Genomic DNA, 115343 nt, shown 5'->3' on the forward strand with positions numbered 1-115343 from the left:
CACAGGCTGGTGGGGGAACGCAGGCGCACCTCGCGGGCGGTGGCTGCGGCGAATTCCCCATGCTCCCCACCGGCCACCGCAGCGTCATCGAGGGCGGCGAGGATGGCCGGCACATCGGGGCGGCCGAACGTGTCGGCGATGAAATCGGCGCGGCTGGCGAATGTCCCCGGCCCCGGATCGATACGATGGTCGGCGAGAATCCGCTCCACGTCTGCGCCAGCCACGAGAGCCTCCTCCAGTGCGGGGAAGGCGGCAGAGGGAACCACGTCGGTGGCGAGCCCGCAGGCATGAGCCTCGGCGGCGCGGATTCGCGTCCCGGTCAGGGCCAGGAACACGCCGAAGGCGCCGGGCAGGCGCGGCAGCACATGGGTGCCGCCCACATCCGGGAACAGGCCGATATTCACCTCCGGCATGGCGAACAGATAGCGGTCGCCCGCCACCCGGTGCGCACCATGGGCCGAGAGGCCGAAGCCGCCGCCCATGCAGATGCCGTCGATCAGCGCCACATAGGGCTTGGGGAAGCTGCCGATATAATCGTTGAGGACATATTCCTCGCGGAAGAAGCCGAGCGCTTCCTCGGCGCGGCCGGAGAGGCCCAGGTCGTAGATGGAGCGTACGTCGCCGCCGGCGCAGAAGGCCTTTTCGCCGGCACCCTTGATGATGACGCGGGTGATGGTGGGATCCTTCGCCCAGGCCCGAAGGCGTGGCAGGATCTCGCGCACCATGGCAAGGTTCAAGGCGTTGAGCGCCTTGGGCCGGTTGAGCGTGATGATGCCGGCTGCGCCCTTCTCTTCCAGCAGAACCTCAGGTTCCGTTGTCACTGCGCCTCTCCCCTTCGCCGCCGATTGCCGCTGAGCGGTTCCCCGGGCAGGGTTAGACGTGGCCCTGCGCACCGTCAACGCGACTGCGCGCACCTCCACCGTGCGCGGCTTCACATCCCTGCCCGGCATTCCCGCCCCTCGCCGGTCAGTGCCCGGGGGGGTATAAGGATCCCCGCGCGCCCGCAGACGGGCGCCCTTGAACAACGAGCGCATCATGGCCTTCACCACGCCCCGCATCCGTCCCGTTTCCGAAGCCGAGCTGGCCCGGACCCAGGGTCTCGACCTCCAAGGCCTCGACCTGGTCCATCGCCCCCGGCGCAACCGCAAGACCGACTGGGCGCGGCGGCTGGTGCGTGAGAACACCCTCACCGTGGACGACCTGATCTGGCCGATCTTCGTGATGAACGGCACCGCCACCCGCGCCCCCATCCCCTCCATGCCGGGGGTGGAGCGCCTGACCGTGGACGAGGCGGTCCGCGCGGCCGAGATGGCCGCCAAGCTGAAGATCCCCGCGATCGCCATTTTCCCCTATGTGGACCCGAGCCTGCGCGATCCCCTGGGCAGCGAGGCACTAAACAGCAACAACCTGGTTTGCCAGACCCTGCGCGCCATCAAGGCGGAGATCCCCGAGATCGGGTTGATCACCGACGTGGCGCTGGACCCCTTCACCAGCCACGGCCATGACGGCCTGCTGGAGGACGGGCGCATCCTCAATGACGAGACCGTGGAAATCCTGGTGCGGCAGTCGGTGGTGCAGGCGCAGGCGGGGGCGGACGTGATCGCACCCTCCGACATGATGGACGGCCGCATCGGCGCCATCCGCGCCGGGCTGGACGCGGCGGGCTTCACCGACGTGCAGATCATGTCCTACGCTGCCAAGTATGCGTCGGCGTTCTACGGCCCGTTCCGCGACGCCATCGGCACCGCCAAGACCCTGTCCGGCGACAAGCGCACCTACCAGATGGACCCCGGCAACGGCCTGGAAGCCATCCGCGAGGCCGCCCTCGACGTGGAGGAAGGCGCCGACATGCTCATGGTGAAGCCGGGCCTGCCCTATCTCGACATCGTCTACCGCCTCAAGGAGACCTTCGGCCTGCCCACCTTCGCCTATCAGGTGTCCGGCGAGTACGCGATGATCGAGGGCGCCATCCGCAACGGCTGGGTGGACGGCGACCGCATCGTCACCGAGAGCCTGCTCGCCTTCAAGCGCGCCGGCGCCGACGGCATCCTGACCTATTTCGCGCCGCGCGTTGCCGAGCGGCTGGCCGTGCAGGGCTAGAGCGCTTCACGCTCCAGCTTTTCGAGCTTGCGCATTTTCGTCACGCGGACCGGAGTCCCCCTCGCTTGAAAATGCTCAAAGCGCCCGCGCCGGGAGAGACAAGATGACAGCCCCCGCCGTCGCCTCCAGCGACCACCCCCTCGACCTCAACGTCGACCTGCCCGTCACCCTCGCGGACGTGGAGGCGGCGCGGGCGCTGGTGAGCGGCGCGGTATTGCACACGCCCACCCTGCACGCCCCGCGCCTGTCTGCCCTCACCGGTGCGGATGTGTATGTGAAGTATGAGAATCTCCAGGTCACCGCCTCGTTCAAGGAGCGCGGCGCGCTGGTGAAGCTGGCGCGCCTCACCCCCGAGGAGGCGCGGCGGGGCGTGGTGGCCATGTCGGCGGGCAACCATGCCCAGGCGGTGGCCTATCATGGCACGCGGCTGAAGATTTCCACCCTCATCGTCATGCCGGAGACCACCCCCCAGGTGAAGGTGGCCGCCACGGAAGCCTTCGGCGCCGAGGTGGTGCTGTTCGGCGATACGGTGGCCGACGCCTTCGAGGAGGCAACGCGCATCTCCAAGGCGCAGGGCCGCATTTTCGTCCACCCCTATGACGACGTGGACGTAATCGCCGGCCAGGGCTCGCTGGCGCTGGAGATGATGGAGGACGGGCCGGCCTTCGACGCCGTGGTGGTGCCCATCGGCGGCGGCGGGCTCATCTCCGGCATGGCGCTGGCCTTCGCCGGGCGCTCGCCGGCGACGCAGGTGGTGGGGGTCGAGACCCAGCTCTATCCCGCCATGTGGTCCGCCATGACCGGAGAGGCGCGCCCCTGCGGCGGGCCGACGCTGGCGGAGGGCATCGCGGTGCGCGACGTGGGTGTCATCACCTCGCAGATCGTGCGGCGCCTGGTACCCCACGTGGTGCTGGTGGACGAGACCGCGCTGGAGCGGGCGGTGAACGCCTTCCTCATGCACCAGAAGACCTTGGCCGAAGGCGCCGGCGCCGCCGGCCTTGCCGCGCTCCTCGCCGAACCCGAGCGCTTCCGCGGCAAGACGGTGGGGCTGGTGGTCTCCGGCGGCAACATCGATCCGCGCATGATCGCCGGCATCCTGCTGCGCGAGCTGGAGCGGGAGGAGCGCATCGTCTCCTTCCGCCTCACCATCCTCGACCGGCCGGGCATGCTGGGGCGCATCGCCACGTTGCTCGGCAAGCTCGGCGCCAACATCCTGGAGGTGCACCACCGGCGCACCTTCCTCGACGTGCCGGCCAAGGGCACGCGGCTCGACCTCACCGTGGAGACCCGGGACCAGACCCATGCCGAGCTGATCCAGAAGGCTCTGGAAGGCGAGGGCCTGCCAGTGCAGCGCCTGGGCGCCGGAGGCGCCGATTGGTGAAGTGCGCGGGAGGCGCGGACTGGTGATGCCGTGATCTTGCGCTGCAGGGAGGCCTTCACCACCTGAAGGTGTCGGAAGGAGTCTTCGACCCATGAGCAACACCAGCGACACGTCCCGCCAGCCGCCCCCCTACGGCTATCCGGACGGTGCGCGTCCCCATGCCTTTGATCCGGTGGCGCAGCCGGAGTTCTTCGAGGGCGTGCTCTCCCGCCGGCTCATGGCCTTTATGGTGGATGCCATGATCGTCGTGGGCGCGGTGGTGCTCTTCTATTTGTTCGTCCTGGTGATGGGGCTGGTGACGTTCGGCCTGAGCTGGATCGCCTTCTTCTTCATCTGGCCGACCTTCGTGATCGTGGCGCTGGCCTACAACGCGCTCACCCTCGGCTCGCCGGCCTCGGCGACGCTCGGCATGCGACTCATGGATATCGAGGTGCGCACATGGTACGGCGCGCCCTGCTATAGCGTGCTCGGCGCGGTGCATGCGGTGTGCTTCTGGGTGTCGGTTTCCATCTTCACCCCGTTCGTGCTGCTGGTCGCCCTATTCAACGACCGGCGCCGGCTGCTGCACGATTTCCTTGTGGGCACGGTGGTGGTGAACAACGCCATCCGCGCGGACGCCCTGCGGTACAGGCGTTGATTTTTGGCCGCAGGCGCACCTTCGCCTTTGACCTCGTCCCACACAGCGGCGATGCTGTGTGTTCTTGAGGCAAGGACGTCGTGAGCGAGCATCCGCGCGATACACCGCAATTCTATCTGACGGCCCCTTCCCCATGCCCGTACCTTCCGGGGCGGGAGGAGCGGAAGGTGTTCACGCACCTTGTGGGCGACAAGGCCGCCAGCCTCAACGACGTGCTTACCCAGGGCGGGTTCCGGCGCAGCCAGTCCATTGCCTACCGCCCGGCCTGCGAGGGCTGCAAGGCCTGCGTTTCGGTGCGGATCTGCGTGGACGACTTCACTCCAGGCCGCAGCTTCCGCCGGGTGCAGGCGGACAATTCCGACCTCATCGGCCAGATCAAACCGGCTACCCCCACCTCCGAGCAATACGCCCTGTTCCGCAGCTATGTCACCGGCCGGCACGGCACCGGCGGCATGGCCGACATGAGCGTGCTGGACTACGCCATGATGGTGGAGGACACCCATGTCCACACCCGCCTCGTGGAATACCGCAAGCGCGGGCCGGACAGTCGCATCATCCCCCGCGGCACCGGCGACCTCATGGCGGTGGCGCTGACGGACGTGCTCACGGACGGCCTGTCCATGGTCTATTCCTTCTACAACCCGCAGGTGCACGACCGCTCCCTCGGCACCTTCCTGATCCTCGACCACATCACCCGGGCACGGCAGATGGGGCTGCCCTATGTCTATCTCGGCTATTGGGTTCAGGGCTCGCGCAAGATGGACTATAAGCGCCGCTACCTGCCCCAGGAGCGCCTGACGCCGCACGGCTGGGAGCGGGTGGAGAAATAGCCCCCAACGGGGCGCGGGAGACATGCGCGTGGGCTATTTCAGCAATTCAATCAATATCTTCCTCGCCGTCTTCGCTGCTCTCTTTCCCATCGTGAACCCGCTTGGCGGGGCACCGATCTTCCTCAATTTCGTGCGCGGCTGCTCCGCGTCGACCCGGGAACTGCTGGCCCGCTCCGTCGCCGTCTACGGCTTCCTGATGCTTCTGGGCTCGCTGATCATCGGCGCGCAGGTGCTCCTGTTCTTCGGCATCACCTTGCCGGTGCTGCGGGTGGCCGGCGGCGTGGTGGTGACCTCCGTGGGCTGGAACCTGCTGCACCAGGGCGACGAACCGGCCAAGCGCGCCGACGGCACGCCGCTGGATGATGCCCACGCCAAGGACCAGGCCTTCTATCCCCTGACCCTGCCGCTCACGGTGGGGCCAGGCTCCATCGCCACCACCATCGCGCTGGCCGCCAGCCACAGGTCCACCTTCGACACGGATCTGGCCATGTCCGTGTCGTCCCTCATCGGGGCGGTGGCGGGACTGATCGGTGTGGCGCTCACCGTCTATTTCGCCTTCCGGGAGGCGCCCACCATCGAGCGCGTGCTGGGCAAGAACGGCACCAACGTGCTGGTGCGGCTGTTCGCCTTCATCCTGTTCGCCATCGGCGTGCAGATCATCTGGCTCGGCGCCCGCGACCTGCTGGGCGAGATCCCGGGACGCTGAGGCCGCCGGCCGAACAGGGCAGTCATACCGTCGCAGCTCTGCCGGTAGAGAATTCCTCCTGCTAGAAGACCGGGAATCCCCCCGAGCCTCAGGCAGGAGTTGCCATGTCCCAACCGAACCACCCCATCCGCCGCGTCGCCGTCATCGGAGCCGGGACCATCGGCGCGAGCTGGGCCGCGCTGTTCCTCGCGCGCGGGCTCGACGTGGTGGTGAGCGACCCCGCGCCGGGCGCGGCCGAGGCCACCCAGAGCCTCATCTCGGCCGCCTGGCCGATTCTGATGGAACTGGGCGGCGAAGGCGCGATCGACCCCACCAGCTGGCGCTTCGAGCCGGACCCGGTAAAGGCGGTGGCGGGCGTCGACTTCGTGCAGGAGAACGCGCCCGAGCGCTACGAGCTGAAGCAGAAGCTGTTTCCCGCCATCGACGCGGTGCTGCCGCCGGAGGTGGTGATCGCCTCGTCCTCCTCAGGCCTGCTGGTGAGCCGCATCGCCGAGGGCTGCCGGCATCCCGAGCGCTGCATCATCGGCCACCCCTTCAATCCCCCGCACCTCATTCCGCTGGTGGAGGTGGTGGGCGGCGGGAAGGCAAGCCGCGCCGCCATCGAAACCGCCATGGATTTCTACCGGGCCATGGGCAAGCACCCCATCGAGATCCACAAGGAGGTCGCCGGCCATGTGGCCAACCGCCTGCAGGCGGCGCTGTGGCGCGAGGCCATCCATCTGGTGGAGCAGGGCGTGGTTTCGGTGGCGGACGTGGATGCGGCGGTCTCGGAAGGCCCCGGCCTGCGCTGGGCGCTCATGGGCCAGCACATGACCTTCCACCTCGGCGGCGGCGCGGGCGGCCTCGCCCATTTCATGCACCACCTTTTGCCGGCGGTGGAAACCTGGTGGGACGATCTCGGCACGCCGAAAGTGACCCCGGAGCTTCAGGCGAAGCTGGTGGAAGGGGTGACGGAGGAAGCCGGCGGCCGGTCCATCGCCGAACTGGCGCAGCGGCGCGACACCCTGCTGACACAGATCGTGGCGCTGAAGCGCGCCCATGATGCGGTGGAGGAGAAGCAGGACCTGAGCGAGCGGCTCGACGAGGCGCTGGAGGAGAGCTTCCCGGCCAGCGACCCGGTGGCGGTGCACAAGGCGGACTGAGGGCAACCGCCCTCACCCCAAGCGGGTGAGGGCGGCTGTCGCTTGAGACTCAGGCCAGCGCCTTCAGCGCGGCCTTGCCGGCGTAGCGGGCACTGTCGCCCAGCTCCTGCTCGATGCGCAGCAGCTGGTTGTACTTGGCGGTGCGGTCCGAGCGGGCCAGCGAGCCAGTCTTGATCTGCCCGCAGTTGGTGGCCACCGCCAGGTCGGCGATGGTCGCGTCCTCGGTCTCGCCCGAGCGGTGGGACATGACGGCGCGATAGCCGGCCTTGTGGGCCATTTCCACCGCATCCAGCGTCTCGGTGAGGGAGCCGATCTGGTTCACCTTCACCAGGATGGCGTTGCCCACGCCGTCCTTGATGCCGCGCGACAGGCGCTCCACATTGGTGACGAACAGGTCGTCGCCCACCAGCTGGCACTTGGAGCCGACCGTGTCGGTGAGGAGCTTCCAGCCCACCCAGTCGTCCTCGGCCATGCCGTCCTCGATGGTGACGATGGGATATTTGGCCACCAGCTCGGCGAGGTAGGCCACCTGAGACTCGATGTCCCGGACAGTGCCTTCACCCTCGTAATTGTACACGCCGTTCTTGAAGAACTCGGTGGAGGCGCAGTCGAGGCCGAGATAGACGTCCTCGCCGGGCTTGAAGCCGGCCTTCTCGATGGCCTTGAGCACGAATTCCAGCGCCGCCTCGGCGGAGGCGAGGTTGGGGGCGAAGCCGCCCTCGTCGCCCACATTGGTGTTGTGGCCGGCGTCCTTCAGGCCCTTCTTCAGGGTGTGGAAGATCTCCGCGCCCCAGCGCAGGCCCTCGGCGAAGGAGGGGGCGCCGGCGGGCAGGATCATGAATTCCTGGAAATCGATGGGGTTGTCCGCGTGGGCGCCGCCATTGATGATGTTCATCATGGGCACCGGCAGCACGCGGGCGTTCACGCCGCCCACATAGCGGTAGAGGGGCAGGCCCTTGGATTCGGCCGCGGCCTTGGCCACCGCCAGCGACACGCCGAGGATGGCGTTGGCGCCCAGGCGGCCCTTGTTGGGCGTGCCGTCGAGGGCGAGAAGGGCGGCGTCGATGTGGGCCTGGTCCTCGGCCTCATAACCGCCGATGGCGTCGAAGATCTCGCCGTTGACCGCATCCACCGCCATGCCGACGCCCTTGCCGAGATAGCGGCTGGCATCGCCGTCGCGCAGCTCCACCGCCTCGTGGGCGCCCGTGGATGCGCCCGAGGGCACGGCGGCGCGGCCGAGCGCGCCGTCTTCCAGCACCACGTCCACTTCCACGGTGGGATTGCCGCGGCTGTCCAGAATTTCGCGTCCGATGATGTCCACGATGGCGGTCATGAAGACTCCTTCCCTGCGTCGAATGGTGCGGCGCAACAAACACAGGATCTGTCGCCGTCCCTGCCCTGCCGCACCCCGGATGCCCAAAGCCCCAGCCTTGCGGGCGTGGTGCTTCTAGCGCGATCTATTGCGCCTGCGAAGGGGGCGTGTGGCGTTCCAGGCGGGCTTCGCCGCAAAACGGCCGGACGGCGGTTGAACATTGTGGTCCGCGCGGGTAGAGCACCCGCTCTTCCGCCGCAGGATCAAGAGATATGACCGATCGCCCGCTGCAGCTCGGCGTCAGCGCCGCCCTGCCCGCCTCGCCGGAGGAGGCGGTGCTCGACCGCGTGCCAAACCCGCATCCGGACGTGGATTATGTGGCGCGCTTCACCTGCCCGGAATTCACCTCGCTCTGCCCGGTGACGGGACAGCCTGATTTCGCTCACATCGTGATCGACTATGTGCCGGACCAGTTCCTGGTGGAGTCCAAGTCGCTGAAGCTGTACCTCGGCAGCTTCCGCAATCATGGCGCGTTCCACGAGGATTGCACCGTGGCGGTGGGCAAGCGGCTGGTAGACTTGCTCAAGCCCCGCTTCCTGCGCATCGCCGGATTCTGGTATCCGCGCGGCGGCATCCCCATCGACGTGTTCTGGCAGACCGGAAAGCTGGCCGAGGGCGTGTGGTTGCCGGATACGGGGGTTGCGCCCTACCGCGGTCGCGGGTGAAGCTATCGACTCCGGAGCCGCCGACGCCAGAAAAACCTGAGCGGCCCGGGGGAGGACGGAGGGCACGGGTTATGCCGAAGCTCATTGTCACCAATGGAGAATCCGCTGCCGAGCGGCTGCGCGCGGCGGGCATCAAGGGCCACATCCTGCCGTGGCAGGACATGCTGCACGACGGGCCGGTGCCGCCGGGCACCGACCTCGAGGAGGTGTCGGACGTGCGCGCCGATTTCCTCTCCCAGGCGCTGGGCCTGCCGTTCGACGAGGTGCGGGCCGATTTCGCCCACCGCGACGCGCAGGTGGAAGTGCACATCGCCTATTCGCAAGTGGAACTGTGGTTCGAGCACGACCTGTTCGACCAGCTCCAGTTGATCCAGCTGCTCTCCTATTTCTCCCACGAGCCGGAACGCATGGGTCTGAGCCTGGTTCAGGCCTCGCACTATCTTGGGGTCATGGCACCCGGCGAGATGCGCGCCCTCGAGGCGCATCGCACGCCGGTCACCCACCTGATGATGGAGACAGCGCGGGAGGCGTGGGAGGCCTTCACCGCCCCCACCCCGCGGCCGCTCGCGACTTTCCTTTCCCGATCGCAGGTGTCCCGCGTCTATGAGGTGCTGCCCCACCTTGCTCCGGCGCTCCATCGGCTTATTGCCGAGTTGCCGGCGCCCAGAAGCGGGCTGTCGCTCACGGAAGAGCGCATCCTGCGGCATCTTCAGGATGGGCCAATGAAGGTGGCGCACCTCTATGCCGCCGTGCATTCCATGGACGAAGCCCAGTTCCTCGCCGACCTGCCGTTCTTTCTGCGGCTCGACGGGCTCGCCTTTGCCCACGAGCCGCTGATTTTCGGCCTGCCCTTCCGCTCCAGCGAGGCGGCCGGCATGCGCTTTTCCCCGGGCGACGAGAGCGCAGCCGAGCGTTCCTATCGGGCCTATGCCTCGGCCGAGATCGCGCTCACGCCCACGGGAGCCGCGGCGCTGAAAGGCGGCTTCGACCACGCCTGCCAGAATGCGGTGGACCGCTCCATCGGCGGCACGCACCTGATGCCCGGCGCCATGTGGCGCTTCGACCGGACCACCGGCAGCCTGGTGCTGCCGAACTAGGCCGGCGCATCCTGTTCCGGCTTCGCCTCCGGCTCGCCATGGGCCTTGAAGGCGGCGAAGGCGAGCACGGTAAGGGGGGTGGCGAGCAAAACGCCAAGGGCGCCGAACACATTGCCGAACGCCACCACCGCGAACAGCGTCACCGCCGGCGGCAGAGAGACCATGCGCTGCTGCAGCAGCGGGGTGATCACATTGCTCTCCGACTGCTGCACGATGACGAAGACCAGCAGCGTCCACAGCCCCGAGTCCATCCCCAGGGTAAGCGCGATGAGCACGGCGGGGGCCGCGGCCACCACCGGCCCGATCATGGGGACGAACTCGGCGAGCCCGGCGAACAGGGCCAGCGCCAGGGCGGAAGGCACCCCCACGATGGTGAGGCCGATGAAGGTGAGCACGCCCACCACCACCATGGCGATGAGCTGGGCCTTCAGGAAATGCCGCAGGTCCTCGGAGATGGCGGCAAGCCGCCGCGCCACCGCCGCCCGCTCCGGCTCGGCCCAGAGCGACAGGAACATGCGCCGGTAGAGGTCCGGCGAGGCAGCGAAATAGATGCCGCCCACCACCACCAGGAAGCTGCCGAGCACCACCTGGAACAGGTTGCTGGTAAGCCCCTGCACCGCCGAGATGACCGTCTCGCCGGAGGGCGCTGCCGCCTCGGCCCGGCGCAGCAGGTCATCGCTCATGCCTTCCAGATGGAAGCGCTTCTCGAAGGCGCTCCAGGCGGCGGGCAGCTCGTTGAACAGCTCGGTCACCTGCACCTGGATGGTCGAGCCGAACAGATAGAGGGTGAGCCCGATGCCGCCGAACACCAGCAGCGCCACCGGGAACACGGCATACCGCTCGGGAAAGCGGGTAAGGCGCGCGAACGGCTCCGCCAGCGCGTGCAGCGCCAGAGACACCAGCACAGCCGCGAACACCTGCAGGATGACATCCACCACCCGGAACGCGAAATAAAACGCCACCGCCACGAGGATCGCCATGGCGACGCGGCGCGCCGCCAGCCAGTCCAACGCCATGCCTCACCTCCCCCGCGCCCCCTCGCAGCCGGAAGGGCAGGCCAATATGGGACATTCGGCACGGCTTGGACACCGCCGCGCTGCCGCGCCGGCCTACCGGGATTGGTAGACGAGGCGGATACCGTCGAGGATGCGGAAAGCCCTGGCATCCTTTGGATCGGCCGCCAGGCGCTGCATGGCACCGTAGGCCTGACGGGCAAGGAAGCCGCGCCAGGAGAGTCGGTCGGCGCGGGATCGGCTTTCCCCCTGCCTATGGTGGCGCAGGCCGGGCTTCAGCGCGGCGCTGATCTCGTCGGTCGGCTCGGCGCCGAGCAGCGGCCACGGCTCTGCGAGCTGATGCTCGGCCCGGGACATGGTGCCTTTCAAGTCGGCGAGCAGCCCATCGAAGGTAACCACGGCGCGCGGTCGGCCACGGGTGGCGCGCTCGCTGTCCAGCGTGTACCGCAGCCAGATGCCGAGCCCTCTGGAAAGACCGAACTTGTCTCTTTTGGCGAGCGAGGCCGCCACCTCCAGCGGGTTGCGCACCGCCAGCAGGGGTGAGACCCGGTAGCCCGCCTCGTCGAGCAGCGGGCCGTAGACGCCCATCAGCCGTGAGATGCGCGGACACTTCAGCACGATGTGGGGCGCAGTCCCGAACTCGTCGGAAAGGGCGCGGCGCATCTCATCGTAAAGTCCGGAACGGCGCGCGACCTCAATGGGCTCCGCCTTCAGCCGCCCAGGCGAATGCCAGGAACCGCCACAGGCCTGCAGCAGCCGTTCGTTGAGATCCACGATGACGAGGGATTCCCAGTAGCCGTCCGCATTCCCCTCGTTGGCTGGCATCAAGGTGCGCGGGGCGCGGAACCCCATGAGATTGACGACGCGGGTGAGAGCCGATGTACCGCTGCGGTGCATGCCCAGCACCAGCACGGCGCGTTTGGCGTTTTCCAAAGCCCAGTTACCCTTGGATTTTGTTCAGCCGCCCCGATAACGCCCGCAGATTTACCATCGTCCCTATGCGGATTCAATCGCGACCACCCCCGGAATGGCCTTGATGGCTCCTGCGATCTGCGGCGAGATGGGATATTTGCCGGGCAGGCTCACTTCCACCTCGGCCCGGGCATCCTCCACCATCAGGATCAGGCTGACCTCGCCGGAGCCCGCATCCCCGGTCTTGCCGTCGGCGAGGCGGCGGGCGATGCCCTCGATGGGCTCGGGGGAGCGCAGGAAGATGCGCAGGCCCTTCTGGTGGCGGGCGGTGACGGGGTCCAGCTTCTCGCAGGAATTGATCCGCACGCGCACGTCCTCGCCGTTCAGCTCGGCTGCCACCATCATCAGCAGCGGCGTGCCCGGCTCCAGCAGGTCGCGATAATGCGCGAGGCCTTCGGAGAAAATCACCGCCTCGTAATGGCCCGAGGGGTCGGAGAGGCCGACGATGCCCATACGGGTGCCGGACTTGGTCCGCCGCTCCTGCTTGGAAACCACGGTGGCAGCGAGCCGCCCCGCCGCGGCGCCCGAGCGCACGGCGCGGGAGAAGTCCGAGAAGGACTGCACCCGCATCTTCTTCAGCGCATCGGCATAATCGTCCAGCGGATGGCCGGTGAGGAAGAAGCCGATGGCGTCATATTCCTTCTGCAGCCGCTCCGAGGGCAGCCAGGGCGCCACCTCCGGAATGGGCAGGGAGACCGCCGAGGGGCCGGAGCCGAACATGTCGTTCTGGCCCGACTGGGCGTTCGCCTCCACGCGCTGGGCCTCGGCCACGATGGATTCGATGGCGGCAAACGCCCGGGCGCGGTTCTTCTCCAGCACGTCGAAGCAGCCGGCGGCCATCAGGCTTTCCAGCGTGCGCTTGTTGACCAGCTTCACCGGCAGGCGCGAGGCGAAATCCGCGAAGCTCCGGAACGGCCGGTCCCCGCGCGCCGCCACCAGCGCGTCCACGGCCGCCCCGCCCACGCCCTTGATGGCGCACATGGCGTAGATGATCTTGCTGTCCTTCACCGCGAACTCGCGGGCCGAGAGGTTGATATTGGGCGGCACCACCTCGATGCCGAGGCGCTGGGCCTCCTGCCGGAATTCCGCGAGCTTGTCCGTGTTGCCCATGTCCAGCGTCATGGAGGCAGCAAGGAATTCGGTGGGGTAGTTCGCCTTCAGCCAGGCCGTCTGGTAGGCGACGATGGCGTAGGCGGCGGCGTGGGATTTGTTGAAGCCGTAGTCGGCGAACTTGGCCAGAAGGTCGAAGATAGTGTCGGCCTGCGCCTTCTCGATGCCCCGCCCAGCGGAGCCGGAGACGAAGCGCTCGCGCTGCTTCTCCATCTCGGCGCGGATCTTCTTGCCCATGGCGCGGCGTAGCAAGTCGGCCTCGCCCAGCGAGTAACCCGCCATGGCCTGGGCGATCTGCATCACCTGTTCCTGGTAGATGATGACGCCGAACGTCTCCTTCAGGTACGGCTCCAGCATGGGATGGAGATAGTCCGGCTTGGCGCGGCCGTGCTTGCAGTCGCAATAGACCGGGATGTTGGCCATGGGGCCGGGCCGGTAGAGCGCCACGAGGGCGATCAGGTCCTCGACCCGGTCGGCCTTCATGTCCACCAGCGCCCGGCGCATGCCCGCGCTTTCCACCTGGAACACGCCCACCGTCTCGCCCTTGCCCAGCATGGCGTAGGTCTTGGGGTCGTCCAGCGGGATCTTGGAGATGTCCAGATCGATGCCGCGCTGGTGGATCAGCTTCACCGCCTTGTCGATGGTGGTCAGCGTCTTCAGGCCGAGGAAGTCGAACTTCACCAGGCCCGCCTGCTCCACCCATTTCATATTGTACTGGGTGACCGGCATGTCGGACTTGGGATCGCGATAGAGCGGCACCAGCTCGTGGAGCTTGCGATCGCCGATCACGATGCCCGCCGCATGGGTGGAGGCGTGGCGGTTGAGACCCTCGAGGCGCACCGCGATGTCGAAGGCGCGCTTCACCACCTCTTCCTGGTCGCGGGAGGCCTGGAGGCGCGGCTCGTCCTCGATGGCCTGCTTCAGCGTGACCGGATTGGCCGGGTTCTGCGGCACCAGCTTGCACAGCTTGTCCACCTGCCCATAGGGCATCTCCAGCACGCGGCCCACATCCCGCAGCACGCCGCGCGCCTGCAGCGTACCGAACGTGATGATCTGCGCCACCTGGGCGCGCCCGTAGCGCTCCTGCACGTAGTGGATCACCTCGTCGCGGCGCTCCTGGCAGAAGTCCACGTCGAAATCGGGCATGGACACGCGGTCCGGGTTCAGGAACCGCTCGAACAGCAGGCCGAACCGGATCGGATCGAGGTCGGTGATCTGGAGCGAATAGGCCACCAGCGAGCCAGCGCCCGATCCACGCCCCGGCCCCACCGGGATATCGTGGGCCTTGGCCCACTTGATGAAGTCCGACACGATGAGGAAGTAGCCGGGGAACTTCATCTTGGTGATGACGGAAAGCTCGTAGGCGAGCCGCTCCTCATAGGTGGCGATGTCCAGCCCGGGCGCCGGCCCGTGCTTTTCGAGGCGCTGGGCGAGGCCCTCCTTCGCCTGCCGCTCCAGCTCGGCGGCCTCCTCGGCCAGGGGATCGCCGTCCCCTCCACCCGAGGTGAAGCGCGGCAGGATGGGCTTCACGGTGCGCACCCGGTAGGCGCAGCGCCGGGCGATCTCCACCGTGTTGGCCGTGGCCTCGGGCAGGTCGGCGAACAGGGCGAGCATTTCCGCGCGGGTCTTGAAGCGGTGCTCGGGCGTCAGCCGGCGCCGGTCGCCTTCCGACAAAAGCCGACCCTCGGCGATGCACAGGAGCCCGTCGTGGGCCTCATAATCGGTCTTGCTGGCGAAGAAGGGCTCGTTGGACGCGACCAGCGGAAGGCCCTTGGCATAGGCCAGTTCCAGCAGCCCGGCTTCGGCGAGGCGCTCGGCGTCGGTGTCGTGGCGCTGAACTTCCACATAGAGCCGGTCGCCGAACAGCGAGGCGAGCAGGTCGAGCCGCTCCGCCGCCAGCTCCGGATGGCCGGACACCAGCGCCTTGTCGATGGGGCCGGCCGGCCCGCCGGTGAGGGCGATGAGGCCGTCATGGGCATCGGCCAGCCAGTCGGGCAGGATGCGCGGCTCGTCCTCGCTGGCGGTTTCAAGAAATGAGCGGGAGACCAGTCGCATCAGGTTGCGCCAGCCCGGCTCCGACTGGGCCAGCAGCACGATGCGCGGCCGCTTGGGCCGGATCGCCCCGCGCGGGCCTGCCGGCTCCGGCAGGTCCAGGGCGAGGGACACACCAGCGATGGGCTGGATGCCGGCGCCCGACATCTTCTCGGAGAATTCCAGCGCGCCGAACAGATTGCCCGTATCGGTGAGCGCAATGGCCGGCTGCGCGTCCGCCTTCACGAGGTCGGCCAGCTTGCCAATGGAAAGCGCCCCCTCCAGCAGCGAATAGGAGGAATGGACGTGAAGATGGATGAAGCCGGGATCGGGCATGGTTTACTTCATTACGGCGGAGCTGAGTCGGTCTGGCACCCCATGGTAACCGGGATGCCAGGCACCGGCACCAACCGGCACGGCCGTCCCCGCTGTTCTCTCAAGTGGTGTCATGGTGATCGCCACGCCATAGCCGAGTGACGGCATGTCTCAATCCTGGTCCACCTCCTGGCTGTTGTGGGCGCTCCTGTCCGCGGCCTTCGCGGCGCTCACTGCCATCTTCGCCAAGGTGGGGGTGGCGCACATCCATTCCGACCTCGCCACGTTGCTGCGCACCGTCGTCATCCTCGCATTGGTGGCGGCGATGGTGGGGTTCGGCGGGTCGTGGCAGGCGCCTGGCGAGATCCCGGCGCGGACGTGGATCTTCCTGATCCTGTCGGGCCTCGCCACCGGAGCGTCGTGGCTGTGCTATTTCCGCGCCTTGAAGCTCGGCGATGCGGCTCGGGTGGCGCCGGTGGACAAGCTGAGCGTGGTGCTGGTCGCCATCTTCGGCGTCATTTTCCTGGGCGAGCGCCTGAGCGCGCTGGCGACCCTCGGCGTGGTCCTCATCGCCGCCGGGGCGGCGCTGGTGGCGCTAGGATAGCGCCCCGGACCCGCCGGCTCAGAAGTGGCTGAAGCTGGCGGCGCCGAGGTCGAGGGGATGGCCTCCGGCATCGGTCACATCAAGGCCGGGCTGCTCCCGCGTCTCGCCGATCAGCGTCACCGGTACGCCGACCCGCGCCGCCTCGGCGGTGAAGACGTGGACCAGGGCATGGGGCACGCATGCCACCACCTCGTAATCGTCCCCGCCAGTGATCGCGGTCCTGAACAGGCCGGCGTCCGCGGCAATGGCAGCCGCAGCGGCGGCCGACACCGGCACCCGCCGCGCCTCGATGCGCCCGCCGCAGCCCGAAGCGGCGAGCATCTTCGCCACGTCGCCGGCAAGCCCGTCGGACACATCCATGGCGGACTTGGCGTAGCGGCGCAGCACCGGTGCGATGGCGAGACGGGGCTGGGGGTGCAGATAGCGGTCCAGCAGATGGCCGCGCTGTTCGTCGCTGAGGCCGGCGAAGGCCGCAGCCTTGCCGTCCTGCCGCAGCCGCAGGCCCAGCGCGGCATCACCGATGGTGCCGGTGACGAGGATGGCCTGGCCGGGCCTTGCCCCCGTGCGCGGCACGAAGGCCCCCTTCGGCACCGAGCCCAAAGCGGTGAGCGTGATGGTGACCGGGCCGGGGGTAGAGACTGTGTCGCCGCCGAGAATGGGGCACAGGTAGCGCCCCGCATCCTCGCCCAGCGCGGCGGCAAAGGCTTCCATCCAGGCGTCGGGCGTGCCCTTGGGCAGGGCCAGCGCCAGCAGGGCGCCGAGCGGGTCGGCGCCCTTGGCGGCAAGGTCGGAGAGGTTCACCCGCAGCGCCTTGCGGGCGATGGAGGCGGGCGGATCGTCGGCGAAGAAATGGACCCCCGCCACCACGGCGTCCTTGGTGAGCACCAAGTCGCAGCCCTCGGGCGGCGTCAGCAGCGCGGCATCATCGAACAGGCCCAAGGCGGCGGACGAACCGGCGATGGGACGCAGGAAGCGCGCGATGAAGCGATCCTCGCCCGATCCCCCTGCCCCGTCGCCGCCTTCCGTCATGTCAGCCGCCCTTGAACTCGTCGGGGCGCAGGTCGTGGGCCAGAGCGTCAAGCACGGCATTGACCATGCCGGTCTCGTCGCGATCGAGGAAGGCGCCGGCCACGTTCACATATTCGGTGATGACCACGCGGGCCGGCACGTCGGGCTTGGCCGACAGCTCGAAGGCGCCGGCGCGCAGCACCGCGCGCAGCACGGCTTCCACCCGCTTCAGCGGCCAGCCCTTGGTGAGGGCATTGTCCACCATGGGGTCGATGCGGCGCTGGTCGTTCAGCACCCCTTCCACCACCGTGCGGAACAGGCGCACGTCGGCCTCGGGGAACTCGACGCCTTCCACCTCCTGGCCCAGCCAGTGGCTCTCAAACTCGGCGAGGATGTCGTTCAGCGGGGTCTGGGCGAGGTCCATCTGGTAGAGCGCCTGCACCGCGCCGAGGCGGGCCGCGCTCTTCTTCATGGGCTTGGCGGGGGCGCCCTGGGAAGCGGTCACGTCCTTCATGCTTCCAGCCGCCGCCGCAGGCGCAGCAGGGTGAGCGCTGCTTCCGCCGCCCCGCCGCCCTTGTTGCCCTCGGAGACACGGGCGCGTTCCCAGGCCTGGGCCTCGGTGTCCACGGTGAGGATGCCGTTGCCCACCGGCAGCGCGTGCGCCATGCCCAGATCCATGAGGCCGCGGGCGGATTCCCCCGCCACGATCTCGAAATGATAGGTTTCGCCGCGGATCACCACGCCGAGGCCGACCACCGCGTCCACCGCATTGCCGGTGATCTCGGCGGCCTCCAGGGCGATCTCGGCAGCGATGGGCACCTCGAGGGCGCCGGGCACGGTGATCACCTCCACCTCGACGCCGGCCGCCTCCAGCACCGCGCGGGCGCCGGCGAGGAGCTCGTCGGCGAGGGCCTCGTAATAGCGGCCTTCCACGATGAGCACCCGGGCGCCTTCAAGGCCGGCATTGAGCGAGGCGTCGCCCGCGCTTTCCTTGCGCGTCGTGACCATGGACTGTCTCTCCAGAACCGTTTGGCACCGCGTGCGGTGCCGGAATTGGTCGCGAGGCGTACTAGGCCCGGGGGAACTCCGCAAGCCGGGCGGCATAGCGGGCCATGAGGTCCACCTCGAAATTGACCGTGTCCCCCGCCTTGACGCCGCCCCAGGTGGTGACCGCGAGCGTATGGGGAATGAGCAGGCAGGAGAAGGTGTTGCCCTCCACCGTATTGACTGTGAGGGAGGTGCCATCGAGGCCCACCGACCCCTTCACCGCGACAAAACGGGCAAGCTGTTCCGGCACCTCGAACACGAAGCGCGTGGTGGAGCCGAGGTCCTCCCGGGACACCACCCTGGCGGTGCTGTCCACGTGCCCGGAAACCATATGGCCGCCCAGCTCGTCGCCCAGCTTCAGTGAGCGCTCCAGATTGATGCGCTGGCCCGGCGTCCATCCGCCCACGGTGGTGATCGCCAGCGTCTCCGGTCCGGCATCCACGGTGAAGAGGGTGCCGCGCGGGCCGCCGGCCGTCACCGAGGTGACGGTGAGGCACACCCCCGCATGGGCGATGGAGGCGCCCACGTCGATCCCCGCCGCCTCATAGGCGGTGGCGATGGTGAGGGTCTTGACCTCCCCCTTCGTCTCCACGGCGACGAGGTCGCCCATGTCGGTGACGATGCCGGTGAACATGTCAGCGTCTCCACAAGCGCACGAGGCGGTCGGCGCCAAGCTCGGCGCGCTCCACCTCGGCGAAGCCCACGGGGGCGAAAAGGCGGCCGAGCGGACGGCCGGCCAGCGCATGATAGGCATCCGGCCCCAGCAGCACCGGGCTGTGGAACACCGCCACCTCGTCCACCAGGCCCGCCTCCAGGAAGGCGGCGGCGGTGGCGGGGCCGCCCTCCACCATCAGCCGGGTGATGCCCAAGAGGCCCAAGAGCTTGAGCACCGCCGGCAGGTGCAGCCGCCCCTCGATGCCGCCGCGAGGGGCGCGCAGCACCTCGACACCCCGTTCCATGAGGGCGGCGGCGCGCTCGGCCGGGGCATCCTCCGCAGCGATCACCCAGACCGGGACATCGCTGGCGGTACGCACCAGGGCGCTTTCAAGCGGAATATCCAGCCCGCTGTCGAGCACGAGGCGCACCGGGGAACGGTCCTCATGGCCTTCCAGCCGGCAGGTGAGCATGGGATCGTCGGCCGTCACCGTGCCGAGGCCCACCAGGATGGCGTCCGCATGGGCGCGCATGAGATGGGCCCGCGCCCGCGCCTCGGGTCCGGTGACCACCGCCGGCCGGGGCCCGGCGAGAGCGGCCTTACCGTCGGCGGAGACCGCCATCTTCAAAAGCACATGGGGCCGGCCTTCGGTGACGCGGCGGATATGGCCGGCATGGTCGGCCAGCGCCTGCTCGGCGCCGACCCCGACGGTCACCCAGATGCCAGCGGCGCGCAGGCGGGCGACGCCGCGCCCCTTTACCCGGTGGTCCGGGTCCTCGATGGCGGCCACCACCCGGCGCACTCCGGCGGCGATCACCGCGCCGGCGCAGGGCGGGGTGCGGCCGTGGTGGGAGCAGGGCTCCAGCGTCACATAAAGCGTCGAGCCCCGCGCCGCCTCCCCCGCCTGGGCAAGGGCGATGGGCTCGGCATGGGGGCGGCCGGTGGGCGCGGTTGCGGCGGCGCCGACGATGTGCGGGCGGCCGTCCACATGCTGCACCACCACGGCGCCCACGGAGGGGTTGGGCCAGGTACGCCCGAGCCCGCTCTGGCCCACCTTCAGGGCCTCGGCCATGAACCGCTCGTCGTCCTCCGGCGAGGTGACGGGATGGGCGGACAGGGGGGACACGCTCATTCGGCGCTCCGGGGCGGCTTGCCGGCGGCCTTCGGCTTGTCCCGGCCGCCTTCAGCCCCGCCCTCGGCTTTCACGTCATCGGACTGTGCCAGTTCGGGCTGGGAGAGCTCGGCCAGCGCGTTCTCGAAATCCTTGGCCTCGCGGAAATCGCGATAGACCGAGGCGAAGCGCACATAGGCCACGTCGTCGAGCTGCTTCAGGCCTTCGATCACCATCTCGCCGATGGTCTGCGAGGTGATGTCGCTATCGCCCATGCTTTCAAGCTGCCGGACGATGCCGGACAGCATGCGCTCCACCCGCTCGCCGTCCACCGGACGCTTGCGCAGGGCCACGTCCACCGAACGGGCGAGCTTGTCGCGATCGAACGGCACGCGCCGGCCGGAGCGCTTCAGCACCATCAGCTCGCGCAGTTGCACGCGCTCGAAGGTGGTGAAGCGGCCGCCGCAATCGGGGCAGATGCGGCGGCGGCGGATGGCCGTGTTGTCTTCCGTCGGCCGGGAATCACGCACCTGCGTATCGAGACCGCCGCAATAGGGACAGCGCATGCTTCACCCTCTCCGGCGCTCAGGCATTTTCGCGCGTGAACACCCGCCCCTCAGGGATAGATGGGGAAGCGGGCGAGCAGGCCCGAGACCTTCTCGCGCACCGCGGCTTCCACCAGCGAATCCTCGTCCACGCCCTTCTGGGAGAGCACGTCCAGCACTTCGGCGATGAAGTCGCCCACCTGCTGGAACTCGGCCACCCCGAAGCCGCGCGTGGTGCAGGCCGGCGTGCCGAGGCGGATGCCGGAGGTCACGAACGGCTTCTCGGGATCGAACGGGATGCCGTTCTTGTTGGTGGTGATGTGCGCCCGGCCCAGCGCGCCTTCCGAGGTCTTGCCGGTGAGGCGCTTGGGGCGCAGGTCCACCAGCATCAGGTGGGTGTCGGTGCCACCGGAGACGATGTTGAAGCCGTGGCCCTTCAGGGTCTCGGCCAGCGCCTTGGCATTCTCCACCACGTTCTTCGCATAGAGCTTGAACTCGGGGCGCAGCGCCTCGCCGAAGGCCACCGCCTTGGCAGCGATGACATGCATCAGCGGCCCGCCCTGGATGCCGGGGAAGATGGCCGAATTGATCTTCTTGGCCAGGTCCTCGTCATTGGTGAGGATCATGCCGCCGCGCGGCCCGCGCAGGGTCTTGTGGGTGGTGGTGGTCACCACGTGGGCGTGGGGGAACGGGCTCGGGTGGGCGCCACCGGCCACCAGGCCGGCAAAATGCGCCATGTCCACCATGAGCTTGGCGCCCACGCTGTCGGCGATGGCGCGCATCTTCGGGAAATCGATGACGCGCGGGTAGGCCGAGCCGCCGGCCACGATGAGCTTGGGCTTGTGCTCGTCGGCGAGCCGCGCCACCTCGTCATAGTCGATGCGCTGATCGTCCTCGCGCACCGTGTAGGGCACGGGCTTGAACCACTTGCCGGACATGTTGACCGGAGAGCCGTGGGTCAGGTGGCCGCCGGCGGCAAGGTTGAGGCCCAGAAAGGTATCGCCCGGCTGCAGCAGGGCGAAGAACACGCCCTGGTTGGCCTGGCTGCCGGAATTGGGCTGGACGTTGGCGAAGCCGCAGCCGAACAGCTTCTTGGCGCGCTCGATGGCGAGGTTTTCCGCCACATCCACGAACTGGCAGCCGCCATAGTAGCGCTTGCCCGGATAGCCCTCGGCATACTTGTTGGTGAGCACGGAGCCCTGGGCCTCGAGCACGGCGCGCGAGACGATGTTCTCGGACGCGATCAGCTCGATCTCGTCGCGCTGGCGACCCAGCTCCGCCTTCACCGCGCCGGCGATCTCGGGATCGCTCTCGGCGAGAGGGGCAGTGAAGAAGCGGTTCATTTCCTCCGAAATGGAGGAGCGGTTCGCGTCCTGCGAGGCCATGGCAGGTCTCCGGTAATGTCGGGGCACCCCGGCGGGACGCGTGTTCCAGCGGCCCTCAGGAGCGGACCCTGCGCTTATCACAGGGTCGAGGTGAAGTCCAAAGCCCGGGCATGCGGCGGCAGCGTCGCAGCCCTGCGCCGGCTACGGATGTAGGCCGGCGCAGGGTGCCGGCTCACCGCGAGGTGAAGTTGATCGGTACCGAGAAGGTCAGCGGCTTGCCGTCCGGAGGCGCGGGAAAGGGTGAGGCGCGCTGCGCCATGGCTACCGCCTCCCGGTCCAGCACCTCGTTCCCCGACCTGTTCAACAGCCTCACGCTCGTGACCGAGCCCGACGCACTGAGGGAGATGGAGACGCTCGGCCGGCCCAGAAGGCTACCCTGCGGGCGCTTGTAGCGATTGAGATGGGCCGAGGCCCGCGAGCGCCAGTCCGCCAGCGCCGCCGAACGCACGGCGGCGGCCCCCGGAGAGGGCGCGGCGGTGGCCTGAGCCGCCGGCGCATCCGAGCGTGGCGCGGCGGTGGTGGCCGGGGCCGACGCTCGCCGGGTCGGCTTGGCGTCCTTCTTCGGCTTCTCTACCTTTTCCTTGGGCGGCTGCTTTACCACTTCCTTTTTCGGCTCAGGCTTGGGCAGCACCACCTCAGCCTGTTCCTTGGATGGCTCCACCTCCGGCAGCTTTTCCACCACCTCGTTCACCACCGGCTCCGGCGGCGGCGCGGCCTCGGCCGGGATGTCCGGCGCATTGGGTACGGATTCGGGCGCCTGGACCATCTGCGGTCCGGGGGCGGCATCCTCCACCTGCTGCTGCTCGCTCACCGCCAACGGGGCCAGTTCGATCATGATCGCGGCGGGCGGCGCCGATTCGCCGACCTCCACCTTGCGCCAGAACAGCGCCGCATAGACCGCCACCGCGTGGACCGTGATGATGACCAGCGCGCCGGCGGCGAGCCGCAGCACCGTGTCACGGACGTGGTTGCGGTCGAAATCGTGCCAGTGATGGACCGCGCTCACGGCCGCGCCCCCGGGGCGGTCGCTGGCGCGGGGGCTGTGGCTGGCGCATTGGGTGCCGGGGGCACGGGCGCCGCCTCCCCTTCCAGGCCCACCAGCGCCACCTTGAGGTAGCCGGCCGAGCGCAGCAGGTTCATCACCTCCATCACGTCGCCGAAGGGCACCGCCTTGTCGGCGCGCACGAACACCCGCTGCTGGCGGTCGCCGGAGGTCTTGCCGTCGAGCGCCTGGCCGAGCAAAGGCCGCTCCAGCACATCATCCCCCAGCGCCAGCGACAGGTCCTTCTTCACGGTGAGGAACAGGGGCTTGTCCGGCCGGGGCTGGGGCTGGGCGTTGGAGGCCGGCAGGTCCACCTTCACGTCCACCGTGGCGAGCGGGGCCGCCACCATGAAGATGATGAGCAGCACCAGCATCACGTCGATGAAGGGCGTGACGTTGATTTCGTGATTCTCGGCGAGGTCGTCCCCGCCGCCATGGTCGAGCTTGGCGGCCATGGTGCCTCACTCCGCAGCGGCGTGCAGGCGGCGGGGCTCCATGCCGCTGGCCGCCCGGTCGAGATCGCGGGACAGATGGCGCATGACCTCGGCCGATGTGTCGGCGAGCCGGGCCTTCTGGGCGGCGATGGCGCGGGCGAACAGATTGTAGATCACCACGGCCGGAATGGCCGCGACGAGGCCGAGGGCGGTGGCCAGCAGCGCCTCGGCGATGCCCGGCGCCACCACGGCGAGATTGGTGGTCTGGGCCTTCGAGATGCCGATGAAGGCATTCATGATGCCCCATACGGTGCCGAACAGGCCCACGAACGGGGCTGTGGCGCCGATGGTGGCGAGCACGCCGGTGCCGCCCGACAGGCGACGACCGGCCCGCGCCTCGATCCGGCTGAGGGCGACGGCGACGCGCTCCTTGATGCCCTCCACGGGCAACCCCTCGGAGACTTTCCATTCGGCGAGGGCGGCCTTGACGGTGGCGGGCGCGGCGCCCCGGTCCTTGGGCATGGCCGCCGCAGCATCGAACAGGGTCGGCGCAGCCTGAAGCGCATCCAGCGTGCGCGCCACGGCGCGGCGGGCGAACACCAGTTCCAGCGACTTGGCGAACCACACGGTCCAGGTCACGAGAGAGGCGAAGGCAAGCCCCACCATCACCGCCTTCACCACCAGGTCGGCCGCCATGAACATGCCCCATGGGGACAGATCATGCGGCAGCCGGGCGTCGATGGACGGGCTCTCCGGGGCGGGAGCGTGCTCGGCGGCGTGATCAGGGGCCGCAACCGACGCCGGCGCCTCAGAAGGCGTGGCTGCGGCTGGAGAGGCGGTTGGCGCACTCGGGGCCGGTGCAGCAGCTGCGGGCTGTTCGGCGGGCGCGGTGGGCTGGGCGAGGGATAGGCCCGGCAAAAGCACGAGGGCGAGGAACAACAGAGCAGCGCCAGCAGGCACCTGGAACAGGGCACGCCAAAACGGCATGCGCAACATCAAGCAAACAGGCATCGCGCGTCACCAATCAAATGTGCAAGACTTGCTGGCGATCCCTGGCAACGGGGTTGGCTGGCTGCCTCCTTTATAAGCCCATTCGGCGCGGACGCTAACCCTTAAGAACTTCTCAGGTCTAGCGGCTGCATGCCGCAGGGAGATGTGCACGGCCATGGCAACAACATTGCCGCGTATTCCCTGACGGAACTTGAGGGGCATCGGGTGCGGCCGAAGTCGGCGTCCGCGCTTGCGCGAACGGAACCCGGCGTGATCCGGGTTCCGACGTTGCCACCATGCGGGCGCGGCGCCCGCTCAGGCCGTCTTGTCGAACAGCTGGCGGCCGATGAGCATGCGGCGGATCTCGCTGGTGCCGGCGCCGATCTCGTAGAGCTTGGCGTCGCGCAGCAGGCGGCCCGTGGGATAGTCGTTGATATAGCCGTTGCCGCCCAGGGTCTGGATGGCTTCCAGCGCCATCCAGGTGGCCTTTTCCGCCGCATAGAGGATGGCGCCCGCTGCGTCCTCGCGGGTGGTGGCGCCACGGTCGCAGGCCTTGGCCACGGCATAGACGTAAGCCTTGGTGGCATTCATGGTCACATACATGTCGGCGATCTTGCCCTGCATCAGCTGGAACGTGCCGATCGGCTGGCCGAACTGCTTGCGCTCGTGGACATAGGGCAGGACGATATCCATGCACGCCTGCATGATGCCCGTGGGGCCGCCCGCCAGCACCGCGCGCTCATAATCGAGCCCGCTCATGAGCACGTTGACGCCCCGGCCCACGGCGCCGAGCACATTCTCCTCGGGCACCTCGCAATCCTGAAACACCAGCTCGCCGGTGTCGGAGCCGCGCATACCCAGCTTGTCCAGCTTCTGGGCGGTGGAGAAGCCGGGAAAGTCCCTCTCCACCAGGAAGGCGGTCATGCCCTTGGGGCCGGCGGCCGGATCGGTCTTGGCATAAACCACCAGGGTCTCGGCGATGGGGCCGTTTGTGATCCACATCTTGGAGCCGTTGAGGATGTAGCGGTCGCCCTTCTTGTCGGCGCGGGTGCGCATGGAGACCACGTCCGACCCCGCCCCCGGCTCCGACATGGCGAGCGCACCCACATGCTCGCCGGAAATCAGCTTGGGCAGGTACTTGGCCTTCTGCTCGGCGGTGCCGTTGCGGCTGATCTGGTTGACGCACAAATTGGAGTGCGCGCCATAGGACAGGCCCACCGAGGCCGAGGCGCGGGAAATCTCTTCCATGGCGATGACGTGCTCAAGATAGCCAAGGCCCGATCCGCCATATTCCTCCTCCGCCGTGACGCCGAGCAGGCCCAGCGCGCCGAGCTTGGGCCACAGGTCGCGGGGAAACTGGTTGGTCCTGTCGATCTCGGCGGCGCGCGGGGCGATCTCGGCGTCCGAGAACGAACGCACGGTGTCGCGCAGCATGTCGGCGGTCTCGCCGAGGTCGAAATCGAAGCCGGCTTGGCTGTTCGGCAGCATCTTGTTGTCCCTCCCACGCTCCCCGGATCTTATTGCACCGGGCGCAGGCGCCAGCGGGGAAGCGGCCCTAGAATAAAACGGTTGTCCGTTTATTCAATGGGGTTGGGCGGGAGTCTTTGGTTCCCCGGATCAGCGCTCAGGCTGCGCCGTCGCTTGTCCGGGGCACATCCCTACCCTGCCCACACGGGAATATCTCCCCGCGCCCAGCCGTCCTTCACCCCCGCCACATAATCGGCGTACCGCCCCTCGGCGATGGCGGCGCGGGCGCCGGCCATGAGCTGCTCGTAATAATGGACATTGGCCCAGGTGAGCAGCATGGAGCCCAGCATCTCCTCGCAGCGCACGAGGTGGTGGAGGTAGGCGCGGGAATAGTCTCGCAGGGCCGGGCAGTCGCTTTCCTCGTCCAGCGGACGGGGGTCCTCGGCGTGGCGGGCGTTCTTAAGATTGATGCGGCCGAAGCGGGTGAAGGCAAGCGCATGCCGGCCGGAACGGGTGGGCATCACGCAGTCGAACATGTCGATGCCGCGCGCCACCGATTCCAGCAGGTCGTCCGGCGTGCCCACGCCCATCAGGTAGCGTGGCTTCATCGCCGGCAGATGCGGCTCCACCGTCTCGATCATGGCGAGCATGACCTCCTGCGGCTCGCCCACCGCAAGGCCGCCGATGGAATAGCCGGGGAAGTCCATGTCCGCCAGAGCGCGGGCCGATTCCACCCGCAGCGCAGGCACCGCCCCGCCCTGCACGATGCCGAACAGCGCCCGGCCCTTCGGCTGCGCCTCGAACGCGCGCTTGGAGCGCTCGGCCCAGCGCAGCGACAGGCGCATGGCGCGCGCGGCCTCTTCATCGGTGCAGGGCAGGCGCACGCATTCGTCCAGCTGCATCTGGATATCGGCGCCGAGCAGTCCCTGGATCTCCACCGAGCGCTCGGGGCTCATCTCGAAATAGGCGCCGTCCACATGGGAGCGGAAGGTGACCCCCTGCTCGCTCATCTTGCGCAGGCTCGACAGGCTCATGACCTGGAAGCCGCCGGAATCGGTCAGGATCGGCCCGTCCCACCGCATGAAGCTGTGCAGCCCGCCGAGCTTTGCGATCCGCTCGGCGCCAGGGCGCAGCATGAGGTGGTAGGTGTTGGCGAGGACGATGTCGGCGCCGGTCTCTTTCACCTGGTCGAAATAGAGCCCCTTCACGGTGGCCGCCGTGCCCACCGGCATGAAAGCCGGCGTGCGGATGGCGCCGCGCGGGGTCGAGACGAAGCCGGTGCGGGCGGCGCCGTCGGTGGCGGAGAGGGTGAAGGAGAAGGTGTCGACAGGAGTGTGGGCGGTCATGGCCCGCCTTCTGGCAGAAGCAGGCACGCATCGCCATAGGAATAGAAGCGATAGCCGGCCGCGATGGCGTGCGCATAGGCGCGCTTCTGTTCCTCGTGCCCCACGAAGGCGGCCACCAGCATCACCAGTGTCGAGCGCGGCAGGTGGAAGTTGGTGAGCATGCCGTCCACCGCCCGGAAGCGATAGCCGGGGGTGATGAAGATGTCGGTCTCCCCCACGAAGGGGCGGATGAGGCCGTCTTCCCCCGTCGCGCTCTCGATCAGCCGGGTGGAGGTGGAGCCCACGGTGAAGATGCGCCCGCCCTTGGCCTTCACCGCATTGAGGGCGGCGGCGGTGTCGGCGCTCACCTCGCCCCATTCGGCGTGCATGCGATGGCCGGAGGTGTCCTCCGCCTTCACCGGCAGGAAGGTGCCCGCCCCCACATGCAGCGTCACCGTGTGCATTCCGGCCCCGGTGGCAGCAATGCGGGCCAGAAGCTCGGGGGTGAAATGCAGGCTCGCCGTGGGCGCGGCCACGGAGCCCGAGACGCGGGCGAACAGGGTCTGGTAGTCGGCGCGGTCGCGGTCGTCCTCGGCGCGCCGGGCGGCGATATAGGGCGGGATGGGCATGTGCCCGACCGCCGTCACCGCCTCGTCCAGTGCCGCTCCGGCGAGATCAAAGGCGAGGATGACCGAGCCGTCGTCCTCCTTGGCCGCGATCTGCGCATCGAGGGCACCGAGCAGGCAGGCGCTCCCCTCCCCGCCGAAGCGCACGCGGTCGCCCACGCGCAGGCGCTTGCCCGGCTTGGCGAAGGCCTGCCAGCGCGAGGCATCCAGCCGCTTGATGAGGTTCGCCTCGATGCGCACGGCGGAGCCGCCATCCCGCTCGCGCACGCCTTCAAGGGCGGCGGGGATGACGCGGGTGTCGTTGACCACCAGCGCGTCGTTGGCGGTGATGAAATCCGGCAGGTCGCGGACCTTCAGGTCGGACAGTTCCGGCGCCCCGCCCGGACGTACCACCAGCATCCGCGCCGCGTCGCGCGGCTCGGCCGGGCGCAGGGCGATGTGCTCCTCCGGGAGATCGAAGTCGAAGGCGTCAACGCGCATGGGATCGGGCTGCTGGCTCGTTTGGCGGGAATCGCGGCGGGATCAGAAGATGGCGACCGCGCCCTGGTAGATGGCCCAGCTCATGGCGGCCGTGATCAGCAGCCCCAGCACCGTCGCGCCGAAGCCGGCGAGGATCACGAGGCCGTCCCGCTCCACCAGCCCGAGGCCGAAGATGCACACGGCAAAGCCGGGCGGCAGGTTGCCGAGGAAGGGAATGGGCAGAAGCAGGATGAAGCCCAGCAACACCACCGTCGCCCCCACCACACGGCGGGCGGTGGGGCCGGCAAACTGCTCATAGCGCGGCCGGGAGAGCTTCTCGAAACGCTCGATCCAGGGCCTTGAGCGGGTGACGATGCTCTCCAGCATGGCCCGCGAAAAGGTGCGCCGGGCGATGCGCTCCGGCAGCCACAATTCCTGCCGACCCATGGCCATCTGCAGGCCGATGAGACCGAGGATGGTGCCGCAGATCACCGGAATGCCGGGAGGCATGGGGATGCAGTTGGGAATGCCGAAGATGAGAAAGAGAATGCCGAAGGCGCGATTGCGCAAGGCGTTCACGAGGTCGCCAATGGCCACCTTGTCCTCTTCCTGGGCGGCAAGGACGGCGGCAAGCAGTTCGGACGTTCGGGGCGTGCGGTGATCCAACGGGACCTCGTTTCCATGGGTCACCTTAACTCTTAGCATCGTGAAAACGGCGGTGTCAGGGCGTCGAAGCCGCACGCCCCGCCCGCGTCCACACAACGATGACGCCCCCGCGCGCCCTCAGGCCGCTGGCGAGGGGCGGCGGGCAAGCAGCGGTGTGTCACGCTCGGCATGGAGGATACGGTTGACGTCGAGCGCCGCCAGCGCTCCCGCTTCGGGCACAAGGCCCTGCGCCCGCAGCGCCAGATAGCGCCCGCAGCACACCCGCAGGAAGGATGTGAAATTGTCGATGTCCCGGCCGGCCTCGGCCTTCTCGTCATAGAGCCGCGCCAGCAGCCGGTTCACGGAGAGGCCGTCGCGGGCGGCGATGTCCTCGATCACGTTCCAGAAGAAGGCTTCCAGCCGCACGCTGGTGCTGAAGCCGTTGAGGCGCAGCGCCCGGGTCTCCTGGACCCAAAGGGCGGCATCGGCCTCACTGAACAAACGGCACATGGGATGATCCTCCCGCTCACCTGCACCATGATACTGGAGACTCGTGAGCCGCGAGCTCTGGTCTGCCGGTGTGGCGATTGAGCGTACCCAATCAACATCGGTCAATGACAAAAGGCCGATGGTCTGAGATCGACCGGGCGGCCGGCATACGCGCAACCCCCGCGGTGCGCGTATGCCGTTTCGCCGCCCTGCGCCATCCATAACCCGATGGGCGGCTCAAAGCGAGATGGATGTTCCCAATAGGGTAAGGAACTGCGCAATAAAGGCCGGATGGGCCGGCCATGCGGGCGCACTCACCAGGTTGCCCTCGGTGACGGCCGTATCGACGGGAATGTCGGCATAAGTGCCGCCGCCAAGCTCCACTTCCGGGCGGCAGGCGGGATAGGCCGAGCAGGTGCGGCCCTTGAGGACGCCTGCGGCAGCCAGCATCTGCGCGCCGTGGCAGATGGCGGCCACCGGCTTGCCCGCGTCGAAGAAGTGGCGGACCGCGGCGATCACCTCGGGATAGAGCCGCAGATATTCCGGCGCGCGACCGCCGGGGACCAGCAGGGCGTCGTAGCTGGCAACATCCACCTCGGCGAAGGTGGCGTTGAGGGCAAAGAGGTGGCCCGGCTTCTCCGTGTAGGTTTGATGGCCCTCGAAATCATGAATTGCGGTGGCGATCTTGTCGCCCGCCTTCTTGCCGGGGCAGACGCCATGCACCGTATGCCCCACCGCCAGCAGCGCCTGGTAGGGCACCATGATCTCGTAATCCTCGCCGAAATCGCCGACGATCATCAAAATGCGCTTGCCCGCCATTGCCTTCTCCCCTGCTGCGCCGGCGCGCGAACGCGGCCGGCGTCGAGGGAGCAAGGTTAGGACGCGCATCGTCCGCCGGGTGTTATCCGGTTGCGACAGCCGCCGGCGCCGGGCTGGTCAGTTCAGGAGGAACATCCCGTCCACGGTCCGCAGCTCCGCCGGCTTGATGAGCCCGCTATGGGCCACCCGCACCGAATGAAGCCGGCCCTCGATCTCCCGCTGCCAGAACTCAAGAAACCTGTTGAGTTCCGGAAAACGCGGGCAGAGGTCGTATTCCTGCCAGAGATAGGTCTGAAGAAGCGCGGGATGGTCGGGCATCCGGTACAGGATCTCGGCCGTGGCGAGACCGTAGCCCTCCATCTGCAGGACGAAATCACGCGACACCTTGGACGGATGGGACACCATGGGGCACACCTCCATATCCCTGTCCCGGAACGTCTCGCCGCCAGTGTGGAGGCCGTCGGGACCAGACAACTGCATTGTCGGCTCCAAAGTTTCGGACGGCCAAGGCTAAAGATTGGTTTCTGTCTGCAAAAACAATGTTCTAGCAGCCTCGGGCCAGGACTGCTGACAGCCCCATTGATGAAGGGGTGGGCGCACAGAAATCAGGCGGGGTCCTCCCCCATCCTTGATTTCATTCGGATTTCGGCCCTGCTAGCACTCCGCACCTGCGAGTGCTAAATTTTTTCCGCACCCCCTTGCGGGACGAAAACCGCGGTCTTAGATCGCGGTCGGGCCGGGTGCTCTTAGGCCCGGCGCCTTGAATTGAAGCATCGAACCGGAGGTTTCCCGATGGGTTTCCGTCCTCTGCACGACCGCGTGGTTGTGAAGCGCATCGAAGCCGAGCAGAAGACTGCCGGCGGCATCATCATTCCCGACAGCGCCAAGGAAAAGCCCCAGCAGGGCGAAGTCGTCTCCGTGGGCCCGGGCGCCCGCAACGAGAAGGGCGAGCTCGTCGCCCTCGACGTGAAGGCCGGCGACCTGGTGCTGTTCGGCAAGTGGTCGGGCACCGAGGTGAAGATCGACGGCCAGGATCTCCTGATCATGAAGGAGAGCGACATCCTCGGCGTGCTCGAGACTTCGGCTAACGCCCAGAAGGCCGCCTGAGTCAGCCCGGCTGACCGCGGTTTTCATCCACACCCCCTCTTCCGTCCCAATCTGAAGGAGCAGGCCACATGGCTGCCAAGGACGTAAAATTCTCCGTTGATGCGCGCGACAAGGTTCTGCGCGGCGTCGATATTCTCGCCAATGCCGTGAAGGTCACCCTCGGTCCCAAGGGCCGCAACGTGGTGATCGAGAAGAGCTTCGGCGCCCCGCGCATCACCAAGGACGGTGTGTCGGTGGCCAAGGAAATCGAGCTTGAGGACAAGTTCGAGAACCTCGGCGCCCAGCTGGTGCGCGAAGTCGCCTCCAAGACCAATGATCTGGCCGGCGATGGCACCACCACCGCTACCGTGCTGGCCCAGGCCATCGTCCGCGAGGGCGCCAAGGCGGTTGCCGCCGGCATGAACCCCATGGACCTGAAGCGCGGCATCGACCTCGCCGTGGACGCCATCGTCAAGGACCTGGCCTCCAACTCGCGCAAGGTGACCTCCAACGACGAGATCGCCCAGGTCGGCACCATCTCCGCCAACGGCGACGCCGAGGTCGGTAAGTTTCTCGCCGAGGCCATGAAGAAGGTCGGCAACGAGGGTGTCATCACCGTCGAGGAAGCCAAGACCGCCGAGACCGAGCTCGACGTGGTCGAGGGCATGCAGTTCGACCGCGGCTACCTCTCGCCCTACTTCGTGACCAACGCCGACAAGATGCGCGTTGAGTTCGAGGAGCCCTACATCCTCATCAACGAGAAGAAGCTCTCCGGCCTCCAGGAGCTGCTGCCCGTGCTCGAGGCGGTGGTGCAGTCGGCCCGTCCGCTGCTGATCATCGCCGAGGACGTGGAAGGTGAGGCGCTGGCCACCCTCGTGGTGAACAAGCTGCGCGGCGGCCTGAAGGTCGCGGCCGTGAAGGCGCCCGGCTTCGGCGATCGCCGCAAGGCCATGCTGCAGGACATCGCGATCCTGACCGGCGGCACCGTGATCTCCGACGATCTCGGCATCAAGCTCGACAGCGTGAACCTCTCCATGCTCGGCCGCGCCAAGAAGGTGGTGATCGAGAAGGAGAACACCACCATCGTCGACGGCTCCGGCGAGAAGGCCGAGATCGAGGCCCGCATCGCCCAGATCCGCGCCCAGATCGAGACCACCACCTCCGACTACGACCGTGAGAAGGCGCAGGAGCGTCTCGCCAAGCTCGCCGGCGGCGTCGCCGTGGTGCGCGTGGGTGGCTCCACGGAAGTGGAAGTCAAGGAGAAGAAGGATCGCGTGGACGACGCCCTGCACGCCACCCGCGCCGCGGTGGAAGAAGGCATCGTTCCCGGCGGCGGCGTGGCCCTGCTGCGCTCCATCAAGGCGCTCGAAGGCCTGAAGGTCGACAATGCTGACCAGAAGACCGGCATCGAGATCGTCCGCCGCGCCATCCAGGCTCCGGCTCGCCAGATCGTCCTCAACGCGGGCGACGACGGCTCCGTGGTGGTGGGCAAGATCCTGGAGTCCTCGGACTACAGCTTCGGCTACAACGCCCAGACCGGTGAATATGTGGACATGGTGAAGGCCGGCATCATCGACCCCACCAAGGTCGTCCGTACCGCCCTCCAGGATGCGGCCTCCGTGTCGGGCCTGCTCATCACCACCGAGGCGCTCATCGCCGAGCTGCCGAAGAAGAACGCCCCCGCGGCCCCGGCCATGCCGGGCGGCGGCATGGACTTCTGAGGTAAAAAGAGCCTCTGACGCCGCCCGGCGAGTCCTCGCGTAACGCAAACCGGCAACAGCCGGTTTGCTCGGGCGGCGGCATGGACTTCTGAGGTAAAAAGAGCCTCTGACGCCGCCCGGCGAGTCTTTGCGTAACGCAAACTGGCAACAGCCGGTTTGCTCGGGTGGCGACAGAAGATTGAAATGGAACGGCCGGGCCTTGCGCCCGGCCGTTTCGTTTTGCGCGACCGGCGTCGCCCCGCCGTATGCCGGCGCCATCTTCTCCCTTCAACTCCCGCTGATCCCTCCCCTGACACCATGGCGGGTGTCCCTCGGGCACGCTATGGTCGAGCAGGGAGAGCAGACCAAATGCCCCTCAAGGTCGCGCGCCCGGCCGGGATGGCTTGTCCGTCCGGCCATCGGGAAGTGTTGAGCACGAAAGGATCAGTCATGAAGACGACCATTGTCGCGGCAGCCCTCGTACTGGCGCTGGGCGCAACCGCCGTGTCAGCGCAGGGCGTGGTCAAGGGCGCCGAGCAGGGTGCCAACAAGGGTGCCGAAGTGGGTGACAAGGCGGCCGGCCCAGTCGGCACCGCCGTGGGCGGCACGGTGGGTGGCGTCGGTGGCGCCGTCACGGGCGGCGTGGCCGGCGGCGTCAAGGGCACCGGCGAAGGCGCCAAGGAAGGTGCCCGCGCTGGCGAGAAGGCGGCCGGCCCCGTGGGTGCTGTGGTCGGCGGCACCGTCGGTGCCGTGGGCGGCGCTGTCGGTGGCGTGCTCGGCGTCAAGTAGCCGAACGCCCCGCGACCCATCTGAAACGACAGAACAAAAAGACCCGCCGAGGCGCCGCCCCGGCGGGTCTTTTCATGCCCGGGCTCTCATCGCAGGCGCTCGGTCACCGTCATGGCCGGGTTCGACCCGGCCATCCACGCGGTGCGGCTGGGGATGACTTTCGCACGCTCTCCCAAGCGGTTCGGCGTGGATGTCCGGGACGAGCCCGGGCAGGACGGGTGTGGTCGCGGCCGTACTCTTTTGAAGGTCCAGATTGGTTCTCAGAGCGCCTTCTTGCCGGCGAGCGCGGCGAGCTTCTTCAGCACCACCAGCGTGCCCTTCAGGCGCGCCTCGGCGGTGGGCCAGTCGCGCAGGAACACCACCTTGAAGTCGGGCCGCACCTTGGCCTGGTTGCCCTCCTGCCCGATGAGCTTCACCAGGCCCGAGGGGTCAGCAAACTCATTGTCACGGAAGCCCAGGACCACGCCCTTGGGGCCGGCATCCACCTTCTCCACATTGGCCTTGCGGGCCAGCGCCTTGATCTGGGTGAGCTTCAGGAGCTGGCCCACCTCCTCCGGCGTGGGGCCGAAGCGGTCCACCAGTTCCGCCCCGAAGGCGTCGATCTCGCCGTCGTCCTGGATGTCCGCGAGGCGGCGGTAGAGGGCGAGGCGCACGTGGAGGTCGGCCACATAGTCCTCGGGAATCAGCACCGGCATGCCGATGGTGATGTTGGGCGACCACTTGTCGTCCACATAGTCGGTGATGCCGGCCTTGAGGTGGGCGATCGCCTCCTGCAGCATCTCCTGGTACAGTTCGTAGCCCACTTCCTTGATGTGGCCGGACTGCTCGTCGCCCAGCAGATTGCCGGCGCCGCGGATGTCCAGGTCGTGGCTCGCCAGCTGGAAGCCGGCGCCCAGCGTCTCCAGCGATTGCAGCACTTTCAGCCGCCGCTCCGCCTGCACCGTCATGGGCTTGGTCGCCGGCACGGTGAAGATGGCATAGGCCCGCGCCTTGGCCCGGCCCACGCGGCCGCGCAACTGGTAGAGCTGGGCGAGGCCGAACATGTCGGCCCGGTGCACGATCAGCGTATTGGCATTGGGCACGTCGAGGCCCGATTCCACGATGGTGGTGGAGAGCAGCACGTCGTACTGGCCGTCATAGAAGGCGGTCATGATGTCTTCGAGCGCGCCGGCGGCGAGCTGGCCGTGGGCCACCGCCACCTTCACCTCGGGCACGGACGCGGCCAGGAACTCGCGCACCTCGCCCAGGTCCTCGATGCGCGGCACCACATAGAAGCTCTGGCCGCCGCGATAACGCTCGCGCAGCAGCGCCTCGCGCACCACCAGCGGATCGAACGGCGTGATGAAGGTGCGCACCGCGAGGCGGTCCACCGGAGGCGTGGCGATGATGGAGAGTTCGCGCACACCCGTCATGGCCAGCTGCAGGGTGCGGGGGATGGGGGTAGCGGTGAGGGTCAGCACGTGCACCTCGGCGCGCAGCTGCTTCAGCCGCTCCTTGTGGGAGACACCGAAATGCTGCTCCTCGTCCACGATGACGAGGCCGAGGTCCTTGAAGCTGATGGCCTTGCCGAGCAAGGCGTGGGTGCCCACCACGATGTCCACCGTGCCGTCGGCGATGCCCTTCTTCACGGCGGTGAGGTCCTTGCCCGTCACCATGCGCGAGGCCTGGGCCACGTTCACCGGCAGGCCCTTGAAGCGCTCGGAGAAGGTCTTGAAATGCTGGCGGGCGAGCAGCGTGGTGGGCACCACCACCGCCACCTGCTTGCCGGAGAGCGCCACCGCGAAGGCGGCGCGCAGGGCCACCTCGGTCTTGCCGAAGCCCACGTCGCCGCAGATCAGCCGGTCCATGGGATGGCCGGAGGCGAGGTCGTCCAGCACCGCGTCGATGGCGGCGTCCTGGTCGTCGGTCTCCTCATAGGGGAAGCGGGCGCGGAACTCGTCGTAGAGGCCCATGGCCGGCACCAGCTTGGGCGCCTCGCCAAGCTGGCGCTGGGCGGCGATCTTGATGAGTTCGGACGCCATCTCGCGGATGCGCTTCTTCATCCGCGCCTTGCGTGCCTGCCACGCGCCGCCGCCCAGCTTGTCCAGCTGTGCCTCGGTGTCCTCCGAGCCGTAGCGGCTCAGCAGTTCGAGATTTTCCACCGGCAGGAACAGCTTGTCGCCGCCGGCGTAGTGGATCTCCAGGCAATCGTGGGGGGCGCCCATGGCCTCCACGGTCTTCAGGCCGATGAAGCGGCCGATGCCGTGGTCCACATGCACCACCAGGTCGCCGGCGGTGAGCGCGGTCAGCTCCGTGAGCACGTCCTGCGGGCGGCGGGCCTTGCGCTTGGGGCGCACCAGCCGGTCGCCGAGGATGTCCTGCTCGCCGATGACGGCGAAGTCCGGCGTCTCGAACCCCGCCTCCAGCCCGAACACGGCCAGCGCCGCCTGGGTCTTGGGCAAGGCGGCGAGGCTGTCGAAGCGGGAGATGGCAGCGAGGCCCTTCAGCCCATGGTCGGCCAGCACCGTGCCCAGCCGCTCCCGCGAGCCCTCGGACCAGCCGGCGAGGATCACCTTCCTGGACTTCTGCAGCTCGCGCACATGGGCGATGGCGGCATCGAAGACATTGGCCTCCGGCTCCGCCCGCTCGGCGGCGAAGGAGCGGCCCTGAACGCCGCCAAGATCGATGACGCGGTTATCGCCCCCCTCCGGCGCGGCGAAGGGGCTGAGCCGGGCGAGGCTGTGGCGGGCCAGCCGCTTGTTCCATTCCGGGCCGGAGAGATAGAGCCGGTCCGCCGGCAGGGGATTGTAGATGGTGCCGCCGCCCAGCTCCTGCCCGCCCTTTCGGGCGTCATAATAATCGGCGATCTGGGCGATGCGCTCGCCACCGGCCTCTTCCGCCAGCGGGTCGAGCAGCAGCGTGCCGCCTTCCAGGTAGTCGAACAGCGTGTCCATGCGCTCGTGGAACAGGGGCAGCCAATGTTCCATGCCGGCGTGGCGGCGGCCTTCGCTCACCGCCTCATAGAGGGTGTCGCCCTTCCGGGCGGCGCCGAACTCGGCCACATAGGCCATGCGGAAGCGGCGCATGGTTTCGGTGGTCAGCTGGAACTCGGCCATGGGCACCAGTTCCAGCGAGCGGACCTGACCGGTGGTGCGCTGGGTCTCGGGATCGAAGGCACGGATGGTCTCCAGCGTGTCGCCGAAAAAGTCGAGCCGGATCGGCGCATCAAGGCCCGGCGGGAACAGGTCGATGAGGCCGCCGCGCACCGCATATTCGCCGGTGTCGCGCACGGTGGAGGTGCGCAGGAAGCCGTTCTGCTCGGCCCATTGGGTCACGCCCTCAAGGTCGATGGTATTGCCCGGCGCGGCCACCAGCGACTGCGCCGCCACCAGCCCCTTGGCCGGCACCCGCTGCACCGTGGCGTTCACGGTGGTGAGCAGCACGCTGGCATTGCCGCCCTTGATGCGGGCGAGCTTCGCCAGCGTCGCCATGCGCCTGGCCACGATGGAGGCGTTGGGCGAGGCGCGGTCGTAGGGCAGGCAATCCCACGAGGGGAAGCTCAGCACCTCCAGCTCCGGCGCGAAGAAGGCAAGGCCCCGCTCCACGGCCGCCATGCGCTGGCCGTCCCGGCAAATGACGGTGAGGCTCGGCCATGGTGCGTTCTTGCGCCCGGCCAGGGAGCGGGCGAGGTCCGCCACCACCATGCCCTCCATGCCGTCCGCGACGCGGGAGAGGATGAGCGGCCGGCCTTCGGCCAGCGCATCGGCAAGGAGCTGGGGACGCTTCACGAGGGGAACTCCGGGATCAAAAGCAGGCGGCGGCGCGGTCAGGCCGGCAGGCCGCGTCCGGACAGGTGGAAGTCGCGGATCTTGCGGAACAGCGGGGTGTCGAATTCCGCCGGCGTGGGCTCGCTGGCGCTGATCCAGGAGAAGACCTTCTGGTCATCGGGCTCCAGCAGCGCCTCGAAGGCGTCTAGCTCGGCGTCGGAGAGGGTCTCGATCTCCACATTGGCGAAGCCGCCCAGGATGAGGTCCATCTCGCGCATGCCGCGATGCCAGGCGCGGAACAGGATGCGGCGGCGGCGCTCGTCCAGACCGTCGCTGGACCTCGTTAAGCCGGACATGATCTCGATGCCTCCAAAGCACGGCGTCGGCCGGGCCAGAAGGCCCGTCCGTGCCCGGCATATAGGGGCATGGGGAGCGGTTTGGCCAGTGGGGCGCGCTGGCGCGGGGCCCGCCCCTTGACCCCGGCCGCAAGACAGGGTCCCAAGGGCGGGCGGCGGGTTCGGCCCGGCGCGCCCCGCCACGGCCAGCCGGAACGCCATGCAGCTCGATCGGATCGCACAAGACCTCGTCGCCGCCCTGCGCTTCTATTCGCGGCTGGCCCTCCCCGCCGGACGCGACGACCCCGACGCCTTCGCCGTGCCCAGCCTCGACCGCATCGCCTATGCCATTCCCCTGGCGGGCGCGGTCATCGGGCTCATCGGTGCCGTGGTGCTGGTGGGGGCTCTGATGCTGAAGCTGCCGGCGTTCCTGGCGTCCGTGCTGGCGGTGACCGCACTGGTGCTCACAACCGGCGCATTCCACGAGGATGGGCTGGCCGACACGGCGGATGGCCTCGGCGGCGGGCGCGACAAGGCCCAGCGCCTCGCCATCATGCGCGACAGCCGCATCGGTACCTATGGCGGCTGCGCCCTCATCCTGGCCCTGCTGCTGCGGGTGGCAGCTCTGGAGGCCCTCGTGGCCTCGGCCGGGATGTTCCGCGCCGCGCTGGCGCTGGTGGTGGCGGAGGCGGCCTCGCGGGCGGCTGGGGTGCTGCTGCTCCTCGCCCTGCCCCCGGCCCGTGCCGATGGCGCCGGTGCCTCGTTCGGACGCCCCTCGGAATCTGCGGGACTTGCCTGCGCTCTCGTCGCCGCGCTGCTGGTGGTGGTCATCCTGGTGCCGGGCTTCGGCATAAGCACCGCCTTTGCCGGCCTCATCGCCCCGCTGGTGGCCCTGTTTGCCATGATGCGGCTGTCGGGCCGGCTGATCGGCGGGCAGACCGGGGACGTGGCCGGCGCTACCCAGCAGGTGGCGGTGATTGTCTTCCTCCTCGGCGTGCTTATCTTTCCCGGGAGGTGAGACGGGGCACGAGTCGCCACCGGCTTGCGTTGATCGAACCGAACGAGCGCCGCGCCCTTGACGTCGAGACCAACCGGACAGATGCCCGAAACGGACGCCATCGCGACACCGTGCGTGAAGCTGTGCAGCATCGAACCCCTGAGCGGGCTCTGCCTCGGCTGCGGCCGTTCCATGCGCGAAATCGGCGGCTGGATGTCCTATTCGCCTGACACCCGTGCTGCCATCATGGCGACCCTGCCCCAGCGCCTCGCCCGATTGCGGGCGGAGGCGCGCGATTGTGTTCCGGACTGAAGCCATGCGCAGCGACCGGCTCCTGTGGATCCTGCTGCTCGGCCTGCTCGGCGGGGTGGTGGTGCTTGCAGTCCATCACGAGCAGGGCCAGGTGGCGGGCATCGACCTCAACCAGTTCAGCGCGCTGGTGAGCCAGCTTGCCATCGCCGTCTTCATCGGCGCGGGGCTGTGGTCGGTGGTGCGCGGTCGCATTGGCGAATCCCTCATGGCCGCGGCCTTCTGGCTGGTGCTCGCCGCCCTGCTGGCCCTCGGCTACACCTATCGCGAGCCGTTGAAGCAGGTGGGCCAGCGCGTGCTGGCGGAAGTGGCACCGGGCTATGCGGTGAACGTCGCCCAGTCGGGCAGCAACGCGGTGGAGGTGACACGCGCGAGCGGCGGTGACTTCGGCGTGCGCGCCGCCATCAACGGCACCAGCGTGAACATGCTGGTGGATACCGGCGCCTCCTCCGTAGTGCTGACCCACGAGGCGGCGAAGGCCGCCGGCCTGCCGGTGGATTTCCTGAAATACGACGTGCCGGTGGACACCGCCGGCGGTCGCACCAAGGCGGCCGGCGTGGTGCTCGACAACATCATCATCGGCGGCATCGTGGAGCGCCACGTGCCGGCCCTGGTCTCCCCGCCCGGCATGCTGCGCACCAGCCTGCTCGGCATGAGCTTCCTGTCCCGGCTCCAGGCCTTCGAGTTCCGCGGCGACCGCCTGCTCATGCGCGGCGGCGACCGGTAAGGCGTCCTTCCGTTTTACGTCCGTACCGCCTTGGCTTACCGTCGCGGACAACATCCCCGCGCGAGTCGTTGCCATGCGTATTCCGAGCGTCACGGACCGGCAGAAGGAACATGCCGTCCTGCTGGCGGTCCTGCTCGATCTCGGCCTGTTCCTGCCCTATGCGGTGACGACGGCCTACACCGGCTCCCTCGCCATGCTGGCGGAAATCCTGCGCGGTGGCTTGCTGCTGCTGGTGGAAGGCACCGCCTATATGGCCCTGCGCGCGGTGCATCGCGGCCAGGTGCATTCTTATGATTTCGGCGTCGGCAAGCTGGAGCGGATGTTCTCCATCGTCATCGGCGCGCTGCTGGTGATGGCGGCGGTGTTCGTGGTGGCGAAGGTGCTGCAGTCTACGGAGCCGCAGCCGCTTGAGCCGTTCTGGGCGGCGGCTGCCATAGTGCTGGTGCTGGCCAACCTTGCGGCCAACCTCATTCCGTTGATCCCGCTGTGGCGCGCCACCCGCGCGGGCACCTCCATCATCGTCCTGTCCCAGTTCCGGGCGCGCATGGCCAAGGCGGCGGCCTCCGTCACCGTGGTGACCTGCGTCCTCATTGATGTGCTGATGCCTGATACGAGGCTGGCCGAGATGGCGGATGATTTCGGCGGCCTCGTGGGCGCGGCCTTCATGCTGGTGGTGGGCGGACGGATGATCTCCGAATCCCTGCCCGACCTGCTGGACCGGGCCCTCGCCGAGCCGGTGCAGATGAAGGTGAACAGCGCGCTCGCCGCCTTCTTCGACCAGTATGAGCAGTTGAGCGCCGTACGCACGCGCCAGTCCGGCACGGTGGCCCATGTGGAGATCACCCTGGGCTTCGCGCCGAGCCGGACCATCGCCGACGTGAGCACGGTCACCACCGGCCTGCGCTCCGCCTTGGAAGCGGCCATCCCGGAGGCCGACGTGGTGGTGATCGCCGAGGCCTCATCCCTGCCCCGCCGCGACGACCTCTCACCTGCCTGCTAGAGCGCTTTCTTCAAGCGAACCAGCATCCGCTTCGCGTAAAAACGTCCTATTGGCCCTTGGCCGAGGTCGGTGCCGTACCGGCCTTCATCTTCGCAGCCGCCATGGCCATGGCGGTGTCCGTCTCCTTCATGAACTGCGCCTCGTCCACCAGCATACCGTTCAGCACCGTGCTCCAATGGCGCGTGATGGCGGCCATGGCGACGGCCTCGCGGATTTCCGCCTCGCTCGCCCCGTGAAGGCGGGCCGCTGCAGTGTGGAAATAGACGCAATAGTGACACGGCACCTGCGCCGCGACCGCGAGCCCGATCAGCTCCTTCTCCTTGCCGGACAGCTGGGTCTGCGGGTTGAGCTGCACCGCCTTGAACTCAGCCCAGGCTCCGGCGATGCCCGCATCGGGGAAGGCCTTGAAGAAGCTCGGCACGAGGCCGAGAGTCTGCTCGATGTCGCGATAGGTCTCCTCGGCGCTCACCGAGCGGGTCATGCCCTGCGATGGGGACTGGGCTTGCGCCGGGCCGGGCCAGACGGGCAGGCAGGCGATGGCCACCGCGATGCCGAGGCTCGCGGCGCCGAACGCGTGGCGTTGGGTGGTGTGGGACATGGCGGAAACTCCCCTTTCAGGGATGCGGCCCTCCAGCCGTTCTCCGATCTGGCGTGAACGCCGCAGCCCCGCCCCAGTTCCATCACGGCTCGAAGATCCCCGCGCCGAGAGGGTGTCCCGGGGACTCGGAGTGCTTTGCGCTCGCACCGGCTCACAGAAAGCACTCGAAATTCGATGGACGTATTTTCCTCACGCGAACCGGGATCCACTTCGCCCTAAAGCATCTCCAGCCCCACCTTGCGGCGTGGCGCGGGGAAGGCGCGGTCGATGGCGGCAAGGTCGTCCGCTTCAAGCACGAGGTCGCGGGCCGCTGCGTTCATCTGCACATGGGCAATACGGCTCGCCTTGGGTATGGCGATCACGTCGCCGGCCCGCATCACCCAGGCGAGCGCCACCTGGAACGGATCCACGCCGTGTTTCTTCGCCACCGCGCCCAGCGCCCCGCCGCGCGGCAGGCGAGCCTGCTCGATGGGGCTGTAGGCCATAGCCGGAATGCCGGCTTCGGCGAGGAAGGGCAGCAGGTCGAATTCCGGCCCCCTGCGGCTGGGATTGTAGAGCACCTGGTTGGCGGCGCAGGCCCGCCCGCCCGGGGCCGCCAGCAGTTCCTCCATGTCGTCGGTGTCGAGATTGCTGACGCCCCACAGGCGGATCTTGCCGGCCGCTTGCAGCGCTTCGAATCCAGCGATGGTCTCCTTGAGCGGATGGCTGCCGCGCCAGTGCAGGAGATACAGGTCGATCACATCGGTCTTCAGCCGCTTGAGGCTACGCTCGCAGGCGGCCTGGACCCCGGCCCGGCTGGCATTGTGGGGATAGACCTTGCTGACCAGGAACACCTCATTCCGCCGGCCGGATATAGCCTCGCCCACCACCTCTTCCGCGCCGCCGTCCGCATACATCTCGGCGGTGTCGATGAGGGTGAGGCCGAGGTCCAGCCCCGCGCGAAGGGCGGCCACCTCCCCTGCCCGCGCCGATGCGCTCTCGCCCATGTACCAGGTGCCCTGGCCGAGGGCCGGCACGGTTTCGCCATTGGGGAGCGTGACGATCTTTGGCATACGGTATTCCAGAATTGAAGATCGCGGCGACCATAAGACCTGCGCACGGTCGGTGGAAGAGCATAACCCGTTGTGTCCACTCGGCCGTGGCCTTGATTTTAAGGGTGTTCACCATGGGACACGCCGCCAAAGGCGCCGCCATGGCCCATGCTTGCCTTGCGCTTCTCATCCCTTACAAGGGGTGATGGGCCTTGAAGAATGGCGGGGCTGCATGATCGAGGGTGGTCGCATTGGACGGCACTAAAGGGTCAAGGCGACAGGCATCGGCATGGGCGCGCCTGCTGGCGCCGCTGATGATCCTGGCGCTCGCCGGCTGCGCGCGTCCCGAGGGCCTGCTCGTTCCTGTTGCGATCGACACCCCGCCCGCGGGCAAGGTCGACATGCTGGTGGCCACCACCCGCGCGCCGAGCGATGCGGAGGGCGTGCTCTTCACCGGCGAGCGGGGCGATGGCCTCGCCTTCACCAACATCGTGGTGTCCATCCCGCCCAACCGCGAGGTCGGCTCGATCCAGTGGCCGAGCCGGGTGCCGGCGGACCCGGCGCGGGAATTCGCGGTGACGCGGGTCGATCCCATCCCCAATAACAAGGTTGCGTCCTGGTACAGGCAGCAGCCGCGCGCCAAGCACCGGGTGCTGATCTTCGTCCACGGCTTCAACACCCGCTTTGATGCGTCAGTGTTCCGCTTTGCCCAGTTCATCCACGATACCAGCGCCGATTACATGCCGGTGCTGTTCACCTGGCCGTCCCGCGGCCGCATCACGGATTATCTCTACGACCGGGAAAGCGCCAATTTCTCGCGCTCGGACCTTGCCTATGTGCTCTCGTCCGCGGTCAAGAGCCCGCAGGTGGACGAGGTGGTGGTGCTGGCCCATTCCATGGGTGCCTGGCTCGCCATGGAATCCCTGCGCCAGCTCGCCCTGCGCGAAGGGCGGGTGCCGGCCAAGATCACCAATGTGGTGCTGGCCTCCCCCGACCTCGACATCGACGTGTTCGAGCGGCAGGTGCAGGAGCTGGGGCCGAAGCGGCCGCACCTCACCCTCTTCGTCTCCCGCAACGACCAGGCGCTTGGGGTGTCGCGACTGCTTTCGGGACAGGTGACGCGCGTGGGCGCGGTGGACCTGACCAACCCCGCCTATAGCGCCCGCCTCGAGCAGGCGACGGGCATCGTGGTGCTGGATCTCACCGCCTTGCAGGGGGGCGACGCGCTCAACCACAGCAAGTTCGCCACCCAGCCCGACATGGTGCGCCTGCTCGGCGACCGGCTGATGGCCGGCCAGAGCATCTCCGACGACGTCACGCCTGGTTCAACCGCCGTCCAGGCCGTGGGCGGGGCGGTGGGCACGGTGGTCGCCGCCCCCTTCCAGCTGCCGATCCAGGTGTTCGCGGCCGGGCGCAATTGACGCCCGGCCGGTCACCACCACCCTACGGGATCGGCGCGACCACGTTGTCGTAGAACAGGTTCACGTCGGTATTCTCCTGCTGCGAGGTCATGCGCAGGGGCAGACCCTTGTCGCCGATCCAGACCCGCTGCGGGCCGAGGGGATCTGCGCCCTCCAGCGGCGGCGGCGTATATTGATAGATGGTCGCCGCCTGCCCGCGCACGGTCTCGGTTCCGACCTGGCTGCACGCCTTCAGCGCGGCGGCGCTGGGCATGGTCTGCTTCTGCATGGCGGCGCGCATGCCCGGCTCCACCGGCATCTTCTGCCAGCTCGGGCCGTGCTTCATGTAAATGGCGTCGCCGACGGCGATGAGCTCCATGGGCGGGACGCCGGCGAACGTCATCGTCTGCCGATAGGCCGGGGCCTTGGAGAGGGCCTCATAGGCATTGTAGATGGTCTGGCAGTCGTCCGCCCGGGCGCCCTGGACCTGGGCGAGGATGGCGACCGCGGCAAGAACCGGCGTAAATCGAGCCGGGGCGAAGATCGTGGCGAGCGCGCGCATGGAAGGTTCCGCGTGATGGCATCTTGAGTGTGCCGACGGCTTCCATACCAAGCCACAGCACCCCGCGCGACCACGCCGCGTGATCCATCGGCAGGACCCTTCAGAACGACCCTTGAGAACGACCCTTTTGGCGTGGCCCGCGCCGACGCGCTGGGTTCTCGCCCACCGCCGGAGCGCAACACTGCGGCCGCGCTCCGGTTCGTGTGTGAGCGGCGTGTCAGGCCGCGGCGCTCTGCGCCTTCAGCTCCAGCCGGCGCTGGTGGAGCAGCGGCTCGGTGTAGCCGCTCGGCTGCTCGCGGCCCTTGAAGACGAGGTCGCAGGCGGCCTGGAAGGCGATGGAGGTGAAGTCCGGCGCCATGGGCCGGTAGAGCGGATCGCCGGCATTCTGCCGGTCCACCACCGCCGCCATGCGCTTCAGGGTCTCCAGCACCTGCGCCTCGCTGCACACGCCGTGGCGCAGCCAGTTAGCCATGTGCTGGGCGGAGATGCGCAGGGTGGCGCGATCCTCCATCAGGCCTACGTCGTGGATGTCCGGCACCTTGGAGCAGCCGACGCCCTGGTCGACCCAGCGCACCACATAGCCGAGGATGCCCTGGGCATTGTTGTCCAGTTCGTGCTGGATGTCCTCGGGCGTCCAGTTCGGCCGCACCGCCACCGGGATGGTCAGGAGATCGTCCAGCTTGGCCTTCGGGCGGCTGCGCAGCGCGGCCTGCACCTGATGCACGTCCACCTTGTGATAGTGGGTGGCGTGCAGGGTGGCGGCGGTGGGCGACGGCACCCAGGCGGTGTTGGCGCCAGCCTTGGGATGGGCGATCTTCTGCTCAAGCATGGCGGCCATCAGGTCCGGCATGGCCCACATGCCCTTGCCGATCTGGGCATGGCCGGCAAGGCCGCACTCCAGGCCGATGTCCACGTTGCGGGCCTCGTAGGCGCTGATCCAGGCAGCCTGCTTCATGTCGCCCTTGCGCACCATGGGGCCGGCTTCCATGGAAGTGTGGATCTCGTCGCCGGTGCGGTCGAGGAAGCCGGTGTTGATGAAGGCGACCCGGCTGGATGCGGCGCGGATGCTCTCCTTCAGGTTCACCGTGGTGCGGCGCTCCTCGTCCATGATGCCCATCTTGATGGTGTCGCTGGGCAGGCCCAGCAGATCCTCGACGCGGTCGAAGATCTCCACCGCGAACGCCACCTCTTCCGGCCCGTGCATCTTGGGCTTGACCACATACATGGAGCCGGCGCGACTGTTGGCTCGGCGTCCGTTGGGGCCGATGTCGCGCAGGGCGATGAGCGCGGTGACGGCGGCATCCATGATGCCCTCGGGGATTTCCGAGCCGTCCTTCAGCAGGATGGCCGGATTGGTCATGAGGTGGCCCACGTTGCGCACCAGCATGAGCGAGCGGCCCGGCAGCACCAGGGTGCAGCCGTCCGGCGCGGTATATTCCCGGTCGGGATTCAGGCTGCGGGTGAAGATGCGCCCGCCCTTGGCGATCTCCTCCTTGAGGTCGCCGCTCATCAGGCCGAGCCAGTTGCGGTAGACCGCGACCTTGTCCTCCGCATCCACGGCGGCGACGGAATCCTCGCAGTCCTGGATGGTGGTGAGGGCGGCTTCCAGCACCAGGTCGGAGATGCCGGCGGTATCGTCCTTGCCGATGACGCTGGCGCGGTCCACCACGATCTCCACATGGAGGCCGTTCTTCTTCAGCAGCACGGCGGACGGCGCGGACGCCTCGCCGCGATAGCCGGCGAACTGGGACGGGTCCGCAAGGCCGATGGCGCCGACCACAAGGGCGCCGTCCTTGACCGACAGCGGGCCGGCATCGGCCCAGGAGCCGTCCTTCAGGGGCGCGCTCTCGTCGAGGAAGGCGCGGCCCCAGGCGATGACCTTGGCGCCACGGACGGGATTGTAGCCCTTGCCCTTCTCGGCACCGTCGGTCTCGGGGATGGCGTCGGTGCCGTAGAGCGCGTCATAGAGCGAGCCCCAGCGCGCATTGGCGGCATTCAGCGCGTAGCGGGCGTTCATCACCGGTACCACCAGCTGCGGGCCGGCCACTTCGGCGATCTCAGGGTCCACATTGGCCGTGGTCACGCTGAAGGCGGGGCCTTCGGGCACCAGATAGCCGATCTTTGTCAGGAAGGCCTTGTAGGCCTCCAGATCGAGGGGGGTGCCATTATCGCGATACCACTGGTCGAGGGTCTTCTGCAGCTCCTCGCGCCGCGCCAGGAGTTCGCGGTTGCGCGGTGCCAGGTCGTGGGCGATGGCGGAAAGGCCCTCCCAGAAGACGTCCGCCTCGATGCCGCTGCCGGGCAATGCCTCGGTTTCAATGAAGTCGTGCAGAGTACGCGCGATTTGCAGCCCGGCGCGTTCCACCCGGGCCTCGGTCCCACTTGCCATGGTCACTCCGTGTCGTCCTTTTCCCAGGGCGAGGTACATCCTGAGGAGCGCTGGTCCGTCTGAGACGCCAGCAGCCTCGCCCGCTTGTTCTACGCCGCAAAGGCATTGCCCGGATATCGATCTTGGGCAACACACCTTCGCAGCCCGGTGAAAAGTGCGATGGTCCGCCTATTCGTAAAGGTAGCCCACGGGCTCGCCGGCGACCCGGTCGCTTCGGAGGTCCGCGCGGGTGATGATCTGGCCCGCCAGGGCGTCGATCTCGTCGCGCTGGGTGGGGGTCCACATCTTGAGGTCCTCGATGCCCTTGAGCAGGCCGAGGCGGAGGATCTGGGTGTCCTCGCCCACGTCCGTGAGGCGGATGGCGCCCTTCCCGGCGGTCACCGTGTCGCCGGTGGCGAGCTCCAGCGGCTTGCCGGAGCCGTCCGCGAAGGCGGCGGTGCCGCGGATGATGCGGTAGATGACGACCTCTCCCTTGGCGAGCCCCTCGGCGTCGGCCTTGGCGGAGGCATTTTTCGGAAGCAGCGATGCACCCCGGGGATCGGTGGCGATGATGTGCCCCGTCACGAGGTTACCGCTGGGCGCCTCGATGCCCAGATCGCGCACATGCACCGGCGAGGCCGCCCTGACCGGGCCCTCGGCCGCATCGGCGGGATAGGCGCGGAACAGCGCATCCAGCGCCAGCGGATCCTGGAACCAGAAGCTGGCGCCGGCCGGACGGTTGTGGAGCGGGTGCTTCCAGGCCGTGCGAGGGGTCTCGTCTTCCTTGATGTGGTCCGAGCCCACCACGGTCGGATTGGGGAAGGTGGTCGGATCGGTGATGAAGGCTTCGATGAACTTGCCCGAATAGCCCATGCACAATGGATCAGGCACCACCGATTGCGGCGTCTTCAGGTTCTCTTCCGTCGACAGGCCAGCCCAGGTGTAGAACAGCTGGCGATGCACGATGGCGCTTTGCAGCATCACCGCGCCGGGACCGACATAATGCACCTTGCCGTCATAGTCGAAAGTGAACAGGCCGGAGGTGACGAGGACGAGTTGAAATCCACCCGGTGGGAGATGCAGATGAAAATCCGTCGGCCCGGTATCGTCACGATAGATGGGAAGGTTTGTCGCCACTTCCTGTAGCAGGAAGGCGTCGTTGTTGGCGCGAAGACCCTCCAGGGCGCGATGGTAGAGGGCCTGCGGCCGGTAGATGGGATCGTAGGAAATGTCGCGATAGCGATCGACTGCGACGAAGGCGCCGCTGTTCATGGTGATGCGCTCACCATCCGGGCGCGCAAGGCCCGGCCACTTGAAATCGACCATCGACTGCATGCCCATAGCAATCTCCCCGGCAAGAAGCCGACACGGCTCCAGACGTCAGATGAGACATATTCAAGCCGGCACGAGTGCAGTCAATTCAATATTATATTCGACGTTTGAACCGTGGCCACATCCGGAAATATCGACGCGCTTCTATGAGTAAAAATTGCGCTTATGCTTCTATATCGGCAGCCGGGTGCTGAAATTGAGGGCGCCTGCCGGCGCGAATGCCCGAATTTGAGCATCTGGCAAAACCTGCTGATTGCGCGGAAGCCGATGATTGCAGCGGCGAGGACGCAGGCAGCGAGGAGGATCGGCAGGTTGGCGACTGGATCGATCTTGGGCCTGGGACGTCCTCACCGCCGCGCCAAGGCCTGTGCCCCTCGCGACGGATATGGGCTCTCCAGAAGCCGGATTTTAGGTTAGGAAAAGGTCGAACTGTGCGCACGCCGTATGGCGGAAGCGTCGGAAACCGGAGAATTGGGCGAGCCACGGCGCCGGAGCGAATGCAAATCGCGCGTCGCCGTCCTGACCAGCCGTACAGAAAATGATGCAGTCACAGCCGTTTAGATTTTCAGTCGCCCCCATGATGGATTGGACGGACCGCCATTGCCGGGCGTTCCACCGCACCCTTTCGCGCCGGGCGCGGCTCTATACGGAGATGGTCACGGCGCCGGCCATCCTCCATGGCGATCGCGCGCGCCTGCTCGGGTTCTCGCCGGAGGAGCACCCGGTGGCGGTTCAGCTGGGCGGCAGCGATCCGGCGGAGCTGGCGCAGGCGGCGCGGATCTGCGCCGATTATGGCTATGACGAGATCAACCTCAACGTGGGTTGCCCCTCCGACCGGGTTCAGGGTGGCAATTTTGGCGCCTGCCTCATGCGCGAGCCAGACCTCGTGGCCGATTGCGTCGCCGCCATGAAGGCGGTCGTGGCGATCCCCGTCACCGTCAAGTGCCGCATCGGCGTGGACGACCAGGACCCGGAGGAAGCCCTCGATCGCCTCGCCGACGCCGTGGTGGCAGCCGGTACCGATGCGCTCATCGTCCATGCCCGCAAGGCGTGGCTGAAGGGCCTGTCGCCCCGCGAGAACCGCGATATCCCGCCCCTCGACTATGACCGCGTGCGACGCCTGAAGGCCCGCCTGCCCCACGTGCCCATCGCGGTGAATGGCGGCATCGCCAGCATCGCCCAGGGACTGGAGGAGGCGCGCGGTCTCGACGGCATGATGCTGGGTCGCGCCGCCTATCAGGATCCCGAACTGCTGCTCGGCGTCGATCCGCTACTGTTCGGCACGCCCGCCCCCCATGCAGACGGCTTCGCCGCGGTGGAGGCCTTCGAGCCCTATGTGGCGCACCATCTGGAGGCCGGCGGGCGGCTCTCCGACATCACCCGCCACATGCTGGGCCTGTTCACCGGCCGCAAGGGCGCGCGCATCTTCCGCCGCCATCTCTCCACCGAGGCCATCCGCCCCGGCGCCGGGCTCGACGTGCTGCGCGCGGCCGTGGATGAGGTACGCCGGCGCCAGCCTCTGGCGGCCTGATCGCCCTTTCCTTCCGGTCTGATCTGCACGCCATGCGCGGCTTCCGAACGCGCGCATGCGGGCGCGATGGTGGACAGGGAGGCTGATCCGCGCCACTGCTGCAGGCTCCCCTGTGCCGCTCCCGTTTGCCGGACGCTCCCCCATGCTCTCTTCCATCTCCACCCATGAACTCGTCCTGCTCGCGGGCGCGATGCTGGCGGGCGGAGTGCTTACCGGGCTCATCGCCGGCATGCTGGGCATCGGCGGCGGCGGCGTCATCGTGCCGGTGCTGTATGAGGTGTTCGGCGTGCTGGGGGTCGACGACAGCCTGCGCATGCAGCTGTGCGTGGGCACTTCGCTCGCCATCATCATTCCCACCGCCATCTCGTCCCACAACGCCCACATGAAGAAGGGCGCGGTGCTGCCCGGCGTGGTGCGCAACTGGCGGGTGCCGGCCATCGCCGGCATCGTCACCGGCAGCGCCATCGCGGCGGTGGTGGCGGGCTGGGTGCTGCAGGCGGTGTTCGTTGTGGTCATCTCGCTGCTGGGGCTAAAAAGCCTGCTCGGCCGCAACGACATCCGCATCGCCGAGCACCTGCCCGGGCCCGGTGCCATGCGGGCCTATGGCTTCGTCATCGGCCTCGCCTCGTCACTGGTGGGGATCTCCGGCGGCGGCATCGCCACCAATATTCTGCTGCTCTATGGCGTGCCGATCCATGCGGCGGTGGCGACCTCCGCCGGCATCGGCATCATCATCCCCATTCCCGGCGTCATCGGCTATGCCATCGCCGGCTGGCCGCACCTGTCCCAGCTGCCGCCGCTTTCGCTGGGCTATGTCTCGGTGATCGGGTTCGTCTGCATCGCGCCAGTGGCGGCGCTGGTGGCGCCGTTCGGGGCGCGGCTCGCGCACCGGCTGGGGCGCCGGCAGCTGGAGATCGGCTTCGGCCTGTTCCTGCTGCTGGTCGCCTCGCGCTTCCTCGTCGCCATCATCTGGGGCTGACCGGAGCCGCTCACCAGCGGTGGGTGAAGCCCGCCGTGATGCTCTTGTTGAGCGTGGAGCCGGTATCAGCGACAGCGGTGGTGACGGTGATATCGCCCAGCACCTTCTGCTGCGCGCTGAGGCTCGGCAGCAGGGTGGGCGTTTCCTGCGTGGCCTTGGTGGCGAGGGAGAAGGTGGTGCCGGTCTCCACCAGCTTCAGGCTGAGGGACTTGTCGGTCTCCCACGCTTCCGTCGTGCCCGAGGCCACGCGATAGGTGTCGGCCAGCGTCGCGTCGAGGCCACTTGCCAGCGTGACGGTGCGTGAGAAGGTGGTGGCCACCTTGCCGGTGGCGCCGTTGGGGTCGAGGGAGACGTTCACCGTCCCCTTCTGCCACAGCAGCCAGTCGGGCAGCTGGGAGAGCGTGACCTTGGCATAGGCCGTGCCGCCAAGGTCGCTGGCGCCGGATGTGATTACGGGCGCGGCACTGGTCGCCGACTTGGACAGGTCCATGCCGAACACGGTGCCGATGTCCTCCACCGCGCTCCAATAGGTCATGGAGACACTGCCGTCAGCATTCAGCGTCTTCTTGACCTCGCTGCTGGAATCGGCACGGACGGGCGCAGCGGCGAGCAGCACGACCGGCAGGAAAAGTGCGGCGGTGGTGCGTGGCATCATTGGCGAGGGCCTCCGGGCAGGTTGGATCGCGGCATTGCGCGGCAGCGGCAGGAACCGACTTTCATCATGGGTGCGGAAAAGTTAGGGCGAGATTGTTGCGGCGCGGTATTTTCCGCGCATGCGCGCGCCGCATGGCTTTTGCGCAACACCGGCGCGGCGGCGCCTTGCGGTGGCTGGCCACCCGTCCTAATCCCCCGGCGGGAGGATCAAGATGACACAACAGAGCGACCCCGCGCACGCCGCCGCAACGCTTGAGGTGCTGGCCCGCATCGCCGATGCGCTGGAGCGCCTCGCCCCGCCCGCCGTGCCGACGCCTGATTTCGAGGCCGCCGACGCCTTCGTCTGGCACAACGAGCCGCCGCGCTTCGAGCCGGTGCCGCGTGTGAACCGGGTGGAGATGGACCTGCTGCAGGGCATCGACCGGGTGCGCGATCAACTGGTGGAGAATACGGCACGGTTCGCCCGGGGACTCCCCGCCAACAATGCCCTTCTGTGGGGCGCGCGCGGCATGGGCAAGAGCTCGCTGGTGAAGGCTGCGCATGCGCGCATCAACCGCGACCTCGCCGCTCAGACGCCGTCCCGCCTTAAGCTGGTGGAGATCCACCGCGAGGACATTGAGGCCCTGCCCGCCCTCATGGGCCTGGTGCGGGCTTCCGCGCACCGCTTCATCGTGTTCTGCGACGATCTCTCGTTCGATTCCGACGACACCTCCTACAAGTCCCTCAAGGCGGTGCTGGAGGGCGGCATCGAGGGGCGGCCGGACAATGTGATCTTCTACGCCACCTCCAACCGCCGCCACCTGCTGCCCCGCGACATGATGGAGAACGAGCGGTCCACGGCCATCAATCCCGGTGAGGCGGTGGAGGAGAAGGTTTCCCTCTCCGACCGGTTCGGCCTGTGGCTGGGCTTCCACAAATGCAGCCAGGACGAATACCTCGCCATGGTGGAAGGCTATGTGGCCCATCATGGCCTCGGCGTGCCGGAAGAGCAGTGGCGCCCGCAGGCGCTGGAATGGGCGACCACCCGCGGCGCCCGCTCGGGCCGCACCGCATTCCAGTTCGTGCAGGATCTGGCCGGCCGCCTCGGCCTGCCGCTCAAGGCCGCCTGATCGCCCGCCCTGAAACGCAAAAGGCCGCCCCGAAAGGCGGCCTTTTTCTTTTGGGACTTGCGGCCGAGCCTGCGAACGGCGCCGTCAGTTCTTGTTAACGACGCAGTCGCCGCCCTGGGCGCGCAGGGACTGGCACAGCTCGTTGGCCTGGTCGCGGGTGGCGAAGGGTCCGACCTGGGCGCGGAAATAGGTGCCCTTGTCGGCTAGATCCACCTTCTTCACCGTGGCCCGGTAGTTGCCGAGCAGGTTGGGATACTTGGTCTGCAGGGCGCGCCAGGAGCCCATGGCATCCGCCTCGGAGCGCTGCGACGCAACCTGCACCACATACGCCCCGGCCGCGGACGGCGCGGAGCTGGTGGACGCGGTCTGCGTGGGCGCGACAGCTGGCACGGTGGTGACCGGGTTCGGATCCGGCAGGCCGGCGGGGATGGGGTTCTGCGTCGCCGCATAGGCCGAGACCGAGGTGCCGGGCACGGTCTGCGCCAGGCTACCGTCAGCGCGCACGGCCACGGTGCGGACCCGCTTCGGCTCGGTCAGGTTCTGGGTCGCCTGCATGGGGGCGGGCGCCGGGGTGCTCGTCGTCGCGGGCAGGGCCCGAGCGGCGGAAGTCACATCCACCGGCTGCTCCTCGCGAGACACCATGCGCTCGTTGCCGGCGTTGGCACCCATGCGGTCGTAGATCATCTTCTGCCCGCCGTCGGCGGACTGGGGTGCGGGAGTTGCGGTCTTGGCGGGCGCGGTGTCGGCCTTGATCACCGGGGTGGTGCCGGACGCCGACCCGGAGGACTTGCCCACCGCCATGTTGAAGGCGAACACGCCGGCAGCGCCTGCCACCACCAGACCCAGCACGGAGACGCCGAGAATCAGCGCGAGGCGGCCTTTGCGACGGCGCGGCTCGGCATCGTACATCTCCTCGCCATGGGGCGGCATGTAGCCGTCTTCCCCATATTCGGGATCGTAGGTGTCGTCGTAGTCGTCATAGGCGTCGTCGTCGCGGCGGGCGGCCGAATAGGCATAGCCGGCCTCGTCGTCCTCGGCCTCATAGCCGCGCCCGTGGGCACCGGCACCGCCGCGCTGGTCGGCACGCGGATCTTGCCGCGACGGCGCATACCCGCCCTGCTGGCCATAGGCCGAGGCACCCGCCGGGCGGGCAGGCGGCACATCGTCATAATCGTCGTCGTAATCGTCCTCGTCCCTGCCCTGCCCGGTGGCGGGCGGCGCGACGCGGGACAGCGACCCGTAGCCGGAGCGCACGGCAGCATCGGGAACGCCGCGCGCAGCCGCCGGAGCGGGCGCGAAGGAGGGGGCCGCCTGGGGCTGGGCCGCACGGGCAGCAGGAACTGACGGCTGAGGCGCGGACTGCGGGGCATAAGGCGAAGGGGTGGCCGGTCGCGGCGGGACCGCAGGCGCGGGACGGGACGGCGCGTCGCCATAGCGTGCCGCATCGGAGCGCACCGGAACCTGAGCCGGGCTTTGGGGTGCGGGTCGCGCGGAGGTCGGGCTGGGCGCCGGCGCGCTGCGGGGCGGCGCCTCCCACTCCTCGTCGTCCTCATCGTCGTAATAGGTCGGGGCAGGCTGCGGAGCCGGCCGCACCGGGGCGCGGGCCGCTGCCGCGCGGGGATCGGGATAGGCAGGCGCGACCGGCGCCGCCTGGCGCTGCGCGGTAACACGCGGGTCTGACACGCGGGGATCAACCGCACGCGGATCGGCGCTTTGCGGAGCACGATCCTGCGGCGCACGATCGAGGCCCGAGAAATCGTCGAACGGGTCGTCGTCGCCGATCAGCCTGGCCAGCTCGGCCAGGGGATCGCCCCCTGTCGCGGCGGACGACGGAGCGGGGCGGGGCCGCTGCCCACCCTCCACTGCACCTGCATCGCGCCGGTAGCGGAACCTGCTTTCGTCGACCATATCGCCTCGATGTGTTGTCGCCGCCCGTGAACCTGCGGATTGAAGACCGCGCCGAGAAGTCTAGCCCGGTGGGCCAACCGCTCCGTCCGCAGCCACGGGACAAGCGATCATTTCATCTCGTCTACGGCCGTCACCCCCAGAACCTTGAGACCGGAGGCGAGCACCGTGGCCACGCCATGGACCAAGGCCAAGCGAGCCGAGGTCAACTCTCGATCATTCTCGATAATGAAGCGTAAATGAGGCAAGTCCTTTCCACGGTTCCACTGGCCGTGAAACTCGCTGGCGAGTTCGTGCAGGAAGAACGAGATGCGGTGCGGCTCCCGCGCTCCCGCCGCCTGCTCCACGAGGCGCGGCCAGCTCGCGAGCCGGCGCAGCAGCGTGATTTCCCCCTCGTCGTCGAGTCGGGCCAAGGGCGCGGTCGCGAAAGACGCCGCCTGCTGCGGCAGGTCGGCGAATTCCTCGGCCGCGTTGCGCAGGATCGACTTCGCCCGCGCGTGCGCATATTGCACGTAAAATACCGGGTTTTCACGCGACTGCTCGATCACCTTGGCGAGATCGAAGTCCAGCGGGGCGTCGTTCTTGCGGAACAGCATCATGAAGCGGACCGCGTCGCGCCCCACCTCGTCCACCACCTCGCGCAGGGTGACGAACGAGCCCGAGCGCTTGGACATGCGCACCGGCTCCCCGGCGCGGAACAGGCGCACCAGCTGGATCAGCTCCACGTCCAGCGTCGCCCGGCCGCCGGATACCGCCTTTACCGCCGCCTGCATGCGCTTGACGTAGCCGCCGTGGTCGGCACCCCACACGTCGATCATCTTCAGGAAGCCGCGGTCCACCTTGTCCTTATGATAGGCGATGTCGCCGGCAAAATAGGTGTAGCTGCCATCTGACTTCTTCAGCGGCCGGTCCACGTCGTCGCCGAAATCGGTGGAGCGGAACAGGGTCTGCTCGCGATCCTCCCAATCCTCGATGGGCGCGCCCTTGGGCGGCGGCAGGCGGCCCTCATAGACCTCCCCCGACGCACGCAGCGCCTCGATGGTGGCACCCACGCGATCCACCGCGCCGGTGGAGAGCGAGCGCTCGGAGAAGAACACGTCGAAGGCGATGCCCAGCGCCGCGAGATCCTCGCGGATGGCCACCATCATGGTCGCGATGGCCTCGGCCCGCACCAGCGGCAGCCAGTCCGTCTCGCTCTTCTCCTTGAGCGCCGGGCCGTGCGCGGCGGCCAACTTCTGCCCCACCGGCACCAGATAGTCGCCCGGATAGAGGCCTTCGGGGATCTCGCCGATGGCCTCGCCCAGCGCCTCGCGGTAGCGCAGGAAGGCGGAGCGGGCCAGCACGTCCACCTGGGCGCCGGCGTCGTTGATGTAATATTCCTTGGTCACGGCGAAGCCGGCAAAATCCATGAGGCGCGCCAGCGCATCGCCGAACACCGCGCCCCGGCAATGGCCCACATGCATGGGACCGGTGGGGTTCGCGGAGACATATTCCACGTTCACCTTCTCGCCCGCGCCCAGCGCCGAGCGGCCGAAATCCAGCCCCTGCGTGAGCACGGCGGCGAGCACCACCGGCCAGAACGTGCCGTCCAGCGCGATGTTGATGAAGCCGGGGCCGGCCACATCCACCTTTTTCACGCCGGCCACCGTCCCCAGCTTGCCGGCGATGCGCTCGGCCAGCTCGCGGGGCTTCAGGCCGGCATCCTTGGCCAGCACCATGGCGGCGTTGGTGGCGAGATCGCCGTGGCTCGCGTCGCGCGGCGGTTCGACGACCACGCGGGCAAGATCGAGGTCCTTGGCGATGATGCCCTCGGCGACGAGGGCGGCGACGGCTTCGCGCACGTGATCGGCGAAGATCGCGTAGACGTTCATGGGGCGGGATCCGATCGGGTTGGTTGGCCCGGCGCCTAACGCAAGTCCGGCGTCAAGTCAAAGAAACGGGCGTGCTGGTCGAGGGCGTAGCGGTCGGTCATGCCGGCGATATAGTCGGTCACCCGGCGGGCGAGCCGCTGGTCGTCGAGCTGGTCGAGGTCGTCATGCCAGGAGGGCGGCATGTCCTTGGGGTGGGCGATGAAATGGCCGAACAGGTCGCGCAGCACGCCCTTGGCCTCATCCATCACCCGCTCGACCCGCTCGTGGCGGTACATGCGCGAGAAGAGGAAGGCCTTGAGCGCCTTTTCCTTCTGCCGCATGGCGTCAGAAAAGGCGATGACGGGATGGTCGAGGGCGCGGACATCCGCCGCCGAAGCAACGCCCGCCGCCTCTGCGCGGCGGGTGCCCTCGGCCACCACGTCCTCGATGAGGCGAGTGATGACGCGCCGGAGCACCTCGTTCACCGTCCGCGCGACCCCGAGCCCCGGATAAAGCCCGCGCACCTCGCCCAGCGCCTCGCCCACCAGGGGCAGGCCGGCGAGATCGTCGAGGGTGAACATGTGCGCCCTCAAGCCATCGTCGAGGTCGTGCACGTCATAGGCGATGTCGTCGGAGATGGCGGCCACCTGCGCCTCGGCGGAGGCGTGGCTCCACAACTCCAGGTCCTGCTGGGCCGAATACACCTCGATGGCGTGGGGCAGGCCGCCGAGATAGCGGCCAATGCCGCGCCCACCCCGGTCGGTGAGCGGGCCGTTGTGCTTGGCGATGCCTTCCACCGTCTCCCATGTCAGGTTGAGACCGTCGAACTGGGCATAGCGCCGCTCGATTCGCGTCACCACCCGCAGCGACTGGGCGTTGTGGTCGAACCCGCCCTGCCCCGCCATGCAGGCATCGAGCGCCCGCTCGCCGGCATGGGCGAACGGCGGGTGGCCGAGATCGTGGGCCAGCGCCAGTGCCTCCGCCAGATCCTCGTCGAGCCCCAGGGCGCGGGCAATGGAGCGGGCCACCTGCACCACCTCCAGCGTATGGGTGAGGCGGGTGCGGTAATGGTCGCCCTCGTTGAAGACGAACACCTGCGTCTTGTGTTTCAACCGTCGGAAGGCAGTGGAATGGATGATGCGGTCGCAATCACGCCGGAACGGGCTGCGCGGCGGCATCTCCCGTTCCGGGACCAGCCGGCCGCGCACCTGCTCCGCGTCGCAGGCCCACGAAACGAGGGGCCGCGCGCCGCTCACCGCCATGATTGCCCCCTCGTCTTCCACCCCATGCCGTCGGCGCCGGCCGCCCGATAAGACAGCCTTGCCGACGTTTTTCCACCACCGCCCTTTAACTCGGGGGCCGATGGACTTACCTTATGGGCCATTGCCAGCTTCAATTCGTAAAGTCGATATCATGGAAACATCCCTCGCCCCCACTGCGGCCGCCGACCTCCCGGCTCCCGACGCCGAATTCACCGTGACCGATGCCGCCGCGCGCCGCATCTGCCAGATCCTGTCGCCCGAACCGGCTGGCACCTTCCTGCGCATCAGCGTGGAAGGCGGCGGCTGCTCCGGCTTCTCTTACAAGTATGATGTGACCCGCGAGCAGGGTGAGGACGACCTCGTCATCGAGAAGGAAGGCGCCAAGATCGTCGTCGATCGCATCTCGATCGACTACATCAAGGGCTCCCAGCTCGATTACAAGGCGGACCTGATGGGCTCCGCCTTCAAGATCTCGAACCCCATGGCCACCGCCAAGTGCGGCTGCGGGTCCAGCTTCGGCGTCTGAGCGCCTTTCGTCCCGAGAGACAGCCACCCGGCATGTCCGGGTGGAAGGGCATTTGTGCGCCGTCAGGGCGCCACGTTGTTCGGCACGGCGTGGGACCACGGCCGCGGCAGGCCGGCCGGCCAATTGTCGCCGTAGCACGGGAAGAAGCGTTCGGTCCGGGCCATGATGATGAGGTCCGGGGCGAAGGCCTTCACATCATCGAAGTTGAAGTCGCATGAGCCGGTGACCCGCCGGGATTCGTGAACCCAGGCCACCACGCTCACATTCGCATTCAGGAACAGGCGCGGCCATGCCCCGCCGGTGAAGGAATCCCCGAGGATCAGCACCCGCTGGCCCGTGGGCGCGTAGTCATAGGCTAGCGACTTGAAGGCGATGTGCTCGTTGTGGTGCTTCAGCGCCGGATCGAGGCGCGGCGCAGCAGCGCGGTCCTTGATGGCGAACGGTTCGTCTTCTTCCTTCACCTTCGGCGGCAGGCGGGTGGTGCGCAGCAGGTCGCCACGGGCGGAGGGGGACGTCGGGCCCAGCACGGCGGCCGGGTCCACCTGCCAGTCGGGATGCCCCGCCGCCACCATCACCGCATTGAAGGACAGGACGCTGGAGCGGCTGTTCCAGTGCGTGTCGGTCACCAGATACCGGGGCCGGGGGCCAGCCTTGATTACCGGCCGCAGGTCCACGGCGGTGACGCCCTCCGCCTTCAAGCCGGCAAGGGCGAGGTCGTACTCGGTAACGGGATAGTTCAGCTTGTCATACCAGGTGGGCAGCGCCTCCAGTTCCACCGACTGGGCGTTCGGCGGGATCGCGACCACGATGCGGGTACCCTTCGGCGCCAGCACGCGCTGCATCTCGCCGACCATGGTCACGAAGCGCTCCACGTTGGCAGCACGCACCAGCGCCCCCGCCGATTGGGCCGGCGCCTGCTCGCGGCCCCAGAACAGCTGGCCGTCGCGGCCGGTGTAGAAGGGCCGGCTGTCGGGGGAGCCCAGAGCCTCGCGCAGGTTCTGCCGCAGCACCGGCAAAGTGGCGCGGAAGCCGAAATTGTCCTGGATGTAGATGCCGATGTTGCGGAACTTGTAGTTCAGCTTCTGGTCCCAGGTGAAGCTGTCGGGGATCGCCACCCGCCATTGGCCCGAGGCCACCGGATCGGGGATGAGGTTGGACAGCAACAGGAAGCCGAACAGGCCGGCCACGAGGACGCCGATATAGCGGCGCGGGCGCGAGAGCAGGGTCACGGCGGCGCCTCCTCAGAACCGGTAATAGAGGAAGGGGGTGGCGGTGGTGCCGCCCACCCAGGCCACGCTCGCCAGCATCAGCACGGCGATGAAGGCGTAGTTTACCACGGCGGCGAAGGCCCCCTGCCCGGCCAGCGCCTTCCAGCGCGGCCAGCGGAAGAAGCCGATGAGCCCGCCCACCACGAGCGCCGCGATGGCCAGCGGCGTCAGCCCGAAGCCCAGCGCCAGCGAGGCCCGGCTGAACCCATGGAACCCGGCAAGGCCGGCGAACATATCCATGGCGCCGCCGAAGCTGTCGGCGCGAAACCACACCCAGCCCAGCATCACCGCCACCACCGTATAGAAATGGGCCACCGCCCCCGGCAACCGCTTCAGCCAGCGGCCGAGGAAGGCCCGCTCGATGATGAGCAGCGCGCCGTGATGGGCGCCCCAGATGACGAAGTTCCAGCTGGCGCCATGCCACAGGCCGCACAGCAGGAACACGGCGGAAAGGTTCAGGTAGGTGCGCAATTCCCCGCGCCGGTTACCGCCAAGGGGGATGTAGAGATAGTCGCGCAGGAAGGCGGAGAGGCTCATGTGCCAGCGCCGCCAGAAGTCGGTCATGGAATGGGCGGTGTAGGGCACGCGGAAATTGCGCGGCAGCACGAAGCCCACCATCACGCCGAGGCCCACTGCCATGGTGGAATAGCCGGCGAAGTCGAAATAGATCTGCACCGTATAGGCATAGAGGCCCAGCCAGGCCTCCGCGAAGGTGGGGTGGGTGGTGGTGTCGAATACCCCGTCGGCCAACCGCGCCACCTCGTCGGCGATCAGCACCTTCCAGGCGAGGCCGATGACGAACAGACGCGCTCCGGCCGAGAACCGCCCCATGGTGGTGCGCCGCCGGGACAGCTGCTTCGCCACCGTGGCATAGCGCACGATGGGGCCGGCGACCAGTTGCGGGAACATGCACATGTAGAGCGCGAACTGCGCCGGATCGCGATTGGCGTGCACCTTCCGCTTGTAGATGTCGGCAAGGTACGAGATGGCATGGAAGGAATAGAAGGAGATGCCCAGCGGCAGCGAGATCCGCGGCATGGGCAGCGATGCGCCCAAGGGCTCGATCACCGCGTTCACATTCTCCACCAGGAAGCCGGTGTATTTGAAGATGCCCAGCAGCAGCAGGTTGAAGACCACGCCATAGACCAGCAGGCGCTGGCGCGGCGCTCCGTCGCGATCGTCGATGGCGCGGGCGAGCAGGAAGTTGATCGCCACCGACGCCAGGAGAAGCAGGATGTGGGGCGTGTAGCCTGCAGAATAGAATACGAGTGAGAAGGCCAGAAAGATATAGTTCCGCGTCGTAATGGACTTCGCGGAGAAATAAGACGCAAGGAACAGGGGGAAGAAGTAGAACAGAAACTCGATGGACGCGAACGTCATGCCACTGCGCCGCCACTGAAGGACAAGGGGGCGTTCCTGCCACTCTTTGCCCGCCATCGCAACCCTTGCCCTCGCAACCACTCGCGACCTTGGCCTGATTTGAGCCGCGCCCGCGGCAACGGCCATTGCCTCCCGGCGGCACCGGGGTATCCTCCGCCACCGAAGGAGCCCGCCCCATGCGCATCGCCACCTGGAACGTCAATTCCATCCGCCAGCGGCTGGACCACGCCGTGCGCTGGCTGGGCGAGACGCGGCCGGACATCGTCTGCATCCAGGAAATCAAGTGCCAGACCGAGGCCTTCCCGAAGGAGGCGTTCGAGCAGCTTGGCTATAACGTCACCGTGCACGGGCAGAAGGGCTTCAACGGCGTCGCCCTGCTCTCCCGCCTGCCGCTGGAGGACGTGACCCACGGCCTCGCCGGCGACGATGGCGACGTGCAGGCCCGCTTTATCGAGGCGGTGGTTTCGGTGAAGGGGGGCGTGGTGCGGGTCGCCTGCCTGTACCTGCCCAACGGCAACCCGGTGGACACCGAGAAATACCCCTACAAGCTCGGCTTCATGGAGCGCCTGGAGGCCTTCGCCGCCGACCGGCTGAAGCTGGAGGAACCGCTGATCCTCGCCGGCGACTTCAACGTCATCCCCGAGGCGCGCGACGCGGCGGACCCTTCCGCCTGGGTGAATGACGCCCTGTTCCTGCCGCGCACCCGCTCGGCCTTCCGGTCACTCACCCATCTCGGGCTCACCGACGCCCTGCGCGCCACATCGGACGCTGGGCGGCTCTACACCTTCTGGGACTATCAGGCGGGGGCGTGGCAGCGCGACATGGGCATTCGCATCGACCACCTTTTGCTGTCACCCCAGGCGGCGGACAAGCTCATCGCCACCGGCATCGACAAGCATGTGCGCGCCTGGGAAAAGCCCTCGGACCATGTGCCCATCTGGGCCGATCTCGCCATCGCGGCCTGAGTTGGTCATGTGGGAAGGATCCCTCGCCGGCGGCTGCCTGTGCGGGCGCCTGCGCTACCGGGTGCGCCACATTGAGAGCGCCTATTGGTGCCATTGCACCATATGCCGCCGCGCCTCCGGCTCCGGCGCATTGCCTTGGCTCACCGTAGCGCGAGCAGATTTCGAGATGACGGCCGGCACCCCGGCGCGCTTCTCATCCTCGCCGGGCGTGACGCGCCTGTTCTGCGGCCATTGCGGCAGCCCGATCCTGTTCGACATGGCGAATGAGGCGGCGGTGGACGTGACCGTCGGCACGCTGGACGATCCGGACGCAGTGACGCCGACCCATCACATCTGGACGCAATCGGCACTTGAGATGACGGCCGGGCTAGGTGCCGGCCTGCCCCGCCATGAGGCTGAGCGGGAAAACTAGAAGCGGCGCCTCACCTCTTGGCGGTCTTCAGCCAGTTTTCAAGGTAGAGCAGCGCCTTCTCCCGCTCGTCGGCCGTCGCATCGGCGAAGGCTTCCTCCTGAAGCGTCACCACCCACTTGTCCTCGGGCCGCACCGCGGCATCGCGCGCCAGAGTGAGCCACATGAGGCCGCGCGCCGCCTGACGCGGCACCCCCTCGTCGCCCCGGAACAAGAGCTGGCCCAGCATGGCCTGCGCCTCGAACTGGCCCTTCTGCGAGGCCAGCGTCAGCCAGCGGCCGGCATTGCGCGCATCGCGCGGGCCGCCGACGCCGTCCAGATAGAGCTTGCCCAGATGGTACTGGGCATCCGCATCGCCGAAATAGGAAGCCGCGTAGGAGAACATGTCCCGCGCCCGCGAGGCGTCGCGCTTCACTCCGGCGGACGGAATGCCCACGAGGTAATAAGAGCCCAGTGCCACGAAGGCATTGGCTACGAAACGGGACTGCGCCGTGCCAGGATAATCCTCGGCATGGGTGTTGGCGATCTTGGAGAAATAGTCGAACGCCTTGGCGTCGTCACGTTTCACGCCATCGCCGTCGGCATAGATGCGGCCGAGCTTCCACTGGGCCATGGCGTGGCCCTGGGATGCGGCATAGCCGAGGGCGTCGATGCCCTTGGCGGTCTGGCCGGCGCGCAGGGCCTGCGCCCCGGTGCGGAAGGCCTCGTCCACGGGACGTACGGCCGGCGCCAGCGGCACATTGGCCGGCGGCGTCATCGGCTGGGTCTCATAGGGCTGCAGAATCTGCGCCGTGCCGTCGAAGGCGTGGGCCAGCGGCACCGAAAGACAGGCAGCCATGGCGCTGGCGAACACGACGGCACAGGCGCGCCGCGCGCCCGCCGACCGCCCGAGGCGCCCGGCCACGCGGCCCGAATATCTGATCTTCGTTGTGCCACCCAAAATCATGATGGAGGGAAGGTGCCGGAGCGTGGCGGCAATATCTGGGCCGAGGAAAGGCCGAGCCGCGGCGTTGGAGCGGCAAGGTTTCGAGCGTCCCCTCAGGCGTCGCCTGGAGGCGAGCTCCGCAACGCCCCCCGGCGCCACCCTTTCGAGAATGCAACGTCCGTCCATAAGGACCCACCTCAGGCGCGGCGTTCGGAAACACTTTCCGAGCTACGCTCACGTCGCGCGTTGCTTTCCGTTTCACTGGGGTTTTGTGGCGGCTTCGCGGCGCCTTGGGGCCCCCGCCGGGGCGGCAACTTCAAAGGCACGGGAGTGTGTCTTCGCTGTCACAATATTGAGAGGGAAAACGGCCGGTTTCCTTTACGCGAACACTGTCGCGGGCCGTGCGGACGCGCTGGAGCGTGGCAAAGGCGTCACACTCGCCTTGCCGCGGGCGCTCGCCGCCGGCCGGAGCGACGGGGGCAACGCCCCCGTCCGGCAGCGCTCAGGCCGCCCCGCCCGAAAGCTGGGTTATTGCTGCGCGGACCTTGGCCTTGCGGTTGAGATATTCCTCGCGCTTCTCGCGCTCGGCCTCCACCACCTCTTCCGGCGCGCGGGCGACGAAGCTCTCGTTGCCGAGCTTGGCGTCGATGCGGGCCACCTCCTGGTCGAGCTTGGCCTCTTCCTTCTTCAGGCGTCCGAGCTCGGCGGCAAGGTCCACCACGCCGGAAAGCGGCAGGGCCGCCACCTCGCCGCGCACCACCATCTGCACCGACTCGCCGGGCACGGTGTCGGCCACCGTCACGCCGGAGAGGCGGGCAAGGCGGCGGATGGCGTCGTCCCACGCGGCGGCACGGGCGTTGGTCTCCGCGCCCGGCTCCACCAGCACGAGAGGCACCTGCGCGCCCGCGGGCACGTTCATCTCGGCGCGCACGGAGCGGATCTCGGTGATGAGGTCCACCACCCAGCCCACTTCCGCCTCGGCGTCGGGCGCCTCGAGGCCGGACAGGTCGGGCCAGGGGGCGAGGGCCAGAAGGCTGGTGCGGGCCGGGCCGTCCTTGCCGGTCTCGGCCCACAATTCCTCGGTGAGGAAGGGCATGAAGGGGTGCAGCAGCGCCATGGCCACGTCCAGCACATAGGCGGTGGTGGCCCGCGTCTCGTCCTTGGCCGGGCCGTCGGGGCCGGAGAGCAGGGGCTTCGCCAGCTCCAGGTGCCAGTCGCAGAACACGTTCCAGAGGAAGCGGTAGATCGCGGCCGCCGCCTCGTTGAAGCGGTAGGCCAGGATCGCCTCGGATACCTCGGCCGTGGCGCGGGCGGCCTCGCCGATGATCCAGCGGTTCAGGGTGCCCTCCACCTTGGCCGGATCGAAGCCCTCCACCCGCACGCAGCCATTCATCTGGGCGAAGCGCACCGCGTTCCAGAGCTTGGTGGCGAAGTTCCGGTAGCCCTCCACCCGGGAGGTGGCGAGCTTGATGTCGCGCCCTTGCGCCGCCATGGCGGCCAGGGTGAAGCGCAGGGCGTCGGCGCCGTATTTCTCCACGAGGTCCAGCGGGTCGATGACGTTGCCCTTGGACTTCGACATCTTCGCCCCCTTCTCGTCGCGGACGAGGGCGTGGATGTAGACGTCCTTGAACGGCACTTCGCCATCCATGAAATGCAGGCCCATCATCATCATCCGGGCCACCCAGAAGAAGATGATGTCGAAGCCTGTCACCAGCACGCTAGTGGGGTAGAACTTCTTCAGCTCGGCGGTCTCGTCCGGCCAGCCCATGGTGGAGAAGGGCCACAGGGCCGAGGAGAACCAGGTGTCGAGCACGTCCTCGTCGCGGGTGAGGAAGCCGGCGCGCCTGTCGGCATCGTCGATCAGCGCCTGGGCGTCCTCGGGCGAGAGCGTCTCGTTCCCGACGTTGTGCGCGATCGCCTGCTCGAAGGCCTCGTCCTCGTCCATGGCGACGAAGACATTGCCGAAGGGGTCGTACCAGGCCGGGATCTGGTGGCCCCACCACAGCTGGCGGGAGATGCACCAGGGCTGGATGTTCTCCAGCCACTCGAAATAGGTCTTCTCCCAGTTCTTCGGCACGAAGGCGGTGCGGCCCTCGCGCACGGCGGCCAGCGCCGGCTGGGCCAGGGTCTTGGCGTCCACATACCACTGGTCGGTGAGCCAGGGCTCGATGACCACGTTGGAGCGGTCGCCATGAGGCACCATATGGGTGTGCGGCTCGATCTGCTCCAGCAGTTCGAGGCCGGTCAGCAGGTCCACGATCTGCTTGCGCGCGGCGAAGCGGTCCTGGCCCTTCAGGTGGGAGAGCTGGCCGGCGGCATCGGGCGCATCCACATAGGCCTCGGGGCGCTCGGCATAATCGTCGAGGATGCCCTGCGGGTCGATGCGCGCTTCGGCATCCAGCACGTTGATCATGGGCAGGCCATGGCGCTTGCCCACCTCGAAGTCGTTGAAATCATGCGCCGGGGTGATCTTCACCGCGCCCGAGCCCTTCTCGGGGTCGGAATACTCATCCGCCACGATGGGGATACGCCGGCCCACCAGCGGCAGGATCACAAATTTGCCGATGAGATCGCGATAGCGCTCGTCCTCGGGGTGCACCGCCACCGCCGTGTCGCCCAGCATGGTCTCAGGGCGGGTGGTGGCCACCGTGATGAAGCGGTCCTTCTCGCCCTCGATGGGATAGCGCAGGTGCCAGAGGTTGCCCTTCACCTCCACCGGCAGCACCTCGAGGTCGGAGATGGCGGACTGGAACTTGGGGTCCCAGTTCACGAGGCGCTTGTCCTTGTAGATCAGGCCCTCGCGATAGAGCTGCACGAACACCTTCAGCACAGCGCGACTGAGGCCCTCGTCCATGGTGAAGCGCTCACGCGACCAGTCGCAGGACGCGCCCAGCTTCTTCAGCTGGTTGACGATGGTGCCGCCCGATTCGGCCTTCCACGCCCACACCTTCTCCACGAAGGCGACGCGGCCCATGTCGCGCCGGCCCGGCAGCTTCTGGGCGGCGAGCTGGCGCTCCACCACCATCTGGGTGGCGATGCCCGCATGGTCGGTGCCGGGCTGCCACAGCACGTCCTTGCCACGCATGCGCTCGAAGCGGGCCAGCACGTCCTGCAGCGTGTTGTTGAGCGCATGGCCCATGTGCAGGGAGCCGGTGACGTTCGGCGGCGGGATCACGATGGAGAAGCCTTCGGCGTCCTTGCGCTCGGGACGGCCGCACCGGAACGCGCCGGCCTCTTCCCACTGGGCGGCGATGCGCTCTTCCACGGCGGCGGGATCGAAGACTTTTTCCAGCATGAAACAGGCTCCGCGGATGGTGCCGGGCGCAGTGCAGGGGCGCACGTGGCGGCCGGCCATGCCTCCGCAACGGACGGGACAGGTCTGCGGGCGTTAAAGCCGCTCCGGCAGGCCGGCGTCAACCACGCGGCGCGTGGCGCCTCCGTGCGGTGCCGCGTCCGGACCCGGCGCAACGAAAAAAGCCGCCGATCAGCAGGCGCGATCAGCGGCTTGAGAGCAGAATTGCAAAATCACAGTCAGCGCGGGCGACGCGCCACCCGCTCGATCTCGGCCCTCACCAGACGTTCCACGATGGAGGGCAGATTCTGGTCCAGCCAATCCTTCAGCATCGGCCGCAGGATCTCCTTCACCAGATCTTCGATGGTGCGCTGCTTCTGCGGCAGCAGCAGGTCGCCCAGCGACTGGAAGGCGGCCGCGACCACGTCATCCACGTTGGGGGACAGCAGATCGCGGCGGCGCACCGCGTCCCCGCGGTCGTCGGTTTCAGGCTGGGCATCCACGGCGGCAGGCTCCTCGGCAACGGGTGGGGCGGGACGCCGTGGCATCGGGGGTGCCCGGTCTTCACCGCGCGGGCCGGAACGCAGCTCCGGGGCCGGGCGCTCGGCAAGCCGCGCAGCCCTGGGCGCGGGCGGAGCCTCGAACCGCTCCGGCTCGGACGGGGTGGCCGGCCGCCGCTCGAAATCGCGCACCACGCGCGGTGCGGCCTCGGGCGCGAACGCCCGGCCACGCTCGCGGGCCGACGGCTCCGCGGGCGCGTGGCCGTTCACAGCGTGACCCTGGGCCTGGGCATTAGCCGGATGCGGGGGTTCAAACTGGTCGCTTTCGGGCTGGTCGCCGGACAAGGTCTCGGAGGTCAAATGCTCGCTCAGCTCCTCAAGGTCGATGCGGGCACGGGCGCGCGCCGGCCCCTCTCCCGTCGCGGGGCGCAAGGCGGCTTCGCGGCGCCCTCCATCACGCGCACCCGAACCTTGGGGTTCGGCGCGACGGGTCGGCCGCTCCGCCGCGTCGGGACCGGGTTCGGACTGATCGGGCCGGCGGTGCTCCGCGGGCGCAGGCCGGGCCGCCCGCTCGGGCGCCGGACGCGCAGCGGCGGGCGACGCATCGTCATCCGCCATGATGCGGCGGATGGAGGCAAGGATGTCTTCCATTGACGGCTCTTGCACCTTTGGGATCGCAGCCATGTTCGACCTCGGCCGAAGGCGTCCCGGCGCACCTTTGCGTGCGGCCGCACCGGTGGGCGAGAATCGCCAAACGCGATGTCAAGTATTCACCCTGGAACCGGGCTGCAAAAGAGCCCGGCACACCCCAATTCAGCGTTATTTTGAGGGCTACTTCCCGTCGGGCGTGCGGACGCCGGCCCAGCTGTCGCGCACCTGATTGTAGTGCACCTGGGGATTGTACACGTCCACCTTCAGCCCCAGCGACACCGCATCGAGCCGGCCGATGATGGAGACGAGCGAATAGGCCGCCACCACGCGGTCACGCTGCGCCACCACGAGGGCGGACTGGGAGTTGGTGAGATCGCGCTGGGCGTTCAGCACGTCGGTGGTGGTGCGCTGGCCAACACGCCACTCCTCGCGCACGCCTTCCAGCGCCAGGGTGTTGGCGGCGACCGAGGCCTGCGCGGCCTGGATCTGCACCTTGGCCGCTTCCAGCGCACCCCAGAACTGGACCGCCTGGGCGCGGATGGCGTCGCGGTTCACGTCCACGTCGATCCGCGCCTGCGACAGTAGCTCCTTCGCCTGGCGGATGTTCGCGTACTCCACGCCGCCCTGGTAGATCGGCACCGACAGGTTAAGGGTCGCCGCAGCGGTCCCGACCCGCTCCACGCCGATGCTCGAATCGTAGGACTGCTGAAGCTGGCCTTGCAGGCTCAGGTTCGGCATCAGCGCGCCTTCGGCGACCTTCACCTGGAACACCGCCGCATCCACGGCGAACTCCGAGGCCTTGATGGCGGGATGCTGGCTCAGCCCGCCCGAAATCACGCGATCCACCTTGGGGGGCAGCATGCCCTCGATGGAGCGCGGCGTGAACAGCTTGCCCGGCTCGACGCCGATCACCTGCCGGTACACCGCCCGGGCCGAGGACAGGTTCGCCACCGCCTGGCTCACCTGATACTGCGCGTCGGCGACACGCGCCTCCGCCTGGGCCACGTCGGTGCGGGTCACCTCGCCCACGTTGAAGCGGTCGCGGGTGGCGCGCAGTTCCTGCTCGAACGCGGCGAGGCTCTGCCGCTGGAGGTCGAGGAGCGCGATGGCCTGGATCACGTTCATATAGGCCGTCACGCCGTTCAGCAGCACCGTCTGCTCGGTGTTGCGGAGCGTCTCCCGCTGGCCCCGCACCTGCGATTCGGCGGTACGGGTCTGGTTGCCGGTGATGAAGCCGTTGAACAGGGTGTAGGCCGCCGTCAGGGCGAACTGGCGGGGCCAGGCGTTGCCGCTGGAAGCGGTGGTGCCGGTGGGCTGGTAGCGGTAGGCCTCAGGCCCCGCCGACGCCGAGGCGCCGAGGGTGGGCCGATAGCCGGAGAGGGCCTGCGGCACCTTCTCGTCCACCGCCCGCGTACCGGCACGCGCCGAATTCAGCGTGGGGTTGTTGACGTAAGCCATGGCGAGCGCAGCGTCGAGAGACTGTGCGGACACGCTCCCCATGCCGAGGACGATGATGCTGGCCCCCGCCAAAATTGCATATCCGTTTCGGCGAACGAGTCTCGCAACCGACATCCCAATCTCCCGGTCCGACGCGGCATGCAGACATGCTGCAGCGACTCTGCCGCGCGGTAACTTTCTCGAAAGATATCTGCACCGCTCGCGATCGGGAACCGATCGGTTCGATGTCACGGACGTTTTCGGGTCAGCGCGGCAAACGCGCCACAGGTGCTTCAGAAAACGAAGCGTGGCGCGGCCTTGAAGCCGGGCAGCGCGGGCACGGCGGCGTTGAAGGCCACCCGCTCGCTCATGGCACCGGCCACCTTGGTGAACACGCGGGCCTGTCCGGCGCCCCCATGGCCGACCACGGCGACGACTCGGCCGCCCTCCTTCACCTGGGCGAAGAGGTTGGCCGGCACCTCGTCCACCGCCCCGTTGAGCAGGATGAGGTCGTAGGGCGCCTCGGCGGCCCAGCCGGCGTTCAGCGGCCCCTGCATCACCGCCACGTTGCCGACGCCCAGCTCGGCGAGGGTCGCCGTCGCGGTCGCGGCGAGGCCGGCGTCTTCCTCCACGGCGACCACCTGCTGCGCGAGGCGCGACAGCACCGCGGCCGAATAGCCGGTGCCGGTGCCCACATCGAGCACGTGCTCATGCTCCTGTACGTCGGCGAGCTGGACCAGACGCGCAAGAATCATGGGCTCGATGAGATAGCGCGGGGCATTGCCGGAGGTCAGCGCCAGATCGTCGTCGATATATGCGAGGGACTTCAGCGGCGCCGGCACGAACTTCTCGCGCGGGATCTCCAGCATGGCGGCGACGATGCGCGGATCGGTGACGTTGTTGGTGCGGACCTGCCCGTCCACCATGCCGCGGCGAAGCTCGACGAAATCGATCATATGCGTCTCCGGCCAAACCCGGAGCGGCCCGGCCGAAACATCCCGGGCGGCGGCTCCGTGCCAAAACTCTCGATAAGACGCCCTTCAGCCGACCGGATCGCCAGACGATCCGCCCGGTTCGGGCGCTGGCGCGGCCGGCATGCCGAGGGTTCGGAACGCCTGTGCCGCCCGGCTCAAGAGCCATATTGCCGCCCCTTTTGCAAGGCGCTCCACAGCGCCGGGGCGGTGATCGACCGGCCGATGTGGCCGCAAGTCGCATGGCCCCGCGCCAGCCGCGGGTGGAGGCTTGCCGGCCTGCCCCGGCTTGATCCCCGCATTGGCCGCCCGCGCGCCGGGCGACACACCCCCGGCGCGTTGCCGGTGGCTGCAGCCACGATACGGTAGCCACGAGATGGCAACCAGTTGATGGCGGCGTAGAGGACGCAGGAAGAGACCCGCACGATGAACGCTTCGCTCCCCCCGGCCGCCGCCGGTCCCACCCCATCAACCCTCGACGAGGACGCGGTGCGCCGGCTCGTCCATCTGTTCTATGAGCGGGTGAACAAGGATGCGGTGCTCGGCCCGATTTTCTCCGGCCGCATCAAGGACGATGCCTGGCCAGTCCACCTCGCCAAGATGTGCGATTTCTGGTCCTCCGTGCTGCTGAAGTCCGGACGCTACGAAGGCCGCCCCCTGCCGCCGCACCTGGCGCTGGGATCGGACGCCGGCGATGCGCAGTTCGCCCGCTGGCTCGCCCTGTTCCGCCCCACGGCGCTGGAGGTGCTGCCGCCGGATGCGGCGCAGGCAGCCATCGCCCATGCCGAACGCATGGCCCATTCGTTCCGCCTCGCCATCGGCTTCCACAATGGCGAGGACATCACGCGGATGCCGCTGGTCCGGTAGGATTCGGACCGGATCTCCCTTTGACATAGAGCACCGTCTACCACCCACCCGGACCTTCCCGCCGGTCGGAGCCGCAGACTTTAAAACCGCGACAGAATCCGGAATTTGAGCCCTCTTGCAGGTTCGCTCGGCGTCACGCGCAGCCTTTGGCGCGCCCGCACACCGGGGCAAGACAGGTGAGCCCCTCGACCCGCCGGATGCCGCAGGCCGACAGCAATGATTCGAAACAAAAGGACTTGTAAAATAAAATTCGTCGCGCCCTTTGGCCGCAATCCCCTGATATTACCTAGATACCGCTCATCAGGAAAATGAGTGATGATTTGCAGGGTGTTGTGAGGGGAGCGAATTGCGAAGCGATGCAGTCACCGTTGCGGCGGTCATTCCACTTTTCAACGGCGCATCTTTCATCCGGGAAGCGCTGGACAGCGTCTTGAGCCAGACCGAGCCGGCGGACGAGATCATCGTGGTGGACGATGGCTCCACCGACGATGGTCCGGCCATCGTCGCGGAGATGGCGCTTCATCACCCCATCACCCTGCTGCGCAAGCCCAATGGCGGCCAGTCGTCGGCCCGCAACCTCGCCATCCAGCACACGGCGTGCAGCCACGTGGCCTTCCTCGACCAGGACGATGCCTGGTACGAGGAGCACCTGGAAATACTCAAGCGGCCGTTCATGCAGGGCCACACGCGCCGGCTCGGCCTGGTCTATGGCAATCTCGATCAGATCGACCGCAAGGGACGGCTGATCCAGCAATGCTGCCTGGATGATATCCTGTCGCCCCAGCCCAAGCGGTCGCTCCGCGACTGCCTGCGGCACGACATGTTCATCCTCCCCGGCGCAGCGCTGGTATCGAAGCAGGCCATGATCGACGCCGGCCTGTTCGACGAGCGACTGTCGGGCTACGAGGACGACGACCTGTTCGTGCGCATGTTCGCGCTCGGCTTCTGCATGGTCTATCTCGATGTCGCCGTGACGCGCTGGCGCATCTATGCTGGCTCCACCTCCTACAGTCCGCGCATGACGCGCTCGTGCATGATCTATTTCCACAAGCTGGTGGAGATGTTCCCGGACGAGCCGCGCGTCGGCTTCCTTCACGCCCAAAATGCCATTGGCCCGCGCTTCATGGACGTGCTCACCACCGAGTTCATCGCGGCCTCCAAGACCAGGGACAACGAGCGCCTGCGACAGGCCTGGAGTGATATTCAGGAGGTGATCCCGGTCATGGCGCCCAAGGTCCGCCGTCGAATGCGGCTGGTTCGCCCGATCATCGCAGCGACAGCCTTCGGTCCCGTCCGTTCGCTTGCCAGACGGGCGGTGCGCTACGTGGCACGCGACGTGCTGAAAGACACGCGGGAGCTGCGGAAGATGCGTAAATGGTCCGGGGACAAGCTCAAGGCTCTGCTTGCGCCCGCCGCGGTAACACCTTAAGAACGCGCCTTCGTGAGGCCACGTGGCGGAGTGGTTACGCAGCGGACTGCAAATCCGTGCACCCCGGTTCGATTCCGGGCGTGGCCTCCACTCCCCGCGATAGAGCGCACTACCCACGACAGAGCGCGCCGAGACCCCCATCCTGTGGCATCGCCGCCGGCGCCAGAGCGCGTCTTGCGGGCCACAGACGCCGCCGAAGCAGCGGTTCCGGGCCTTCTCACCCCATCCATGACGCATCGCGATACCACACACCGTTGACTTGCGCAGGCGTCGGCGGTTGATGAACCTTATGCGGCCCACTCCTTTGGCCGCCGGAGACAGGCATGAGTTCAAAAGCCCCCCAGAGCCAGAGCCAGGGCGCCGCAAAGGACGAGACCAGGGCGGTATTGCGCCGCCTGCTCCTTTCGGACGGCCGCACCCACTGGAAGGGCTATGCGCTGGCCTTCGTGTTCATGGGCCTCATGGGCGCCTGCACGGCGCTGCTAGCCTATTTGATGCGGGACGCGGTGAACGCCATCTTCGTCGCCCCCACGCCCCAGGCGGTGTGGGCGGTGTCCGGCGCGGTCATGCTTTTGTCCATCATCAAGGGCGCCTCGGCCTACGGCCAGAGCATCACCATGGCGCGGGTGGGCAACCGCATCGTCGCCGACAACCAGAAGCGCGCGTTCGACCAGATCCTGCTGCAGGACGCGAGCTATTTCGCCAGGCACCACACCGCCGAGATCACCGGCCGCTTCTCGACCGGCGCCAATGGCGCGCGCGGCGCGCTGGACCTCGTTGTCACCAGCATCGGGCGCGACGCCCTGTCCCTGGTCATGCTGGCGACGGTGGCCATCGTGCAGGACCCGTTCCTGGCCGTCATCGCCCTGGTGGTGATGCCCACGGCGGTCATCGGCACCCGCAAGCTGATCAAGAAGACCAAGACCCTGTTCACCTCCGGCTTCCGCTCCGGGGTACAGCTGTCCTCCATCGCCATGGAGGCGATCCAGGGCGTGCGCACGGTGAAGGCCTACACGCTTGAGCCGGTGATGCGCGAGCGCACCCACAAGTTCATCGACGACGTGGAGGCCAACTCCAATCGCCTGGTGCGCACCCAGGCCAAGTCCAGCCCGCTCATGGAGACCCTGGGCGGCCTCGCCATCGGTGGCGTGGTGCTCTACGCCGGTTACAATGTGATCGAGCTGGGCCGCTCCCCCGGCCAGTTCTTCTCGGTGCTCACCGCGCTGCTCCTCGCCTACGAGCCGGCCAAGCGGCTCGCCCGCATGCATGTGGACCTCGCCAGCCACGTCATGGGCGCGCGCATGCTGTTCGAGCTGCTCGACGCCCCCTCCCCTGACCGTGACGCCCCCGGCGTGCCGGCCCTGCCGCGCCCCCGCGGCCGGGTGGAGTTCCGTGAGGTGGTGTTCGGCTATCGCCCCGGCGAGAACGTGCTGCGCGGCCTCGACCTGGTGGCCGAGCCGGGCCAGACCACGGCCCTCGTGGGCCAGTCCGGCGGCGGCAAGAGCACCATCATCAACCTCATCGAGCGCTTCTACGATCCGCAGGGCGGCGCCGTGCTCATCGACGACATCGACGCTCGCGGCGTGACCCGCTCGTCGGTGCGGGCCAACGTCGCCCTGGTGAGCCAGGACGTCTACCTCTTCTCCGGCACGGTGAAGGACAATATCGGCTTCGGCCGCCCCGGCGCCACCGACGAGGAGATCGTCGCGGCTGCGCGCGCGGCCCACGCCCACGACTTCATCATGGGCTTCGAGAACGGCTACGACACGCCGGTCGGCGAGCACGGCGCCCAGCTCTCAGGCGGCCAGCGCCAGCGCATCGCCATCGCCCGCGCCTTCCTGAAGAATGCGCCCATCCTGCTTTTGGACGAGGCCACCGCCGCCCTCGATTCCGAATCGGAGGCGCTGGTGCAGCGGGCGCTGAACGAGCTGCAGCATCAGCGTACCACCATCGTCATCGCCCATCGCCTGCAGACCGTTGTGCGCGCGCACAAGATCTGCGTGGTGGAGCATGGCCGCGTGGTGGAGCACGGCACCCATGACGAGTTGATCGCCCGGCGGGGCCGTTATTACGGCTTCTATTTCGCCCAGTTCTCCCACGAGCAGAAGCAGCAGGAAGGTGCCGAAGGCAGCGCCGGCGCGCCTGTGGACAATCTCGGCGAGGCTACCGGCACACGCCTCCACGCCTGATTTTACAAGGCCTTGCACCCGGTCTGCGGACCGGGTGCGGCAATGCGGGCGCAGAAAATGCGCGTTTCGACTTCACAAGCGGGCAAGCGGTTGCTATATCGCCCGCCTCGGTCGCAAGACCCACGGTCCCTGATAGCTCAGTTGGTAGAGCGTTCGACTGTTAATCGAATGGTCGCAGGTTCGAGTCCTGCTCAGGGAGCCATTTCTACCCCGCACAGCACGCTCACGGTCGCCGGCACGGCATAAGGGCTCATGGGCTCGGCGCTTGCGGAGCTGGACGTGCAGCGGGGTTTGGCGACGCATTCCACCCCCGACATCATCACATGATTGCGGGGCCGCCTTGAGCGCTGCTTCGGGCTCCCGCGCACTGTAGGCGCCAAGGAAGCGGGCCGGCCTTCCGAAACCGCCCGCTTCAACGAATCCATCAAGCTCGCCAGCTTCAGGCCGCACCTGCCACCAGCGCCCGCTCCAGCTTGCCGAGGCCCTCATCGAGGAGCGCGTCGGGGATGGTCAGCGGGTTCAGGAGGCGGATGGTATTGCCGTAGACGCCGCAGGTGATGAGGATGAGCCCGTCGGCCAGAGCCGCCTGGGTCACGCGCCGGGCGGCGTCGGCGTCGGGCTCCACGGTGCCGCGCTTCTTCACCACGTCGAAGGCGACCATGGCGCCCGGCCCCCGGATGGAGCCGATGGCAACGGCGTCGTTGCGCAGGGCCATGCGGGTAAGGGCGTCCTTGATGCGGGCGCCGATGGCGTTGGCGCGGTCCACCAGCTTCTCCTCGGCGATCACGTCCAGCACGGCGAGGGCGGCGGCGCAGGCGATGGGATTGCCGGCATAGGTGCCGCCGAGTCCGCCCGGCTCGGCGGCATCCATGATCGCCTCCCGACCGATCACGCCCGACAGGGGAAAGCCGCCGGCCAGCGACTTGGCCACGGTAACGAGATCCGGCTCGACCCCGGAATGCTCGATGCCGAACATGCGGCCGGTGCGGGCAAAGCCGGTCTGCACCTCGTCGGCGATCAATACGATGCCATGGGCGTCGCAGGTCTGGCGCAAGGCCACCAGCAGCTCGGTGGGCGCCGGCAGGAAGCCGCCCTCGCCCTGCACCGGCTCGATGATGATCGCCGCCACGTCCTGGGGGCCAATGTCGGCGCGGAACAGGTAATCGAGCGCCTTGAGCGTGTCGGCGACGCTCACGCCATGGTCGGCGCAGGGGAACGGGAGATGGAAGATGCCGGGCGGGGAGATGCCGAACTTCTTCTTGTAGGGCAGCACCTTGCCCGTGAGCGCCATGGTCAGCGCCGTACGGCCATGGAAGCCGCCGGAAAAGGAGATGACACCGGTGCGGCCGGTGGCGGCCTTGGCGATCTTCACCGCATTTTCCACCGCCTCGGCACCGGTGGAGAACAGGATGGATTTCGCCGCGCCGGTGAAGGGGGCGATGGCGTTCAGCCGCTCGCACAGGGCCACATAGGGCTCGTAGGGCACGATCTGGAACGCCGTGTGGGTATAGGCGTCGAGCTGGGCGCGCACCGCCGCCAGCACTCTGGGGTGGCGGTGTCCGGTGTTGAGCACGGCGATTCCGCCAGCGAAATCAATGTAGCGCGTGCCGTCGGCGTCCCAGACCTCCGACCCCTCCGCCTTCTGCGCGAAGATCGGATAGGCGGTGGCGATGCCCCGGGGAATGGCCTTGGTTCGGCGGGCTTGCAGCGCGGCATTCTCGGACATGGCGCTCCTCCTTTTTGTTGCCTCAGGATAAGACGCGATCGCGTTCCGCGGGTATGGGATTGATTGGCGCCACCCGCCGGCCTCAACCGGACGAAACCACTCCCGGCTCAGTGCGTCCGGCGCGCTCGGCGTGGATGCGGCCGTCCACCAGCTCGACGATGCGGTCGCAGCGCTCGGCCAGCGCCATATTGTGGGTGACCACGAGAAAGGTCGTGCCCCGCTCGGCATTGATCCGGCGCAGCAGCGCGAACACGCTGTCGGCGGAGGCGGTGTCGAGGTTTCCCGTGGGCTCGTCGGCGAGCACCAAAGCCGGCTCCATGGCCAGCGCCCGGGCGATGGCGACCCGCTGCTGCTGGCCGCCCGACATGTTGGTGGCGCGGTTGTTGCGCCAGCGGCTGAGGCCCACCCAGTCCAGCAGTTCGTCGGCCCGCTGCTCCATCTGCCGGTCGGGGTGGCCGCGGTCCACCAGCATGGGCATCATCACGTTCTCGGCCGCCGTGAAGGCCGAGATCAGGTAGTGATACTGGAACACGAAGCCGATGGCGTGGCCCCGCAGCCGGGTGCGCGCGGCATCGTCGAGCTGCGTGGTGTCGGCCCCGGTGACTTCGAGGCGCCCGGAGGTGGGGCTGTCCAGCAGCCCGATGATGTTGAGCAGCGTGCTCTTGCCCGAGCCGGACGGGCCGATCAGCGCCACGAACTCGCCGGCCCGCAGGGTGAGGTCGATGCCGTGCAGCACCTCGGTCTCCACCGGCGTGCCGATGGCGTAGGATTTGCGGATCGCCTGAAGCGCCAGCACATCAGCCACGGATCGCCTCCACCGGATCGATGCTGGCGGCGCGCACCGCCGGGGCAAGGCCGGCGACCACGCCGGTCAGGGTGGCGAGCAGCGCTGCGGCCACGAACAGGCTCGGCTCCAGGATCAGCGGGAACAGCTCCGAGCCGTCCACCTGCCGCAGCAGGTGGTGCCAGAGGATGAGCGCTCCGGCGCCGGCCGCCGACCCCAGCAGAGAGCCGAAGAGGCCCAGCACTCCACCCTGGATGAGGAATACCCGCAGGATCCGCCCCCGGGACGCGCCCATGGCGCGCAGGATGCCGATGTCCTTGGAGCGCTGGATCACCGACACCACCAGCACGGCGGCGATGCCGAACGCCACCGAGATGCCCACGAACAGTCGGATCAGGGTGTTGGAGGTCTGCTGCGCCCGCACCGCCGTGAAGAACTGGGCGTTGGTGGTGATCCAGCTGTCCGCCTCCACCGGCACCACGGCGGCGATGTCGCGGGCGATGTCCTCGGCGGCGTAGGTGTCGGTCACCGTCATGTCGATGGTGGTGACGCCGCCGATGAGGTTGAGCAGGCTCTGGGCGGTGCGCAGGGCCACATAGGTGTTGCGCCCGTTGGCCGCCTTGTTGCCGAAATCGAAGATGCCGGTGATGGTGAGGATGCGCCCGCTCCCGTTGGCCGTGGTCACGTTGAGCTTGTCGCCCACGCCAGCCCCCAGGTCCTTCGCCAGCTCGGTGCCGACGAGAATGTCATCGGTGCCGAGGCGCGCCTCCCCGGCCACCAGATAGTCGGGCACCCGCACGATGCGGAAATACCGCTCCGGCTCCATGCCGGTGATGGAGATGGAGCGGCTGGCGTCGCCCCGCACGGCCAGGGCGGAGCCTGAGGCCGTGGGTGCCACCACCACCACGTCCGGCCGCGCCCGCATGGCGACAGCGATGGACTGCCACTGGTCGATGGAGAGGATGCGCTGGGACGGCTTCTGCACCAGCGCGCCCTCGATCACGCCCGGATCGAAGCGCAGCGGACGCGCCACCTCTTCCGGCGGCAGCAGCTGGATCTGCGGCTGGGAGGTCAGCACCCGCTTGATGAAATTGGTCTGGAGCCCGGCCAGCATGGCCGACATGAACACGATCACGCCCACGCCGATGGTGATGCCGCCGAGGATGAAAGCGGTCTGCATGCGGCCCTCGCCGAGGAAGCGCAGGGCGGCGATCCATTCGAACGGCAGCCAGCGGTTCATCGCGACACCGGCCGGATGCGCTGGCCGGCGCGCACACCCGAGGCCACCGGCAGCACCGCCTCGCCGGGGGTGAGCCCCTCCAGCACCTGAACCTGGTCGCCGGCCCTCAGGCCGAGGCGGACCTTCTGCTCCCGCGCCCGCCCGTCCCGCGCCACCAGCACGAACGGCGCCGCCGAGGTGGGGCTGTGCACGGTGCGCGCGGGCACCACCACCGCGTCCGGCCGGCGATCCACCGCGATGTCCACGGACACGGTCATGTCCTGCCGCAGGTAGACCGGCGGTTCGGGCACCGTAAGCTTCACCTCCACCGAGGCCCGGGTGATGTCCACGGAGGGGTTGATATAGGTGAGGCTCGCGGGGAACCGCTGGTCCGGATAGGCGTCAGCGGAGGCCAGCGCGCTCTGGCCTAGCTTGAGCAGGCTGAGGTTCTTCTCGTCGATCTGGACTACGAGCTGGGTGTCGCCGGCCGGCGCCAGCACCAGCAGCGTCTTGCCCGCCTGCACCACGGCGCCGCGCTCCACGCTGCGGGTGATGAGCACGCCGTCGCGCGGGGCGGTGATGGTGGCGTAGCCGAGCCGCGCCCGGGCAGTGGCAAGGTTCGCCTTGGCCTGGCTCAGCTGGGTCTCGGCGATGACATAATCGCTGCCGCCGGGACTTGAGGTGTAGACCTGCAGCTCCGCCGTGCGCGCCAGCGTCAGGGCGACATTCAGCGCCCGCGTCGCCTCGTCCAGGGTCGCCTGGGTGCCGGCGCCGGATTTGGCCAGCTTGTCGGCGCGATCGAAGGCGGCGCGGGCATTGTCGAGATTGGCACGGGCCTGCTTCTGCGCCTCGTCGGCGGCGGGCTTGGTGAGTTCGCGCAGCTGCCGCATGCGGGCGTCGGCCTGGGCCACGGCGCCCTCGGCCTGCACCACTGCGGACTCAAGCTCGGTGGCGTCGAGGGAAACCAGCGGCTGGCCCTGCCGCACGCTCTGGCCCTCCTCCACCAGCACCTCCTTGACGGTGCCGGTGATCTGGCTGCCGATGCTCACCCGGTAGGGGGTCTCCACATGGCCGGTGGCGACCACGGTGCGCACCAGCTCGGCCTTCACCACCGGATAGACCACCACCTCCGGCCCCGCGCGCCAGCGCAGCAGCCCCCAGCCCGCCCCGGCCAGCACCAGCATAAGGGCGGCGATCCGCCATTTGCGATGCCACAGGGCGGCGATGAGGCCGCCGTGTCCCGCCGCCTTCGGCAGGTCACGCGACGCGGTGTCGGCAGCGGGGGTGATCTGGTCCACTTTATCCCTGAACGGTTGCGGCTTGGCGCCATGCGCGGGGCTCGCATCAGGGAAGGCCGGGCGCCGGGATTCGATGGTGCGAGCCCCGGCATCATGGTCCGCATTGCGGGCCGGTTAAAGGCGCTGGCTCAACTTGAGCGCAGCAATAAGCCGCGCCCTTCCCTGCCCCGCGCCGCTCAGTAGTCCCACTGGGCGCCGATGCCGACCTCGGCCGAGCCGTCGGCGCCGGTGGCGCCCTGCAGGCGGATGTTCTTGGTGATGTCCATGTCGACCGTGACCTGGCTGGAGCCGGGCGTCGTGCCCTGCCGCACGCCCAGATACATGCGGTCGTTGAGGCGTCGGCCGATGCCCACCTGGCCGCCGGTGCCGGCGGCATTGGTGCCCACGTCCAGACTGTCCACGCCCAGCGAGCGGCGCATCTGGTCGAGGACGCCGGAGCCGCCGGAGAATTGCGCGATGGTCTGGGCGATCTGCAGCGCCTGCGCTCCCGTCAGCGAACCGGCGGAGCGGCCGAACATGAGGCGCGAGAGCACCTCGTCCTGCGGTAGGGTGGGGGTGGAACTGAAGGTCACGTCCGGGCGCGAGGCCGCCCCGGTGACCAGAATCTGCGCGGTGATGTCGTTGGCGGTGGTTTCCGCCACGAAGTCGAGGTCCGGATCCGTGGTGCCGTTGAAGGTGATCTTGCCGCGGGTGAAATTCAGCCGCCGGCCCAGAATGTCGAAGGTGCCGCGCCGCATCTCGAAGCCACCGAGCGTCGCCGGGCTGGCGGTGGTGCCGCCAACCTTGAGGTCGCCGCCGAGTTCGGCCTCCAGACCCATGCCGCGCACGAACACGTTGTTCGGGGCCGAGACCGTGAGGTCCAGCGCCATGCCGGCATTGCTCCGGCGCGGCGCGTTGGCCCCGGCCTTGCCGCCCGGTCGGTTGGTACTCACGTTCCAATTGCGGCCGCCGTTCACGTGCCGCACGTTCAGCGCTGCGCCGCCGCCGGGCAGGCGATCAGGAATGTTCACGTCGAGATGGCGCACCACCAGCCGGCCGGTGACACGCGGATTGTTGGCAAACGCCCCTTCCACCGCGAGCCGCCCCTCGGCCACGAGGCGCATCAGGTCGCTGTTGACGAGGCCGGCATTGGTGAGATCCACGTCGATGCGACCGGGGAAGCCCTGCGCCGGCTCCAGCGCCACCGTGCCGCGCGCCGAGAGGCCGCCGCCGTTGGGCGTGCGCGCGGTGAGGGACGATAGGGTCACCGAGCGATCCGTGCCGGTGATGACGCCCTCGATGTTGGAGAGGTTGACCCCGTTCACCCCATCGTCGAAGCGCGCACCGGAGATGCGCACCGTTCCGCCCGCCCGTGGCGCGGCGGCGGTGCCGCGCACGGTGGCATCGATAGCCGCCCGGCCGCGCACCTGCGCGCCGGAGGTGGCGAGCATGGGATTGGCAACGCCGAGATCCAGCGCGCCCCGGATCGCGAGATCGAGATCGCCCGCGCCCAGGGGCGCCGAGCCGGTGAGGGTCACATCCGACAGGAACCGCCCGGTCACGGTCGTGCGCGTGCTCACGCGCCCATCCGCGAACCGGCCATCGGCGCGGACATCGAGCGGGCCGATGCCGTTGGCGGACAGGTCGCGGGTGCTGACCCGGGCGACGGTCAGCGAATAGGTGCCGGTAGGCGCCGCCGCTGGCCCTTCGAGCCGCGCGCTGCCGGACAGCGTACCGGACAGATTGAGACCCGGGGCGGCGAGGTCCGCCAGCGCCAGCGGCAGGGTGGTGAGGGTCACGTCCAGCGCCAGCGAAGAGCCGGCCCGGCCGGACACGCTGGCGCTGCCGCCGCGCGTGGTCAGCGTCAGCCGGTCGATGGCGAGGGTGTCGCCCGACCAGCGGAAATTGGCCGGTGCGGCAGTGGTGATGCTGGTGCCGCCGCGCGCGAGATTGAGGCGATCGAGGCGGAAGCCGATGGTGCCGTCGCGCGGGGTGAGAAGACCGGTGGTGGTCAGCGTCGCGCCGTTGACCACGGCATCGAGATTGACGCTCGTTCCCCCCGCCGCGCCATTGGCGGTGAGATTGGCCTGCGAAATGTCCATGCCGCCGGCGTTCACGGCGCGCAGCCGCACCGTGCCGTCCAGCGCCGGGGCGCCGGCCGGGTCCACCACGGTGGCATCGATGCGCGCGCTGCCCACGCTCTGCCCGGCGGCTGAGACATTGGCGGCATCCGCCTTCACCGCCACGCGCTGGCGCCCGCCGCTGGCATCAAGCCGCACATCCGCATTGAGCCGGCCGGCCAGCTCGGTGAGGGCGAGGGGAGAAAGATCGTTCAGGTCGCCGGCGGCGATGGTGAGCGTCCCGTCAGCAAGTCCCTTGCCATCGAGCCGCAGGTCGCCCTTGGCCGAGACCGAGCCGATGGCGATAACGAGGTTCTTCAACTGCCGCGCCCCGTCCGCCAGCGTGGTGAAAGCGCCCGAACCTGTGGCGGGCTTGCCGGCCACCCGGCCGTCGAGGGTGAACTCAGCCGCCGGGTTACCGGTGAGGTCGGAGGCCATGACCGCGAGGCTCAGGCCTTCCACCTTCTGCTTCATGGCGGTGCCGGCGGGCATCAGCAGCCGCGCGGTGAGGCCCAGCTTGTCGAGGCTGCCCCGGAACGCTGCTTCCCCCGTCACCGCGCCGGAGACGCGGGGATCGAGCTTTGCCACATCCGCCAGCGCGAGCTTGGCCGCAAGGTCGGCGCGGGCGCGGGAAAGGGTGCCATCGGCCGTCACCGTCAGGCTGTCGGACGCGAGGTTGAAACGGTCGACGCGGATGGCATCCTGCCCGTCGCGCGCCAGCTTGGCGGCAAGGGTCGTGGTGACGCCGAACAGGCCGTCCACCGCCGCGATGCCGGTGGCCACATCCCTGGTGCCGCCGGTGATGGTCGCCTCCACGCGGGAGACATCGCCGCTGGCATCGATGGTGGCGTCCAGCGCCGCGGTACCCGCCAGCCGACGGCCGGCGAGGGGGGAAAAGGCGGCGAGATCCAGCTTCTCCAGCTTGAGCGTGCCGGCGATCTTCTCCGCCGAGGCGGTGCCGTTGAAGCGGCTGGTGAGGGCGGCAAGCTCCACCGTGGCGGCGGTGACGGCGGGGGCCCTCCCCTTCGGCTGAGCGCCGGCCACATGGAAGCTGGCCGTGCGCCCCAGCGCCTGCGCCACCTTGGTGTCGGCGGCGGAAAGCCCGTCCGCCCGGCCGTCGAGGGTGAAGGCGAGGGTCTGGCGGGCATCGGGAAGAGTGGCGGCGGTGATTTCGACGGTCCCGGCGCCATAGCCGGCGCCCTTCAGGTCCTCGGCCGTGGCGCGGGCGGCAAGCACGGGGGCCTCAAACGCACCCTTCAGAGTGCCGTCCACCGCCGCCGCCTTCCAGGTGACGCCCGGCACGAGTCCGGCAAAGCGGGCCGCCTCGCCGGCCTTGAGGCCGAAGGCGAGATCAGCGGTCATGGCGTCCGCATCCACCGTGCCATGCACGCCGGCGCCGAAGCCTGCGGAGCGGGCGGTGGCGCTCTCGATGGCGATGCGCCGCGCCTTGTCGATGGTGGCGGCGCCGGCGAGCTCCACGCCCCCTTCCAGCAGGGGCGCGATCTGGGCCGGAACCAGCCGGGCGATGTCGGCCTCGGCAGTGAAACTTACGCGCCGCGCCGCACCGGTGGCCCGCACCTTTGCCGAACCCTCGATCCTGGCAGCGGTGCCGGCCGCAACGTCGAGACGCCCGTCCCAGGCATCCAGCGGGCCGACGCCCTTGAGGGTCGCCGTGATGGCCGGCAGGTCGGCGATGCCGGCCGCCCGCGCCACGAGGCCCCCGGCCGGTTCTTCGGCGGTGATGTCGAGGTCGAGGTGCTCGGTCTGCGGCACATAGCCGAGCCGGCCGGTGAGGCTGCCCGGCTGGTCCCGCCGCTTGAGATTGAAGGCGCCGGACAGCCCCCTCTCCAGCGAGCGCAGCTCGGCGGTGGCCACCAGCGACAGCACGGCGGCATGCCCGAGCACCGGCTCGTCGATGACGATTTCATCGAGCGACAGACGGCCGATCCGCACCGGTACGGCGAAGCCGCCGCCACCGCTGGTGGTCTGGGGCGAGGCCGGGGCCGGTGGCAGCTCGGGCTTGCGCTGGAGCGCGATGCGGGTGGCGCCGGCGGTGTCGATGTCGAGTGAGCCGAGGAGCAGCGACAGGGGATTCCAGTCGAGGCTCACATTCTCCACCTCGGCGAACGGGCCCTTGGGATCGGACGCGACGATCCGCGCCACCGCCATGTTGGCGGGCACAAAGCCGGTAATGCCGGAGATTTCGACATTCAGCCCATTGGCGGAGGCAAGCGAAGAGCCCACGCGCGCCAGAAGCGCCTTGCCCGGCGGGGTCTGGATGGCGCCGAACGCCAGGGCGAGCAGCAGCGTCAGGCCAGCAAGCGCAAGGCCGGTCCATTTGGCGAGGGTGCGCACTTTTCCCATCAGAAGGCCTGCCCCAGGCTGACATAGACGCCGAAGGACCCGTCATCGGGGCCGGGATTGAGCGGCACGGCGAAATCGACCCGCAGCGGCCCGATGGGCGTGTAATAGCGCAGGCCGATGCCGGCGGAATATTTCAGGCCGCTGAAGTCGGGATATTCCGTGGCGAAGGCCGAGCCCATGTCGAAGAAGGGCACGATGCCGATGGTGTCGGTGATGCGCACGCGCAGTTCCGCCGACGCCTCGAAGAAGGACAGGCCACCCACGATCTGGCCGAAGGCGTTGCGCGGGCTCGCCGACTGGTAATCGTAGCCGCGCACCGAGCCGCCGCCGCCCACATAGAAGCGCCGCTGCGGCGGCACGTCGTAGAGATCGCCGACGCCCACGAGGCTGCCCGCCGCCACCCGGCCGGCGATGATGATGCGCCGGTCGTCGTCGAAAGCGTGATAGGCGGAGAGCGCGGCCTTCAGCATCACCGGGCCGGCGCCGCTGTCGCCGAGATAGGCGAAGGGCTCCACAGTGGCGTTCAGGCGGATGCCGCGGGAGGGATCGAGGGCGTTGTCGGTGGTGTCATAGAAGATGTCCACCGGGATGCCGGTGACCAGCGCATTGTAGATGCCGGTGGTGTCCTCCACCTGTCCGTCCTCGAAGTCGACGCCCACCTGCATGGAGAGCTGGTCGTCGAAGCGGTGGCGCACGGCGAGGAGCGCGACAACACCCTCGCGGACATAGGCGTTGGTCACCTCGCGCAGGATGGCGGCGTTGAGGATCAGGTCGTCCTGAGGGGTCCATATGCCCGGCTTCACGAAGCTGGCGGCGAGCTTGTAGCCGAACGGGTCCGCATTGGGCACCGCCTCCGGCACCCCACCGAACCACGACACCGAGGCGTCGAGCCGCAAGGTCTCGCCGCCGCCGAACAGGTTGCGGTGGCCCCAGAAGCCGTTGATGGACGAGCCATCCGTGCTCGAATACTTGGCCGAGAAACCCACGTAACGCGGATCGCGCGGGCGTACCTCGATATAGATGGGCAGCCGGCCCTGGGCGTCCAGCCGCTCGCCCTCGCGGATGCGCACGCTGGCGATGGCCTGGATGGTCAACAGGCGCTTGCGCAGGCGGGTGAGCCGGTCCGGCGAATAGGGCGTGCCGGGCGGGATCTCCACCCGTTCCTCGATGAAGTTGGGCGGCAGAAAGTCGGCGCCCGAGACGGTGAAGGTCCCGAAGGTGGCTACCGGCCCAGTCTCGACCAGAAGCGTGACGTTGAGCCGGTGGGTGGCGTGGTCGGCCACCACGTCCTTGCCGGTGAGGCGGGCGAAGGGGTGGCCGCGCTCGCGCCAGAAATCCACCACCACCGCCTCGGCACGCACCACGCGATCGGCGCGTGCGGATTCGCCCGGCTCGAGGCCAAGGGCGCGCAGGCTCGGGCCGTCCGCGAGCGGGCGGCGGGTGGCCGCGTCGAGGATGCGGATGTCGCCGAAGACGAAGGGCGGGCCGGGATCGACAACCACCTGCACCGGAACCGGGCCGGCCTTGCGGGCCCGCTCCACCACGTCGAAGATGTTGGGGGCGTTGGGCGCAATGCCGGCAACGGTGATGTGGATGGTGGCTCCATAGCGGCCTTCCCCGTAGAGCGCGGCGGTGATCCGCTCGAAATCGGAGAGCGCGCGGCGCACCAGACCGGCAGCGCCGGAGGGCGGCCGATCCTTCAGGCTTTCGAGGTTGGAGGCCTGGGTGACGGCGTTCTTGAGGCTGCTGTCGCCGCCCTGGACCTCAATGTTCAAAGTATAGGGCGTGGCATCGATGACCGGAGCCTGGCGCGACGCCGGATTCGGGTTGAACAACGCGGCGATGGAGCTGAAGAAATCGTCATCCTGGGCATGCGACGGCACAGCCGAAAGCGTTACAGCCACGGCTGCAAGCAGTAACGGACGCAGCCGGTTCCAGTAATGTCGCCCTGATATCGCCACCAAACCCCGCCCGATGCCTTCCATTTCAGCCAGTGTTACGGCAAAGATGTGATCTTTATGTCACAAATCAGCCTACACGATGGGCTCTCCTAACGCCACCCTGTACCCCATTTAGCCTTAAGCAATTACCACGCAGGACGGCCGGCGGCCACGCGACCGCTTACGCCGCCGTGCGGGCCAACGTCAGCGCTGCTTTGCGCACGATCTGCGTGGCTGTCCGAACCCAATGGGAGCATCGCAGGTTGAACACCGGCTGCCAGCGCCGCGCCGGACCTGCCTTCATCGGGCCCTGAAGGCGGCTCACCATTTATATTGCAGCGCAATATCAATGGTGCCTACTCTGGTGCTTCGCCCGGCGTGCATCGGCGCGATGGGTCCGAAAATCGCAACGGAGGTTGCCAGCGGAGGTCTCACCATGGGTTCTTCCATGAGCTTTTCCGTCACGCTGCTGGATCTGGCCGGCTTCGCCGCGCTGCTCCTGTGGGGCATCCACATGGTGCAGACCGGGGTGATGCGGGCGCTGGGACCGCGGCTGAAGGTGGTGCTGGGCCGCGCCCTGCGCCATCCGCTGCAGGGCTTCGTGGCGGGGGCGGCTGTGACCACGCTGCTCCAAAGCAGCACGGCGACGGCGCTCATGGTGTCCGGCTTCACAGCGGCGGGACTCGTCGCGCTGGTGCCGGCGCTGGCGGTGATGCTCGGGGCCAATATCGGCACCACCCTCATCGTCCAGGTGCTGTCCTTCGATGTCACGGCGGTGGCGCCGGTGGCAATTCTTGCCGGACTCATCATGTTCCGGCGCGGTGCCGGCACCGGCATGCGCGATCTTGGCCGGGTGATGATCGGCCTCGGCCTCGTGGTGCTGGCGCTCTCCCACCTCGTGGACCTGCTGCGGCCGCTGGAGGATGCGCCCTCAATCCGCATGCTGCTCGGCGCCGTCGCCACGGTGCCGCTGCTGGACGTGCTGCTGGCGGCGGTGCTGACCTGGGCGGTGCATTCCTCGGTGGCCGTGGTGCTCATCACCGCCTCGCTGGCGGCGCAGGGCGTGGTGCCGCCCAATGCCGCCATCGCCCTGGTGCTCGGCGCCAATCTCGGCAGCGCCATCGCGCCGGTGGTGGAGGCCATGGGGCGGGACGATGCGGCCGCCCGGCGCCTGCCCATGGGCAATCTCATCAACCGCATCCTCGGAGTGGCCGTGGCGCTGGCGCTCATCGAGCCCATCGGCCGCTGGATGGTGGAATTCCAGCCGGACACGTCCCGCGTGGCGGTGGACTTCCACACCCTGTTCAACCTCGCCACGGCGCTGGTCTTCCTGCCCCTGCTGAAGCCGTTCGCTCGCGCGCTGGAATGGCTCTATCCGGACCGGGAGGATGCCGCCGACCCCACCCGGCCGCGCTATCTCACCGCCGCCGACCGGGACATGCCGGTGCTGGCGCTGGGCGCCGCCGCGCGCGAGGCACTGCGCCTTGCCGACGCGCTTGAGGAGATGCTGGACGAGGCCGCCGGCGCGCTCCTTACCGGCGACCGTCGGCGCATCGCGGAAACGCGCGGGCGCGACGACATTCCCGACCGGCTGAACCGGGAGATCCGCACCTATCTCGCCATGCTCGATCCCGAGGACATGAGCCCCGCCGACCGCCGGCGGGTGGAAGAGATCCTCGCCTTCTCCGCCAACATGGAGCAGGCAGCGGACGTGGTGTGCGGCCGCCTGATGACCGATGCCGGCAAGCGGCTCAAGCGCGGCATCGCCTTCTCATCCGCGCAGCAGGCGGAGCTGGACCAGCTCATGGAGCGGCTGAAGGCCAATATCCGCCTCGCCTCCTCCCTGTTCATGACCGCCGACCCGCGCGCCGCGCGCCTGCTGGCGCTGGAGAAGACCGCCTTCCGCGACAGCGAGACCCTGGCGGCGCGGCGGCATTTCGACCGCCTGCGGCAGGGCCTTGCCACGCTCGCAGACGCCAGCGGCCTGCACATCGACATCGTGCGCGATTTGAAGCTGGTGAATTCCCACGTGGTGGCTGCCGCCGCCTATCCGGTGCTGGCCCGCACCGGCGAACTGCTGGACACGCGCATCGCGGCAGGACCGGAGCCGGCCGATCTGTCGTGACGGCGGCAGAAGCGCCCGCGGCAGGTCCAACACTTTCAGACCGAAGCTATCGCTCCGTCATGGCCGGTTGAAACCCGGCCATGACGGCTGCAGCCTCCTCAATGCCGGCGTGCCAGCAACTCCTGCGGCAGGGTGCGGCACACCTGCGCCACATCGGCCAGAAGCCGGCCCATGGCGGAGGTCTTGCGCCAGAGCATGGCGATCTGCCGGCTGGGCTTGGAATCGCTGAATTCCAGGAGGTGGATGTTCTCGGCCGGCTGGGATGGGTTGCGGGTCGCCAGCATTGGCAGCAGCGTCATGCCCACCCCCGCCGCCACCATCTGGCGCAAGGTCTCCAGGCTGGTGGCGCGGAATTCGGACTTCTCCCGCGCCCCGGCCATCTGGCACACGTCCAGCGCCTGGTCGCGCAGGCAGTGGCCATCCTCCAGCAGCATCAGATTGTAGTGCGACAGCTCGGTGATGGAGAGGTTGTCGCGGCTGGCCAACGCATGGGTGCCCGGCACGGCAAGGAGGAACGGCTCCTCGAACAGAAACTCTGCATGGAAATGGCTGTCGTGCACCGGCAGCGCCAGGAAGGCGGCATCCAGCGTGCCGTAGTTCAGCCGGGAGATGAGGGCAGCGCTCTTCTCCTCGAACAGCAGCAGCTCCAGCTCCGGGAAACGGGCGCGGATGAGGGGCACCACATGGGGCAGAAGGTAAGGCCCCAGCGTCGGGAACACGCCGAGCTTGAGGGCGCCGGCCTCCGCCGCGCAGCTGCGGCGGGCGCCTTCCTTCAGTTGCTCCACCTCGTCGAGGATGCGCCGCGCCCGCTCCACCGCCTCGCGGCCGGCGGGGGTGAGCATGACCCGGCGCGGGGCGCGCTCCACCAGCGGCACGCCCAGTTCCTCCTCCAGCTTGCGCAGCTGGGTGGAGAGGGTGGGCTGGCTGACGAGGCACGCCTCGGCCGCCCGCCGGAAGTTCCGGTGGTCGGCCAGGGCGACGAGATATTGCAGTTCGCGCAGGGTCACCGCGGGCGGCCCCCGTGGGAGGTCGCCCGGAGAAAGAGGAAGTGGCGTGCCCGGCCGGTCACGCGGCCTTCACCGCCTCTTCCTTCGGCGCGCTGGAGCGGATGAGGTGATCGAAGGCGGAGAGCGAGGCCTTGGCGCCTTCGCCCAGCGCGATCACGATCTGCTTGTAGGGCACCGTGGTGCAGTCGCCGGCGGCGAACACGCCGGGCACCGAGGTCTGGCCGTGGGCATCCACCACGATCTCACCGCGGGGAGACAGCTCCACCGTGCCCTTCAGCCACTCGGTGTTGGGCAGAAGGCCGATCTGCACGAAGATGCCTTCCAGCTCCACCTTCACGCTGTCGCCGGTGTTGCGGTTCTCGTAGGTGAGGCCGCTCACCTTCTGGCCGTCGCCCAGCACTTCGCTGGTCTTGGCCGAGGTGAGGATGGTGACGTTGGGCAGGCTCTTCAGCTTGCGCTGGAGCACGTCGTCGGCGCGCAAGGCGCTGTCGAACTCGATCAGCGTCACGTGGGCAACGATGCCGGCCAGATCGATGGCCGCTTCCACGCCGGAATTGCCGCCACCGATCACCGCCACGCGCTTGCCCTTGAACAGCGGGCCGTCGCAATGGGGGCAATAGGCCACGCCCTTGTTGCGATAGGTGTCCTCGCCCGGCACGTTCATCTGCCGCCAGCGGGCGCCGGTGGCGAGAATCACCGTCTTGGAGCGGAGACTAGCGCCGTTGGCGAATTCCACCTCGACGATGTCGGCGCCGGGCACCAGCTTCACCGCCTTCTGGAGGTTGAGGATCTCCACCTCATACTCGCGCACGTGCTGCTCCAGCGCGGCGGCAAGCTTCGGCCCCTCGGTGTAGGGCACGGAGATGAAATTCTCGATGGCCATGGTGTCCAGCACCTGACCGCCGAAACGCTCGGCGGCAACGCCGGTGCGGATGCCCTTGCGCGCCGCATAGATCGCCGCCGTGGCGCCGGCCGGGCCGCCGCCCACCACCAGCACGTCGAAGCGGTTCATCTCGGCCATGCGCTTGGCATCGCGGGCGGCTGCACCCGTGTCGAGCTTGGCGACGATCTCTTCCACGCCCATGCGGCCCTGGCCGAACACTTCGCCGTTCAGGTACACGGTGGGCACCGACATGACCTGCCGGGCGTCCACTTCCTTCTGGAACAGGGCGCCGTCGATGGCCACGTGGCGGATCTTCGGGTTCAGCACGGCCATGAGGTTCAGGGCCTGCACCACATCCGGGCAGTTCTGGCAGGACTGGGAGAAATAGGTCTCGAAGACGAAGTCGCCGTCCAGTGCCTTGATCTGCTCGATGACCTCCGCTTCCAGCTTGGGCGGGTAGCCGCCGGTCTGCAGCAGCGCCAGCACCAGCGAGGTGAATTCATGGCCCATGGGCAGGCCCGCGAAGGTGAGCGCGATGCTCTCGCCGGGGCTGGACAGGGCGAAGGAGGGCACGCGGGCGCCGGCAGCATCCCCGTCGCGGCGCTCGGCGACGGTGACCTTGGGCGAGCAGTCGGTGATGTCGGAGAGCAGCTCCAGCATCTCCTTCGACTTGGCACCGTCGTCCACGAAGGCGGTGATTTCGACGGGTCGGACGAGCCGCTCCAGATACGCCTTGAGCTGAGTCTTCATGGCTGTGTCGAGCATGGCAATTCTCCGACGAATGCTTTGTAAAACGAGAAGGTGCTCCGCATCCGCCGCGCGCAGAACGCGCGGCGGGAGGGATGGGTCCTCCCCAATGGAAGGACCCGGATGGCCTCAGATCTTGCCGACGAGGTCGAGCGAGGGGGCAAGGGTCGCCTCGCCTTCCTGCCACTTGGCCGGGCACACCTCGCCAGGATGGGAGGCGACGTACTGCGCAGCCTTGATCTTCCGCAAAAGCTCGGAAGCGTCGCGGCCGATGCCCTCGGCGGTGACTTCCACGGCCTGGATGATGCCGTTGGGGTCCACGATGAAGGTGCCGCGATCGGCGAGGCCCTGGCCCGCGCGCATCACTTCGAAGTTGTTGGTGATGGCGCCGCTGGCGTCACCGAGCATGGCGTACTGCACCTTGCCGATGGTCTCGGACGAATCGTGCCACGCCTTATGGGTGAAGTGAGTGTCGGTGGAGACGGAATAGATCTCGACGCCGAGCTTCTTGAAGTCTTCGTAGTGATCGGCGAGATCACCGAGCTCGGTGGGGCAAACGAAGGTGAAGTCGGCCGGGTAGAAGAAGAACACCGACCACTTGCCGGCGAGGTCCGCCTCGGACACATCGATGAACTTGCCCTGCTTGAAAGCGGTGGTCTTGAAAGGCTTGACCGGAGTATTGACGAGAGACATGGCAATTCCTTGGATGGCTGTTGCGGTGCGAGAGGCCAGGGCCTTCGCGACGCAACATAAGGCCGGGATAGGGATAAATGAAATAGATAAGATTGTCGATATTGATAGACACTGACTATCACGAAAAGGCCCAAGCGCTTCATTTGGCAGCGAAAGCCCGTGAAACGGGCCGGCGGGAAAAGCGGGGGCGGAGCCGAAGGTGCGGTGCGACATTTGCGCGCGACTATCTACCGCCGCCCCGCCCGGGTGTGTCGCAACCCTGTCAATCCCTTCGACTAGAGTCGGGGTCGAGATGAACCGGTCCAGCTTGGTGCGTGTATGTCCGACCATCCGGTATCCAAATCGGAAGAGCGCACCCTCCTCCGTAAGCTCATCTTCTGGAGCGTCAACGAACTTGCCGATCTCCCCCTACAACGGCGCACGTGGCTGAACCCACCCACCCCCAGTCCTCATTGGACCTACGTGGAGTTCTGCTGTTCATATCCCGACTTCGAACAACTGACTTTCTATCGAGACCACAACATCATCTCGGCTGACGAGTTCGAGGCGCTGACCCCGCTTTACGATGCCATCATCGCACATGCCCCTCCGGGCAGCCGCCTCTATGATCATGTGGCGATCCTCGATGATCCTGCCTGGCATGAGGTCGTCGCCCTTGCGGAGCGGGTCCGGCAACGCATCATTGCGCTCGTCAGTGACCCCGACGAGCGCCAGTGCCTTATGGATCTGGCCTGAACCTCCCGCCCCCTACCGCAGCCGCGCCAGCAGCTTCAGCAGCGTGGCGCGCTCGGCGGGATCAAGCGGCGCCAGCGTCTCCTCGGTGATGGCGAAGGCGTTGGGGGTGGCGCGGGCGATCACCGCGCGTCCCGCCTCGGTGGGCAACACCACGAGGAGCCGTGCATCCTCCGGGTCCGGCCGGGTCTCCACGAAGCCGCGCCGCGCGAGGCGGTCCACCACGCCCTTGATGGTCGCGGCATCCATGGCGGTGTGGCGACCTAGAAGGTTCTGCGAGCAGGGGCCGGTCTCGGCCAGCTTCGCCAGCGCGGCCCATTGGGTCATGGTGAGATCGTCGCCGATGCGCGCCGCGAACAGGGTGGCATGGCGCTGGGCCACCTGCCGCAGCATGAAGCCCACCTGCTCGTCGAGGATATAGGGCGCGGTGGCCTTGGCGCGCCGGGCCGGACGGCGGGCGGGCGCAGCGTCCGCCGGTTCAGCCTTAACCGGCTCGGCCTTAACCGCCGCGGCCTTCGCCTGTGCCGGCTTTACCGGTGCGGTTTTTTTTGGAGCCATGCCTACACCGCCAGATATGCGTCGCGAATCTCGGGGTTCGCCTCAAGGTCCGCCATGGTACCAGAGAACCTTATGCGCCCCTTCTCGATAATATAGGCGCGATCCGAGATCAGCTTCGCGAAGTGCAGATTCTGCTCCGAGATGACGATGGAGAGGCCCTGTTTCTTCATGGTGAGGATGGCGTCGGCCATCTGCTCCACGATCTTGGGCGCAAGGCCCTCGGAGGGCTCGTCCAGAAGCACGAGGGAAGGGTTGCCCATGAGCGTGCGGCCGATGGTGAGCATCTGCTGCTCGCCGCCGCTCATCTGGCCGCCGGGGCGCTTGCGCATCTCGCCGAGGTTGGGGAACAGCACATAAAGCTGCTCCGGGCTCCAGGTGGCGACGCCCGCGCGCGGCGCCTGCCGGCCCACCATGAAATTCTCTTCCACCGTGAGCTGATTGAAGATGCGCCGGTCCTCCGGCACGTAGCCAAGGCCCCGGCGCACGATCTCATAGGTGGGCAGGGCGGAGACATCTTCCCCGTCGAACACCACCGTGCCGGCGCGCTGGGGCACGAGGCCGACGATGGAGCGGAAGGTGGTGCTCTTGCCGGCGCCGTTGCGGCCGAGCAGCGCCACCACCTCGCCGGCGCCCACCTCCAGCCCCACGTCGTAGAGGATGTGGGCGGGGCCGTAATGGCTGTTGAGGTTCGAGACCTGGAGTTTCATGCGGCAGATCCCTCGCGATGCCGGGCGTCATAGAGCAGGCCTTCGCCCAGATAGATGGCGCGGACCTGCGGGTCGCGGCGCACCTCCAGCGGCGTGCCGCGGGCGATGAGCTGGCCGCGGTTCAGCACCATCACCGCGTCGGCATGCTCGAACACCACGTCCATGTCGTGCTCGGTGAAGAGCACGCCGATGCCCTTCTCCCGCGCGATCTCGGCGGTGAGGCGCATCAGCTCCACCCGCTCCTTTGGGGCCATGCCGGCGGTGGGCTCGTCCATCAGCAGCAGGCGCGGCTGGTTGGCGAGCGCGACGGCCAGCTCCAGCCGCTTGAGGTCCCCATAGGCCAGCTCCCCGCACGGCCGCTCGGCCTGGGAGGTGAGGCCCACCAGCTCCAGCAGCCCCTCCGCCTCTGCCCGGCAGGCTGTGCCGGCGAAGCCGAACACGCGGGTAATCAGGCCGTGGAAGGAGAGCAGCGCCACCTGCACGTTTTCCCGCACCGTCATGGAGGCGAAGGTGGCGGTGATCTGGAAGGTGCGCCCCACCCCGAGCCGCCACACCGCGCGCGGCGGCAGGCCCCGGATGTCCTTGCCATCGATGCGGATGGTGCCGGCATCGGGCTTGATCTGGCCGTTCAGCATGTTGAAGCAGGTGCTCTTGCCCGCTCCGTTGGGCCCGATGAGGGCCAAAAGCGTGCCGGCATCCAGGCTGAAGGTGACGCCGCGCACCGCATGGACGCCGCCATAGGATTTTTCGAGGTTCTCGACCTGAAGCAGCAAGCTCATCGCGCGGCCTCCACCTTGGCGAGGGCCGCCGCCTCGGCCGTGGGTTTCTTTGGGGCGAACCAGCGGTGGCGCATGTCCTCGATGAAGCCCACCACCCCCTTCGGGAAGGCCAGCACCACCACCACGATCACCGCCCCCAGCACCAGCTTGGAGAGGTCGGTCTGGCTCATGAGCCAGATGGCCAGCGCCTTGTAGAGCACCGCCCCCACCACCGCGCCGGACACCGTCTCGATGCCGCCGAGCAACACCATCACAAGGCCGTCCACCGAGGTCGGGATGCCCATGAAGTCCGGGAACACCGAGCCCTTCAGGAAGGCAAACAGCGCCCCGGCGATGCCGGCGAAGGTGCCGGCGACCACGAAGGCGGCCCACTGTAGCCGCGCCCGATCCAGCCCGATGGCCTCTGCGCGCAGGGTGCTGTCGCGCACCGCCCGCAGGCCGTAGCCGAAGGGCGAGAACACCAGCATCCGCAACAGGCCGACGCCGATCACCGCCACCGCCAGCGCCAGCCAGAAGAAGCCCTGGGGCTTGGCCGCCCACGCCGAGGGCCAGATGCCCAGCAGGCCGTTATCGCCGCCGGTCACGTCCACCCACTGGAAGGCCACGGACCAGGCGATCTGCGCGAAGGCCAGCGTCAGCATGGCGAAATAGACGCCCGAGAGCCGCACGCAGAACCAGCCGAACAGCACCGCCCCCACCAGCCCCAGGGCCGGGCCGACGAGGAGGGCCGCCTCCATGGGCGCGCCGAGGAACTTCACCATGAAGGCCGCCCCATAGGCGCCGAGGCCGAAATAGGCGGCATGGCCGAAGGAGGCGAGGCCGCCCACGGTCATGATGAAATGCAGGCTGGCGGCGAACAGCACGAAGATGAGGATTTCCGCGCCGACGGTGAGGGCGTAGTTGCCGAGGAAGAAGGGCAGCGTCGCCACGGCCGCCACCGCCACGGCCACCGCCACCCGCTCGGCGGTGGAGAACGGCCGCCACGGCCGGATGGTGAGGCCGGCGGCGGGGCGCGGCGCGCTCTCGGCCTTGCCGAACAGGCCCCAGGGCCGCACCACCAGCACCACCGCCATCACCAGGAACACCATGATGAGCGAGATCTGCGGCAGGATGAGAATGCCGAAAGCGTTCAGCTCCGCCACGATGATGGCGGCGACGAACGCCCCCAGCACCGAGCCGAGCCCGCCGATGACCACCACCACGAACACCTCGACGATCACGGAGAGGTCCATGGTGTGGGTCACCGTGGTGCGCGGGATCTGCAAGGCGCCACCCAGCGCGGCGAGGAAGACGCCGAGGGCGAACACCCCGGTAAACAGCCATTTCTGGTTCACGCCCAGCGCCGCCACCATCTCGCGGTCCTGAGTCGCCGCGCGCACCAGCACGCCCCAGCGGGTCTGATGGAACAACAACCACAGCGCGCCGAGCACCACCGGGCCAAGCACCATCAGGAACAAATCGTAGGTGGGCACCATGCGGCCGAACAGGCTGACGGCGCCGGCAAGGCCGGGGGCGCGCGGGCCGAGCAGGTCCTCGGGACCCCAGATCACCACCACCAGGTCCTGCACCATGAGCGTCACGCCGAAGGTAGCGAGGAGCTGGAACAGTTCGGGGGCGTGGTAGATGCGGCGCAGCAGCACCATTTCCATCAGCGCGCCCAGCGCCGCGACGATGACCGAGGCAGCGAGGATCGCGCCCCAGAAGCCGATGGGGCCGGCAAAGCGCGTGGTGAGCACATAGGCCACGTAGGCGCCCAGCATGTAGAAGGCGCCGTGCGCGAAATTCACAATGCGCGTCACGCCGAAGATGATCGACAGGCCCGACGCCACCAGAAACAGCGACGCGGCGCTGGCGAGCCCGCTCAGGGCCTGGACCAACAGGAATTCCACTTGTCTCGCCTCTCGTTCACCGGCCTGGAAAGGATTTTGGTCTTGGACCCGCCTCCGTCGAGGGAGGAGGGTCTTGCGGCAGGGCGCGGGCGCCCTGGCTTTGGCTTTGCACCGCCCTGCCCCCGGCGTGGGGGGAGGGAAACGCCCGACTTTTTCCACCACGGTCATGCCCGGGCTTGTCCCGGGCATCCACGCCGTGCCGTGGGTGCTCCGTTGGGAGCCTGGTTCCCGGCCCGTCCCCGTGGATGGCCGGGTCAAGCCCGGCCATGACGGCTTGAATGGTCCTGCCCTGCCCCCTCTCCCGCGTGCGGGGGAGGGAGACAACTTCAGTTCGCCGGGCGCAGCTTGGCGGCTTCGGCTTCCGGCGGCAGGTAGTCGGCGCCGGGCTTGAAGGTGAAGTTCACCATCACGCCCTTGCCGTCCTGCTGCGCGGTGGTGCCGATATAGGCGCCCAGCGTCGACTGGTGGTCGGCGGCGCGATAGACGATGTCGCCGAAGGGGGTGGAAACCTTCAGGTTCTTCATGGCCTTGACGATGCCGTCGGTGGTGTGGTCGTCGGTGGCCTTCAGCACCGCCGCGATGGACTTCACCGTCGAGTAGCCGACGATGGAGCCGAGGCGCGGATAGTCCTTGTGGAGCTGCTGGTAGGCGTCGAGGAACGCCTGGTGCTCGGCGGTCTTGATGCCGTACCAGGGATAGCCGGTGACGATCCAGCCTTCCGGCGTCTCGGTCTTCAGCGGGTCGAGATATTCCGGCTCGCCGGTGAGATAGCTCACCACCGCGCGGTCCTTGAAGATGCCGCGGGTATTGCCCTCGCGCACCAGCTTCACCAGGTCGCCGGCGAAGGTGGCGTTGAGGATGGCGTCGGGCTTGGCGGCGTCGATGGCCTGCAGCACCGGGCCGGCGTCGATCTTGTTGAGCGGCGGCCACTGCTCGGCCACGAACTCCACGTCCGGGCGCTTCTTCTTCAGCAGCTCCTTGAACACGGCCACGAACGACTGGCCGAATTCATAATTGGGGGCGATGGTGGCCCACTTCTTGGCGGGAAGCTTGGCCGCCTCTTCCGCCAGCATGGCGGCCTGCATGTAGTTGGAGGTGCGCAGGCGGAAGGTGTAGTCGTTGCCCTTCGACCAGACGATGGCGTCGGTGAGCGGCTCGGCGGCGATGTAGACCACCTGCTTCTGCTTGGCGAAGTCCGCCAGCGCGAGGCCCACGTTGGAAAGGAAGCCGCCGGAGATCATCACCACGCCGTCGCGCGAGACCAGCTCGTTGGCGGCGGTGAGGGCGTCGGCGGGCTTGCCGCCGTCATCCTTGGAGATGATGACCAGCTTCTTGCCCTTGATGCCGCCGGCGTCGTTGATCTCCTTCAGCGCCAGTTCCATGCCCTTGCGATAGGGCTCGGTGAAGGCGGGCAGCGCCGAATAGGAATTGATCTCGCCCACCTTGATCTCGCCTTCGAGCGCCTTCGCGGCACCGGAGGCGAGCAGCAGGGCGGCGAAGGTCGCCCCGAAAGTTGCGCCGATGAGTTTCTTCATGTGCTGTTCCCCTCTTGATCCGAAGTCCTGCACTACAGGCTGCGCCGTCCGGTTCAGCGCAAGCCGTCCTCACCCTTGATCTCGTCCGCCTTCAGCCCGCCGACGCGCGGCAGCGGCCGGCCGGAATCGGTGACCGCCACCGCCACCACGATCTCGTTGGCGCGGGGCGCATCGGCAATGCTCACCTGCATGCCGTCGAAATGGCTGCGCACGAAGGCAGCGTCCTTGTGTCCCAACGGAATGTCCAGCTCCGCGCCAAGACCGCCCCGCCGCTTGGACGAGGGAATGAGCGCCGCGCCCTTGCCGAGCACCGCGCGCACCGGCGCGCCCATCTTGGGATGCAAGAGCGCGGCCGCGTGCTCCAGCTCGCCGTTCTCGCCCACCAGCGCGGCCTTGCCGTAGCTCTGCGCCGCCGGCCCCTCGATGCCGAGCGCGGCCACGGCGCGGGCTGCCAGCAGGCCGCCCAGCTCCTCGCCCATGGCGATGAGGTCGGAGAGGTCGTCCACATAGGTGCCGGCGAACGGGTTCTCGATCACCGCCACCGCCGCCGCCCGGCGGGTGGGCGGGGAGACGGGGCGGCCCATCTCGCTCCGCGTCTCCTCGACGATGGTGACGATCTTGCGGATTTTCGCGCTCATCGCAGGCCGTCCCGCTTGGAGATGTCGGCGGCTGCAAGGCCGCCCACGCGGGCATGGACGCGGGGCCCGCAGGTCATCACCAGCACCAAAGCGATCTCGTCGGCCCGGGGGGCGTCGGAGACGCCGACCTCCATGGCGTCGAAGTGGCTGCGCACATAGGAGGCATCGCTATGGGTCACCGGCACGTCGAGGCGCGTGCCCGGCCCGCCCACCTTCTTGGTGGAGGGCACGATGGCGAGCGCGTCGCCCAGCGCCTCGCGCATGGCGTAGCCGCCGGGCACATGCCACAGGGCGCCGTGCTCGATCTCGCCGGCGGCACCCACGATGGCGCCCTTGCCGTAGCCGTCCACCGCCTTGGGATCGCCACCGAGGGCCACCACCAGTTCCTTCGCCATGGCGACGCCCAGCGGCTTCAGGTCCTCCATGAAGGGCGCGATGTCCTCCACATAGCGACCGGCATAGGGGTTCTCGATGACCGTGACGATGGCGGCCCGGCGGCGCGGCGTGGCGGCGACGGGGCCGCCTTCGTGGAAGATCTCCTCCACGATCCGGACCTGCTTGCGGATCTTGACCTCAGGCATGAGCTGCTTCGCTTTCTTGTTGGCGGGCGAGGGACAAAACGGAGCGGCCGGGGAACTTCCCCTCGGCCGGATCGGTGGAAACGCTCACGCCCTGCAGATGCAGCGCGGCGGAGGAGATGAGGCCCCGCCCCACGAGGGCGGAGGCGCAGGCGAGGCCCTCGGCCAGCGCCTCGTGGATCTCGGCGGGGGAAAGCTGTGGCACGGCGCGCGTCACCTTCAGCGGGCCGAGGTCGCTGTCGCTCTGCACGTCGCGGGCGGCCATACGGACAATGGCGGGATGGCCGGGCAGGTTCACCCCATTGGCGATGACGGTTGCCGCCGCATCCGCCGCCGCGGCGGTGGGGGCTAGCACGGTGACGGCATCGGCGATGCCGAGGGAAAAGCTGCGCCCGCGCCAGCCCGAGGTGGCGATGCCGCGCACCGGACCCTCCGCGCTCACCCGCGCCGTGCCGATGAGGCGGGGCTGGTCCGGGCGATCCACGAGGCCCGCCACATAGTCGGCCCCCGGCGCCAGATGAAGGGCGATGTCGCCGCCATTGTTCACATAGGCGCGGGTGATGCCGGGCAAAGCCAGCGCTTCCAGCACCTCCTCGGCAACCGCGCCGGCAACCGCCGCCATGGGGGTGATGAAGCCGGCCCGCGCGTGGGGCTCGACCGCAGCCCACATGCGCCGGGCCACTTTCCCGTCCAGCGGGCAGGCCCCCGCATAGGCGGGACGGCGCAGCAAGGGCAGTTCCGCGCAGAGCGCGTCCAGCAGGCCGGTGAAGCGCGCCACCGCCGCGCGGTAGGCCGCCGCCACCTGCCGGGCATCGCCGCTCGCCTCCACGACGAGGTCGATGGGACCATCGTTCAGGTGCAGCCGGCGCCCGTCCGCAAGCAGCGCCACCTGCGGCGCGCGAGGCAGCACGGGCGGGGCGGCGAGGGGGCTGGCGAGGGCAGCGTTCAGCATGACCGTCAGCTCTTCGAGCGGGCCGAAAGCGGCCAGGGATTGTCGCCGATGGGCGCCACTTCCCGCACACTGTCGCGATCGAGGATGGACCGCACCGGCTGCACATGGTCCATGTGCCCGCCGAGCGCCGCATAGGCCTCCAGCGTCAGCGTGAACTCGATGGGCGCCACGAGGGCCGGCGTGGGCACATAGCCAAAGGCGTTCTCCGGCACCCGCATCACATCAACCATGAAGGTGATGCCGCCGCCGGGCCAAACATAGACCGGCGCGCCGCCGCAGGTGACGCGGGTGATGGCCTCTTTCACCGAGCGGGTGAGCCGCACCGGATTTTCCGTCACCCCCGCGCGCAGGGAGCCGCCGGCCCCCGCCATGAACAGCACGGAGGACAGCGCCGGCTCGCAATTCTCGCGGATGCGCTCCACGGAGGGAGCGAGATCCGCCGGTATGTCGGCCTCGCGCGGCACCAGGTTTTCATCGAGCACATAATAGCCGAAATGCTCGCCGGTGGTGGATACCAGCAGCAGCCGCAGGCCGGGCCATGCCGCCTTGGCATCGAACGCGCCGAGGATGGAGAGCGGATCGGAAATATTGGTGCCGCCCCAGCCCAGGCCCGGCTCGGCCACCTGGAAATAGCGGCCGGGTGTGGAGCGGCGGCCCTTCATGCGGATGCCGGTATCGCGCACGCCGAGAAGCTTGCCGGCCTGATGCTCGGAGAGGACGCCGGTGATGTGGTCGTCCACCACCACCACCTCGTCCACCTTGCCGAACCATTGGCGCGCGAACATGCCGATGGTGGCGGAGCCGCAGCCAACCCGCATGCGCTCTTCCTGCCCGCCATTGACGATGGGCGCGTGGCCCGCCTGCACGATGAGGGTGGCGCCGTCATCCACGGTGAGTTCCACCGGCTTGGCATTGCACAGGTCGAGCAGCGCCTCGCAGGTGACGCGACCTTCCTTCTTGGCCCCGCCGGTGAGGTGGTGGACCCCGCCCAGCGACAGCATCTGCGAGCCGTATTCGGAAGTGGTGACATGCCCCACCGGCTCGCCGGCCACGCGCACGGTGGACTGTTCGGGGCCGAGGAAGCGGTCGGTGTCGATCTTCACCTTCACGCCGGCATAGGAAAAGATGCCCTCGGTGACCACGGTCACCATGTCCACGCCGTTCACCTCGGCGGAGACGATGAAGGGGGCGGGCTTGTAGTCGGGATAGGTGGTGCCGGAGCCCACCGCGGTCACGAAGGTGCCGCCATCGGCCACCAGGCGCCCGTCCCAGTCGCCGCCGCGATCGAAGGGCACCACCTTGCCGCCCTGCTCCAGCGTGCGGTCGAGGATGACGTGGGGATCGACGCGGATCAGCTCGCCGGCGCGGTTGGCGTAGCGATCGCAGGCGCCGGTGTTGCCGGGCTTGATGTAGCACATGACCGGACAGGCATCGCAGCGGATCTTGTCGTCGGCGGCCGATGCGGCGACGGGGGTCTGGCCTGAGGCGTCGCCTTGGATGTTCTGCGCCATGGAGGGCGGGCTCCGGCCCCTGCGGACAACCGGCGGGGCGATTTCGATTTCATATGTACACTAATGAAAAAGGAGCAGCCCAAAGTGTCAAGCACAAGGATGAGGCACGGCGCCCGAAGAGGCAGCAGACCTGTCCTATCCATCTGCGGCCACAGGTTTATGACCGCTTTTGCCCCGCTTGGGGGCAGCCCGGCGCGCCGCGCATTTGTGCGGCGTGCGCGCTTGACGCCAGATCATTCGTATAGAAACAATCCAGGGAAGCGGGAGGCGTGCCGCTTCGCCTACACTGGCACGTCCGATGACGGACCGAAACGAAGATGTCCGAGCCGGTTCAACTTCAGGTGAATGGCACAGCGCACCGCTTCGCGCTGCCCCGCTCCACGCCCCTCATCTATGTGCTGCGCAACGACCTTGGCCTCAACGGCCCCAAGTTCGGCTGCGGGCTCGGGGAGTGCGGTGCCTGCACCGTGCTCATGGACGGGGTCGCCGCCCGCTCCTGCGTCACCACATTGGGCACGGCGGAAGGTCGCGCCATCACCACGCTGGAAGGGCTCGGCACCCTTGAGGCGCCCCACCCGGTGCAGGCCGCCTTCATCGCCGAGCAGGCGGCGCAATGCGGCTACTGCCTGAATGGCATGATCATGACCACCGTCGCCTTCCTCGCCCGCACCCCCGCCCCCACGGAGGACGAGGCCCGCGCCGCCCTGCGCTACAATCTGTGTCGCTGCGGGACCCATGTGGAGATCCTGCGCGCGGTGATGCGCGCCGCCCACGGGGAGGCATCCGAATGAGCGAGCCGCGCCCCGACAAGGATCAGATCCTCGCTGCCACCGGCAATCTCTGCGTGCTGCGCCCGGCACAGTCGGTGGCCGGCCTCCAGCGCAGCGCAATGCCGAAAGACGGCGCCCTCGACCTGTTCCTGCTGGTGGACGACAGCGGCGCCGTCACCGCCTTCAACGGCCATGTGGACCTCGGCACCGGCATCCGCACGGCCCTCGCCCAGATCGTGGCCGAGGAGCTGGACGTGGCGCTCCATCGCGTCACCATGGTGCTCGGCCATACCGGCCTTGCACCCAACCAGGGCGCCACCATCGCCTCCGATTCCATCCAGGTCTCGGCCCAGCCGCTGCGCCGCGCCGCCGCGCAGGCCCGCCACCGGCTGGTGGAGCTGGCCGCCGAGGCACTGGAGATGGACGCCGATGCGCTGGAGGTGGAGGACGGCATCGTCCGCCCCCGCGACGGCGGCAATGCCGGCCTCTCCTACGCCGATTTGCTGAAGGGCCGCGCCGAGCGCCTGCTGCTCTCCGACGACATTCCGGTGAAGCCGGCCAGCGCCCACCGCATCGTCGGCCAGCGGGTGCCACGGGTGGACATCCCGGCCAAGGCCACGGGCACGTTCACCTATGTGCATGACGTGCGCGTGCCCGGCATGCTGCACGGCCGTGTGGTGCGCCCGCCCTATGCCGGCATCGATGCGGGCGATTTCGTCGGCAGGAGCCTGATCCGGGTGGATGAGGCCTCGGTGGCCCACATTCCCGGCATGGTGGCGGTGGTCACCATGGGCGATTTCGTGGGCGTGGTGGCCGAGCGCGAAGAGCAGGCGGCCGAGGCCGCTCGCCGCCTGAAGGTGGAGTGGAAGCCCACGCCCACCCTGCCCGACCTCGACAACGTGGAAAACGCCCTGCGCGCCATCCCGGCGGAGAACCGGCGCACCCTCCATGAGCGCGGCGATCCCGACGCCGCCCGCGCGGCCGCCGCCGAGACCCTCGACCGCACCTATGTGTGGCCCTACCAGATGCACGCCTCCATCGGCCCCTCCTGCGCGGTGGCGGATGTGCGCGAGGATGGCGCCACCCTCTGGGCCGGCACGCAGAACCCCTATCCCCTGCGCATGGACATCGCCCTGCTGCTGGGCCTGCCGGAAGAGGCGGTGGAGATCGTCCGCTTCGAGGCCGCCGGCTGCTATGGCCGCAACTGCGCCGACGATGTGGCCGCCGACGCCGCCCTGCTGTCGCGCGCCGTGGGCCGTCCGGTGCGGGTGCAGCTCACCCGCGAGCAGGAGCATGCGTGGGAGCCCAAGGGCGCCGCTCAGCTCATGCAGGTGAAGGGGGGCATCAATGCCGACGGCACCCCCGCGGCCTATGATTTCAACACCCGCTATCCCTCCAACGCGGCAGTGACCTTGGCGCTGCTGCTGACGGGCCGGGTGCCGGCGGACAATCCCGTGTTCGAGATGGGCGACCGCACCGCCATCCCGCCCTATGCCTACGACCATATGCGCGTCACGGTGGACGATGTGGCGCCCATCGTGCGGGCGGCTTGGCTGCGCGGCGTCTCCGCCCTGCCCAATTCTTTCGCCCACGAAAGCTATATCGACGAGCTGGCGGCCGCCGCCGGCGTTGATCCGGTGGATTACCGCCTGCGCCACCTCCACGACGAGCGCGCCGCCGAACTGGTGAAGGCCACCGCGGAGCGCGCCGGCTGGGAAAAGCGCACCGCCCCGCGCCTTGAAGTGGTGGAGGGCGACGTGGTGCGCGGCCAGGGCTTCGCCTATGCGCTTTACGTGCACTCCAAATTCCCCGGCTACGGCGCCGCCTGGTCCGCCTGGGTGGCCGAGGTGGAGGTGAACAAGCGTACCGGCGACGTGGCGGTGAAGCGCGTGGTGGTGGGCCAGGATTCCGGGCTCATGATCAACCCGGCCGGCATCGAGCACCAGATCCACGGCAACGTCATCCAGTCCACCTCCCGGGCGCTGAAGGAGCAGGTGACGTTCGACGAGAAGGCCGTCACCAGCCGGGAATGGGGCGCCTACCCCATCCTCACCTTCCCCGAGGTGCCGGTAATCAACGTGGTGCTGATGCCGCGCCCGGATGACCCGCCTTTGGGCTCGGGGGAATCGGCCTCGGTGCCGAGCGCTGCGGCCATCGCCAACGCCATTTTCGATGCCACCGGCGTGCGCCTGCGCGAACCGCCCTTCACGCCCGACCGGGTGCGTGCCGCCCTATCGGGAGCGGCCGCGCCGAAGCCGGTGCGGGAGAAGCGCCGCCGCCCGTGGTTCGCCATGGCCGGCGCCGCGCTCGCCGGCGCGCTGGGGATGGCGACGCTGGCGCTGCCCATCCGTGGCGCCATCGCGCCCATCGCGCCGCCGGACCCGGCCGGCTTCTCCGCCGAGATGATCGCGCGTGGCAAGATCCTCGCAGCGCTGGGCGATTGCGCGGTGTGCCACACGGCCGAGGGCGGCATAGCCAATGCCGGCGGACGGGCGCTGCACACGCCCTTCGGCACGATTTATTCCACCAATCTCACGCCGGATGCGCAGACGGGAATCGGCGCGTGGTCCTATGCCGCGTTCGAGCGGGCCATGCGCGAAGGCATCGGCCGGGACGGGCGCCACCTCTACCCGGCCTTCCCCTACACCGCCTTCACCCGCATGTCGGATGCGGACATGCAGGCGCTCTACGCCTTCCTCATGTCGCAGGCCCCGGTCAAGACGAGCCCGCCCGCCAACCGCATGACCTTCCCCTTCAACATCCGCCCGCTGATGGCCGGCTGGAACCTGTTGTTCCTCACCCCCGGCCAGCTTCAGGCGGAGGTGGGGCAATCGCCCCAATGGAACCGGGGGCGCTATCTGGTGGAGGGGCTGGGCCATTGCGGCGCCTGCCACACGCCGCGCAACCTTCTGGGCGCGGAAAAGGGCGGCGCGGCATACCTTGCCGGCGGGGTCGCGGACGGCTGGGAGGCGCCTGCCCTCACGGCGCTGTCCAAGGCGCCCATTCCGTGGAGTGAGGACGAGCTCTACACCTATCTGCGCACCGGCTTCTCGCGCTTCCACGGCACGGCGGCCGGCCCCATGGCGCCGGTGGTGCAGGAACTCGCCCATCTGCCGGACGCGGACATCCGCGCCATGGCGATCTACCTGGCGTCCTTCGCCGGCCCCGCCAGCGCCGATGCCGCCACCATGGCCGCGTCGCTGGAGGCGAAGGCGGAAGGCTCGCTGCGGCCCATGGACAGCGTGGGCGGCCGCCTGTTCGAGGGCGCGTGCGCCGCCTGCCACGCACCGGAGGGGCCGACCCTGTTCGGCGCGCGGCCCTCGCTTGCGCTCAACACCAATATCCATGCGGCGCAGCCGGACAATCTCATCCGCGTGATCCTGGAGGGCATCCCCGCCCCCGCCGCCCCGGCGCTGGGCGACATGCCCGCCTTCCGCGACAGTCTCGACGACGCGCAGGTGGCCGACCTCGTGCGCTACATGCGCGCGAAATTTGCCCCCGACGCCCCGGCCTGGGACGGGCTGGCGCAGACCGTGGCACGGCTGCGGGCAACGCCGACGCAGTGAGGGTGTTGCGGCGGTCCTCGTTCGCCGGGACGGGACGAAGATTTGGGCCGTCATGGCCGGGCACTCCCATCGCACCTCCCTGCCCAAAATTCCCGCATCGCCGCCCAAAAGCTCCGCAATCCGAATGCGCTCCGGCCGTTGACAGCGCTCGCCCCCTCGCCTTATTTTCATTTGTACACAAACAATATTCCGAGGCTCTCGCCATGGCCTATGTCGTCACCGAGAACTGCATCCGCTGCACCTACATGGATTGCGTCTCGGTTTGCCCCGTGGACTGCTTCTATGCCGGCGAGAACATGCTGGTGATCCATCCGGACGAATGCATCGACTGCGGCGTCTGCGAGCCGGAATGCCCCGCCGCCGCCATCTTCCCGGACTCAGATCCCCGCGCCGGCGACTGGGCCGCCCTCAACGCGCAATACGCGGCGCAGTGGCCCAACATCACGGAAAAGGGCGCCCCGCCCGACGATGCCGATGCCTGGAAGGACGCCGCCGACAAGCGCGCCCTCCTGTCCGCCGCGCCCGCCGCGATCTGACCCGAACGAGCCTGCCCCGCGCGGCTTTTGCCAGAGACCCCACCATGAGCAACTTCTTCGAGGAACACGTTCTCAGCGTCCATCACTGGACCGACCGCCTGTTCAGCTTCACCACCACGCGCGATCCCGGCTTCCGCTTCCGCACCGGCGAATTCACCATGATCGGCCTGAAAGTGGATGGACGCCCGCTGCTGCGCGCCTATTCGGTGGTGAGCCCGAGCTGGGCGGAAACGCTGGAATTCTTCTCCATCAAGGTGCCCAACGGTCCGCTCACCTCACGCCTCCAGCACATCAAGGTGGGCGACACCATCACGGTCGGCCGCAAGGCCACCGGCACGCTGGTGCTCGACAATCTCCTGCCCGGCCGCAATCTCTACCTGCTCGGCACCGGCACCGGCCTTGCGCCCTTCCTCTCCGTGATCCGCGATCCCGAGACCTATGAGCGGTTCGAGAAGGTGGTGCTGGTGCACGGCTGCCGGCATGTCAGCGACCTCGCCTACGAGGACCTCATCATGAAGGAACTGCCGGCCCACGAATTCCTCGGCGAGGAGATCGCCGCCAAGCTCGCCTACTACCCGACCGTGACCCGCGAGCCGTTCCGCAACACCGGCCGCATCACGGCCCTGCTGGACAGCGGCAAGCTCTGCGCCGACGTGGGCCTGCCACCCCTTGATGCCGCCACCGACCGCGTCATGATCTGCGGCTCGCCCGCCATGATGGGCGACCTGCGCGCACTTCTGGCGTCGCGCGGCTTCGAGGAGGGCAACAGCGGCGAGCCGGGCCATTTCGTCATCGAGAAGGCGTTCGCCGAACGGTGAGTTTTTTCGCCCCGCCCCGTTCTCAGGACCGGGGCGGCGACCTACACTTCATATGCCTACAAACAAAAGACCGGGTGCGCCCGCGCGTTTCCGGCCGTCCCTTCCGGAGACTTTCCATGGCCCATGATGCCCCCGCAGCCGCCGGCGGCCCCACCAAGCTGGTGATCCGCAACATCGGCCTCATCCTCAGCGGCGACCTTGCACGACCCATCCTCGACGCCGACACTGTGGTGGCGGAAGGCGGCAAGATCACCGCCATCGGCCGCGAGAAGGATGTGGACACCGAGGGCGCCACCACCCTCATCGACGCCAACGGCACCACCCTCACCCCCGGTCTCATCGACAGCCACGTCCATCCCGTGGCCGGCGACTGGACCCCGCGCCAGAGCCAGATGAACTGGATCGACAGTTCGCTCCACGGCGGCGTCACCACCATGATTTCGGCGGGCGAGGTGCATTATCCCGGCCGGGCGAAGGACGTGGTGGGGCTGAAGGCGCTGGCCATCACCGCCCAGCGCTCGTTTGACGCCTTCCGCCCCTCGGGGGTGAAGGTCCATGCGGGCGCCCCCGTCATCGAGAACGAGATGGTGGAGGACGATTTCAAGGAGCTCGCCGCCGCCGGCGTGAAGCTGCTGGGCGAGGTGGGCCTCGGCGGGGTGAAGGACGGCCCCACCGCCCGCAAGATGGTGGGGTGGGCGAGGAAGTACGGCATCCAGTCCACCATCCACACCGGCGGCCCCTCCATCCCCGGCTCAGGCCTCATCGACAAGGACGTGGTGCTGGAGGCGGACACCGACGTGGTCGGCCACATCAATGGCGGCCACACGGCGCTTCCGGACAACCAGATCCGCTGCATCTGCGAGGGCTGCAAGCGCGGGCTGGAGATCGTGCACAACGGCAACGAGCGCTCCGCCCTCTACACCCTGCGCATCGCCCGCGAGCTGGGCGAGCTCAACCGCGTCATCCTCGGCACCGACGGGCCGGCGGGCTCGGGCGTCCAACCGCTGGGCATCCTGCGCATGGTCTCCATGCTGTCGTCCCTCGGCGAGCTGCCGGCGGAAGAGGCATTCTGCCTTGCCACCGGCAACACCGCGCGCATGCGGGCGCTGGATTGCGGGATCATCGAGGTGGGCCGGGCGGCGGACTTCGTGCTGATGGACAAGGCCCAGCATTCGCCCGGCGTGACGCTGCTGGACAGCGTGCGCCTCGGCGACCTGCCCGGCGTGTGCATGACCGTCATCGACGGCATCGTGCGCACCCAGCGCTCGCGCAACACCCCGCCCGCCGGCCGCATGCCGGTGGTGGTGAAGGGCTAATTGGCTTTCGTCAGGCTCCGGTGGCCGGCTTCGGCTGCCGGAGCACCAAGAGGTTGCCGGCGAGCACCAGCGCGATTCCGGCGGCGGCCGTCGCCGTCCAGTGGTAGTCCTCGAACCAGGTGGAGAGGAACAGCGCCACGATGGGGAACATGACCGTGCCGTAGCCGGCGCGGTTGGCCCCGATGCGCCGGATCAGCTGGATGTAGACGGCGAAGCCCGCCAGCGTCTGGACCACGATCAGGAAGCCCAGCGAGCCGAGGTAGCGCACGCTCCAGTCCACCATGAACGGCGCGCCCCGCGCCAGGCTCACCATCAGCAGGATGAGGAAGCCGTAGGCAAAGCCCCAGAAGCTGGTGGATGCCATGGGATAGCCCCGCCGCCCGGCCACCCCCGACAGCAGGCTGCCGAACGCAAAGCTCACCGTTCCGGCGACGCCCAGCGCCAGCCCCTCCCCCGCGCCGTTGATGCCCCGCCCGTCGGCAAGGCTCGGCCCGAACACCAGCGCGGTGCCGGCGATGCCCGCCAGGGCACCGAACAGGATCTGCCGGCGCAGCGGCACGCGCAGGAACAGCGCCGAGAACAGGGGAATGAGGATGGAGGAAAGGGAGAAGATCACCGACATCAGCCCCGACGGCAGGTGATAGCCGGCATAGTAGAAGAACAGGAAATTCAGCGAGAACAGCGTCGCCCCGAGGCCCGCGAACAAGACGTGGTCCCGCGCCTTGAAGGCGAGCGGCGCGCCTGTCGCGATCACGAACACCAGCATGGCGAGGCTCGCGACGAGAAAGCGCCAGGTGCCTGACACCTCGGGCGCCACCACGCCCAGCTGGAGCTTCAGCGGCAGCCAGCCCGAGCCGAAGATCAGCACGCACACCGCGTACAGAACGAAGTCGCGCGGGCCGAGGGGCCCATCGGTTCGGGATGTGTCGGGGAGCATGGGGGCAGATCCAGGCAGGAGCCCCAAGGTAGAGCACGCGCCCGCCGCCCCCGCAACGCGGCCTGCGGACGATGCCGGGGCGATGCCCCAACACCGGCGCGGGGTGCTCCGCGCAACATCGCCGCCCGGGTGGAAACCGGACTTCGGCGCATGGCATCAGCGCATGGCTGCAATGCGCCCAGATCATGCGCTAACTGCGGGCGGAGTTGCTGACCGCCCCACCCCGACTCAGTAAGCCAGCGCCTGGAAGGCCGGTTCCACCGAGTGATCCCATTCGCCGTTGTAGAGCGCCAGCAGCTTGTCGGCGGGGGAGCGGCCGGTGAGCACGATCTCTTCCAGCGGCTCCAGGAAGCGCGTCTCGTCGCGGCCCAGCCGGTCGTGGAAGCCGCGCCGCTTCAGCCCGGCTTCCGACAGCTTGAGCACGTCGCGGGCGATATCGCGCAGCTGGCGGCCGGCGATCTCGGCCTTCAGGCCAAGGCGGGGCACGTCGTCCCGCAGCTGCTGGCGCTGCTCGGCGGTCCAGTCCTTGGCGAGGTCCCAGGCGGCATCGAGGCTTTGCTGGTCGTAGAGCAGGCCCACCCAGAGGGCCGGCAGCGCGCACAGCTTGGCCCAGGGGCCGGCATCGGCGCCGCGCATCTCCAAAAAGCGCTTCAGGCGTACCTCGGGGAAGATGGTGGAGAGGTGGTTGATCCAGTCCGAGAGGGTGGCGGTCTCCCCCGGCAGCAGCGGATGGCGGCCGGCGAGCAGGTCGCGGAACGAGGTGCCCGATACGTCCACGTAAGATTCGCCGCGCTTTACGAAATACATGGGCACGTCGAGGGCGTAGTCCACGTAGCGCTCGAAGCCGAAGCCGTCCTCGAAGGCGAAGGGCAGCATGCCCGAGCGGGCATTGTCGGTGTCGCGCCAGATCTCGGAGCGGAACGAGAGGAAGCCGTTGGGCTTGCCTTCGGTGAACGGCGAATTGGCGAACAGGGCGGTCGCCACCGGCTGGAGCGCGAGGCCGACGCGCATCTTCCGCACCATGTCGGCTTCGGACGAGAAGTCGAGATTCACCTGCACGGTGCAGGTGCGGAACATCATGTCGAGGCCCAGCTTGCCCACCTTGGGCATGTAGCCGGCCATGATCTTGTAACGGCCCTTGGGCATCACCGGGGTCTCGGTGCGGGTCCACTTGGGGCTCATGCCGATGCCGAGGAAGCCGATGCCCAGCGGCTCCGCCACTTCGCGCACCTGCGCCAGATGCGCATTCAGCTCCGCGCAGGTCTCGTGGATGGTGGAGACCGGCGCGCCCGACAGCTCAAACTGTCCGCCCGGTTCCAGCGAGATGGCGCCGCCTCCGGTCACATCGGCGAGGCCGATGATGGTGGGGCCTTCCATGATGGGCTCCCAGCCGAGCAGGGAGCGCATGCCCTCCAGGAGCTTGCGGATGCCCTTGGGCCCCTCGTAGGGCACCGGCTCGTGGCGGCCGAGGGTGAAGGGGATCTTCTCGTGCTCGGTACCGATGCGAAAGGCCCGCTCCGGTTTGGACCCCTGTTCCATCCACTCCACCAGCTCGTGCCGGCCGGCGATGGGGGTCGCGTCAAGGGTGTCCCGGGCCATACGAAATCTCTTCAACAAAATGGGCGCGAGACCATACACGGCGGCCCGGCCAAGGCAACAGACGCTTCGGTTTCTCAATACCGTGCGGACGCACCCTTCAGCCGGACCATGCCGCCCGGCGCACAGGAATGCGCCCGAAGCGGCTGGTCCGAAGGGGCCGGACAGCCAAGCCCAAGCTGTGGTCAGATGGTGACCGGATTGGCTTTTGCAACGGCGTCGAACGCCTGAAGCGTGGTGATCAGCGCTTCCAGCTGGCAGAGCGGCACCATGTTCGGCCCGTCGGAGGGGGCCTTGTCCGGGTCGGGGTGGGTCTCGATGAACACCGCGGCGACTCCCACGGCCACCGCCGCGCGGGCCAGCACCGGCACGAACTCGCGCTGGCCGCCGGAGGAGGAGCCCTGCCCGCCCGGCTGCTGCACCGAGTGGGTGGCATCGAACACCACCGGCGCACCGGTGGTCTTGGCGAGGATGGGCAGCGCCCGCATGTCGGAGACGAGGGTGTTGTAGCCAAACGACACGCCCCGCTCGGTCACCAGCACCCGGCCGTTGCCGGCGCCGGTGAGCTTGTTCACCACATTGGCCATGTCCCAGGGGGCGAGGAACTGGCCCTTCTTCACGTTCACCGTCTTGCCGGTGCGGGCGGCGGCGATGAGCAGGTCGGTCTGGCGGCACAGGAAGGCGGGGATCTGGAGCACGTCCACCGCCTGCGCGGCGGCGGCACACTGGTCGATCTCGTGCACGTCGGTGAGCACCGGCAGGCCGAGGCTCTCGCGGATCTCGGCGAACACCGGCAGGGCGGCTTCCAGCCCGAGGCCCCGCTGGGCCGAGAGCGAGGTGCGGTTGGCCTTGTCGAAGGAGGTCTTGAAGATGAGGCCGATGCCGCGCCGCTGAGCGATCTCTTTCAGCGCGGCGGCCACCTCCAGCGCGTGGGTGCGGCTTTCCATCTGGCAGGGGCCGGCGATGAGCGCCAGCGGCAGGCCGTTGCCGATGCGCACGAGGCCCACATCTTGCCCCACCTCGACGATGGGCTGCGGCGTGGTGGCGGGCTGTGCGGCGGTCATGGGATCATCCTTGGAAGCAGCGCCGCCGGGCAACGCTTTACAGCGAGGCCCCGGCGGCGCGCCAAACTAGTCGGTTCGTCAGGGCGTGACCAGCTTCAGCCCCACGATCCCGGCGCCGATGAGGCCGATGGAGGCGAGCCGCAGCAGGTCGGTGGATTCGGAGAAGAAGAGAATGCCGACGAGCGCCGTGCCCACGGTGCCGATCCCCGCCCACACCGCATAGGCGGTGCCGATGGGAATGCCCCTGAGCGCCAGCGACAGCAGGAACAGGCTGACGGCGATGGCCGATAGGGTGAAGGCGCTGGGCCACAGCCGGGTGAAGCCTTCCGACTGCTTCATGCCGATGGCCCAGGCGATTTCCATGACACCGGCGACGAACAGATAGATCCACGCCATTGGCGGGTACCTCGGGTGGCGGGGTCGTCCCCGCCGCTCGATACGCAAGGGCACGCGGCCGTCCGCGTCCCGTCGGGGACGAATGTCCCCTGCCCTCATTTAGGGCATCCTGCGCGCCGGTGAAGCCGGAGGCAGTGCATAAATGTGCGGCAGTGGTGAGGGGGCGTGCGGCTGGCGTCAGCGATACTCAGACTGTCACGGCCGGGCGTGACCCGGAAGTCGGCTGTTGCCGACTTCCGCCCTTACGAACGGAACCCGCAAACATGCAGGTTCCGGCCATCCACGTGGCTCGGCCGGGAACACAGCTCAGAACGGAGTGCAGACGGCCCCGGCGTGGATGCCCGGCACTAGGCCGGGCAGGACGGTCCCTGGGGAAGCGGTGCCCGCCCCCCGCAAGTCCCTCTCACCCCTCCGTCACCTCGAACACCAGCGTCGCGCCCATGGCGGCCTTGGGGGGCACCACCACCACGCCGGCGATGGTCTCCTCCACCATGCGCCGGGCCGCCAGCGAGCGTCGCAGCTCCGGGGCGCCGGGGGTGCCGAAGCGCACCGCCGCCAGCCGCAGGCCCTCCCCGCCTGGGGCGGGCACGCCATAGCGCTCGGTGAACAGGGGACGGGTCATCACGTCCACGGCGCCGCGCGGGGTCTGGCTGACGTACCAGTCGTCGCTGGCCCGCAGCACGCCGCAGCCGGTGACCGTCTCCAGAAACGCCTTGTGGAGGGCAGGCGTGTCCGCCACCAGCACCACGCCGGCGACCCCGGTGACCTGGTTGGAATGGCGCTGCAGGTCCGCCGACCAGAAATTCTCCGGCAGCTTCTGGGTGCAGGTGAACAGGGAGAAGTCCGGCGAGAGGGGGTCGCGGGCGAAGGCGAGGGTGAAGCCCACCTCCACCTCCTGCCCGTCCGGCCGGCGGGCCGTGCGGCCGAACTCGAACGTGTCGAACCCGCCGAAGTTCTCGATATCGAAAACAGCCTTCTCAGCTTGCGGGTCGGAGCCTTCCAGCGCCAGCATGGAGAGGCCCTGGCCGCAACTTTCGAGGAAGCGCTGGTTGAAGGCGCCGAACGAGAAGCGCGTGCCTTCGTCCGGAGGAATCTTTTCCGGCTCAGCCACTTGCAGCAGCTCGATGAAGAAGCCGGGGGTCTGGACGATGCGGTTCTCGGTGCCCCAGGGATGCCGGTTGCGGCCCCCCACGGTGAAGCCAAGCAGGTCGTAGACCTCTCCCGCCGCATCCAGGTCGCGGACGAGATGCACCACATGGTCAAGCCCGCGTCGCATGCCAACTCCCCTCCCCGACTCATCCGGGGGGAGCTTAGAGCGGCGGCGGCCGGGAGGGAAACAACCGGCAGGAGAATACCTGCCGCTGTCCCTGCCGGAAGGTCACACCAGCCGGCTCTGCTCCATGGCCGCACCCACGAACGAGGCGAACAGCGGGTGGGGCTGGAACGGCCGCGACTTCAGCTCCGGATGGAACTGCACCCCGATGAACCAGGGGTGGTCGCCATATTCCACGATCTCCGGCAGGAGGCCGTCCGGCGACATGCCGGAGAAGCGCAGGCCATGCTGCTCAAGGCGTTGGCGATAGGCGGTATTCACCTCATAGCGGTGGCGGTGGCGCTCGAAGATGTCGCGCCCGCCATAGACCGCCTCCACCCGGCTGCCGGGCTCCAGATGCGCGGCATAGGCGCCGAGGCGCATGGTGCCGCCCAGATCCCCGGCAGCGCTGCGGCGCTCCAGCTCGTTGCCCTTCAGCCATTCGGTGAGCAGGCCCACCACCGGCTCGCTGGTGGGTCCGAACTCCGTGGAATTGGCGTCAGGGATGCCCGCAAGGTTGCGCGCCGCCTCGATCACCGCCATCTGCATGCCGAAGCAGATGCCAAGATAGGGCACCTTGCGCTCGCGGGCGAAGCGGGCCGCGCGAATCTTGCCTTCCGCGCCACGCTGGCCGAAGCCGCCGGGCACCAGGATGCCGTGCACGTGCTCCAGGAACGGTGCGGGATCCTCGCGCTCGAAGGTCTCGCTCTCGATCCAGTCGAGATTGACCTTCACCTTGTGGGCGATGCCGCCATGGGCCAGCGCCTCGATCAGCGACTTATAGGCGTCCTTCAGGCCGGTATATTTGCCCACGATGGCGATGGTGACCTCGCCCTCGGGGTTGCGCACGCGCCCCTCGATGTCGGTCCAGCGCTTGAGGTTGGGTGCCGGTGCCGGCTCGATGTTGAAGGCGGCCAGCACTTCCTTGTCGAGGCCTTCCGCGTGGTAGGCTGAGGGGACGGCGTAGATGTTGTCCACGTCCCGCGCCTCGATCACCGCCGTCTCGCGCACGTTGCAGAACAGCGAGAGCTTGCGCCGCTCCTCGCGCGGGATCTCGCGATCCGTGCGGCAGAGCAGGATGTCGGGCTGGATGCCGATGGAGCGCAGCTCCTTCACCGAATGCTGGGTCGGCTTGGTCTTCAGCTCGCCCGCGGACGGGATGTAGGGCATCAAGGTGAGGTGGATGAAGATGGCGTGGCCGCGCGGCAGCTCGTTCTTCAGCTGGCGGGTGGCTTCGAAGAAGGGCAGGCCCTCGATGTCGCCCACCGTGCCGCCCACCTCGATCAGCACGAAATCGAAGCCCTCGTTGCCTTCCAGGACGAAGTCCTTGATCGCATTGGTGACGTGGGGGATGACCTGGATGGTGGCGCCGAGATAGTCGCCGCGGCGCTCCTTGGTCAGGATGTCCTGATAGATGCGGCCGGTGGTGATGTTGTCCTGCTTCGTCGCCGGATGACCGGTGAAGCGCTCGTAATGGCCGAGGTCGAGATCGGTCTCGGCCCCGTCGTCGGTCACGAACACCTCGCCGTGCTGGTACGGGCTCATGGTGCCCGGATCGACGTTGAGGTAGGGGTCCAGCTTGCGCAGCCGGACGGTATAGCCGCGCGCCTGGAGAAGCGCGCCGAGAGCCGCGGCGGCGAGGCCCTTGCCCAGGGAAGACACGACGCCGCCGGTGATGAAGATATAGCGCGCCATGGGCTTCGACCTTACCTCGTGCAAACGCGATTCGGCGAGGGCGAAGCCGGTGTCGGCCTCGCCTCGCCTGTGGGGAAAGCATGTCGCCGCGCGAATCGCGGCGACGGGCTCACTCTGGGCTTACTTGGACTGCGGAACCTGCGGGCCCGAAGGCACGGCCGGCGTCGCGGGGGCGCCCTGATCGGCGGCGCCACCCTGCGGGCGAATCTGGTCGAGAATGGTGCCGCCGCTCTGCGGGACCTGCGGGCCAGACTGGGTCGCCGGCTGCAGGATCGAGCGCGGCGCCCGGCCCCAGCCCGCCACGATGGTCAGCGCCAGCGAGGTGATGAAGAAGATCAGCGCCAGGACGGCGGTGGCCCGGGTGAGCAGGTTGGCGGAGCCGCGCGCGGTGAAGAAGCCGCCGGCACCACCGCCCCCGCCGCCGCCGATGCCAAGTCCGCCGCCTTCCGAGCGCTGGATCAGCACCACGCCG

Annotated in this window: 97 protein-coding genes, 2 tRNA genes and 1 pseudogene (2 of these 100 only partly in view); 35 read left to right on the top strand and 65 right to left on the bottom strand. The window is 68.3% G+C overall.

The window, feature by feature from the left end; all coding sequences use genetic code 11:
• Positions 1-821: the 5' portion of an enoyl-CoA hydratase/isomerase family protein gene (locus V5F66_RS04975; protein WP_394093383.1), read on the bottom strand. Its footprint begins 250 nt before the window's first position; only the first 821 of its 1071 coding nucleotides appear in the window; the start codon lies at positions 819-821; its stop codon lies beyond the left edge, outside the window.
• Positions 822-1035: 214 nt separating this feature from the next.
• Here V5F66_RS04975 and hemB point away from each other — a divergent pair, with 214 nt between their 5' ends.
• The 6 genes from hemB to V5F66_RS05005 all read left to right on the top strand — a co-directional run bounded on the left by hemB (position 1036) and on the right by V5F66_RS05005 (position 6796).
• Positions 1036-2100 carry a porphobilinogen synthase gene (gene hemB / locus V5F66_RS04980; protein ID WP_394093563.1) on the top strand — a complete coding sequence of 355 codons (1065 nt, stop codon included), beginning with the start codon at positions 1036-1038 and terminating at the stop codon, positions 2098-2100.
• A gap of 103 nt (positions 2101-2203) precedes the next feature.
• On the top strand, positions 2204-3481 hold the full coding sequence (locus V5F66_RS04985) for a threonine ammonia-lyase (protein WP_394051027.1): 1278 nt from the start codon (positions 2204-2206) through the stop codon (positions 3479-3481).
• 91 nt (positions 3482-3572) lie between these two features.
• Positions 3573-4118, top strand: coding sequence for an RDD family protein (locus tag V5F66_RS04990; protein ID WP_012116262.1), 546 nt, complete (start codon positions 3573-3575; stop codon positions 4116-4118).
• Between the two features lie 80 nt (positions 4119-4198).
• Complete coding sequence (locus V5F66_RS04995) at positions 4199-4948, top strand: arginyltransferase (RefSeq protein WP_012116261.1); 750 nt, start codon at positions 4199-4201, stop codon at positions 4946-4948.
• Between the two features lie 22 nt (positions 4949-4970).
• A complete protein-coding gene (locus V5F66_RS05000; RefSeq protein ID WP_012116260.1) occupies positions 4971-5654 on the top strand; it encodes a MarC family protein in 684 nt (227 codons plus the stop codon).
• Between the two features lie 104 nt (positions 5655-5758).
• The gene (locus V5F66_RS05005) at positions 5759-6796 is read left to right on the top strand and encodes a 3-hydroxyacyl-CoA dehydrogenase NAD-binding domain-containing protein (protein ID WP_394051029.1); all 1038 of its coding nucleotides are present in this window, start codon (positions 5759-5761) and stop codon (positions 6794-6796) included.
• Between the two features lie 49 nt (positions 6797-6845).
• Here V5F66_RS05005 and eno read toward each other — a convergent pair whose 3' ends face one another.
• The gene (gene eno, locus V5F66_RS05010) at positions 6846-8129 is read right to left on the bottom strand and encodes a phosphopyruvate hydratase (RefSeq protein ID WP_282639228.1); all 1284 of its coding nucleotides are present in this window, start codon (positions 8127-8129) and stop codon (positions 6846-6848) included.
• A gap of 251 nt (positions 8130-8380) precedes the next feature.
• Here eno and queF point away from each other — a divergent pair, with 251 nt between their 5' ends.
• Positions 8381-8833 (top strand): preQ(1) synthase, encoded by a 453-nt coding sequence (gene queF / locus V5F66_RS05015; RefSeq protein WP_394093384.1) that lies wholly within the window; start codon positions 8381-8383, stop codon positions 8831-8833.
• Between the two features lie 71 nt (positions 8834-8904).
• Complete coding sequence (locus tag V5F66_RS05020) at positions 8905-9930, top strand: hypothetical protein (RefSeq protein WP_394002211.1); 1026 nt, start codon at positions 8905-8907, stop codon at positions 9928-9930.
• Here the strand turns inward: V5F66_RS05020 and V5F66_RS05025 are convergent.
• The 3 genes from V5F66_RS05025 to dnaE form a co-directional block, all read right to left on the bottom strand.
• A complete protein-coding gene (locus tag V5F66_RS05025; RefSeq protein WP_394093385.1) occupies positions 9927-10946 on the bottom strand; it encodes an AI-2E family transporter in 1020 nt (339 codons plus the stop codon). The two genes, V5F66_RS05020 and V5F66_RS05025, sit on opposite strands and share 4 nt — an antisense overlap.
• Positions 10947-11039: 93 nt before the next feature.
• Positions 11040-11876 carry a sulfotransferase family protein gene (locus tag V5F66_RS05030; protein ID WP_394093386.1) on the bottom strand — a complete coding sequence of 279 codons (837 nt, stop codon included), beginning with the start codon at positions 11874-11876 and terminating at the stop codon, positions 11040-11042.
• A gap of 63 nt (positions 11877-11939) precedes the next feature.
• A complete protein-coding gene (dnaE, locus tag V5F66_RS05035) occupies positions 11940-15392 on the bottom strand; it encodes a DNA polymerase III subunit alpha (RefSeq protein WP_394093387.1) in 3453 nt (1150 codons plus the stop codon).
• A 145-nt stretch (positions 15393-15537) separates the two neighbouring features.
• On the opposite strand from dnaE, the gene V5F66_RS05040 reads away from it, so the two are divergent.
• Positions 15538-15975: an EamA family transporter gene (locus V5F66_RS05040; RefSeq protein WP_394093388.1), complete on the top strand. Its 438-nt coding sequence runs from the start codon at positions 15538-15540 to the stop codon at positions 15973-15975.
• Between the two features lie 18 nt (positions 15976-15993).
• Here V5F66_RS05040 and thiL read toward each other — a convergent pair whose 3' ends face one another.
• The 17 genes from thiL to V5F66_RS05125 all read right to left on the bottom strand — a co-directional run bounded on the left by thiL (position 15994) and on the right by V5F66_RS05125 (position 30427).
• Entirely contained in the window at positions 15994-17004 is a 1011-nt protein-coding gene (gene thiL, locus V5F66_RS05045; protein ID WP_394093389.1) for a thiamine-phosphate kinase, read from the bottom strand.
• Between the two features lies 1 nt (position 17005).
• Complete coding sequence (gene nusB, locus V5F66_RS05050) at positions 17006-17497, bottom strand: transcription antitermination factor NusB (RefSeq protein ID WP_012116250.1); 492 nt, start codon at positions 17495-17497, stop codon at positions 17006-17008.
• Complete coding sequence (gene ribH / locus V5F66_RS05055; RefSeq protein WP_012116249.1) at positions 17494-17991, bottom strand: 6,7-dimethyl-8-ribityllumazine synthase; 498 nt, start codon at positions 17989-17991, stop codon at positions 17494-17496. The genes nusB and ribH overlap by 4 nt, the downstream gene beginning before the upstream one ends.
• Before the next feature lie 61 nt (positions 17992-18052).
• Positions 18053-18664 carry a riboflavin synthase gene (locus V5F66_RS05060; RefSeq protein ID WP_012116248.1) on the bottom strand — a complete coding sequence of 204 codons (612 nt, stop codon included), beginning with the start codon at positions 18662-18664 and terminating at the stop codon, positions 18053-18055.
• A 1-nt stretch (position 18665) separates the two neighbouring features.
• Positions 18666-19817 carry a bifunctional diaminohydroxyphosphoribosylaminopyrimidine deaminase/5-amino-6-(5-phosphoribosylamino)uracil reductase RibD gene (gene ribD / locus V5F66_RS05065; protein WP_012116247.1) on the bottom strand — a complete coding sequence of 384 codons (1152 nt, stop codon included), beginning with the start codon at positions 19815-19817 and terminating at the stop codon, positions 18666-18668.
• Positions 19814-20362 carry a transcriptional regulator NrdR gene (gene nrdR, locus V5F66_RS05070; RefSeq protein WP_394093390.1) on the bottom strand — a complete coding sequence of 183 codons (549 nt, stop codon included), beginning with the start codon at positions 20360-20362 and terminating at the stop codon, positions 19814-19816. Before nrdR ends, ribD begins: the two co-directional genes overlap by 4 nt.
• Positions 20363-20412: 50 nt before the next feature.
• Complete coding sequence (glyA, locus tag V5F66_RS05075; RefSeq protein WP_394002195.1) at positions 20413-21726, bottom strand: serine hydroxymethyltransferase; 1314 nt, start codon at positions 21724-21726, stop codon at positions 20413-20415.
• A gap of 172 nt (positions 21727-21898) precedes the next feature.
• Positions 21899-22732, bottom strand: coding sequence for an energy transducer TonB family protein (locus tag V5F66_RS05080; RefSeq protein WP_394093391.1), 834 nt, complete (start codon positions 22730-22732; stop codon positions 21899-21901).
• On the bottom strand, positions 22729-23223 hold the full coding sequence (gene exbD / locus V5F66_RS05085) for a TonB system transport protein ExbD (RefSeq protein WP_394002191.1): 495 nt from the start codon (positions 23221-23223) through the stop codon (positions 22729-22731). The genes V5F66_RS05080 and exbD overlap by 4 nt, the downstream gene beginning before the upstream one ends.
• A gap of 6 nt (positions 23224-23229) precedes the next feature.
• On the bottom strand, positions 23230-24198 hold the full coding sequence (exbB, locus tag V5F66_RS05090; protein WP_394093564.1) for a tonB-system energizer ExbB: 969 nt from the start codon (positions 24196-24198) through the stop codon (positions 23230-23232).
• Between the two features lie 309 nt (positions 24199-24507).
• Positions 24508-25680 carry an isovaleryl-CoA dehydrogenase gene (locus V5F66_RS05095; protein ID WP_394005634.1) on the bottom strand — a complete coding sequence of 391 codons (1173 nt, stop codon included), beginning with the start codon at positions 25678-25680 and terminating at the stop codon, positions 24508-24510.
• 170 nt (positions 25681-25850) lie between these two features.
• A complete protein-coding gene (gene tgt / locus V5F66_RS05100) occupies positions 25851-27005 on the bottom strand; it encodes a tRNA guanosine(34) transglycosylase Tgt (RefSeq protein ID WP_394093392.1) in 1155 nt (384 codons plus the stop codon).
• Positions 27002-28090, bottom strand: a complete 1089-nt coding sequence (gene queA / locus V5F66_RS05105; RefSeq protein WP_394093393.1) for a tRNA preQ1(34) S-adenosylmethionine ribosyltransferase-isomerase QueA — start codon at positions 28088-28090, stop codon at positions 27002-27004. Before queA ends, tgt begins: the two co-directional genes overlap by 4 nt.
• A 42-nt stretch (positions 28091-28132) precedes the next feature.
• Positions 28133-28735 (bottom strand): exopolysaccharide biosynthesis protein, encoded by a 603-nt coding sequence (locus tag V5F66_RS05110; protein WP_012116238.1) that lies wholly within the window; start codon positions 28733-28735, stop codon positions 28133-28135.
• A 117-nt stretch (positions 28736-28852) separates the two neighbouring features.
• Complete coding sequence (locus V5F66_RS05115) at positions 28853-29224, bottom strand: ribbon-helix-helix domain-containing protein (RefSeq protein WP_012116237.1); 372 nt, start codon at positions 29222-29224, stop codon at positions 28853-28855.
• Between the two features lie 216 nt (positions 29225-29440).
• The gene (locus V5F66_RS05120; protein WP_012116236.1) at positions 29441-30022 is read right to left on the bottom strand and encodes a DJ-1/PfpI family protein; all 582 of its coding nucleotides are present in this window, start codon (positions 30020-30022) and stop codon (positions 29441-29443) included.
• A gap of 117 nt (positions 30023-30139) precedes the next feature.
• Positions 30140-30427, bottom strand: a complete 288-nt coding sequence (locus V5F66_RS05125; RefSeq protein WP_041577619.1) for an usg protein — start codon at positions 30425-30427, stop codon at positions 30140-30142.
• A gap of 387 nt (positions 30428-30814) precedes the next feature.
• On the opposite strand from V5F66_RS05125, the gene groES reads away from it, so the two are divergent.
• From groES to V5F66_RS22320, 3 genes and pseudogenes are all read left to right on the top strand, one after another.
• The gene (gene groES / locus V5F66_RS05130) at positions 30815-31129 is read left to right on the top strand and encodes a co-chaperone GroES (RefSeq protein WP_012116234.1); all 315 of its coding nucleotides are present in this window, start codon (positions 30815-30817) and stop codon (positions 31127-31129) included.
• Between the two features lie 68 nt (positions 31130-31197).
• On the top strand, positions 31198-32829 hold the full coding sequence (gene groL, locus V5F66_RS05135) for a chaperonin GroEL (protein WP_012116233.1): 1632 nt from the start codon (positions 31198-31200) through the stop codon (positions 32827-32829).
• A gap of 621 nt (positions 32830-33450) precedes the next feature.
• Positions 33451-33591 (top strand): annotated as a pseudogene (locus tag V5F66_RS22320) (DUF1236 domain-containing protein); the annotation flags it as partial.
• A 266-nt stretch (positions 33592-33857) separates the two neighbouring features.
• On the opposite strand, the gene mfd reads toward V5F66_RS22320, so the two are convergent.
• Entirely contained in the window at positions 33858-37364 is a 3507-nt protein-coding gene (gene mfd / locus V5F66_RS05145) for a transcription-repair coupling factor (protein WP_394093394.1), read from the bottom strand.
• Between the two features lie 38 nt (positions 37365-37402).
• Complete coding sequence (locus tag V5F66_RS05150) at positions 37403-37699, bottom strand: FAD assembly factor SdhE (RefSeq protein ID WP_012116230.1); 297 nt, start codon at positions 37697-37699, stop codon at positions 37403-37405.
• Positions 37700-37898: 199 nt separating this feature from the next.
• Between V5F66_RS05150 and cobS the strand changes: the two genes are divergently transcribed.
• The 4 genes from cobS (at position 37899) to V5F66_RS05170 (ending at position 40711) form a co-directional block, all read left to right on the top strand.
• Complete coding sequence (cobS, locus tag V5F66_RS05155) at positions 37899-38696, top strand: adenosylcobinamide-GDP ribazoletransferase (RefSeq protein ID WP_394051056.1); 798 nt, start codon at positions 37899-37901, stop codon at positions 38694-38696.
• Between the two features lie 81 nt (positions 38697-38777).
• A complete protein-coding gene (locus V5F66_RS05160) occupies positions 38778-38987 on the top strand; it encodes a DUF1289 domain-containing protein (protein ID WP_012116228.1) in 210 nt (69 codons plus the stop codon).
• Positions 38988-38991: 4 nt separating this feature from the next.
• A complete protein-coding gene (locus V5F66_RS05165) occupies positions 38992-39711 on the top strand; it encodes a retropepsin-like aspartic protease family protein (protein ID WP_394002170.1) in 720 nt (239 codons plus the stop codon).
• 73 nt (positions 39712-39784) lie between these two features.
• A complete protein-coding gene (locus V5F66_RS05170; RefSeq protein WP_394051059.1) occupies positions 39785-40711 on the top strand; it encodes a cation diffusion facilitator family transporter in 927 nt (308 codons plus the stop codon).
• A gap of 46 nt (positions 40712-40757) precedes the next feature.
• On the opposite strand, the gene V5F66_RS05175 is transcribed toward V5F66_RS05170, so the two are convergent.
• A complete protein-coding gene (locus tag V5F66_RS05175) occupies positions 40758-41309 on the bottom strand; it encodes a carboxymuconolactone decarboxylase family protein (protein ID WP_394051061.1) in 552 nt (183 codons plus the stop codon).
• A gap of 215 nt (positions 41310-41524) precedes the next feature.
• Positions 41525-42361, bottom strand: coding sequence for an aldo/keto reductase (locus V5F66_RS05180; RefSeq protein WP_394005619.1), 837 nt, complete (start codon positions 42359-42361; stop codon positions 41525-41527).
• Positions 42362-42654: 293 nt separating this feature from the next.
• On the opposite strand from V5F66_RS05180, the gene V5F66_RS05185 reads away from it, so the two are divergent.
• Positions 42655-43761 (top strand): alpha/beta hydrolase, encoded by a 1107-nt coding sequence (locus V5F66_RS05185; protein WP_157048168.1) that lies wholly within the window; start codon positions 42655-42657, stop codon positions 43759-43761.
• 22 nt (positions 43762-43783) lie between these two features.
• Here V5F66_RS05185 and V5F66_RS05190 read toward each other — a convergent pair whose 3' ends face one another.
• The 3 genes from V5F66_RS05190 to V5F66_RS05200 form a co-directional block, all read right to left on the bottom strand.
• The gene (locus V5F66_RS05190) at positions 43784-44302 is read right to left on the bottom strand and encodes a hypothetical protein (protein ID WP_394002160.1); all 519 of its coding nucleotides are present in this window, start codon (positions 44300-44302) and stop codon (positions 43784-43786) included.
• Positions 44303-44519: 217 nt separating this feature from the next.
• Positions 44520-46691, bottom strand: a complete 2172-nt coding sequence (locus V5F66_RS05195; protein ID WP_394093395.1) for a malate synthase G — start codon at positions 46689-46691, stop codon at positions 44520-44522.
• 168 nt (positions 46692-46859) lie between these two features.
• Complete coding sequence (locus V5F66_RS05200; protein ID WP_394093396.1) at positions 46860-48011, bottom strand: hypothetical protein; 1152 nt, start codon at positions 48009-48011, stop codon at positions 46860-46862.
• Positions 48012-48540: 529 nt separating this feature from the next.
• Here V5F66_RS05200 and dusA point away from each other — a divergent pair.
• Positions 48541-49533 carry a tRNA dihydrouridine(20/20a) synthase DusA gene (gene dusA / locus V5F66_RS05205; RefSeq protein ID WP_012116219.1) on the top strand — a complete coding sequence of 331 codons (993 nt, stop codon included), beginning with the start codon at positions 48541-48543 and terminating at the stop codon, positions 49531-49533.
• Positions 49534-49675: 142 nt separating this feature from the next.
• Positions 49676-50512, top strand: coding sequence for a sulfite exporter TauE/SafE family protein (locus tag V5F66_RS05210; protein WP_394002152.1), 837 nt, complete (start codon positions 49676-49678; stop codon positions 50510-50512).
• A 10-nt stretch (positions 50513-50522) separates the two neighbouring features.
• Here the strand turns inward: V5F66_RS05210 and V5F66_RS05215 are convergent, their stop codons facing one another.
• Positions 50523-51167: a hypothetical protein gene (locus tag V5F66_RS05215; RefSeq protein ID WP_394093397.1), complete on the bottom strand. Its 645-nt coding sequence runs from the start codon at positions 51165-51167 to the stop codon at positions 50523-50525.
• A 211-nt stretch (positions 51168-51378) separates the two neighbouring features.
• Between V5F66_RS05215 and V5F66_RS05220 the strand changes: the two genes are divergently transcribed.
• The gene (locus V5F66_RS05220) at positions 51379-52275 is read left to right on the top strand and encodes an ATP-binding protein (protein ID WP_012116216.1); all 897 of its coding nucleotides are present in this window, start codon (positions 51379-51381) and stop codon (positions 52273-52275) included.
• An 84-nt stretch (positions 52276-52359) separates the two neighbouring features.
• On the opposite strand, the gene V5F66_RS05225 is transcribed toward V5F66_RS05220, so the two are convergent.
• The 3 genes from V5F66_RS05225 to V5F66_RS05235 form a co-directional block, all read right to left on the bottom strand.
• On the bottom strand, positions 52360-54183 hold the full coding sequence (locus tag V5F66_RS05225) for an SPOR domain-containing protein (RefSeq protein WP_394093398.1): 1824 nt from the start codon (positions 54181-54183) through the stop codon (positions 52360-52362).
• Positions 54184-54290: 107 nt separating this feature from the next.
• Complete coding sequence (argS, locus tag V5F66_RS05230; RefSeq protein WP_394093399.1) at positions 54291-56051, bottom strand: arginine--tRNA ligase; 1761 nt, start codon at positions 56049-56051, stop codon at positions 54291-54293.
• Positions 56052-56086: 35 nt separating this feature from the next.
• Positions 56087-57292 (bottom strand): deoxyguanosinetriphosphate triphosphohydrolase, encoded by a 1206-nt coding sequence (locus tag V5F66_RS05235; RefSeq protein WP_012116213.1) that lies wholly within the window; start codon positions 57290-57292, stop codon positions 56087-56089.
• A 151-nt stretch (positions 57293-57443) separates the two neighbouring features.
• Between V5F66_RS05235 and V5F66_RS05240 the strand changes: the two genes are divergently transcribed.
• Entirely contained in the window at positions 57444-57818 is a 375-nt protein-coding gene (locus V5F66_RS05240; RefSeq protein WP_049776037.1) for a HesB/IscA family protein, read from the top strand.
• Positions 57819-57880: 62 nt separating this feature from the next.
• Here the strand turns inward: V5F66_RS05240 and V5F66_RS05245 are convergent, their stop codons facing one another.
• Both V5F66_RS05245 and V5F66_RS05250 read right to left on the bottom strand, forming a co-directional pair.
• The gene (locus V5F66_RS05245; protein WP_012116211.1) at positions 57881-59047 is read right to left on the bottom strand and encodes an alginate O-acetyltransferase AlgX-related protein; all 1167 of its coding nucleotides are present in this window, start codon (positions 59045-59047) and stop codon (positions 57881-57883) included.
• Between the two features lie 12 nt (positions 59048-59059).
• Positions 59060-60466: an MBOAT family O-acyltransferase gene (locus V5F66_RS05250; protein WP_394093400.1), complete on the bottom strand. Its 1407-nt coding sequence runs from the start codon at positions 60464-60466 to the stop codon at positions 59060-59062.
• Positions 60467-60642: 176 nt separating this feature from the next.
• Here V5F66_RS05250 and xth point away from each other — a divergent pair, with 176 nt between their 5' ends.
• The gene (gene xth / locus V5F66_RS05255) at positions 60643-61431 is read left to right on the top strand and encodes an exodeoxyribonuclease III (protein WP_394051079.1); all 789 of its coding nucleotides are present in this window, start codon (positions 60643-60645) and stop codon (positions 61429-61431) included.
• Between the two features lie 7 nt (positions 61432-61438).
• On the top strand, positions 61439-61843 hold the full coding sequence (locus V5F66_RS05260) for a GFA family protein (protein ID WP_394093401.1): 405 nt from the start codon (positions 61439-61441) through the stop codon (positions 61841-61843).
• Positions 61844-61853: 10 nt separating this feature from the next.
• Here the strand turns inward: V5F66_RS05260 and V5F66_RS05265 are convergent, their stop codons facing one another.
• From V5F66_RS05265 to V5F66_RS05285, 5 genes are all read right to left on the bottom strand, one after another.
• Positions 61854-62678: a tetratricopeptide repeat protein gene (locus V5F66_RS05265; RefSeq protein ID WP_157048282.1), complete on the bottom strand. Its 825-nt coding sequence runs from the start codon at positions 62676-62678 to the stop codon at positions 61854-61856.
• A 589-nt stretch (positions 62679-63267) separates the two neighbouring features.
• Complete coding sequence (locus V5F66_RS05270; protein WP_394093402.1) at positions 63268-66060, bottom strand: valine--tRNA ligase; 2793 nt, start codon at positions 66058-66060, stop codon at positions 63268-63270.
• 236 nt (positions 66061-66296) lie between these two features.
• On the bottom strand, positions 66297-67208 hold the full coding sequence (locus V5F66_RS05275) for a DUF2497 domain-containing protein (RefSeq protein WP_394093403.1): 912 nt from the start codon (positions 67206-67208) through the stop codon (positions 66297-66299).
• 180 nt (positions 67209-67388) lie between these two features.
• Entirely contained in the window at positions 67389-68708 is a 1320-nt protein-coding gene (locus V5F66_RS05280) for a TolC family outer membrane protein (protein ID WP_394051311.1), read from the bottom strand.
• Positions 68709-68938: 230 nt separating this feature from the next.
• Positions 68939-69601 (bottom strand): protein-L-isoaspartate O-methyltransferase family protein, encoded by a 663-nt coding sequence (locus tag V5F66_RS05285; RefSeq protein WP_012116202.1) that lies wholly within the window; start codon positions 69599-69601, stop codon positions 68939-68941.
• Positions 69602-70042: 441 nt separating this feature from the next.
• Between V5F66_RS05285 and V5F66_RS05290 the strand changes: the two genes are divergently transcribed.
• The 5 genes from V5F66_RS05290 to V5F66_RS05310 all read left to right on the top strand — a co-directional run bounded on the left by V5F66_RS05290 (position 70043) and on the right by V5F66_RS05310 (position 74303).
• On the top strand, positions 70043-70483 hold the full coding sequence (locus V5F66_RS05290; protein ID WP_394051085.1) for a group III truncated hemoglobin: 441 nt from the start codon (positions 70043-70045) through the stop codon (positions 70481-70483).
• A 346-nt stretch (positions 70484-70829) separates the two neighbouring features.
• The gene (locus tag V5F66_RS05295; RefSeq protein ID WP_394051087.1) at positions 70830-71912 is read left to right on the top strand and encodes a glycosyltransferase family 2 protein; all 1083 of its coding nucleotides are present in this window, start codon (positions 70830-70832) and stop codon (positions 71910-71912) included.
• A 16-nt stretch (positions 71913-71928) separates the two neighbouring features.
• A tRNA-Cys gene (locus V5F66_RS05300) sits at positions 71929-72002 on the top strand.
• Positions 72003-72235: 233 nt separating this feature from the next.
• Complete coding sequence (locus tag V5F66_RS05305) at positions 72236-74101, top strand: ABC transporter ATP-binding protein (RefSeq protein ID WP_394093404.1); 1866 nt, start codon at positions 72236-72238, stop codon at positions 74099-74101.
• Between the two features lie 126 nt (positions 74102-74227).
• A tRNA-Asn gene (locus V5F66_RS05310) sits at positions 74228-74303 on the top strand.
• A gap of 237 nt (positions 74304-74540) precedes the next feature.
• On the opposite strand, the gene gabT is transcribed toward V5F66_RS05310, so the two are convergent.
• From gabT to V5F66_RS05340, 6 genes are all read right to left on the bottom strand, one after another.
• The gene (gene gabT, locus V5F66_RS05315) at positions 74541-75827 is read right to left on the bottom strand and encodes a 4-aminobutyrate--2-oxoglutarate transaminase (RefSeq protein WP_394093405.1); all 1287 of its coding nucleotides are present in this window, start codon (positions 75825-75827) and stop codon (positions 74541-74543) included.
• An 82-nt stretch (positions 75828-75909) separates the two neighbouring features.
• The gene (locus tag V5F66_RS05320; protein WP_394002918.1) at positions 75910-76632 is read right to left on the bottom strand and encodes an ABC transporter ATP-binding protein; all 723 of its coding nucleotides are present in this window, start codon (positions 76630-76632) and stop codon (positions 75910-75912) included.
• Positions 76625-77851, bottom strand: a complete 1227-nt coding sequence (locus V5F66_RS05325; protein ID WP_394093406.1) for an ABC transporter permease — start codon at positions 77849-77851, stop codon at positions 76625-76627. The genes V5F66_RS05320 and V5F66_RS05325 overlap by 8 nt, the downstream gene beginning before the upstream one ends.
• The gene (locus V5F66_RS05330) at positions 77848-79128 is read right to left on the bottom strand and encodes an efflux RND transporter periplasmic adaptor subunit (RefSeq protein WP_394093407.1); all 1281 of its coding nucleotides are present in this window, start codon (positions 79126-79128) and stop codon (positions 77848-77850) included. The genes V5F66_RS05325 and V5F66_RS05330 overlap by 4 nt, the downstream gene beginning before the upstream one ends.
• 176 nt (positions 79129-79304) lie before the next feature.
• Positions 79305-83591, bottom strand: coding sequence for a translocation/assembly module TamB domain-containing protein (locus V5F66_RS05335; RefSeq protein ID WP_394093408.1), 4287 nt, complete (start codon positions 83589-83591; stop codon positions 79305-79307).
• Complete coding sequence (locus V5F66_RS05340; RefSeq protein WP_394093409.1) at positions 83591-85474, bottom strand: autotransporter assembly complex protein TamA; 1884 nt, start codon at positions 85472-85474, stop codon at positions 83591-83593. The genes V5F66_RS05335 and V5F66_RS05340 overlap by 1 nt, the downstream gene beginning before the upstream one ends.
• A gap of 493 nt (positions 85475-85967) precedes the next feature.
• Between V5F66_RS05340 and V5F66_RS05345 the strand changes: the two genes are divergently transcribed.
• The gene (locus V5F66_RS05345; RefSeq protein WP_012116191.1) at positions 85968-87656 is read left to right on the top strand and encodes a Na/Pi cotransporter family protein; all 1689 of its coding nucleotides are present in this window, start codon (positions 85968-85970) and stop codon (positions 87654-87656) included.
• 98 nt (positions 87657-87754) lie between these two features.
• Here the strand turns inward: V5F66_RS05345 and V5F66_RS05350 are convergent, their stop codons facing one another.
• The 3 genes from V5F66_RS05350 to ahpC form a co-directional block, all read right to left on the bottom strand.
• On the bottom strand, positions 87755-88663 hold the full coding sequence (locus tag V5F66_RS05350) for a LysR substrate-binding domain-containing protein (protein ID WP_394093410.1): 909 nt from the start codon (positions 88661-88663) through the stop codon (positions 87755-87757).
• Positions 88664-88721: 58 nt separating this feature from the next.
• A complete protein-coding gene (ahpF, locus tag V5F66_RS05355; protein ID WP_394051117.1) occupies positions 88722-90311 on the bottom strand; it encodes an alkyl hydroperoxide reductase subunit F in 1590 nt (529 codons plus the stop codon).
• Positions 90312-90422: 111 nt separating this feature from the next.
• Positions 90423-90986, bottom strand: a complete 564-nt coding sequence (gene ahpC / locus V5F66_RS05360; protein WP_012116188.1) for an alkyl hydroperoxide reductase subunit C — start codon at positions 90984-90986, stop codon at positions 90423-90425.
• 318 nt (positions 90987-91304) lie between these two features.
• Between ahpC and V5F66_RS05365 the strand changes: the two genes are divergently transcribed.
• Positions 91305-91721 carry a hypothetical protein gene (locus V5F66_RS05365; protein WP_394051119.1) on the top strand — a complete coding sequence of 139 codons (417 nt, stop codon included), beginning with the start codon at positions 91305-91307 and terminating at the stop codon, positions 91719-91721.
• Positions 91722-91733: 12 nt separating this feature from the next.
• Here the strand turns inward: V5F66_RS05365 and V5F66_RS05370 are convergent, their stop codons facing one another.
• From V5F66_RS05370 to V5F66_RS05410, 9 genes are all read right to left on the bottom strand, one after another.
• Complete coding sequence (locus V5F66_RS05370; protein ID WP_394093411.1) at positions 91734-92276, bottom strand: MarR family winged helix-turn-helix transcriptional regulator; 543 nt, start codon at positions 92274-92276, stop codon at positions 91734-91736.
• A gap of 2 nt (positions 92277-92278) precedes the next feature.
• On the bottom strand, positions 92279-92983 hold the full coding sequence (locus tag V5F66_RS05375) for an ABC transporter ATP-binding protein (RefSeq protein WP_394002900.1): 705 nt from the start codon (positions 92981-92983) through the stop codon (positions 92279-92281).
• Positions 92980-93762: an ABC transporter ATP-binding protein gene (locus tag V5F66_RS05380; RefSeq protein WP_394093412.1), complete on the bottom strand. Its 783-nt coding sequence runs from the start codon at positions 93760-93762 to the stop codon at positions 92980-92982. Before V5F66_RS05380 ends, V5F66_RS05375 begins: the two co-directional genes overlap by 4 nt.
• The gene (locus V5F66_RS05385; protein ID WP_394002896.1) at positions 93759-95651 is read right to left on the bottom strand and encodes an ABC transporter permease; all 1893 of its coding nucleotides are present in this window, start codon (positions 95649-95651) and stop codon (positions 93759-93761) included. Before V5F66_RS05385 ends, V5F66_RS05380 begins: the two co-directional genes overlap by 4 nt.
• Before the next feature lie 326 nt (positions 95652-95977).
• Positions 95978-97186 carry an ABC transporter substrate-binding protein gene (locus V5F66_RS05390; RefSeq protein ID WP_012116183.1) on the bottom strand — a complete coding sequence of 403 codons (1209 nt, stop codon included), beginning with the start codon at positions 97184-97186 and terminating at the stop codon, positions 95978-95980.
• Positions 97187-97239: 53 nt separating this feature from the next.
• Positions 97240-97824, bottom strand: a complete 585-nt coding sequence (locus tag V5F66_RS05395; RefSeq protein WP_394093413.1) for an amino acid synthesis family protein — start codon at positions 97822-97824, stop codon at positions 97240-97242.
• A complete protein-coding gene (locus V5F66_RS05400) occupies positions 97821-98405 on the bottom strand; it encodes an amino acid synthesis family protein (protein WP_012116181.1) in 585 nt (194 codons plus the stop codon). Before V5F66_RS05400 ends, V5F66_RS05395 begins: the two co-directional genes overlap by 4 nt.
• Positions 98398-99354, bottom strand: coding sequence for a UPF0280 family protein (locus V5F66_RS05405; RefSeq protein WP_394093414.1), 957 nt, complete (start codon positions 99352-99354; stop codon positions 98398-98400). Before V5F66_RS05405 ends, V5F66_RS05400 begins: the two co-directional genes overlap by 8 nt.
• 5 nt (positions 99355-99359) lie before the next feature.
• Positions 99360-100865: a hypothetical protein gene (locus tag V5F66_RS05410; protein ID WP_012116179.1), complete on the bottom strand. Its 1506-nt coding sequence runs from the start codon at positions 100863-100865 to the stop codon at positions 99360-99362.
• Between the two features lie 317 nt (positions 100866-101182).
• Here V5F66_RS05410 and V5F66_RS05415 point away from each other — a divergent pair, with 317 nt between their 5' ends.
• The 5 genes from V5F66_RS05415 to V5F66_RS05435 all read left to right on the top strand — a co-directional run bounded on the left by V5F66_RS05415 (position 101183) and on the right by V5F66_RS05435 (position 107871).
• Positions 101183-101656: a (2Fe-2S)-binding protein gene (locus V5F66_RS05415; protein ID WP_394002888.1), complete on the top strand. Its 474-nt coding sequence runs from the start codon at positions 101183-101185 to the stop codon at positions 101654-101656.
• On the top strand, positions 101653-105201 hold the full coding sequence (locus V5F66_RS05420) for a molybdopterin cofactor-binding domain-containing protein (protein WP_394093415.1): 3549 nt from the start codon (positions 101653-101655) through the stop codon (positions 105199-105201). Before V5F66_RS05415 ends, V5F66_RS05420 begins: the two co-directional genes overlap by 4 nt.
• Before the next feature lie 203 nt (positions 105202-105404).
• The gene (gene fdxA / locus V5F66_RS05425; RefSeq protein ID WP_012116176.1) at positions 105405-105737 is read left to right on the top strand and encodes a ferredoxin FdxA; all 333 of its coding nucleotides are present in this window, start codon (positions 105405-105407) and stop codon (positions 105735-105737) included.
• A 44-nt stretch (positions 105738-105781) separates the two neighbouring features.
• Positions 105782-106555 (top strand): ferredoxin--NADP reductase, encoded by a 774-nt coding sequence (locus V5F66_RS05430; RefSeq protein ID WP_394093416.1) that lies wholly within the window; start codon positions 105782-105784, stop codon positions 106553-106555.
• A 116-nt stretch (positions 106556-106671) separates the two neighbouring features.
• Positions 106672-107871, top strand: a complete 1200-nt coding sequence (locus V5F66_RS05435; RefSeq protein WP_012116174.1) for an amidohydrolase family protein — start codon at positions 106672-106674, stop codon at positions 107869-107871.
• 10 nt (positions 107872-107881) lie between these two features.
• Here the strand turns inward: V5F66_RS05435 and V5F66_RS05440 are convergent, their stop codons facing one another.
• The 7 genes from V5F66_RS05440 to secG form a co-directional block, all read right to left on the bottom strand.
• A complete protein-coding gene (locus V5F66_RS05440; protein WP_394093417.1) occupies positions 107882-108808 on the bottom strand; it encodes a DMT family transporter in 927 nt (308 codons plus the stop codon).
• 228 nt (positions 108809-109036) lie between these two features.
• Complete coding sequence (locus V5F66_RS05445; protein WP_394002878.1) at positions 109037-110407, bottom strand: glutamate--cysteine ligase; 1371 nt, start codon at positions 110405-110407, stop codon at positions 109037-109039.
• A gap of 182 nt (positions 110408-110589) precedes the next feature.
• On the bottom strand, positions 110590-111468 hold the full coding sequence (gene kdsA, locus V5F66_RS05450; protein ID WP_394093418.1) for a 3-deoxy-8-phosphooctulonate synthase: 879 nt from the start codon (positions 111466-111468) through the stop codon (positions 110590-110592).
• Positions 111469-111546: 78 nt separating this feature from the next.
• Complete coding sequence (gene sugE / locus V5F66_RS05455; RefSeq protein WP_394093419.1) at positions 111547-111864, bottom strand: quaternary ammonium compound efflux SMR transporter SugE; 318 nt, start codon at positions 111862-111864, stop codon at positions 111547-111549.
• Between the two features lie 403 nt (positions 111865-112267).
• The gene (locus V5F66_RS05460; protein WP_394093420.1) at positions 112268-113140 is read right to left on the bottom strand and encodes a VOC family protein; all 873 of its coding nucleotides are present in this window, start codon (positions 113138-113140) and stop codon (positions 112268-112270) included.
• Between the two features lie 102 nt (positions 113141-113242).
• A complete protein-coding gene (locus V5F66_RS05465) occupies positions 113243-114871 on the bottom strand; it encodes a CTP synthase (protein ID WP_012116168.1) in 1629 nt (542 codons plus the stop codon).
• Positions 114872-114991: 120 nt separating this feature from the next.
• On the bottom strand, positions 114992-115343 hold the 3' portion of the coding sequence (gene secG / locus V5F66_RS05470) for a preprotein translocase subunit SecG (protein ID WP_012116167.1). The gene runs 50 nt beyond the window's last position; 352 of the gene's 402 nt are visible here — the last part of the coding sequence; the start codon falls outside the window, past its right edge — the gene reads right to left on this strand; its stop codon occupies positions 114992-114994.

This window comes from Xanthobacter versatilis (genome assembly GCF_043193975.1).
Classification (GTDB): Bacteria; Pseudomonadota; Alphaproteobacteria; order Rhizobiales; family Xanthobacteraceae; genus Xanthobacter; species Xanthobacter autotrophicus_E.

Excerpts from the sequence above, each read along its gene's own strand:
- hemB (WP_394093563.1), top strand. The coding sequence starts at position 1,036 with ATGGCCTTCACCACGCCCCGCATCCGTCCCGTTTCCGAAGCCGAGCTG.
- V5F66_RS04985 (WP_394051027.1), top strand. The coding sequence starts at position 2,204 with ATGACAGCCCCCGCCGTCGCCTCCAGCGACCACCCCCTCGACCTCAAC.
- V5F66_RS04990 (WP_012116262.1), top strand. The coding sequence starts at position 3,573 with ATGAGCAACACCAGCGACACGTCCCGCCAGCCGCCCCCCTACGGCTAT.
- V5F66_RS05000 (WP_012116260.1), top strand. The coding sequence starts at position 4,971 with ATGCGCGTGGGCTATTTCAGCAATTCAATCAATATCTTCCTCGCCGTC.
- V5F66_RS05005 (WP_394051029.1), top strand. The coding sequence starts at position 5,759 with ATGTCCCAACCGAACCACCCCATCCGCCGCGTCGCCGTCATCGGAGCC.
- eno (WP_282639228.1), bottom strand. The coding sequence starts at position 8,129 with ATGACCGCCATCGTGGACATCATCGGACGCGAAATTCTGGACAGCCGC.
- queF (WP_394093384.1), top strand. The coding sequence starts at position 8,381 with ATGACCGATCGCCCGCTGCAGCTCGGCGTCAGCGCCGCCCTGCCCGCC.
- V5F66_RS05020 (WP_394002211.1), top strand. The coding sequence starts at position 8,905 with ATGCCGAAGCTCATTGTCACCAATGGAGAATCCGCTGCCGAGCGGCTG.
- V5F66_RS05025 (WP_394093385.1), bottom strand. The coding sequence starts at position 10,946 with ATGGCGTTGGACTGGCTGGCGGCGCGCCGCGTCGCCATGGCGATCCTC.
- dnaE (WP_394093387.1), bottom strand. The coding sequence starts at position 15,392 with ATGCCCGATCCCGGCTTCATCCATCTTCACGTCCATTCCTCCTATTCG.
- V5F66_RS05040 (WP_394093388.1), top strand. The coding sequence starts at position 15,538 with ATGTCTCAATCCTGGTCCACCTCCTGGCTGTTGTGGGCGCTCCTGTCC.
- thiL (WP_394093389.1), bottom strand. The coding sequence starts at position 17,004 with ATGACGGAAGGCGGCGACGGGGCAGGGGGATCGGGCGAGGATCGCTTC.
- nusB (WP_012116250.1), bottom strand. The coding sequence starts at position 17,497 with ATGAAGGACGTGACCGCTTCCCAGGGCGCCCCCGCCAAGCCCATGAAG.
- ribH (WP_012116249.1), bottom strand. The coding sequence starts at position 17,991 with ATGGTCACGACGCGCAAGGAAAGCGCGGGCGACGCCTCGCTCAATGCC.
- V5F66_RS05060 (WP_012116248.1), bottom strand. The coding sequence starts at position 18,664 with ATGTTCACCGGCATCGTCACCGACATGGGCGACCTCGTCGCCGTGGAG.
- ribD (WP_012116247.1), bottom strand. The coding sequence starts at position 19,817 with ATGAGCGTGTCCCCCCTGTCCGCCCATCCCGTCACCTCGCCGGAGGAC.
- nrdR (WP_394093390.1), bottom strand. The coding sequence starts at position 20,362 with ATGCGCTGTCCCTATTGCGGCGGTCTCGATACGCAGGTGCGTGATTCC.
- glyA (WP_394002195.1), bottom strand. The coding sequence starts at position 21,726 with ATGGCCTCGCAGGACGCGAACCGCTCCTCCATTTCGGAGGAAATGAAC.
- exbD (WP_394002191.1), bottom strand. The coding sequence starts at position 23,223 with ATGGCCGCCAAGCTCGACCATGGCGGCGGGGACGACCTCGCCGAGAAT.
- exbB (WP_394093564.1), bottom strand. The coding sequence starts at position 24,198 with ATGTTGCGCATGCCGTTTTGGCGTGCCCTGTTCCAGGTGCCTGCTGGC.
- V5F66_RS05095 (WP_394005634.1), bottom strand. The coding sequence starts at position 25,680 with ATGCTGCCGAACAGCCAAGCCGGCTTCGATTTCGACCTCGGCGAGACC.
- tgt (WP_394093392.1), bottom strand. The coding sequence starts at position 27,005 with ATGACCGCCCACACTCCTGTCGACACCTTCTCCTTCACCCTCTCCGCC.
- queA (WP_394093393.1), bottom strand. The coding sequence starts at position 28,090 with ATGCGCGTTGACGCCTTCGACTTCGATCTCCCGGAGGAGCACATCGCC.
- V5F66_RS05115 (WP_012116237.1), bottom strand. The coding sequence starts at position 29,224 with ATGTGCCGTTTGTTCAGTGAGGCCGATGCCGCCCTTTGGGTCCAGGAG.
- V5F66_RS05120 (WP_012116236.1), bottom strand. The coding sequence starts at position 30,022 with ATGGCGGGCAAGCGCATTTTGATGATCGTCGGCGATTTCGGCGAGGAT.
- V5F66_RS05125 (WP_041577619.1), bottom strand. The coding sequence starts at position 30,427 with ATGGTGTCCCATCCGTCCAAGGTGTCGCGTGATTTCGTCCTGCAGATG.
- groES (WP_012116234.1), top strand. The coding sequence starts at position 30,815 with ATGGGTTTCCGTCCTCTGCACGACCGCGTGGTTGTGAAGCGCATCGAA.
- groL (WP_012116233.1), top strand. The coding sequence starts at position 31,198 with ATGGCTGCCAAGGACGTAAAATTCTCCGTTGATGCGCGCGACAAGGTT.
- V5F66_RS05150 (WP_012116230.1), bottom strand. The coding sequence starts at position 37,699 with ATGTCCGGCTTAACGAGGTCCAGCGACGGTCTGGACGAGCGCCGCCGC.
- cobS (WP_394051056.1), top strand. The coding sequence starts at position 37,899 with ATGCAGCTCGATCGGATCGCACAAGACCTCGTCGCCGCCCTGCGCTTC.
- V5F66_RS05160 (WP_012116228.1), top strand. The coding sequence starts at position 38,778 with ATGCCCGAAACGGACGCCATCGCGACACCGTGCGTGAAGCTGTGCAGC.
- V5F66_RS05165 (WP_394002170.1), top strand. The coding sequence starts at position 38,992 with ATGCGCAGCGACCGGCTCCTGTGGATCCTGCTGCTCGGCCTGCTCGGC.
- V5F66_RS05170 (WP_394051059.1), top strand. The coding sequence starts at position 39,785 with ATGCGTATTCCGAGCGTCACGGACCGGCAGAAGGAACATGCCGTCCTG.
- V5F66_RS05175 (WP_394051061.1), bottom strand. The coding sequence starts at position 41,309 with ATGTCCCACACCACCCAACGCCACGCGTTCGGCGCCGCGAGCCTCGGC.
- V5F66_RS05180 (WP_394005619.1), bottom strand. The coding sequence starts at position 42,361 with ATGCCAAAGATCGTCACGCTCCCCAATGGCGAAACCGTGCCGGCCCTC.
- V5F66_RS05185 (WP_157048168.1), top strand. The coding sequence starts at position 42,655 with ATGATCCTGGCGCTCGCCGGCTGCGCGCGTCCCGAGGGCCTGCTCGTT.
- V5F66_RS05190 (WP_394002160.1), bottom strand. The coding sequence starts at position 44,302 with ATGCGCGCGCTCGCCACGATCTTCGCCCCGGCTCGATTTACGCCGGTT.
- V5F66_RS05195 (WP_394093395.1), bottom strand. The coding sequence starts at position 46,691 with ATGGCAAGTGGGACCGAGGCCCGGGTGGAACGCGCCGGGCTGCAAATC.
- V5F66_RS05200 (WP_394093396.1), bottom strand. The coding sequence starts at position 48,011 with ATGGGCATGCAGTCGATGGTCGATTTCAAGTGGCCGGGCCTTGCGCGC.
- dusA (WP_012116219.1), top strand. The coding sequence starts at position 48,541 with ATGATGCAGTCACAGCCGTTTAGATTTTCAGTCGCCCCCATGATGGAT.
- V5F66_RS05210 (WP_394002152.1), top strand. The coding sequence starts at position 49,676 with ATGCTCTCTTCCATCTCCACCCATGAACTCGTCCTGCTCGCGGGCGCG.
- V5F66_RS05215 (WP_394093397.1), bottom strand. The coding sequence starts at position 51,167 with ATGATGCCACGCACCACCGCCGCACTTTTCCTGCCGGTCGTGCTGCTC.
- V5F66_RS05220 (WP_012116216.1), top strand. The coding sequence starts at position 51,379 with ATGACACAACAGAGCGACCCCGCGCACGCCGCCGCAACGCTTGAGGTG.
- V5F66_RS05225 (WP_394093398.1), bottom strand. The coding sequence starts at position 54,183 with ATGGTCGACGAAAGCAGGTTCCGCTACCGGCGCGATGCAGGTGCAGTG.
- argS (WP_394093399.1), bottom strand. The coding sequence starts at position 56,051 with ATGAACGTCTACGCGATCTTCGCCGATCACGTGCGCGAAGCCGTCGCC.
- V5F66_RS05235 (WP_012116213.1), bottom strand. The coding sequence starts at position 57,292 with ATGGCGGTGAGCGGCGCGCGGCCCCTCGTTTCGTGGGCCTGCGACGCG.
- V5F66_RS05240 (WP_049776037.1), top strand. The coding sequence starts at position 57,444 with ATGGAAACATCCCTCGCCCCCACTGCGGCCGCCGACCTCCCGGCTCCC.
- V5F66_RS05250 (WP_394093400.1), bottom strand. The coding sequence starts at position 60,466 with ATGACGTTCGCGTCCATCGAGTTTCTGTTCTACTTCTTCCCCCTGTTC.
- xth (WP_394051079.1), top strand. The coding sequence starts at position 60,643 with ATGCGCATCGCCACCTGGAACGTCAATTCCATCCGCCAGCGGCTGGAC.
- V5F66_RS05260 (WP_394093401.1), top strand. The coding sequence starts at position 61,439 with ATGTGGGAAGGATCCCTCGCCGGCGGCTGCCTGTGCGGGCGCCTGCGC.
- V5F66_RS05265 (WP_157048282.1), bottom strand. The coding sequence starts at position 62,678 with ATGGCTGCCTGTCTTTCGGTGCCGCTGGCCCACGCCTTCGACGGCACG.
- V5F66_RS05270 (WP_394093402.1), bottom strand. The coding sequence starts at position 66,060 with ATGCTGGAAAAAGTCTTCGATCCCGCCGCCGTGGAAGAGCGCATCGCC.
- V5F66_RS05275 (WP_394093403.1), bottom strand. The coding sequence starts at position 67,208 with ATGGAAGACATCCTTGCCTCCATCCGCCGCATCATGGCGGATGACGAT.
- V5F66_RS05280 (WP_394051311.1), bottom strand. The coding sequence starts at position 68,708 with ATGGGGAGCGTGTCCGCACAGTCTCTCGACGCTGCGCTCGCCATGGCT.
- V5F66_RS05285 (WP_012116202.1), bottom strand. The coding sequence starts at position 69,601 with ATGATCGATTTCGTCGAGCTTCGCCGCGGCATGGTGGACGGGCAGGTC.
- V5F66_RS05290 (WP_394051085.1), top strand. The coding sequence starts at position 70,043 with ATGAACGCTTCGCTCCCCCCGGCCGCCGCCGGTCCCACCCCATCAACC.
- V5F66_RS05305 (WP_394093404.1), top strand. The coding sequence starts at position 72,236 with ATGAGTTCAAAAGCCCCCCAGAGCCAGAGCCAGGGCGCCGCAAAGGAC.
- gabT (WP_394093405.1), bottom strand. The coding sequence starts at position 75,827 with ATGTCCGAGAATGCCGCGCTGCAAGCCCGCCGAACCAAGGCCATTCCC.
- V5F66_RS05325 (WP_394093406.1), bottom strand. The coding sequence starts at position 77,851 with ATGAACCGCTGGCTGCCGTTCGAATGGATCGCCGCCCTGCGCTTCCTC.
- V5F66_RS05335 (WP_394093408.1), bottom strand. The coding sequence starts at position 83,591 with ATGGGAAAAGTGCGCACCCTCGCCAAATGGACCGGCCTTGCGCTTGCT.
- V5F66_RS05345 (WP_012116191.1), top strand. The coding sequence starts at position 85,968 with ATGGGTTCTTCCATGAGCTTTTCCGTCACGCTGCTGGATCTGGCCGGC.
- ahpF (WP_394051117.1), bottom strand. The coding sequence starts at position 90,311 with ATGCTCGACACAGCCATGAAGACTCAGCTCAAGGCGTATCTGGAGCGG.
- ahpC (WP_012116188.1), bottom strand. The coding sequence starts at position 90,986 with ATGTCTCTCGTCAATACTCCGGTCAAGCCTTTCAAGACCACCGCTTTC.
- V5F66_RS05365 (WP_394051119.1), top strand. The coding sequence starts at position 91,305 with ATGTCCGACCATCCGGTATCCAAATCGGAAGAGCGCACCCTCCTCCGT.
- V5F66_RS05370 (WP_394093411.1), bottom strand. The coding sequence starts at position 92,276 with ATGGCTCCAAAAAAAACCGCACCGGTAAAGCCGGCACAGGCGAAGGCC.
- V5F66_RS05375 (WP_394002900.1), bottom strand. The coding sequence starts at position 92,983 with ATGAAACTCCAGGTCTCGAACCTCAACAGCCATTACGGCCCCGCCCAC.
- V5F66_RS05380 (WP_394093412.1), bottom strand. The coding sequence starts at position 93,762 with ATGAGCTTGCTGCTTCAGGTCGAGAACCTCGAAAAATCCTATGGCGGC.
- V5F66_RS05390 (WP_012116183.1), bottom strand. The coding sequence starts at position 97,186 with ATGAAGAAACTCATCGGCGCAACTTTCGGGGCGACCTTCGCCGCCCTG.
- V5F66_RS05395 (WP_394093413.1), bottom strand. The coding sequence starts at position 97,824 with ATGAGCGCGAAAATCCGCAAGATCGTCACCATCGTCGAGGAGACGCGG.
- V5F66_RS05400 (WP_012116181.1), bottom strand. The coding sequence starts at position 98,405 with ATGCCTGAGGTCAAGATCCGCAAGCAGGTCCGGATCGTGGAGGAGATC.
- V5F66_RS05405 (WP_394093414.1), bottom strand. The coding sequence starts at position 99,354 with ATGCTGAACGCTGCCCTCGCCAGCCCCCTCGCCGCCCCGCCCGTGCTG.
- V5F66_RS05410 (WP_012116179.1), bottom strand. The coding sequence starts at position 100,865 with ATGGCGCAGAACATCCAAGGCGACGCCTCAGGCCAGACCCCCGTCGCC.
- V5F66_RS05415 (WP_394002888.1), top strand. The coding sequence starts at position 101,183 with ATGTCCGAGCCGGTTCAACTTCAGGTGAATGGCACAGCGCACCGCTTC.
- V5F66_RS05420 (WP_394093415.1), top strand. The coding sequence starts at position 101,653 with ATGAGCGAGCCGCGCCCCGACAAGGATCAGATCCTCGCTGCCACCGGC.
- fdxA (WP_012116176.1), top strand. The coding sequence starts at position 105,405 with ATGGCCTATGTCGTCACCGAGAACTGCATCCGCTGCACCTACATGGAT.
- V5F66_RS05430 (WP_394093416.1), top strand. The coding sequence starts at position 105,782 with ATGAGCAACTTCTTCGAGGAACACGTTCTCAGCGTCCATCACTGGACC.
- V5F66_RS05435 (WP_012116174.1), top strand. The coding sequence starts at position 106,672 with ATGGCCCATGATGCCCCCGCAGCCGCCGGCGGCCCCACCAAGCTGGTG.
- V5F66_RS05440 (WP_394093417.1), bottom strand. The coding sequence starts at position 108,808 with ATGCTCCCCGACACATCCCGAACCGATGGGCCCCTCGGCCCGCGCGAC.
- V5F66_RS05445 (WP_394002878.1), bottom strand. The coding sequence starts at position 110,407 with ATGGCCCGGGACACCCTTGACGCGACCCCCATCGCCGGCCGGCACGAG.
- kdsA (WP_394093418.1), bottom strand. The coding sequence starts at position 111,468 with ATGACCGCCGCACAGCCCGCCACCACGCCGCAGCCCATCGTCGAGGTG.
- sugE (WP_394093419.1), bottom strand. The coding sequence starts at position 111,864 with ATGGCGTGGATCTATCTGTTCGTCGCCGGTGTCATGGAAATCGCCTGG.
- V5F66_RS05460 (WP_394093420.1), bottom strand. The coding sequence starts at position 113,140 with ATGCGACGCGGGCTTGACCATGTGGTGCATCTCGTCCGCGACCTGGAT.
- V5F66_RS05465 (WP_012116168.1), bottom strand. The coding sequence starts at position 114,871 with ATGGCGCGCTATATCTTCATCACCGGCGGCGTCGTGTCTTCCCTGGGC.